Origin of the sequence: Phocaeicola sp. GP0067, assembly GCF_031119655.1 — a bacterium.
Lineage (GTDB): Bacteria > Bacteroidota > Bacteroidia > Bacteroidales > Bacteroidaceae > Phocaeicola > Phocaeicola vulgatus.
This window is the reverse complement of record NZ_JAVHZY010000005.1, coordinates 115344-224830: the sequence shown is the minus strand read 5'-3', so window position 1 is coordinate 224830 and position 109487 is coordinate 115344. Positions and strand designations below refer to the sequence as shown.

General features: G+C 40.2%; 103 protein-coding genes, 9 tRNA genes and 4 pseudogenes (1 of these 116 only partly in view). 83 read left to right on the top strand and 33 right to left on the bottom strand.

Features of this window, described 5'->3' with window-relative positions:
• Window positions 1-2: 2 nt before the first annotated feature.
• Window positions 3-76: transfer RNA gene (locus RE317_RS06470), tRNA-Asn, on the bottom strand.
• 25 nt (window positions 77-101) lie between these two features.
• Window positions 102-175 (bottom strand) — tRNA-Asn (locus RE317_RS06465).
• Window positions 176-255: 80 nt separating this feature from the next.
• Between RE317_RS06465 and RE317_RS06460 the strand changes: the two genes are divergently transcribed.
• Window positions 256-1242 (top strand): adenosine kinase, encoded by a 987-nt coding sequence (locus RE317_RS06460; protein WP_008666742.1) that lies wholly within the window; start codon window positions 256-258, stop codon window positions 1240-1242.
• A gap of 43 nt (window positions 1243-1285) precedes the next feature.
• Window positions 1286-2980 (top strand): S41 family peptidase, encoded by a 1695-nt coding sequence (locus RE317_RS06455; RefSeq protein ID WP_032935261.1) that lies wholly within the window; start codon window positions 1286-1288, stop codon window positions 2978-2980.
• Window positions 2981-3045: 65 nt separating this feature from the next.
• On the opposite strand, the gene RE317_RS06450 is transcribed toward RE317_RS06455, so the two are convergent.
• Window positions 3046-5343: an outer membrane beta-barrel family protein gene (locus tag RE317_RS06450; protein WP_117889384.1), complete on the bottom strand. Its 2298-nt coding sequence runs from the start codon at window positions 5341-5343 to the stop codon at window positions 3046-3048.
• Window positions 5344-5464: 121 nt separating this feature from the next.
• Here RE317_RS06450 and RE317_RS06445 point away from each other — a divergent pair, with 121 nt between their 5' ends.
• Both RE317_RS06445 and RE317_RS06440 read left to right on the top strand, forming a co-directional pair.
• Window positions 5465-6850 (top strand): cell wall metabolism sensor histidine kinase WalK, encoded by a 1386-nt coding sequence (locus RE317_RS06445; RefSeq protein WP_005844590.1) that lies wholly within the window; start codon window positions 5465-5467, stop codon window positions 6848-6850.
• Window positions 6851-6874: 24 nt separating this feature from the next.
• A complete protein-coding gene (locus tag RE317_RS06440; RefSeq protein WP_005844593.1) occupies window positions 6875-7576 on the top strand; it encodes a response regulator transcription factor in 702 nt (233 codons plus the stop codon).
• A 50-nt stretch (window positions 7577-7626) separates the two neighbouring features.
• On the opposite strand, the gene RE317_RS06435 is transcribed toward RE317_RS06440, so the two are convergent.
• The 5 genes and pseudogenes from RE317_RS06435 to RE317_RS06415 all read right to left on the bottom strand — a co-directional run bounded on the left by RE317_RS06435 (window position 7627) and on the right by RE317_RS06415 (window position 11549).
• Window positions 7627-8163, bottom strand: coding sequence for a GNAT family N-acetyltransferase (locus tag RE317_RS06435; protein WP_016271692.1), 537 nt, complete (start codon window positions 8161-8163; stop codon window positions 7627-7629).
• A gap of 51 nt (window positions 8164-8214) precedes the next feature.
• A pseudogene (locus RE317_RS06430) lies at window positions 8215-8583 on the bottom strand (GNAT family N-acetyltransferase); the annotation flags it as partial.
• Window positions 8584-8696: 113 nt separating this feature from the next.
• Window positions 8697-9188, bottom strand: coding sequence for a porin family protein (locus RE317_RS06425; protein ID WP_005844812.1), 492 nt, complete (start codon window positions 9186-9188; stop codon window positions 8697-8699).
• A gap of 45 nt (window positions 9189-9233) precedes the next feature.
• Window positions 9234-9758 (bottom strand): gamma carbonic anhydrase family protein, encoded by a 525-nt coding sequence (locus tag RE317_RS06420; protein ID WP_005844814.1) that lies wholly within the window; start codon window positions 9756-9758, stop codon window positions 9234-9236.
• 9 nt (window positions 9759-9767) lie between these two features.
• Entirely contained in the window at window positions 9768-11549 is a 1782-nt protein-coding gene (locus tag RE317_RS06415) for an aminopeptidase P family protein (RefSeq protein ID WP_008666751.1), read from the bottom strand.
• A 168-nt stretch (window positions 11550-11717) separates the two neighbouring features.
• Here RE317_RS06415 and rpsU point away from each other — a divergent pair, with 168 nt between their 5' ends.
• The 53 genes from rpsU to RE317_RS06150 all read left to right on the top strand — a co-directional run bounded on the left by rpsU (window position 11718) and on the right by RE317_RS06150 (window position 46536).
• Window positions 11718-11909: a 30S ribosomal protein S21 gene (gene rpsU / locus RE317_RS06410; RefSeq protein WP_005844817.1), complete on the top strand. Its 192-nt coding sequence runs from the start codon at window positions 11718-11720 to the stop codon at window positions 11907-11909.
• Between the two features lie 77 nt (window positions 11910-11986).
• Window positions 11987-12868, top strand: coding sequence for a tyrosine-type recombinase/integrase (locus RE317_RS06405; protein ID WP_005844819.1), 882 nt, complete (start codon window positions 11987-11989; stop codon window positions 12866-12868).
• A 14-nt stretch (window positions 12869-12882) separates the two neighbouring features.
• Window positions 12883-13182, top strand: a complete 300-nt coding sequence (hpf, locus tag RE317_RS06400) for a ribosome hibernation-promoting factor, HPF/YfiA family (RefSeq protein ID WP_117873364.1) — start codon at window positions 12883-12885, stop codon at window positions 13180-13182.
• A gap of 98 nt (window positions 13183-13280) precedes the next feature.
• Window positions 13281-13354: transfer RNA gene (locus tag RE317_RS06395), tRNA-Thr, on the top strand.
• Between the two features lie 43 nt (window positions 13355-13397).
• Window positions 13398-13480: transfer RNA gene (locus RE317_RS06390), tRNA-Tyr, on the top strand.
• 33 nt (window positions 13481-13513) lie between these two features.
• Window positions 13514-13586 (top strand) — tRNA-Gly (locus RE317_RS06385).
• Window positions 13587-13597: 11 nt separating this feature from the next.
• Window positions 13598-13669: transfer RNA gene (locus RE317_RS06380), tRNA-Thr, on the top strand.
• Window positions 13670-13720: 51 nt separating this feature from the next.
• Window positions 13721-14905 carry an elongation factor Tu gene (gene tuf / locus RE317_RS06375; protein WP_005844822.1) on the top strand — a complete coding sequence of 395 codons (1185 nt, stop codon included), beginning with the start codon at window positions 13721-13723 and terminating at the stop codon, window positions 14903-14905.
• Between the two features lie 57 nt (window positions 14906-14962).
• Window positions 14963-15035 (top strand) — tRNA-Trp (locus RE317_RS06370).
• A 16-nt stretch (window positions 15036-15051) separates the two neighbouring features.
• Entirely contained in the window at window positions 15052-15246 is a 195-nt protein-coding gene (secE, locus tag RE317_RS06365) for a preprotein translocase subunit SecE (protein WP_005850630.1), read from the top strand.
• A 13-nt stretch (window positions 15247-15259) separates the two neighbouring features.
• Window positions 15260-15802 carry a transcription termination/antitermination protein NusG gene (nusG, locus tag RE317_RS06360; RefSeq protein ID WP_005844824.1) on the top strand — a complete coding sequence of 181 codons (543 nt, stop codon included), beginning with the start codon at window positions 15260-15262 and terminating at the stop codon, window positions 15800-15802.
• 60 nt (window positions 15803-15862) lie between these two features.
• A complete protein-coding gene (rplK, locus tag RE317_RS06355) occupies window positions 15863-16306 on the top strand; it encodes a 50S ribosomal protein L11 (protein ID WP_005844826.1) in 444 nt (147 codons plus the stop codon).
• 15 nt (window positions 16307-16321) lie between these two features.
• Window positions 16322-17020, top strand: coding sequence for a 50S ribosomal protein L1 (rplA, locus tag RE317_RS06350; RefSeq protein WP_005844828.1), 699 nt, complete (start codon window positions 16322-16324; stop codon window positions 17018-17020).
• Between the two features lie 15 nt (window positions 17021-17035).
• The gene (gene rplJ, locus RE317_RS06345) at window positions 17036-17554 is read left to right on the top strand and encodes a 50S ribosomal protein L10 (protein WP_005844830.1); all 519 of its coding nucleotides are present in this window, start codon (window positions 17036-17038) and stop codon (window positions 17552-17554) included.
• Between the two features lie 46 nt (window positions 17555-17600).
• Window positions 17601-17975, top strand: coding sequence for a 50S ribosomal protein L7/L12 (gene rplL / locus RE317_RS06340; RefSeq protein ID WP_005844832.1), 375 nt, complete (start codon window positions 17601-17603; stop codon window positions 17973-17975).
• Window positions 17976-18077: 102 nt separating this feature from the next.
• Window positions 18078-21890 carry a DNA-directed RNA polymerase subunit beta gene (gene rpoB / locus RE317_RS06335; protein ID WP_005844834.1) on the top strand — a complete coding sequence of 1271 codons (3813 nt, stop codon included), beginning with the start codon at window positions 18078-18080 and terminating at the stop codon, window positions 21888-21890.
• 38 nt (window positions 21891-21928) lie between these two features.
• On the top strand, window positions 21929-26215 hold the full coding sequence (gene rpoC, locus RE317_RS06330; RefSeq protein ID WP_005844836.1) for a DNA-directed RNA polymerase subunit beta': 4287 nt from the start codon (window positions 21929-21931) through the stop codon (window positions 26213-26215).
• A gap of 208 nt (window positions 26216-26423) precedes the next feature.
• Complete coding sequence (locus RE317_RS06325; RefSeq protein WP_005844838.1) at window positions 26424-26765, top strand: DUF3467 domain-containing protein; 342 nt, start codon at window positions 26424-26426, stop codon at window positions 26763-26765.
• Window positions 26766-26953: 188 nt separating this feature from the next.
• Window positions 26954-27367 carry a 30S ribosomal protein S12 gene (rpsL, locus tag RE317_RS06320; protein WP_005844840.1) on the top strand — a complete coding sequence of 138 codons (414 nt, stop codon included), beginning with the start codon at window positions 26954-26956 and terminating at the stop codon, window positions 27365-27367.
• A gap of 149 nt (window positions 27368-27516) precedes the next feature.
• Window positions 27517-27993: a 30S ribosomal protein S7 gene (gene rpsG / locus RE317_RS06315; RefSeq protein ID WP_005844842.1), complete on the top strand. Its 477-nt coding sequence runs from the start codon at window positions 27517-27519 to the stop codon at window positions 27991-27993.
• A gap of 31 nt (window positions 27994-28024) precedes the next feature.
• Window positions 28025-30142, top strand: a complete 2118-nt coding sequence (gene fusA, locus RE317_RS06310) for an elongation factor G (RefSeq protein WP_005844844.1) — start codon at window positions 28025-28027, stop codon at window positions 30140-30142.
• A gap of 84 nt (window positions 30143-30226) precedes the next feature.
• A complete protein-coding gene (gene rpsJ / locus RE317_RS06305; protein ID WP_002558075.1) occupies window positions 30227-30532 on the top strand; it encodes a 30S ribosomal protein S10 in 306 nt (101 codons plus the stop codon).
• 21 nt (window positions 30533-30553) lie between these two features.
• Window positions 30554-31171, top strand: a complete 618-nt coding sequence (gene rplC / locus RE317_RS06300) for a 50S ribosomal protein L3 (protein ID WP_005844847.1) — start codon at window positions 30554-30556, stop codon at window positions 31169-31171.
• A complete protein-coding gene (rplD, locus tag RE317_RS06295) occupies window positions 31171-31797 on the top strand; it encodes a 50S ribosomal protein L4 (protein WP_005844849.1) in 627 nt (208 codons plus the stop codon). The genes rplC and rplD overlap by 1 nt, the downstream gene beginning before the upstream one ends.
• A gap of 21 nt (window positions 31798-31818) precedes the next feature.
• Window positions 31819-32109, top strand: coding sequence for a 50S ribosomal protein L23 (gene rplW, locus RE317_RS06290; RefSeq protein WP_005844851.1), 291 nt, complete (start codon window positions 31819-31821; stop codon window positions 32107-32109).
• A 5-nt stretch (window positions 32110-32114) separates the two neighbouring features.
• Window positions 32115-32936, top strand: coding sequence for a 50S ribosomal protein L2 (rplB, locus tag RE317_RS06285; protein WP_005850640.1), 822 nt, complete (start codon window positions 32115-32117; stop codon window positions 32934-32936).
• A gap of 22 nt (window positions 32937-32958) precedes the next feature.
• Window positions 32959-33228, top strand: a complete 270-nt coding sequence (rpsS, locus tag RE317_RS06280; protein WP_002558070.1) for a 30S ribosomal protein S19 — start codon at window positions 32959-32961, stop codon at window positions 33226-33228.
• A 36-nt stretch (window positions 33229-33264) separates the two neighbouring features.
• Window positions 33265-33675 carry a 50S ribosomal protein L22 gene (rplV, locus tag RE317_RS06275; protein ID WP_005844856.1) on the top strand — a complete coding sequence of 137 codons (411 nt, stop codon included), beginning with the start codon at window positions 33265-33267 and terminating at the stop codon, window positions 33673-33675.
• 6 nt (window positions 33676-33681) lie between these two features.
• Entirely contained in the window at window positions 33682-34413 is a 732-nt protein-coding gene (rpsC, locus tag RE317_RS06270) for a 30S ribosomal protein S3 (RefSeq protein ID WP_005844858.1), read from the top strand.
• A 21-nt stretch (window positions 34414-34434) separates the two neighbouring features.
• A complete protein-coding gene (gene rplP, locus RE317_RS06265; RefSeq protein ID WP_005844860.1) occupies window positions 34435-34869 on the top strand; it encodes a 50S ribosomal protein L16 in 435 nt (144 codons plus the stop codon).
• 6 nt (window positions 34870-34875) lie between these two features.
• Window positions 34876-35070, top strand: coding sequence for a 50S ribosomal protein L29 (gene rpmC, locus RE317_RS06260; protein ID WP_005844862.1), 195 nt, complete (start codon window positions 34876-34878; stop codon window positions 35068-35070).
• 11 nt (window positions 35071-35081) lie between these two features.
• Window positions 35082-35339 carry a 30S ribosomal protein S17 gene (gene rpsQ / locus RE317_RS06255; RefSeq protein WP_005844864.1) on the top strand — a complete coding sequence of 86 codons (258 nt, stop codon included), beginning with the start codon at window positions 35082-35084 and terminating at the stop codon, window positions 35337-35339.
• Between the two features lie 2 nt (window positions 35340-35341).
• Window positions 35342-35707 carry a 50S ribosomal protein L14 gene (rplN, locus tag RE317_RS06250; RefSeq protein WP_005844866.1) on the top strand — a complete coding sequence of 122 codons (366 nt, stop codon included), beginning with the start codon at window positions 35342-35344 and terminating at the stop codon, window positions 35705-35707.
• A gap of 20 nt (window positions 35708-35727) precedes the next feature.
• On the top strand, window positions 35728-36051 hold the full coding sequence (gene rplX, locus RE317_RS06245; protein ID WP_005844868.1) for a 50S ribosomal protein L24: 324 nt from the start codon (window positions 35728-35730) through the stop codon (window positions 36049-36051).
• A complete protein-coding gene (gene rplE / locus RE317_RS06240) occupies window positions 36051-36608 on the top strand; it encodes a 50S ribosomal protein L5 (protein WP_005844870.1) in 558 nt (185 codons plus the stop codon). Before rplX ends, rplE begins: the two co-directional genes overlap by 1 nt.
• 6 nt (window positions 36609-36614) lie before the next feature.
• Window positions 36615-36914, top strand: a complete 300-nt coding sequence (rpsN, locus tag RE317_RS06235) for a 30S ribosomal protein S14 (protein WP_005844872.1) — start codon at window positions 36615-36617, stop codon at window positions 36912-36914.
• Between the two features lie 57 nt (window positions 36915-36971).
• Complete coding sequence (rpsH, locus tag RE317_RS06230) at window positions 36972-37367, top strand: 30S ribosomal protein S8 (protein ID WP_005844874.1); 396 nt, start codon at window positions 36972-36974, stop codon at window positions 37365-37367.
• A gap of 14 nt (window positions 37368-37381) precedes the next feature.
• On the top strand, window positions 37382-37951 hold the full coding sequence (gene rplF / locus RE317_RS06225) for a 50S ribosomal protein L6 (RefSeq protein WP_005844876.1): 570 nt from the start codon (window positions 37382-37384) through the stop codon (window positions 37949-37951).
• Window positions 37952-37972: 21 nt separating this feature from the next.
• Entirely contained in the window at window positions 37973-38314 is a 342-nt protein-coding gene (gene rplR / locus RE317_RS06220) for a 50S ribosomal protein L18 (RefSeq protein ID WP_005844882.1), read from the top strand.
• Window positions 38315-38320: 6 nt separating this feature from the next.
• Complete coding sequence (rpsE, locus tag RE317_RS06215; protein WP_005844884.1) at window positions 38321-38836, top strand: 30S ribosomal protein S5; 516 nt, start codon at window positions 38321-38323, stop codon at window positions 38834-38836.
• Window positions 38837-38845: 9 nt separating this feature from the next.
• Complete coding sequence (gene rpmD / locus RE317_RS06210) at window positions 38846-39022, top strand: 50S ribosomal protein L30 (protein WP_005844887.1); 177 nt, start codon at window positions 38846-38848, stop codon at window positions 39020-39022.
• A gap of 30 nt (window positions 39023-39052) precedes the next feature.
• Window positions 39053-39499 (top strand): 50S ribosomal protein L15, encoded by a 447-nt coding sequence (gene rplO / locus RE317_RS06205; protein WP_005844889.1) that lies wholly within the window; start codon window positions 39053-39055, stop codon window positions 39497-39499.
• A 4-nt stretch (window positions 39500-39503) separates the two neighbouring features.
• Complete coding sequence (secY, locus tag RE317_RS06200; protein ID WP_005844891.1) at window positions 39504-40850, top strand: preprotein translocase subunit SecY; 1347 nt, start codon at window positions 39504-39506, stop codon at window positions 40848-40850.
• 10 nt (window positions 40851-40860) lie between these two features.
• Complete coding sequence (gene map, locus RE317_RS06195) at window positions 40861-41658, top strand: type I methionyl aminopeptidase (RefSeq protein ID WP_005844893.1); 798 nt, start codon at window positions 40861-40863, stop codon at window positions 41656-41658.
• 1 nt (window position 41659) lies between these two features.
• Entirely contained in the window at window positions 41660-41878 is a 219-nt protein-coding gene (gene infA, locus RE317_RS06190; RefSeq protein ID WP_002558052.1) for a translation initiation factor IF-1, read from the top strand.
• 14 nt (window positions 41879-41892) lie between these two features.
• Window positions 41893-42009: a type B 50S ribosomal protein L36 gene (gene ykgO / locus RE317_RS06185; protein WP_002558051.1), complete on the top strand. Its 117-nt coding sequence runs from the start codon at window positions 41893-41895 to the stop codon at window positions 42007-42009.
• Window positions 42010-42042: 33 nt separating this feature from the next.
• Window positions 42043-42423: a 30S ribosomal protein S13 gene (gene rpsM, locus RE317_RS06180; protein WP_005844895.1), complete on the top strand. Its 381-nt coding sequence runs from the start codon at window positions 42043-42045 to the stop codon at window positions 42421-42423.
• A gap of 11 nt (window positions 42424-42434) precedes the next feature.
• Window positions 42435-42824, top strand: coding sequence for a 30S ribosomal protein S11 (gene rpsK, locus RE317_RS06175; RefSeq protein ID WP_005844897.1), 390 nt, complete (start codon window positions 42435-42437; stop codon window positions 42822-42824).
• Between the two features lie 116 nt (window positions 42825-42940).
• Window positions 42941-43546 carry a 30S ribosomal protein S4 gene (gene rpsD / locus RE317_RS06170; RefSeq protein WP_008666770.1) on the top strand — a complete coding sequence of 202 codons (606 nt, stop codon included), beginning with the start codon at window positions 42941-42943 and terminating at the stop codon, window positions 43544-43546.
• 11 nt (window positions 43547-43557) lie between these two features.
• Window positions 43558-44550: a DNA-directed RNA polymerase subunit alpha gene (locus RE317_RS06165; RefSeq protein WP_005844902.1), complete on the top strand. Its 993-nt coding sequence runs from the start codon at window positions 43558-43560 to the stop codon at window positions 44548-44550.
• A 3-nt stretch (window positions 44551-44553) separates the two neighbouring features.
• Complete coding sequence (rplQ, locus tag RE317_RS06160; RefSeq protein WP_005844904.1) at window positions 44554-45042, top strand: 50S ribosomal protein L17; 489 nt, start codon at window positions 44554-44556, stop codon at window positions 45040-45042.
• Window positions 45043-45452: 410 nt separating this feature from the next.
• A complete protein-coding gene (locus tag RE317_RS06155; RefSeq protein ID WP_008666773.1) occupies window positions 45453-45878 on the top strand; it encodes a hypothetical protein in 426 nt (141 codons plus the stop codon).
• 118 nt (window positions 45879-45996) lie between these two features.
• A complete protein-coding gene (locus RE317_RS06150; RefSeq protein WP_005844908.1) occupies window positions 45997-46536 on the top strand; it encodes a hypothetical protein in 540 nt (179 codons plus the stop codon).
• A gap of 94 nt (window positions 46537-46630) precedes the next feature.
• Here RE317_RS06150 and RE317_RS06145 read toward each other — a convergent pair whose 3' ends face one another.
• Window positions 46631-48430: a MutS family DNA mismatch repair protein gene (locus tag RE317_RS06145; protein ID WP_008666775.1), complete on the bottom strand. Its 1800-nt coding sequence runs from the start codon at window positions 48428-48430 to the stop codon at window positions 46631-46633.
• A gap of 329 nt (window positions 48431-48759) precedes the next feature.
• On the opposite strand from RE317_RS06145, the gene RE317_RS06140 reads away from it, so the two are divergent.
• Window positions 48760-49431 carry a glycine zipper domain-containing protein gene (locus RE317_RS06140; RefSeq protein WP_005844912.1) on the top strand — a complete coding sequence of 224 codons (672 nt, stop codon included), beginning with the start codon at window positions 48760-48762 and terminating at the stop codon, window positions 49429-49431.
• A gap of 254 nt (window positions 49432-49685) precedes the next feature.
• On the opposite strand, the gene RE317_RS06135 is transcribed toward RE317_RS06140, so the two are convergent.
• From RE317_RS06135 to RE317_RS06110, 6 genes are all read right to left on the bottom strand, one after another.
• Entirely contained in the window at window positions 49686-50144 is a 459-nt protein-coding gene (locus RE317_RS06135) for a DUF4252 domain-containing protein (protein WP_005844914.1), read from the bottom strand.
• A complete protein-coding gene (locus RE317_RS06130) occupies window positions 50141-50671 on the bottom strand; it encodes a hypothetical protein (RefSeq protein WP_008666777.1) in 531 nt (176 codons plus the stop codon). Before RE317_RS06130 ends, RE317_RS06135 begins: the two co-directional genes overlap by 4 nt.
• On the bottom strand, window positions 50658-51170 hold the full coding sequence (locus RE317_RS06125; RefSeq protein ID WP_005844918.1) for an RNA polymerase sigma factor: 513 nt from the start codon (window positions 51168-51170) through the stop codon (window positions 50658-50660). Before RE317_RS06125 ends, RE317_RS06130 begins: the two co-directional genes overlap by 14 nt.
• Entirely contained in the window at window positions 51157-51651 is a 495-nt protein-coding gene (locus tag RE317_RS06120) for a DUF4252 domain-containing protein (protein WP_005844920.1), read from the bottom strand. The genes RE317_RS06125 and RE317_RS06120 overlap by 14 nt, the downstream gene beginning before the upstream one ends.
• A 334-nt stretch (window positions 51652-51985) precedes the next feature.
• A complete protein-coding gene (locus RE317_RS06115; RefSeq protein ID WP_008666780.1) occupies window positions 51986-52714 on the bottom strand; it encodes an SDR family oxidoreductase in 729 nt (242 codons plus the stop codon).
• 10 nt (window positions 52715-52724) lie between these two features.
• Window positions 52725-54002: an O-acetylhomoserine aminocarboxypropyltransferase/cysteine synthase family protein gene (locus RE317_RS06110; protein ID WP_005850660.1), complete on the bottom strand. Its 1278-nt coding sequence runs from the start codon at window positions 54000-54002 to the stop codon at window positions 52725-52727.
• Between the two features lie 122 nt (window positions 54003-54124).
• Here RE317_RS06110 and RE317_RS06105 point away from each other — a divergent pair, with 122 nt between their 5' ends.
• Window positions 54125-54568, top strand: a complete 444-nt coding sequence (locus RE317_RS06105) for a thioesterase family protein (protein WP_005844926.1) — start codon at window positions 54125-54127, stop codon at window positions 54566-54568.
• Between the two features lie 64 nt (window positions 54569-54632).
• Here RE317_RS06105 and RE317_RS06100 read toward each other — a convergent pair whose 3' ends face one another.
• Both RE317_RS06100 and RE317_RS06095 read right to left on the bottom strand, forming a co-directional pair.
• Window positions 54633-55361 carry a DUF1573 domain-containing protein gene (locus tag RE317_RS06100; RefSeq protein ID WP_032951535.1) on the bottom strand — a complete coding sequence of 243 codons (729 nt, stop codon included), beginning with the start codon at window positions 55359-55361 and terminating at the stop codon, window positions 54633-54635.
• Window positions 55358-56521: a DUF4221 domain-containing protein gene (locus RE317_RS06095; RefSeq protein ID WP_008781409.1), complete on the bottom strand. Its 1164-nt coding sequence runs from the start codon at window positions 56519-56521 to the stop codon at window positions 55358-55360. The genes RE317_RS06100 and RE317_RS06095 overlap by 4 nt, the downstream gene beginning before the upstream one ends.
• Before the next feature lie 592 nt (window positions 56522-57113).
• Here RE317_RS06095 and RE317_RS06090 point away from each other — a divergent pair.
• A pseudogene (locus RE317_RS06090) lies at window positions 57114-57206 on the top strand (acyl-CoA thioesterase); the annotation flags it as partial.
• 128 nt (window positions 57207-57334) lie between these two features.
• Here RE317_RS06090 and RE317_RS06085 read toward each other — a convergent pair.
• From RE317_RS06085 to RE317_RS06070, 4 genes are all read right to left on the bottom strand, one after another.
• Window positions 57335-58900 (bottom strand): RagB/SusD family nutrient uptake outer membrane protein, encoded by a 1566-nt coding sequence (locus RE317_RS06085; RefSeq protein WP_005850663.1) that lies wholly within the window; start codon window positions 58898-58900, stop codon window positions 57335-57337.
• 21 nt (window positions 58901-58921) lie between these two features.
• Window positions 58922-62263, bottom strand: a complete 3342-nt coding sequence (locus RE317_RS06080; protein ID WP_032951536.1) for a TonB-dependent receptor — start codon at window positions 62261-62263, stop codon at window positions 58922-58924.
• A gap of 653 nt (window positions 62264-62916) precedes the next feature.
• A complete protein-coding gene (locus RE317_RS06075; RefSeq protein ID WP_005850667.1) occupies window positions 62917-63672 on the bottom strand; it encodes a creatininase family protein in 756 nt (251 codons plus the stop codon).
• On the bottom strand, window positions 63672-64844 hold the full coding sequence (locus tag RE317_RS06070) for an iron-containing alcohol dehydrogenase (protein WP_005844938.1): 1173 nt from the start codon (window positions 64842-64844) through the stop codon (window positions 63672-63674). Before RE317_RS06070 ends, RE317_RS06075 begins: the two co-directional genes overlap by 1 nt.
• 223 nt (window positions 64845-65067) lie before the next feature.
• Here RE317_RS06070 and RE317_RS06065 point away from each other — a divergent pair, with 223 nt between their 5' ends.
• The 3 genes and pseudogenes from RE317_RS06065 (at window position 65068) to RE317_RS06055 (ending at window position 67845) form a co-directional block, all read left to right on the top strand.
• A complete protein-coding gene (locus tag RE317_RS06065; protein WP_008781412.1) occupies window positions 65068-66339 on the top strand; it encodes an ATP-binding protein in 1272 nt (423 codons plus the stop codon).
• A gap of 143 nt (window positions 66340-66482) precedes the next feature.
• Window positions 66483-66653, top strand: a pseudogene (locus RE317_RS06060) (acyltransferase); the annotation flags it as partial.
• 10 nt (window positions 66654-66663) lie between these two features.
• Complete coding sequence (locus RE317_RS06055) at window positions 66664-67845, top strand: DUF418 domain-containing protein (RefSeq protein WP_005850669.1); 1182 nt, start codon at window positions 66664-66666, stop codon at window positions 67843-67845.
• A 148-nt stretch (window positions 67846-67993) separates the two neighbouring features.
• Here RE317_RS06055 and RE317_RS06050 read toward each other — a convergent pair whose 3' ends face one another.
• Window positions 67994-71461 (bottom strand): AAA domain-containing protein, encoded by a 3468-nt coding sequence (locus RE317_RS06050; RefSeq protein WP_008781414.1) that lies wholly within the window; start codon window positions 71459-71461, stop codon window positions 67994-67996.
• Between the two features lie 251 nt (window positions 71462-71712).
• On the opposite strand from RE317_RS06050, the gene RE317_RS06045 reads away from it, so the two are divergent.
• The 12 genes and pseudogenes from RE317_RS06045 (at window position 71713) to RE317_RS05995 (ending at window position 90959) form a co-directional block, all read left to right on the top strand.
• Window positions 71713-73869 (top strand): alpha-galactosidase, encoded by a 2157-nt coding sequence (locus tag RE317_RS06045; RefSeq protein WP_032946255.1) that lies wholly within the window; start codon window positions 71713-71715, stop codon window positions 73867-73869.
• Between the two features lie 884 nt (window positions 73870-74753).
• The gene (locus RE317_RS06040; protein ID WP_005844952.1) at window positions 74754-75317 is read left to right on the top strand and encodes an RNA polymerase sigma-70 factor; all 564 of its coding nucleotides are present in this window, start codon (window positions 74754-74756) and stop codon (window positions 75315-75317) included.
• Window positions 75318-75423: 106 nt separating this feature from the next.
• Window positions 75424-76353, top strand: coding sequence for a FecR family protein (locus RE317_RS06035; RefSeq protein WP_008781416.1), 930 nt, complete (start codon window positions 75424-75426; stop codon window positions 76351-76353).
• A gap of 207 nt (window positions 76354-76560) precedes the next feature.
• Window positions 76561-79932 (top strand): TonB-dependent receptor, encoded by a 3372-nt coding sequence (locus RE317_RS06030; RefSeq protein WP_162093996.1) that lies wholly within the window; start codon window positions 76561-76563, stop codon window positions 79930-79932.
• 11 nt (window positions 79933-79943) lie between these two features.
• Window positions 79944-81734, top strand: a complete 1791-nt coding sequence (locus tag RE317_RS06025; RefSeq protein WP_005844957.1) for a RagB/SusD family nutrient uptake outer membrane protein — start codon at window positions 79944-79946, stop codon at window positions 81732-81734.
• A gap of 113 nt (window positions 81735-81847) precedes the next feature.
• Window positions 81848-84166, top strand: a complete 2319-nt coding sequence (locus RE317_RS06020) for an alpha-L-rhamnosidase C-terminal domain-containing protein (RefSeq protein WP_032946252.1) — start codon at window positions 81848-81850, stop codon at window positions 84164-84166.
• A gap of 7 nt (window positions 84167-84173) precedes the next feature.
• Window positions 84174-85799 (top strand): beta-N-acetylhexosaminidase, encoded by a 1626-nt coding sequence (locus tag RE317_RS06015; protein ID WP_050484649.1) that lies wholly within the window; start codon window positions 84174-84176, stop codon window positions 85797-85799.
• A 31-nt stretch (window positions 85800-85830) separates the two neighbouring features.
• Window positions 85831-87249 carry an endonuclease/exonuclease/phosphatase family protein gene (locus RE317_RS06010; RefSeq protein WP_005844963.1) on the top strand — a complete coding sequence of 473 codons (1419 nt, stop codon included), beginning with the start codon at window positions 85831-85833 and terminating at the stop codon, window positions 87247-87249.
• 2 nt (window positions 87250-87251) lie between these two features.
• Window positions 87252-88796 carry a DUF4091 domain-containing protein gene (locus tag RE317_RS06005; protein ID WP_008666830.1) on the top strand — a complete coding sequence of 515 codons (1545 nt, stop codon included), beginning with the start codon at window positions 87252-87254 and terminating at the stop codon, window positions 88794-88796.
• Window positions 88797-89085: 289 nt separating this feature from the next.
• Window positions 89086-89450, top strand: a pseudogene (locus RE317_RS20965) (DDE transposase); the annotation flags it as partial.
• A 234-nt stretch (window positions 89451-89684) separates the two neighbouring features.
• Window positions 89685-90677, top strand: coding sequence for a recombinase family protein (locus RE317_RS06000; RefSeq protein WP_005844973.1), 993 nt, complete (start codon window positions 89685-89687; stop codon window positions 90675-90677).
• A gap of 30 nt (window positions 90678-90707) precedes the next feature.
• Window positions 90708-90959: a hypothetical protein gene (locus RE317_RS05995; protein ID WP_032939282.1), complete on the top strand. Its 252-nt coding sequence runs from the start codon at window positions 90708-90710 to the stop codon at window positions 90957-90959.
• Here the strand turns inward: RE317_RS05995 and RE317_RS05990 are convergent.
• Both RE317_RS05990 and RE317_RS05985 read right to left on the bottom strand, forming a co-directional pair.
• Window positions 90924-91208: a transposase gene (locus RE317_RS05990; RefSeq protein WP_117873616.1), complete on the bottom strand. Its 285-nt coding sequence runs from the start codon at window positions 91206-91208 to the stop codon at window positions 90924-90926. The two genes, RE317_RS05995 and RE317_RS05990, sit on opposite strands and share 36 nt — an antisense overlap.
• 91 nt (window positions 91209-91299) lie before the next feature.
• Window positions 91300-91375, bottom strand: a tRNA-Phe gene (locus RE317_RS05985).
• Window positions 91376-91555: 180 nt separating this feature from the next.
• Between RE317_RS05985 and RE317_RS05980 the strand changes: the two genes are divergently transcribed.
• The 3 genes from RE317_RS05980 (at window position 91556) to RE317_RS05970 (ending at window position 94339) form a co-directional block, all read left to right on the top strand.
• Window positions 91556-91628: transfer RNA gene (locus RE317_RS05980), tRNA-Pro, on the top strand.
• 282 nt (window positions 91629-91910) lie between these two features.
• Complete coding sequence (locus RE317_RS05975; RefSeq protein WP_008670879.1) at window positions 91911-93518, top strand: alpha-galactosidase; 1608 nt, start codon at window positions 91911-91913, stop codon at window positions 93516-93518.
• A 50-nt stretch (window positions 93519-93568) separates the two neighbouring features.
• Window positions 93569-94339, top strand: coding sequence for a LuxR C-terminal-related transcriptional regulator (locus tag RE317_RS05970; protein ID WP_008670880.1), 771 nt, complete (start codon window positions 93569-93571; stop codon window positions 94337-94339).
• A 17-nt stretch (window positions 94340-94356) separates the two neighbouring features.
• Here RE317_RS05970 and RE317_RS05965 read toward each other — a convergent pair whose 3' ends face one another.
• From RE317_RS05965 to RE317_RS05925, 9 genes are all read right to left on the bottom strand, one after another.
• A complete protein-coding gene (locus RE317_RS05965) occupies window positions 94357-94941 on the bottom strand; it encodes a hypothetical protein (protein WP_005850694.1) in 585 nt (194 codons plus the stop codon).
• 114 nt (window positions 94942-95055) lie between these two features.
• Window positions 95056-96348: an MATE family efflux transporter gene (locus RE317_RS05960; protein ID WP_005850695.1), complete on the bottom strand. Its 1293-nt coding sequence runs from the start codon at window positions 96346-96348 to the stop codon at window positions 95056-95058.
• Window positions 96349-96562: 214 nt separating this feature from the next.
• Window positions 96563-97402 (bottom strand): hypothetical protein, encoded by an 840-nt coding sequence (locus tag RE317_RS05955; RefSeq protein WP_008670883.1) that lies wholly within the window; start codon window positions 97400-97402, stop codon window positions 96563-96565.
• Window positions 97403-97542: 140 nt separating this feature from the next.
• On the bottom strand, window positions 97543-98196 hold the full coding sequence (gene aat, locus RE317_RS05950; RefSeq protein WP_005840948.1) for a leucyl/phenylalanyl-tRNA--protein transferase: 654 nt from the start codon (window positions 98194-98196) through the stop codon (window positions 97543-97545).
• Between the two features lie 95 nt (window positions 98197-98291).
• A complete protein-coding gene (locus RE317_RS05945) occupies window positions 98292-100520 on the bottom strand; it encodes an AAA family ATPase (RefSeq protein WP_008670885.1) in 2229 nt (742 codons plus the stop codon).
• Window positions 100521-100537: 17 nt separating this feature from the next.
• Window positions 100538-100846: an ATP-dependent Clp protease adaptor ClpS gene (locus RE317_RS05940; RefSeq protein ID WP_008781423.1), complete on the bottom strand. Its 309-nt coding sequence runs from the start codon at window positions 100844-100846 to the stop codon at window positions 100538-100540.
• A 228-nt stretch (window positions 100847-101074) separates the two neighbouring features.
• A complete protein-coding gene (locus RE317_RS05935; RefSeq protein ID WP_005850699.1) occupies window positions 101075-101482 on the bottom strand; it encodes a pyridoxamine 5'-phosphate oxidase family protein in 408 nt (135 codons plus the stop codon).
• A gap of 73 nt (window positions 101483-101555) precedes the next feature.
• Window positions 101556-102371 (bottom strand): DUF6597 domain-containing transcriptional factor, encoded by an 816-nt coding sequence (locus RE317_RS05930; protein ID WP_005840958.1) that lies wholly within the window; start codon window positions 102369-102371, stop codon window positions 101556-101558.
• 8 nt (window positions 102372-102379) lie between these two features.
• Entirely contained in the window at window positions 102380-103066 is a 687-nt protein-coding gene (locus RE317_RS05925; RefSeq protein WP_005850701.1) for a hypothetical protein, read from the bottom strand.
• A 159-nt stretch (window positions 103067-103225) separates the two neighbouring features.
• On the opposite strand from RE317_RS05925, the gene RE317_RS05920 reads away from it, so the two are divergent.
• The 5 genes from RE317_RS05920 to RE317_RS05900 form a co-directional block, all read left to right on the top strand.
• Window positions 103226-103921 carry a hypothetical protein gene (locus tag RE317_RS05920; protein WP_005840961.1) on the top strand — a complete coding sequence of 232 codons (696 nt, stop codon included), beginning with the start codon at window positions 103226-103228 and terminating at the stop codon, window positions 103919-103921.
• A gap of 93 nt (window positions 103922-104014) precedes the next feature.
• Window positions 104015-106237 (top strand): GH92 family glycosyl hydrolase, encoded by a 2223-nt coding sequence (locus RE317_RS05915; protein ID WP_005840963.1) that lies wholly within the window; start codon window positions 104015-104017, stop codon window positions 106235-106237.
• 204 nt (window positions 106238-106441) lie between these two features.
• On the top strand, window positions 106442-107017 hold the full coding sequence (locus RE317_RS05910; protein ID WP_005850704.1) for an RNA polymerase sigma-70 factor: 576 nt from the start codon (window positions 106442-106444) through the stop codon (window positions 107015-107017).
• A 28-nt stretch (window positions 107018-107045) separates the two neighbouring features.
• Complete coding sequence (locus RE317_RS05905) at window positions 107046-108038, top strand: FecR family protein (protein WP_008667597.1); 993 nt, start codon at window positions 107046-107048, stop codon at window positions 108036-108038.
• Window positions 108039-108055: 17 nt separating this feature from the next.
• Window positions 108056-109487: the 5' portion of a GH92 family glycosyl hydrolase gene (locus RE317_RS05900; protein ID WP_005850708.1), read on the top strand. Its footprint extends 851 nt past the window's final position; the window shows 1432 of its 2283 coding nt (coding positions 1-1432); the start codon lies at window positions 108056-108058; its stop codon lies beyond the right edge, outside the window.

The following is a 109487-nucleotide window of genomic DNA, read 5'->3' as shown; positions in this document are numbered from 1 at the left end:
TGCTCTTCGTCTTGGACTTGAACCAAGGACCCTCTGATTAACAGTCAGATGCTCTAACCGACTGAGCTAACGAAGAAAATTTGCATTTGACTTTAAAAGTGCTCTTCGTCTTGGACTTGAACCAAGGACCCTCTGATTAACAGTCAGATGCTCTAACCGACTGAGCTAACGAAGAAGGTTTTTCTCTCAAATGCGGTGCAAAGATAATAGGTTTTTCCGAAATATGCAATATCTTTGCAGAAAAATTTTAGATAAATGGATAAAATAATTGGAATGGGCAATGCATTGGTTGACGTTCTTGTTACTTTGCAAGATGATTCGCTACTAGATGAGATGAGTTTGCCCAAAGGAAGCATGCAACTTATAAATGAAGATAAGTTTTTGAAAATCAGTGGTAAATTCTCTGGTATGAAAACGCATAAAGCTACAGGGGGAAGTGCGGGAAATACAGTTTTGGCGTTAGCTAACCTAGGGGCACACCCGGGATTTATCGGAAAGATAGGAAACGATGATTTTGGGCAATATTTTAAAAAAAACGGTTTGAAGCAGGGAATTGACATGAAATTGCTCGCCGGTGATTTGCCTACAGGAGTGGCTTCTACTTTCATTTCACCGGATGGGGAACGTACTTTTGGAACTTATCTGGGAGCTGCTGCTACTATGAAAGCCGAAAATCTGACGTTGGATATGTTTAAGGGGTATGCATATCTATATATAGAAGGATATTTGGTACAGGATCATGAATTGATTCTTCGTGCTATGCAATTAGGAAAAGAGGCTGGATTGCAAATCTGCTTGGATATGGCCAGTTATAATATTGTGGAAGGGGATTTGGAATTCTTCGATATTTTGATAACTAAATACGTGGATATTGTTTTTGCTAATGAGGAAGAGGCAAAGGCTTATACAGGCAAGGATGCATGGGGGGCTATCAATGAAATTGCTTCTAAATGCAGTGTTGTAATAGTAAAACTAGGTGCCCAAGGTTCATGTATAAAGAAAGGTACGGAATGCATCAAACTAGAGGTACCTCCGGTAAAAAAAGTCGTGGATACCACTGGCGCGGGAGATTATTATGCAGCAGGTTTTCTGTATGGACTGACTTGTGGTTATTCTTTGGAGAAGTGTTCCATTATAGGTTCTATTTTAGCATCCAATGTGATACAAGTGGTGGGTACAACCTTATCAAAGAAAAAATGGGACGAAATAAAGTTAAATATAGAGGCCCTTCTACAGGCTTGAATAGAATAATGTATTAATTTGCGGTTCACAAATACATAAAGTGATGAAGTGGAATAGTAAGAAAATATTGTTAATGATTTGCGTGGGCCTGACAGGTAGCGCTTTGTTTAGTTTTAATAAAGGTGATGACCGTAATTTCCAGATAGCAAAAAACTTGGATATCTTCAATGCGATATTCAAGGAATTGGATATGTTTTATGTTGATACTATTGATCCTGAGAAAGTGATAAAATATGGTATTGATGCTATGTTGGCGCAGACCGACCCTTACACGGAGTATTATCCTGAAGAAGATAATACACTAAAGGAAATGACTAGTGGAAAGTTTGGCGGTATCGGATCGGTAATACGTTATTATACTCCCCGAAAGCGTGTGGCTATTATTGAACCTTCCGAAGGAAGCCCTGCTGCCGAAATAGGACTGAAAGCCGGTGATATCATCATGGAGATCAATGGAAAAGATATGGCCCAGGGAGACAGAATTCCCAATGATCTGACCTCGTATGTCAGTGATAATTTGCGTGGTGAGCCGGGAACAACTTGTGTGTTGAAAGTTGAGAGACCTACTTCTGATAGTACTTATGTGCCAATGGAATTTAAAATAACCCGTTCTACCATCCGTACGAACCCTGTACCTTATTATGGAATCGTAGGCAATAATGTGGGATATATCGTTATCAGTACTTTTGCTATAGAGAACTGTTCAAAAGATATAAAGAAGGCATTGATAGAATTGAAACAGCAAGGTGCTAAATCTATTGTTCTCGATTTGCGTGGCAATGGTGGCGGTTTGTTGGGGGAAGCAGTGAATGTAGTGAATTTCTTTGTGCCGAAAGGGAAAGAGATTGTGGTAACAAAAGGTAAGATTAAACAAGCTGGTACCACTTACAAAACAATGAATGAACCGGTAGATACAGAGATTCCGCTGGCTGTGCTAGTGGACGGTTCTACAGCTTCGGCATCCGAGATTGTTTCAGGTTCCTTGCAGGACCTTGATCGGGCTATTGTGGTAGGAAGCCGTACGTATGGTAAAGGGTTGGTACAGGTACCTCGTGAATTGCCTTATAACAGTAGCATGAAAGTGACTACTGCAAAATATTATATTCCCAGCGGACGATGCATTCAAGCCATTGATTACGCTAAACGTAATGCTGACGGGTCGGTGGCTCGTACTCCGGACAGCCTGACCAATGTATTCCATACAGCAGCCGGACGTGAAGTGCGTGATGGTGGCGGTATTCGTCCGGATGTGGAGGTGAAAGTTGAAAATTTCCCAAACATTATGTTTTATCTGCTTAATGATGATATGATTTTTGATTATGCTACCCAATATTGTATCAAGCATTCTCAGGTAGGGGAAGTGAAAGACTTTACAATAACAGATGCTGACTATGTTGATTTTAAGAAGATGTTACATAAGCGTAAGTTTACTTATGACCGTCAAAGTGAGAAGATGCTGAAGAACTTGAAAGAAATAGCGGAGTTTGAAGGATATATGGATGGGGCAAAAGAGGAGTTTGCCGCTTTGGAAACGAAATTGACGCATAATTTGGATCATGAGCTGGACAGGTTCTCGAAAGAGATAAAAGATGCTATTGCTCAGGAGATTTTGAAACGTTATTATTTCCAACGTGGCGCGATATTGCAACGCTTGAAAGATGATCCTGATTTGAAAAAAGCTATTGAGACATTGAACAATCAGTCTGAATATAGTAAGATACTTTCTGTTATGAAATAATCGAATGAGGGGCGGATGTACGAATCTGCCCCTCATTATTGTATCATGATACCATTGATGATGCTTTATTTGAACCGGGAAGTATCTATTGGTTTATGCTGTTTTTCTTTATACCCTCCGAACTTGTAGGTAAAGGATAAAGTTATGTTGCGTGAATAGTTGTTGGTGTGCATGTCCATGTATTGTCCTTTATTACGTAGTGTCACATCTATGTTGCCTTCCATCGAATTGAACAGATCATTGGCCTTCACTTGGATACTTGCTTTTTGGTTGGCAAAGTTCCAACGTATTCCGGTATGGATGGCCCAGATATGATTTAAATCATAACTTCCCTGGATAGATGGGCTCAAATAAAGTCCGGTCAGTTCCATGCGAATATCCGGTTTGGTAGAAAGTATTATATTATTTTGTAACATGGCGAGTCCGATCCACTTGCTGTGGTTGAAGGAAAGATCGAAGAATTTGTTACATTTTGCTTGACGGTATTCAGCTTGCAGTGTGACGTGACTGTCCAACCAATGTCCGATTTTGAAGGGAATGATAGTCGTGGCTGAGAAACTTTGCTGATAATCCCAGTTTAAGGTTTTGTAAATCAAAGCCAGGCGTTCTGTGCTTTGATAGGCTAGTTGCTGAAATAAATCGGGTTGATAATCATAAGCCAGGCTGAAGATATACTTGTTCTTTAAAATATAATTCAGATTTGCGGAATAATCGGTGGATGGCTTTAACATTGGATTGCCTTGTACTTCTTCATAACCACTTATATAGCCGGTACTTTCGCTCAGATCCCAGTAGCTGGGATAGGTCTTATCTGATGTGAATGAAAGTTGTAGAATATGTGCTGGGGTCATTACGTATGTTAATTCGGTTGTAGGATAAGCCGCCCATGCATGATAACGGGCCGTTTTGTAATATTCTCCGGTTATGGACGCGCTGAAAGACAAATGTTCTCCCATGTTTTTGCTGAATCCGACGTAGAAGTCATATGTATATTCATTATAACGATTGTTTGTATTGAGTTCGCTCATGTCTGTTCCGTTTTGGGTATGATAGAACTGAGTATTATGGTCACTGGCATAAGTTAAAGAGGTGCCATAGTTTAAGGTCCACTCTCGTGGTAGTGTGTGTGACTGGTCTACGTATATTTTCCAGCGGTCTATTGTTTGTCCGCTAGTCGTGTGAAATTCGCTTGTTTGGTTCTTGTTGTCTTTGTTGGTGAATTGCTGATGACTTTCGGAATGGTAGGAGGTATAGTTTATTCCAGCTTTCATACCGAAGCTAGAGAGATAATCTAAAGCGATATTGTGCATTCGAGTCTCCTTTTTTGTCCGGTTGTCTGCGGTTGTGATGTTCCCGTCGGAATATGAATGATTATCGTTGTTAGGGTTGAAGACACCAGTATAGGCTAGATTGATATGAGCATTATCATTGAATTTATATTCAGCGCCTGTTCGTACATAATGTGTTATTCCTTTCCTGTCAATATCATTGTGTTGACAGATATCATATATATTATTTTTTAAGGTGTGATGTGAGTACGTATCTGTTGTTTGTCTGTTTTGTTCATAATGGGTATTATATAGCAAGTCTATATTCCATTTAGGAGTGGTGTAAAGCAGGCTGATTCCTCCTTGTGTGCCACTTCTGTAATTGTATAGATATCCGGCGTTAACTTCTCCTTGCAACCCACTTTCTTCAGGACGGTAACCTTTCAAAAGTAAGTTGATGGCAGCACCTCTTACATGATATTGCGGCGGTGTGCTATACATAATTTCTGCCTTTTCTACACGTGAAGCCGGAGTGTTTTTTAATAAAATGGTCAACTGTTCGTGACTCATTGTTGTGGGCCTTCCGTTTAAAATAATGTTCAGATTGTGTGTGCCTGCTAATGAAAGGTTGCCGTTTATTTCCTGTACACCGGGTAATTGCTGAAGGATTTCATAAGCATTGTTCACGATTCTATGTGTGGTGAGTTGTGACAGATCATACGATAATTTTCCTTCTTCCACTTTTACAAGAGGGCGTTCCCCTTTGACGATAACTTCGTCCAAAGCATAATCTTTACTTTTCAGGGTAATCGTGCCTGCGTCTTCTCCTGTAGTTGTCAATAAGAGGGTTTCGTACATGATGTGTTGGAAAATCAGCCGATAAGATGCTGGTTGCCGGTTGAACCTGAAGTAGCCGGTGGTATCTGTGATTACGGCGTCCACAAAAGTAGAATCAATGGTTTGTAGGATGACGGTTGCACCGTCAATGGCTTGTGCATGGATGTTTGTAACCTTTCCGGTAATGGTTTGTGCAGTGGTTGTTCCTATAACCCAAAATAAAAATAGCGATGTGATGATAAAATTTTGCTTTTTCATATCTATTTGTTTTTAATATTTTCTTTAACTTTGACGAAACAAAAGTAGGGAGACTTTTTTCCTTACGTGGTTAATGGTAGGTTAACACAATGTTAACAAAGTATGGATAGGATATAAGTGTATGACAATCAAACATATTCGTTGGGTAGCTTGTATCGGACTGTTGGCAATCATCTGTTTGCAGTACGTTTGGCTTGTAAATACCTATAAGCTAACTAAGGAAAGTATACAGTTCAGAAGCAATGAAGTATTTAGAGATGCAACGATGCGTGAGGTGTTTTATCGCATGGAAGTATATCAAGATTCTTTGCAAAAGAAGTATAAGGACAAAGATACTTCCATTATGGTTAGAATAAATCTGGATGAAGATTATGATTTTTTTGAGGATGGCAGAGGTGATAAAAATGTGAACCAATGGTTGATGTCCAATATGCAGGTTTCCATGCAAGAGATTGTCAAGAGGGATTATAAATTGTCTGTTTCTTTGTCAAGTTTAGATTCTATTTATCGGACAGGCCTTGCTGCCGAAGGATTGGATGCAGAAGTAATAACTTGTGTGACAGATTCGCTGGGGAATATTCTTAGAAGTTCCCGTTCCATACAGGTAGGGGATTATGGCTTGTTGAAAACCGGATTACAACCTATCAATTATAAATGTACGGAGAATCTTCAGGCTTTTATTGTTAATCCTTATTGGGTTATTTTCCAGCAGATGACCTTGCTCCTCATTGCTACTGTCTTGATGATGGCAATGATCGTCTATTGTCTTGTTTATCAGATTCGTATTATTGCTCATCAGAATAAAATAGCTAGGATGCGTGAGGATTTCTCATACGCCATGATTCATGAGATGAAGACTCCTCTTGCCTGTATTTTGATGGGGACCCGAATGTTGAAATCAGGAAAGTTGGATATTTTTCCGGATAAACGCGAGAAGCATTTTCAGATATTGGAGGACGAGAGTGAACATTTATTGTCACTGACTAACAAAGTGCTGACGCTGTCAAAATTGGAAAATGCTCAATTGAGGCTTTGGAAAAAGGAGATACAACTCCGTCCGATGTTAGAGGATCTTATTGAGAAATATACTGCTAAGGCAGATAAACCAGTACATTTCTCTCTTCATTTGGAATCGGAATGGGTATATGCTGATGAAGAATTCTTGAAAGAAGCTATCGGTAATTTGGTAGATAATTCTATAAAATATTCAGGTGAAGAGGTGGACATACAGATTTCATCCTTGCGTCAGGACTATAACTTTTATTTGATAAAGGTAAGAGATAACGGCATAGGTATTCCGTTGAAGGACCAGAGTCGTATTTTCGAGAAGTACGAGCGTGCTTCGGCTGCCGACCGCAGCCGTAAAGGCGGTGCGTCAGGCTTCGGATTGGGTTTGAATTATGTTTTCCGCGTGGCTGAAGCGCATGGTGGAAAAGTGTGTGTGGAAAGCATTGAAGGGGAGTATAGTGAATTTTTTCTTTTTTTGCCGAGTGGGGAGAAGAAATAAATATTTTTTAAGGAGGAAGATGATATGATAAAACTGTTGTTGGTGGAAGATGATGCCAATCTTTGTTATATTATTCGTGGTGGATTGGAGGATATGATAGGTGGATACGAGGTGATGACCGCTTCTAATGGCGAAGAAGGGCTGAAGATATGGAAGGAGCAACATCTTGATATCATTATTTCAGACATTGAGATGCCTGTTATGGATGGTTATGAAATGGTACGTCGTATTCGGGAAACGGATGGATTTATTCCCATTGTTTTTACCTCGGGCAGGGTTTCGCCTAAAGATGTGGTGAAAGGTTATGAATTGGGGGTGAATAATTATATTAAGAAACCTTTTTTGGCCGAAGAACTGGATGCGCATATTGGTGCTTTGTTGAAAATGAAGCGGGGAATGGGAGCCGCTAATGAAAGTGAGATTTATCGGATTGGTGAAAATTATACATTTGATGCTGTTCATGCAGTATTAAAGCATTCGTCGTGTGTACAAAAGACAATGACGGAACGCGAAGCGAAATTGCTTCAGATGCTTTGTAAAAAGAAAAATGAACTAGTGAGACGGGATATTATTCTTTCAAGACTATGGGATACGGAGGATGATTTTTTTGCATCACGTAGTCTCGATGTTTTTGTTACTCGACTTAGAAAATTGTTTGCTGATGATGAACGGATACAGATAAAGACTGTGAAAGGAGTGGGTTTATGTCTTTCGGACAAAGGATGAATATGTGTAATATAACATTTATTGTAAGTTCTTTTGGCATTTTCCGGATACTAAACGTTTTTAAGCAACTCGAAAAGATGTGCATTGGTGAAACGACCGTTCTTGAAAATGGATTTTGTCATTATTCCGACTTTGTTGAAGCCGGCCTTTTCTAATACTCGCATGGAAGGAAGGTTGTGTTCAAAGACAAGTGCGAATATACGTATTGTATTCGTATAAGTGAAGTAATGGTAGATGGCTTCTTGTAATGCGTCGGTTACAATACCTTGGTTCCAATATTTTTCTCCGATAACGTACCCTACTTCGGCATTGAAGCATTCCACATCTGTGCCTGGTGTAAATCCGATATTGCCTACGGCTTTTCCATTAACTTCAATACAAAAATCATGAATGCCTTCTTTTTTCTGGATGAGGTCAATAAAGGTTTCCGCATGCTCTAGCCTGTAAGGGTGGGGGAATACGTTGCGGCAATTGTCCCAAATCTTTTTGTTATTCAGTTCTTGAACTAATGAATGAGCGTCTTCTGTTTGCCAAGTACGTAGTGTGTACTTGTTCTTTTGTACAAATACAGCATGATAGCGTCTCATGGGGGTACTGCAGAGCCCATGGTAATTTTGTTTTTCTCCTACGACAGCAAATCCCAAACTCTGGTAGAAAGGAATAGCATAAGTAGAAGAATTAACCGTTGTTTCAATGGAAGGATGGAGGGTGGAGGCGTAGTGGAAAAGTTTTTTTCCTAATCCGTGCCTGTGATATTCTGGCTTGATAAAAAATAGGGAGATATGTTTACCATTACTTTTTATACCTAAAATGCCTGTTAGAGCTTCATTGTCAAAACTACCATAAAATATGATTTCGTTTATACATTTTTTGTTATAAATAAAGCTTTTGAAAAATTCCAATCCCTCATTGTTGAAATCTTCTTTGCCGGTGATGGTGAAAACTTGCCAAGATAGTTCGATGGCTTTTGGGTATTCATCTTTTGTGAGTTGTCGTATGTTATTCATGGTATGCCATATTGTAGATTAGTGTAAAAATAGGTAGAGCAGGTATGTTCTTTGTAAGGTGGAGAAGGATAAAGGTGCATTTAAAAACAACTTTATCCTTCTTTGGCTATTAACTAGAAATTATAGGCTACGCCAAGATTGAATACGGCTTGGTCTAGGTCGCTGATTAATTGGTATTTAATATCAAAGTTTAAACTCCAGTTTTTGTCTAAGTCAAACTCCATACCTGCTCCTAAATTAACTCCAAATTTTCCATCACTTCCACTGACATCGTAATCGCCTGCTTTCCCTAAATCCAAATGCCAGTTAGTGTATGTAAATCCTGCTAATGGATATAGACTAATATTGCTTGCTATGGGAAAAAGGTAGTGGATATTTGCGTTGATGTCAAACATGCTAAGTCCATCATTTTTAAAGAAGTAATTCATAGACGGCTCTATTCTGATTTGATCAGTAATATTATATTGATATTTCAGACCAATACCAACGCTCTCTATTTCAGTTCCATAACTTAGATTTCCACCAATAGCTTGTTTCCCTTGTTGTGCAAAAACAGAACCACAACCTAAAAGTGCCATGCATGCGGCAATAATAATTTTTTTCATAATCACTCATTTTAAATGAATACTAACTTTTCTTTATATGTAGAATTATTTTTCTTCCTCCTTAAACCAGGAAGCATACATTAAATATCCATTGGCTATTTTCTGATTGAGTTCTTTGCTTTGTGCCTCGGGAATCTTTTTGATAAATTTGGCTGGAACTCCTGCCCATAGGCTTCCAGGTTCGATGACGGTGTTACTGAGTACCAGCGCTCCGGCAGCTACAATAGCTCCTTCACCTACGACCGCATGGTCTAGTATGGTAGAGCCCATTCCAATTAGAGCGCCGTCTTTTATAGTCGCACCATGTATGGTTACATTATGTCCTACAGAAACATCATTCCCGATTTCGACAACTGATTTTTGATATAATGTATGTACTACACTGCCGTCCTGGATATTTACGCGGTTACCTATGCGGATAGCATTAACATCGCCGCGTAATACGGCGTTAAACCAAATGCTGCAATCTTTTCCAATTACAACATCGCCAATAATAGTGGCATTATCGGCTAAATAACAGTTCTCGCCGATTTTTGGAGTGAATCCTCTCACTGATTTTATAAGTGCCATAATTAATTTCTACCGTTTTAAAGGAGATGTTACTTCTTTTAACCACTCGCGTTCCTCGTTGTTCAATTCCGGATTCAAACAATTGTAAACTTTTTCATGATATTGGTTGAACCATGTTATTTCTTCATCGCTCAGCATATCTGTCAGGATGGCTTCTTTGTCAATAGGGCAGAGGGTAAGTGGCTCGAATTTATAGTAAGTGCCGAATTCTGTCTCTTGTGACGGAACAATTAACATGGTATTTTCCGTACGTACTCCATGGCGTCCGGTTTTATATATACCGGGCTCGTTGGTTACTGTCATGCCTGGAACAAGTAAGGCCGGCATGTGGTTCATGCGGAATTGGTGAGGACCTTCGTGTACATTCAGAAAACAACCTACACCGTGGCCTGTTCCATGCAGGTAATTGATTCCGGCTTTCCACATAGGGAGGCGAGCCAGCGCATCTAGTTGTGTTCCGCAAGTTCCATGTGGAAATTGAGCCATTGAGAGTTGGATAAATCCTTTTAAGACTAATGTGTAATCTGTTTTTTCTTCTTTCGTGAGTGCTCCTAAAACGATAGTACGAGTAATATCAGTTGTTCCGTCCAAATATTGTGCTCCACTGTCCAGCAGCAGCATGCCTTCAGGTTTTAAGGGAATATCGGTTTCGGGGGTTGCTTCATAGTGAACAATAGCGCCATGAGCTTTATATCCGGCAATGGTGTCAAAACTGATACCATTGAAGTGGGGTTGTCCGGCGCGGAATTCGTATAATTTCTTATCTATACTTATTTCGGTTTCATTTCCAGTAGAAACAGCTGCTTTCAGCCAGCGGAGAAATTTAACCATGGCTACTCCGTCGCGTTTCATTGCGCGATGGAAGCCTTCTATTTCTGTCTCATTCTTTATCGCTTTTAAAAAAAGTACAGGCGAAGGAGCTATTTCTATTAAGGAATGGGCGCAGGCTGCTGCATGGACAGCGGCATTGATATTAGCTGACAACAGGAGCTTGCCGGTAAAATCTTTTAAATCTTTTTCAATTGTTGAATAAGGCCTTACTTTAATTTCGTTTTCTGTTAGATAGTCTTTTACTTCATCTGACAGTTTATTCTCTATTATATATAAGGTAGAACTATATTCCGTGATGAGAAGGTAACTTACAAATACCGGATTGCAGTGTACGTCACTTCCCCGTAAGTTTAGGGTCCATGCCACTTCATCCAGTGCGGAAATTAAAATGCCTGTGCAACTGTTACGACGGATTGCTTCTCGTATTTGAGTGATTTTATCCTTGCAACTGAGACCGGCATATTTCAATTCATGTATAAACACTTTGTTATCGGGCAATGCAGGCCGATCTGTCCATAATTCATTGAATGGATCGGGAGCAAGGGTTAAGTGTATCTGTTTTTTTTCTAATTCTTTCTGTAAGTTGCTTGTTTCTTGATAGCTGTTCACCCAGCCGTCTATACCCACATTGTCTTCTGCATTCAATACACAGCCCAACCACTCTACAATGGAAGGAGTTTCCGGTAATCGTTCCTTGAATAAAGTAATACCTGTGTTTTCCAATTGTTCGGCCGCTTGAAGAAAATAGCGTGAATCTGTCCAAAGTCCGGCTTTATCCAGTGTTACGACAACCGTACCTGCCGAACCTGTGAAACCTGATATCCATTTACGTGCTTCCCAATGTTTGGGGATATACTCTCCCGAATGGGGATCCGTACTGGGAATAATAAAGGCTGAAAGCTTGTGTTTACGCATGAAATTGCGCAGACTAGCTATTCTATTTATAATTTCCGATTTCATTTTAATAGGTTTATAATGGTTTGTACTAGAAAGCAAAGATACGATTTCTAGATTATTTTAAATAAATAATTGCGGAAAGTTTTGTAAATAAAGAAAGTATGTGTAATTTTGCGCCGCAATTTGACTATCGGAAAATATTAATAACAACATATTTAATAATTAAAAACAATGATTGTAGTACCAGTAAAAGAAGGCGAAAACATTGAAAAAGCGCTGAAGAAGTTCAAAAGAAAATTTGAGAAAACAGGTGTTGTAAAAGAACTAAGAGCTAGACAGCAGTTCGACAAGCCGTCTGTATTGAACAGGCTGAAAAGAGAACGTGCTATCTATGTTCAGAAACTTCAGCAAGTAGAAGAATAATTAAAAACTCGCACATTCTTTGAATAATTGAATTCTTTTTCATATATTCGTTGCTGAATTGATAAGCGACGTTTCTTATGATGACAGACTCTTTTTTGGATTATCTTCGATTTGAAAAAAACTATTCTGAAAAAACAATAGTTAGTTATGGAATAGATTTGACCAAGTTCGAAGAATACTTCAAGGGGAAAGACGAGAAAGTCGATTTTACAACGGTAGATGCTGATTTGGTTCGTGGTTGGGTGATGAACCTGATGGAGAATGGATATACATCTGCTTCTGTAAACCGAAAACTGAGTTCACTCCGGTCGTTTTATCGTTTCCTTCTAAAGAAAGGTGTGATAGAGGAGGATCCGATGTTGAAAATCATTGGACCGAAAAATAAGAAACCTCTTCCTGTATTTCTGAAAGAACGTGAAATGGACCGACTCTTGGATGATGTTCCTTTTAAGGAGGATTTTACAGGTTGTCGGGATAGAATGGTGTTGGAAATGTTTTATGCTACAGGCATGCGGCTTTCCGAGTTGATAGGGCTGAATGATGTGGATGTCGATTTTTCTGCGTTTCTGATAAAAGTAACGGGAAAGAGAAATAAACAGCGTTTAATTCCTTTTGGAGAAGAATTGCGAAGGGCGATGTCTGTTTATCTGAAAATAAGAAATGAAGTGTTGCCTGGAAAGGCAGAGGCGTTTTTCGTCCTAAAAAACGGAAAACGGATGTATCCTGGAAAGGTGTATCTTTTAGTGAAACGGAACCTGTCAAAAGTGGTGTCGTTAAAAAAAAGAAGTCCGCATGTGTTGAGACATACTTTTGCAACTGCTATGTTGAATAATGAGGCAGAGTTGGGCGCAGTGAAGGAATTACTGGGCCATAGTAGTCTGACTACAACGGAAATTTATACGCATACGACTTTTGAGGAACTTAAAAAAGTTTATGAACAAGCTCATCCAAGAGCGTAAAAAAGGAGGTATTTATGGAAGTTAGAATTCAAGCCATTCATTTCGATGCAACAGAAAAACTTCAGGATTTTATTCAGAAGAAAACTGCTAAGTTAGAAAAGTATTGTGACGATATAAATAAAGTGGAGGTGTCATTAAAAGTTGTAAAGCCTGAAACTGCGATGAATAAGGAGGTTAGTATAAAAGTGCTGGTGCCTAATGGTGAATTTTTTGCAGAAAAGGTGAGTGATACATTTGAAGAGTCGGTTGATGTATGCGTAGATGCGCTTTCTAAGCAATTGACAAAATATAAAGAAAAACTACGCGGTAAATAAAAAAAAACACCGAAAGTTTTTGAGATTTAAAATAAATATCTAACTTTGCAGCCGCTTAACCATTCAAGGCGGAATGGTTGCGAAGTTAGATATGACAAGCCTCTTTAGCTCAGTTGGCCAGAGCACGTGATTTGTAATCTCGGGGTCGTTGGTTCGAATCCGACAAGAGGCTCAAGAAAAGATGCTGAGAAGCTGTTGTTCTTTGAAAGTAAGTTGGGCAAATACCAGAGTGGCCAAATGGGGCAGACTGTAAATCTGCTGTCTTTCGACTTCGGTGGTTCGAATCCATCTTTGCCCACATTCTTAAGACTTGAAAGGTCTTTGGTTTTTTGCGGAAGTAGCTCAGTTGATAGAGCATTAGCCTTCCAAGCTGAGGGTCGCGGGTTTGAGCCCCGTCTTCCGCTCTTTTTTTCTTGCTGTTATAGCTCAGTGGTAGAGCACTTCCTTGGTAAGGAAGAGGTCACGAGTTCAAGTCTCGTTAACAGCTCTTTGATAACGTAATTGCTGATTATTAATCAAATAAATAACAAGTAAAGCTATGGCTAAAGAGAAATTTGAACGTTCGAAACCGCACGTTAACATTGGTACTATCGGTCACGTTGACCACGGTAAAACCACTTTGACTGCTGCTATCACTACTGTGTTGGCTAAAAAAGGTCTTTCAGAATTGCGTTCTTTCGATTCTATCGACAACGCTCCTGAAGAAAAAGAAAGAGGTATTACTATCAATACTTCTCACGTAGAATATCAAACTGCAAATCGTCACTATGCTCACGTTGACTGTCCGGGTCACGCCGACTATGTAAAAAACATGGTTACAGGTGCTGCTCAGATGGATGGTGCAATTATTGTTTGTGCTGCAACTGATGGTCCGATGCCTCAGACTCGTGAACACATCCTGTTGGCTCGTCAGGTAAACGTACCTCGTTTGGTTGTTTTCTTGAACAAGTGTGATATGGTTGATGATGAAGAAATGTTGGAATTGGTAGAAATGGAAATGCGTGAATTGCTTTCATTCTATGATTTCGATGGCGATAATACTCCTATTATTCGTGGTTCTGCATTAGGTGCTTTGAATGGTGTTCCTCAATGGGAAGATAAAGTAATGGAGTTGATGGATGCAGTTGATACTTGGATTCCATTGCCTCCGCGTGATATTGATAAACCTTTCTTGATGCCTGTTGAAGACGTGTTCTCTATCACTGGTCGTGGTACTGTTGCTACAGGTCGTATCGAAGCTGGTATTATCCATGTAGGTGACGAAGTTGAAATTCTTGGTTTGGGTGAAGATAAGAAATCAGTTGTTACTGGCGTTGAAATGTTCCGTAAATTATTGGATCAAGGTGAAGCTGGTGATAATGTTGGTTTGTTGTTGCGTGGTATCGACAAAAACGAAATCAAACGTGGTATGATTTTGTGTAAGCCGGGTCAGGTTAAGGCTCACTCTAAGTTCAAAGCTGAGGTTTATATCTTGAAGAAAGAAGAAGGTGGTCGTCATACTCCGTTCCATAACAAGTATCGTCCTCAGTTCTACTTGCGTACTATGGACTGTACAGGTGAAATCACTTTGCCGGAAGGAACTGAAATGGTAATGCCTGGTGATAACGTAACTATTACAGTTGAGTTGATCTACCCGGTTGCATTGAATGTAGGCTTGCGTTTTGCTATTCGTGAAGGTGGACGTACTGTAGGTGCAGGTCAGATTACAGAACTTCTTGACTAATCACTAGATAATTAATATGATCAGTTCTCGGTCGTAAGACACCGGGAACTGATTTTTACGGGAGTAGCTCAGTTGGTAGAGCACCGGTCTCCAAAACCGGGTGTCGGGAGTTCGAGCCTCTCCTCCCGTGCTAAACTTGAAAGAATATGTTTCAGAAAGTAGCAAATTATTGTAAAGAATCTTATGACGAATTAGTCCATAAAGTATCATGGCCTACTCGTAAAGAACTTTCTAGTAGCGCAGTGGTTGTTTTATATGCTTCCCTACTCATTGCGCTAGTTGTTTTTCTTATGGATTCAGCCTTCCAGTTTGTAATGGAGGATATTATCTATCCGCACTAATTAATTGAATAAAATGTCTGAGATTGAAAAAAAGTGGTACGTATTACGTGCTGTTAGTGGAAAAGAAAGCAAGGTTAAGGAGTATCTTGATGCTGACATTAAGAACAGTGATCTTAGCGAGTATGTGTCTCAGGTGTTGATTCCTACCGAGAAAGTGTATCAGGTTCGCAATGGTAAGAAAATTGTGAAAGAAAGAAGTTATCTTCCCGGATACGTTTTAGTCGAGGCCGCTTTGGTCGGTGAGGTTGCTCATCATTTGAGAAACACCCCGAATGTAATCGGTTTCTTGGGAGGTTCCGAAAATCCGGTTCCTTTGAGACAATCGGAAGTGAATCGTATACTTGGTACGGTGGATGAACTTCAGGAAGGTGGTGAGGAACTTAATGTACCTTATACCGTAGGAGAAACAGTGAAAGTTACCGTTGGACCGTTCAGTGGCTTCAGTGGTCTCATTGAAGAGGTGAATACCGAAAAACGGAAGTTGAAGGTTATGGTTAAGATCTTCGGACGTAAAACTCCGCTGGAACTTGGCTTTATGGATGTCGAGAAAGAATAATGCATTCTGTTACGTGCATTGGACTTTCGCTATAATTAATATATAAAAATTAGAAACAAAATGGCTAAAGAAGTTGCTGGACTAATCAAATTACAGATTAAAGGAGGCGCTGCAAATCCATCACCTCCCGTTGGACCTGCTTTGGGTTCTAAGGGTATTAATATCATGGAATTTTGCAAGCAATTCAATGCCAGAACCCAGGACAAAGCAGGTAAGATTTTACCTGTAATCATTACCTACTACGCAGATAAGTCTTTTGATTTTGTTATCAAGACTCCTCCCGTAGCTATTCAATTGCTTGAATTGGCTAAGATTAAGAGTGGTTCTGCTGAGCCTAACCGTAAGAAGGTTGCCGAAATTACTTGGGAACAAGTTCGTACGATTGCTCAGGACAAAATGGTTGACTTGAACTGCTTCACTATCGAGTCTGCTATGACTATGGTAGCTGGTACAGCTAGAAGTATGGGTATCGCTGTAAAAGGGGAATTCCCGGGTAATAACTAATAAACTTCAATTATAATGGGTAAACTGACAAAAAATCAAAAGTTGGCTGCAGAAAAAATTGAAGCAGGGAAAGCATACTCACTGAAAGAAGCTGCACAGTTAGTTAAAGATATTACTTTTTCTAAGTTTGATGCTTCATTAGATATTGACGTACGTTTAGGTGTAGACCCTCGTAAAGCTAACCAGATGGTTCGTGGTGTAGTTTCATTGCCTCACGGAACAGGTAAGCAAGTGCGTGTTTTGGTTCTGTGTACACCTGATGCTGAAGCTGCTGCAAAAGAAGCTGGTGCTGACTATGTTGGTCTTGATGAATATATTGAAAAGATCAAAGGTGGATGGACTGATATTGATGTAATCATTACAATGCCGTCTATCATGGGTAAGATCGGTGCTTTGGGTCGTGTTCTTGGTCCTCGTGGATTAATGCCGAATCCGAAGAGTGGTACTGTAACTATGGATGTAGCTAAGGCTGTTAAGGAAGTTAAGCAAGGTAAGATTGACTTTAAGGTTGATAAGAGCGGTATCGTTCATACTTCAATTGGCAAGGTTTCTTTCACTGCAGATCAGATTCGTGATAATGCGAAAGAATTTATCGCTACTATCATTAAATTGAAACCAAGTTCAGCTAAGGGTACTTATATTAAGAGTATTTATCTTTCAAGTACTATGAGTAAGGGTATCAAGATTGATCCCAAAACTGTAGAAGAAAACTAACAATAAGGAGGAATCATGAGAAAGGAAGATAAAGGCGTTATTATTGGTCAGTTGGCTGAAACCGTTAAGCAATACGGACATTTCTATTTGGTTGACACAACTGCTATGGATGCAGCTAAGACAAGTGAACTGAGAAGAAAATGTTTCAAAGCAGGTATTAAGCTGGTTGTTGTGAAGAATTCTTTGCTTCACAAAGCTCTGATGAGCATGGAAGGTGTTGATTTCTCTCCGTTGTTCGATTCTTTAAAAGGTACAACTTCAGTAATGTTTAGCGAAGTAGCTAACGCTCCTGCAAAGTTGTTGAAAGAATACAAAGAGGAAATTCCTGCATTGAAAGCAGCTTATGCTGAAGAAGGTTTCTATGTAGGTGCTAATCAACTGGATGCTCTTTGCAACATTAAGAGTAAGAATGAAGTTATTGCTGATATTATTGCATTGCTGCAATCACCGGCGAAAAATGTTATTTCTGCTCTTCAATCAGGTGGTAACACCATTCATGGAGTTCTTAAGACTCTGGGCGAACGTGCCGAATAATCAATTTTATAATCAATTAGTAACAAACAATTAAAATCATACAAAAATGGCAGATTTGAAAGCTTTTGCAGAACAATTAGTTAACTTGACAGTAAAAGAAGTTAATGAACTTGCAACTATCCTTAAAGAAGAATACGGTATTGAACCTGCTGCTGCAGCTGTAGCTGTTGCTGCTGGTCCTGCTGCTGGTGCAGCTGCTGCTGAAGAAAAAACATCTTTTGATGTAGTTTTGAAGAGCGCTGGTGCTGCAAAATTGCAGGTTGTTAAAGCCGTTAAAGAAGCATGTGGTCTTGGCTTGAAAGAAGCTAAAGACATGGTAGACGGTGCTCCTAGCACAGTAAAAGAAGGCTTGGCTAAAGACGAAGCTGAATCACTGAAGAAAACTTTGGAAGAAGCTGGAGCTGAAGTTGAGCTTAAATAATATTAGCCTGAGTATCAGGTAATACGGTTAGGAATCCTCTGGTAGAGGATTCTTAACCTTTTTGTGTCTATATTATTATTAAGTTCTACAAAATATTAACAAATGTCTTCAAATACTGAAAATCAAAGAGTTAATTTTGCTTCCATCAAGAATCCGATGAAGTATCCGGATTTCTTGGAAGTGCAATTGAAGTCATTCCAAGACTTTTTACAGTTGGATACCCCGCCCGAAAAGCGTAAGAATGACGGGCTGTATAAGGTGTTCGCTGAAAACTTCCCTATTGCTGACACTCGTAATAACTTTGTCCTTGAATTCTTGGACTATTACATTGATCCGCCTCACTATTCAATAGACGAGTGTTTGGAGCGCGGGCTCACATACAGCGTGCCTTTGAAAGCAAAACTGAAGTTGTATTGTACTGATCCTGATCATGAAGATTTCGATACGGTTATTCAGGATGTTTATCTGGGTCCTATTCCGTATATGACTCCGAAAGGAACTTTTGTTATTAATGGTGCTGAGCGTGTAGTTGTTTCTCAGTTGCACCGTTCTCCGGGCGTGTTCTTTGGTCAGAGCGTGCATGCTAACGGTACTAAATTGTACTCTGCCCGTATTATTCCATTCAAAGGTTCATGGATCGAATTCGCTACAGATATTAACAATGTAATGTATGCGTATATCGACCGTAAAAAGAAATTGCCTGTTACTACTCTGTTAAGAGCTGTAGGTTTTGAAAATGATAAAGATATCCTCGAAATCTTCAATTTGGCTGAAGACGTTAAGGTTAATAAGACTAACTTGAAGAAAGTCGTAGGAAGAAAACTCGCTGCTCGTGTTTTAAAAACATGGACAGAAGATTTCGTAGATGAAGACACAGGTGAAGTTGTTTCTATTGAACGTAATGAGGTTATTATCGACCGTGAAACTGTGATTGAAGAGGATCATATCGATGAAATTATAGACTCAGGCGTTCAGAATATCCTTGTTCACAAGGAAGAAGCGAATTCATCCGACTACTCTATTATATTTAATACCCTTCAGAAAGACCCGAGCAACTCTGAAAAAGAGGCTGTACTTTACATTTACCGTCAGTTGCGTAATGCAGATCCGGCTGATGATGCCAGTGCTCGTGAGGTTATCAATAACCTGTTCTTCTCTGAAAAAAGATATGACCTTGGCGAGGTAGGACGTTACAGAATCAACAAAAAGTTGGGACTGACTACGGACATGGATGTGAAGGTATTGACAAAACAAGATATTATTGAAATCATTAAGTATCTGATTGAGCTGATTAACTCTAAAGCGGATGTTGATGATATTGACCACTTGAGTAACCGTCGTGTACGTACTGTAGGAGAACAGTTGTCCAATCAATTTGCGATTGGTCTGGCACGTATGTCTCGTACCATCCGTGAGCGTATGAATGTGCGTGACAATGAAGTGTTTACTCCGATTGATTTGATTAATGCGAAGACTATTTCTTCTGTTATCAATTCATTCTTTGGAACAAATGCTTTGTCGCAGTTCATGGATCAAACTAATCCATTGGCTGAAATCACTCACAAGCGTCGTTTGTCAGCGTTAGGACCTGGTGGTCTGTCACGTGAACGTGCTGGTTTTGAGGTTCGTGACGTACACTATACTCATTATGGTCGTTTGTGTCCGATTGAAACTCCTGAAGGTCCGAATATCGGTTTGATTTCTTCTTTGTGTGTGTATGCTAAGATTAATGAGCTTGGCTTTATTTCAACTCCTTATCGTAAAGTAGCTGATGGTAAGGTGGATATATCTGATGAAGGTATTGAATATCTGACAGCCGAAGAGGAAGAGGATAAGATAATCGCTCAGGGTAATGCTCCATTGGATGATGAAGGCAAATTTGTTCGTGAGAAAGTAAAAGCTCGTCGTGATGCTGATTATCCTGTTGTTACTCCTGACCAGGTAGAGTTGATGGATGTTTCTCCACAGCAGATTGCTTCTATCGCTGCTTCTTTGATTCCGTTCTTGGAACATGACGATGCTAACCGTGCATTGATGGGATCAAACATGATGCGCCAGGCAGTTCCTTTGTTGCGTACAGAGGCTCCTATTGTAGGTACAGGTATTGAAAAACAGTTGGTTGAAGACTCTCGTACTCAGATTGCAGCAGAGGGTGATGGTGTTGTAGAATATGTCGATGCAACAACTATTCGTATCTTGTATGACAGAAATGAAGATGAAGAATTTGTAAGCTTTGAACCTGCTTTGAAGGAATACAGAATTCCTAAATTCCGTAAGACTAATCAGAGCATGACCATTGACCTCCGTCCTACTTGTGATAAAGGACAGCGTGTGAAGAAGGGTGATATCCTGACTGAAGGATATTCAACTCAGGGTGGTGAGCTTGCATTGGGTAAAAATCTGTTGGTGGCTTATATGCCTTGGAAAGGTTATAACTACGAGGATGCTATTGTATTGAATGAACGCGTTGTACGTGAGGACTTGCTGACTTCTGTACACGTTGATGAATATATTTTGGAGGTCCGCGAAACGAAACGCGGTATGGAAGAATTAACTTCTGATATTCCTAACGTGAGTGAAGAAGCTACTAAAGATTTGGATGAAAACGGTATTGTACGTGTAGGTGCACGTATCGAACCGGGTGATATCCTGATTGGTAAGATTACTCCGAAAGGTGAATCAGATCCTTCTCCGGAAGAAAAATTGCTTCGTGCTATTTTCGGTGATAAGGCAGGTGATGTGAAGGATGCTTCATTGAAAGCTTCTCCGTCATTACGTGGTGTCGTTATTGACAAGAAGTTGTTCTCACGTGTTATCAAGAGCAGAAGTGAGAAGAATGCCGATAAGGCTATTCTGCCTAAACTGAATGATGAATTCGAGGAAAAGGCAGCAAAACTGAAAGATATCTTGATTGAGAAACTATTGGTCTTGACTAATGGTAAGGTTTCCCAAGGAGTGAAAGATTATTTGGGAACGGAAGTTATTGCCAAGGGGGCGAAGTTCACCAAACGCGATTTGGAATCATTGGATTATACTATTATCCAGTTGAGCAAGTGGACAGCTGATGCTCATAAGAATGACATGATTCGTGACTTGGTGATGAATTATTTGAAGAAATATAAAGAATTGGATGCTGAATTAAAGCGTAAGAAGTTTGCTATCACTATCGGTGATGAACTTCCTGCGGGCATTATTCAGATGGCTAAGGTTTATATTGCCAAGAAGCGTAAGATTGGTGTAGGTGATAAGATGGCGGGACGTCACGGTAACAAGGGTATTGTTTCTCGTGTGGTTCGTCAGGAAGATATGCCGTTCTTAGCAGATGGTACTCCAGTAGATATCGTATTGAATCCGTTGGGTGTGCCTTCTCGTATGAATATTGGTCAGATTTTCGAAGCCGTATTAGGTCGTGCCGGAAAAGAGTTGGGTGTGAAATTTGCTACTCCTATTTTTGATGGTGCTTCTATGGATGATTTAAATGAATGGACAGATAAAGCTGGATTGCCTCGTTATTGTAAGACTTATCTTTGTGATGGTGGTACAGGCGAACGCTTTGACCAACCTGCAACAGTGGGTGTAACTTATATGTTGAAACTAGGGCACATGGTTGAAGATAAGATGCATGCCCGTTCTATCGGTCCGTACTCCCTTATTACTCAGCAGCCGCTTGGTGGTAAGGCACAGTTCGGTGGTCAGCGTTTCGGAGAAATGGAAGTTTGGGCGCTTGAAGCATTCGGCGCAGCACATATCTTACAGGAAATCCTGACCATTAAGTCTGATGACGTTGTAGGACGCTCAAAGGCTTACGAAGCTATTGTGAAAGGTGAACCTATGCCAACTCCGGGTATCCCCGAATCTCTGAATGTATTGTTACACGAACTGAGAGGTCTTGGCTTGAGTATCAACCTTGAATAATAAAAAAATATAACTCTTTACATTATAAATAAGGAAGTATGGCTTTTAGAAAAGAAACTAAGATAAAGAGTAATTTCTCGAAAATCTCAATTGGCTTGGCTTCACCCGAAGAAATCCTTGAGAATTCGAGCGGTGAGGTGTTGAAGCCTGAAACGATCAACTACCGTACCTACAAACCGGAACGTGATGGTTTGTTCTGCGAGCGTATTTTCGGTCCGGTGAAAGATTACGAATGTCATTGCGGTAAGTACAAACGTATCCGTTATAAAGGTATTGTTTGTGACCGATGTGGCGTTGAAGTGACTGAAAAGAAGGTCCGTCGTGAACGTATGGGACATATTCAGTTAGTTGTGCCTGTAGCGCATATCTGGTATTTTCGTTCATTGCCGAACAAGATCGGTTATTTGTTGGGGCTGCCTACAAAGAAACTAGACGCTATTGTATATTATGAACGTTATGTGGTTATCCAGCCGGGTGTGAAGGCTGAAGATGGCATTAATAAATATGATTTGCTTTCTGAAGAAGAGTATTTGGATATCTTGGATACACTTCCTAAAGAAAACCAATATTTGGAAGATACAGATCCGAATAAGTTTATAGCTAAGATGGGAGCAGAAGCCATTTATGATCTGCTCTCAACTTTGGATTTGGATGCTTTATCTTATGAATTACGTCATAAAGCAAGTAATGATTCTTCGCAGCAACGTAAGAACGAGGCTTTGAAGCGTCTGCAGGTAGTTGAATCGTTCCGTGCATCTCGCGGACGTAATAAACCTGAATGGATGATTGTACGTATTGTGCCGGTTATTCCTCCTGAACTGCGTCCATTGGTTCCGTTGGATGGTGGCCGTTTCGCTACCTCTGACTTGAATGACTTGTATCGTCGTGTGATTATCCGTAACAACCGTTTGAAGCGACTGATTGAAATCAAGGCTCCCGAAGTGATTTTGCGTAACGAAAAACGTATGTTGCAGGAGGCTGTCGATTCCTTGTTCGATAACTCACGTAAATCAAGTGCAGTGAAGACTGACGCTAATCGTCCATTGAAATCACTGTCCGATAGCTTGAAGGGTAAGCAAGGACGTTTCCGTCAGAACTTGCTGGGTAAGCGTGTTGACTACTCTGCTCGTTCGGTTATCGTTGTTGGTCCTGAATTGAAGATGGGTGAATGTGGTATTCCTAAACTGATGGCTGCAGAGCTTTACAAGCCGTTTATCATCCGTAAGTTGATTGAACGTGGTATTGTGAAGACTGTAAAATCTGCAAAGAAGATTGTAGACCGCAAGGAGCCTGTGATCTGGGATATCTTGGAACATGTCATGAAAGGTCATCCTGTATTGCTGAACCGTGCGCCGACTCTGCACCGTTTGGGTATTCAGGCTTTCCAACCGCATATGATTGAAGGTAAAGCTATTCAGTTGCACCCGTTGGCTTGTACAGCGTTCAATGCCGACTTCGATGGTGACCAGATGGCGGTTCACTTGCCTTTGAGTAATGATGCGATTCTGGAAGCACAGATGTTGATGCTTCAAGCTCATAACATTCTGAATCCTGCTAATGGTGCTCCTATTACTGTGCCTGCACAGGATATGGTACTTGGTTTGTATTATATTACCAAGCTGAGAAAAGGGGCTAAAGGTGAAGGCTTGACTTTCTACGGTCCGGAAGAGGCTTTGATTGCTTATAATGAAGGTAAAGTGGATATTCATGCTATCGTCAACGTAGTGGTGAAGGACTTGGACAAAGATGGCAAAATCGTAGATGTGATGATGAAAGAAACCTCCGTAGGGCGTGTGATTGTAAATGAAATCGTTCCAGCGGAAGTGGGGTACTTGAATACCATTATTTCCAAAAAGTCTTTGCGAGATATCATTAGTGATGTTATCAAAGCTGTCGGTGTTGCACGTGCTTGTGAATTCTTGGATGGTATTAAGAACTTAGGTTACTATATGGCGTTCAAGGGTGGTCTGTCATTCAACTTGGGTGATATTATTATCCCGAAAGAAAAAGAAGAACTGGTAAAACGTGGTAATGAGGAAGTGGAACAGATTATGATGAACTATAATATGGGTTTCATTACTGACAATGAACGTTATAACCAGGTTATCGATACATGGACTCACGTGAACAGTGACCTGTCTGATATACTTTACAAGACGATTAAGAATGATGACCAAGGCTTCAATTCAGTATTTATGATGCTTGATTCCGGGGCCCGTGGTTCTAAAGAGCAGATTCGTCAGTTGTCTGGTATGCGTGGTTTGATGGCAAAACCGCAGAAAGCCGGTGCTGAAGGCGCACAGATTATTGAAAACCCTATTCTTTCAAACTTTAAAGAAGGTTTGTCTGTGTTAGAGTATTTTATTTCTACCCACGGTGCTCGTAAAGGTTTGGCGGATACAGCGTTGAAGACTGCTGATGCGGGATACTTGACCCGCCGTCTGGTAGACGTGTCGCATGATGTGATTATCAATGAAGAAGACTGTGGAACACTTCGTGGTTTGGTTTGTACGGCTTTGAAGAATAACGATGAAGTTATTGCTACTTTGTACGAACGTATTCTAGGACGTGTTTCTGTACATGATATCGTCCATCCTACTACTGGTAAACTGATTGTAGCCGGTGGAGAGGAGATTACAGAGGATATTGCGCAGGAAATCGAGGATTCTCCGATTGAAAGCGTTGAAATCCGTTCGGTATTAACTTGTGAATCTAAGAAAGGGGTATGTGCTAAGTGTTATGGACGTAACTTGGCATCCAGTCGTATGGTTCAGAAAGGTGAAGCAGTCGGCGTAATCGCTGCCCAATCTATTGGTGAGCCGGGTACACAGTTGACATTGCGTACATTCCATGCCGGTGGTATCGCAGGTAATATGGCTGCTAATGCAAGCATTGTGGCCAAGAATAATGCACGTTTGGAATTCGAAGAATTGCGTACGGTAGATACGGTTGATGAAATGGGTGAGGCTGTGAAAGTGGTAGTCGGTCGTTTGGCTGAAGTCCGCTTTATCGATGTGAATACAGGGATTATCCTGTCAACTCATAATGTGCCTTATGGTTCAAAATTATATGCTGCGGACGGTGATATTGTTGAGAAAGGAAAACTGATTGCTAAGTGGGATCCGTTCAACGCTGTTATTATTACAGAGGCTACTGGTAAGATTGAATTCGAGAGTGTGGTTGAAAACGTAACTTATAAGGTAGAGTCTGATGAAGCTACCGGTTTGCGTGAAATTATCATTATCGAGTCTAAGGACAAGACAAAAGTACCTTCTGCCCATATTGTAACCGAGGATGGTAATTTGATCCGTACTTATAACTTACCCGTGGGGGGGCATGTTGTGGTTGAAAACGGTCAGGCAGTGAAAGCTGGTGACATTATTGTGAAGATTCCTCGTGCTGTAGGCAAGGCTGGTGATATCACCGGTGGTCTTCCTCGTGTTACAGAACTGTTTGAGGCTCGTAACCCATCTAATCCTGCTGTCGTTTCTGAAATAGACGGTGAAATTACTATGGGTAAGATTAAGCGTGGTAACCGTGAAATTATTGTCACATCTAAGACAGGTGAAGTGAAAAAGTATTTGGTGAATCTGTCTAAACAAATATTGGTTCAGGAGAATGACTACGTTCGTGCCGGAACTCCGTTATCTGACGGTGCGATTACTCCTGCTGACATTTTGGCCATTAAAGGTCCCACGGCTGTACAGGAATATATCGTAAATGAAGTGCAAGACGTTTACCGTTTGCAGGGTGTGAAGATTAACGACAAACACTTTGAGATTATTGTTCGTCAAATGATGCGTAAGGTAGAAATCGATGAGCCGGGCGATACTCGCTTCTTGGAACAGCAGGTAGTGGATAAGCAAGAGTTCATGGAAGAAAACGATCGTATTTGGGGCAAGAAAGTAGTTGTTGACTCTGGTGATTCTCAGAATTTGCAGCCGGGTCAGATTGTTACTGCCCGTAAGTTGCGTGATGAGAACAGTATGTTGAAACGTCGTGATTTGAAGCCTGTTGAGGTACGTGATGCTATTCCTGCTACATCTACTCAGATTCTGCAAGGTATTACCCGTGCCGCTTTGGGAACTTCAAGTTTCATGTCTGCTGCATCATTCCAGGAAACAACGAAAGTTTTGAATGAGGCTGCCATCAATGGTAAGGTTGATAGATTGGAGGGTATGAAGGAGAATGTGATTTGTGGTCACTTGATTCCTGCCGGTACCGGTCAGCGTGAATTCGAAAAGATTATTGTTGGTTCGAAGGAAGAATATGATCGCATTCTTGCTAATCGTAAGAATGTACTCGATTATAGTGAGGTAGAGTAATTTTTAATACATACACTGTAAAAGAGGCTGATTTCTGTTTAAGAAATCAGCCTCTTTAGGTTTATAGTAAATGCTATAGGAAAATTATATAGAATAATCAGTATGTTGTATTATTACAAATAAATGTCTATATTTGTACTCCAACCAAAGAATAGAAGTTGGGGACCTTGAAATTCAGAATATTTTTTTAATGCTAAAGTATAAAATCATGGAAAACGAAAAAAATAACAATCAGTTGCAGATAGAGTTGAAAGAAGAAGTAGCTCAAGGAACGTATGCAAATCTTGCCATTATTACCCATTCCAGTTCGGAATTTATTGTTGATTTTGTGCGTGTAATGCCGGGATTACCTAAAGCTGGAGTGCAGTCACGTATTGTACTGACTCCTGAACATGCAAAACGTTTGATGTATGCATTACAGGAGAATGTTGCAAAATACGAACGTAATTTTGGACCTATTCGAATGCCGGAAGAAATGAATGGGGGAAATAATGGACCGGATGGAAAAACATTCATTCCTCCTATAAGCGGATTTAAAGGGGAAGCATAAGGGCTTTTGTAGCAAAAATAACATAGTAGTCTGTTTTTCAAAAACTTTTTTGAGAAACAGACTATTTTTATTAGTAGAAAGTATTGTTTATTAAAATGTTATTCGTAACTTTGCAGCCCAAAATGTATAGTTTTGGACTTAGTACAGCAAATTAATAAACAATATATAATAATTAAAAATCAAACAAAATGCCTACTATTCAACAATTAGTAAGAAAAGGAAGAGAGGTTTTGGTTGAGAAGAGTAAATCTCCGGCACTGGATTCATGTCCTCAAAGACGTGGCGTTTGTGTTCGTGTGTATACTACTACTCCGAAAAAGCCGAATTCAGCAATGCGTAAAGTTGCTCGTGTGCGTCTGACTAACTCTAAGGAAGTAAACTCTTATATTCCGGGAGAAGGTCATAACTTGCAGGAACACTCAATCGTGTTGGTTCGTGGTGGTCGTGTGAAAGACCTTCCGGGTGTACGTTATCACATCGTTCGTGGTACTTTGGATACAGCAGGCGTAGCTGGTCGTACACAAAGACGTTCTAAATATGGTGCGAAGCGTCCTAAAGCAGGACAAGCTGCAGCTCCTGCAAAAGGAAAAGGAAAGAAGTAAATTGTAACTGAATTCCTGAAACAAAGAATATTAATTTAAGTTTTGGTTTGTTGGAATAAGCTATAAAGGTTGAGTAAATGCTTCAGAGGAAGCGTTGAAGTAAACGGAAAAAGTGCAGCCCCAAACAAAAACATTATTTTGAGAAAAAAATGAGAAAAGCAAAACCAAAAAAACGTGTGATCCTTCCGGATCCGGTATTTAATGATCAGAAGGTTTCTAAATTCGTAAATCACTTGATGTATGATGGAAAAAAGAATACATCTTATGAGATCTTCTATGCAGCACTGGAAACAGTGAAAACAAAACTTCCTAATGAAGAAAAATCAGCTTTGGAAATCTGGAAGAAAGCTTTGGATAATGTAACTCCGCAGATTGAAGTAAAGTCTCGTCGTGTAGGTGGCGCTACTTTCCAGGTTCCTACTGAAATTCGTCCTGATCGTAAAGAGTCAATCTCAATGAAAAACTTGATTCTTTTCGCTCGTAAACGCGGTGGTAAATCAATGGCAGATAAACTGGCAGCTGAGATTATTGACGCTTTCAACGAACAGGGTGGTGCTTATAAGCGTAAAGAAGATATGCACCGTATGGCTGAAGCTAACCGTGCATTCGCTCACTTTAGATTCTAATCAAGTAATAATTAATAAGTAAAGGACGAAGATGGCTAAACATGATTTGCATTTGACCCGCAATATCGGTATCATGGCTCACATTGATGCTGGTAAGACAACGACTTCAGAACGTATTTTGTTCTACACTGGCTTGACTCACAAAATTGGTGAGGTGCATGATGGTGCAGCAACAATGGACTGGATGGAGCAGGAGCAGGAACGTGGTATTACTATTACATCTGCTGCTACTACTACTCGTTGGAAATATGCGGGAAATACTTATAAAATAAACTTGATTGACACTCCGGGACACGTTGACTTTACTGCTGAAGTAGAACGTTCTTTACGTGTCTTGGATGGAGCTGTTGCAGCTTATTGTGCGGTTGGTGGTGTTGAACCTCAGTCAGAAACCGTATGGCGTCAGGCTGATAAATACAATGTGCCTCGTATTGGTTACGTTAATAAAATGGACCGTTCTGGTGCTGACTTTTTCGAAGTTGTTCGCCAGATGAAGGATGTATTAGGCGCAAATGCTTGCCCTGTGGTAATTCCTATTGGTGCTGAAGAGAGCTTCAAAGGAGTTGTTGATTTGATCAAAATGAAAGCTATTTTGTGGCACGATGAAACAATGGGTGCAGATTATAGCGTAGAAGAAATTCCGGCGAACTTGGTTGATGAAGCTAATGAATGGAGAGAGAAAATGCTCGAAAAAGTGGCTGAATTTGACGATGCTTTAATGGAGAAATTCTTTGATGATCCTTCTACAATCACTGAAGAAGAAATCTTGCGTGCTTTGCGTGCAGGTACATTGAAAATGGATATCGTTCCGATGTTCTGCGGCTCTTCATTCAAGAATAAGGGAGTTCAGACATTGCTTGACTATGTTTGTGCGTTCTTGCCTTCTCCGTTGGATACACCTGCTATTGTAGGTACTAATCCGACTACAGGAGCAGAGGAAGACCGTAAACCTAGCGAGGATGAAAAAACATCAGCTTTGGCATTTAAGATTGCAACTGACCCCTATGTCGGACGTTTGACTTTCTTCCGCGTTTACTCTGGTAAGGTAGAGGCTGGTTCATATATCTATAACACTCGTTCGGGTAAAAAAGAACGTGTATCACGTTTGTTCCAGATGCACTCAAACAAACAGAATCCTGTAGAGGTGATTGGAGCTGGTGATATTGGTGCCGGTGTTGGTTTCAAGGATATCCGTACAGGTGATACGTTGTGTGATGAAGATGCACCGATCGTATTGGAATCGATGGAATTCCCTGATCCTGTAATTGGTATTGCAGTTGAACCTAAGACTCAGAAAGATTTGGACAAGTTGTCTAATGGCTTGGCTAAACTGGCTGAAGAAGACCCGACATTTACTGTTAAGACTGATGAGCAGTCCGGTCAGACTATTATTTCCGGTATGGGTGAGCTTCATTTGGATATTATTATCGACCGTCTGAAACGTGAGTTTAAAGTAGAATGTAACCAGGGTAAACCTCAGGTTAACTATAAGGAAGCTATCACTAAGACTGTTGAATTGCGTGAAGTTTATAAGAAGCAGTCTGGTGGTCGTGGTAAGTTTGCCGATATCATTGTGGCAATCGGCCCGGTTGACGAAGACTTTACACAAGGTGGTTTGCAGTTTATTGATGAAGTGAAGGGCGGTAATGTTCCTAAGGAATTTATCCCATCAGTTCAGAAAGGTTTCCAGACCGCAATGAAGAATGGTGTGTTGGCAGGGTATCCGCTTGATTCACTGAAAGTAGTCTTGAAGGATGGTTCATTCCATCCGGTTGACTCTGACCAGTTGTCATTCGAGATCTGTGCTATCCAGGCTTACAAAAATGCATGTGCTAAAGCAGGTCCTGTATTGACTGAACCTATTATGAAACTGGAGGTTGTAACTCCTGAAGAAAACATGGGTGATGTTATTGGTGACTTGAATAAGCGTCGTGGTCAAGTAGAAGGTATGGAATCAAGCCGTTCTGGAGCTCGTATTGTAAAAGCTAAAGTACCTTTGGCAGAAATGTTTGGTTACGTAACAGCTTTGCGTACTATTACTTCGGGCCGTGCTACATCATCTATGACTTATGATCATCATGCTCAAGTTTCCAGCTCTATTGCTAAGGCTGTACTTGAAGAAGTGAAAGGTCGCGTAGACTTAGTATAATAAAAAAAGCAGGGGCGACGGGTTAGCGAATGACTCTTAATCCGGCCCCACTTTATATTTAATCATTTTTTAATTTAAAATTTAATGAGTCAAAAAATTAGAATTAAACTGAAATCTTACGATCACAACTTGGTAGACAAGTCTGCTGAAAAGATCGTTAGAACAGTGAAGGCAACAGGTGCTATTGTTAGCGGTCCTATTCCATTGCCTACACACAAGCGTATTTTTACGGTAAACCGTTCGACTTTCGTTAACAAGAAGTCACGTGAACAGTTTGAATTGTCTTCTTACAAGAGATTAATCGACATCTATAGCTCAACAGCTAAGACAGTAGACGCTCTGATGAAGTTGGAATTACCGAGTGGAGTTGAAGTAGAAATTAAAGTTTAATGCATTTAAAAATTAACTGAAATGCCAGGATTATTAGGAAAGAAAATCGGAATGACATCCGTTTTCAGTGCTGATGGTAAAAATGTACCATGCACTGTTATCGAAGCTGGTCCTTGTGTAGTTACTCAGATTAAGAGTGTTGAGAAAGACGGCTATGCAGCTGTTCAGGTAGGTTTCCAGGACAAAAAGGAAAAGCATACTACCAAACCTTTGATGGGGCACTTTAAAAAAGCTGGTGTAACTCCGAAGAGACACTTGGCCGAGTTCAAAGATTTTGAAACAGAATTGAATTTGGGAGACACTATTACAGTGGAGTTGTTCAATGATGCGGCTTATGTTGACGTTGTTGGTACTTCTAAAGGTAAAGGCTTCCAAGGTGTAGTTAAAAGACATGGATTTGGTGGAGTAGGTCAGACTACTCACGGTCAGCACAACCGCGCTCGTAAACCGGGTTCTATCGGTGCATGTTCTTACCCTGCAAAAGTATTCAAAGGAATGCGTATGGGTGGTCAAATGGGTGGTGACCGCGTTACTACACATAACTTACAGGTATTAAAAGTGATTCCGGAACACAATCTTCTTTTGATTAAAGGTTCGGTACCGGGTTGCAAAGGTTCAATCGTAATAATTGAGAAATAATGGAAGTTAACGTATTAAATATTAAAGGTGAAGACACCGGAAGAAAGGTTACGTTAAACGAATCTATCTTCGGAATTGAACCCAATGACCACGCTATCTATTTGGACGTTAAGCAGTTTATGGCTAACCAACGTCAGGGAACTCATAAATCTAAAGAAAGAAGCGAAATCAGCGGTTCTACTCGTAAATTAGGTCGTCAGAAAGGTGGTGGCGGTGCTCGTCGTGGTGATATCAACTCTCCGGTATTGGTGGGTGGTGCTCGCGTGTTTGGTCCTAAACCTCGTGACTATTGGTTTAAGTTGAATAAAAAAGTTAAGACATTGGCTCGCAAGTCGGCATTGTCTTATAAAGCTCAAGAAAACGCAATCATTATTGTTGAAGACTTCACATTTGAGGCTCCAAAGACTAAGGATTTCGTTTCTATGGTAAATAATCTTAAAATTGCTGACAAAAAGTTGCTTCTTGTTTTGCCGGAAGCTAATAAAAATGTATATTTGTCAGCTCGTAACATCGAACGTGCTAATGTAGCAATTGCTTCTGCATTAAATACTTACAATGTATTGAATGCTGAAACTCTTGTTGTTACAGAAAACTCGCTCAAGGCTATCGAGAATATCTTATCTTAATTTAAAAAGGAGGCTTAGATAATGGGAATTATTATTAAACCGTTGGTTACTGAGAAAATGACTGCAATTACCGAGAAGTTAAATCGATTCGGCTTTATTGTACGTCCTGAAGCTAACAAGTTGGAAATTAAGAGTGAGATTGAAGCTTTGTATAATGTTACAGTAGTAGATGTAAATACGCTAAAATACTCGGGAAAGAGTAAAAGCCGTTACACTAAGTCTGGAATCATCAATGGTCGTACGAATGCTTATAAGAAAGCTATCGTAACATTGAAAGAAGGCGATACTATTGATTTTTATAGCAATATTTAATAAAGATGGCAGTACGTAAATTTAAGCCCACAACACCGGGGCAAAGACATAAAATTATTGGTACTTTTGAAGAGATTACTGCATCGGTACCAGAAAAGTCTCTTGTATTTGGAAAACGCTCAACAGGTGGTCGCAACAACGTTGGTAAAATGACAATGCGCTATATGGGCGGTGGTCACAAGAGAAAATACAGACTTATTGATTTCAAGAGAAACAAAGACGGTGTACCCGCAGTTGTTAAAACTATAGAATACGATCCGAATCGTTCGGCTCGTATTGCTTTGCTGTTTTATGCTGATGGTGAAAAGAGATATATTATTGCTCCTAATGGATTGCAAGTTGGTAGCACATTGGTGTCTGGAGCGAATGCAGCGCCTGAGATTGGTAACGCACTTCCGCTTGAAAACATCCCCGTTGGTACTGTAATTCACAATATAGAATTACGTCCGGGTCAAGGTGCAGCTTTGGTAAGATCAGCTGGTAATTTTGCTCAGTTAACTTCAAGAGAAGGCAAGTATTGTGTGATTAAATTGCCTTCAGGTGAGGTAAGACAAATACTTAGTGCTTGTAAGGCTACTATTGGTAGCGTTGGTAACTCTGATCATGGATTGGAATCTTCCGGTAAGGCAGGTCGTACTCGTTGGATGGGTCGTCGTCCTCGCAACCGTGGTGTTGTTATGAATCCTGTTGATCACCCGATGGGTGGTGGTGAAGGACGCGCTTCAGGAGGTCATCCAAGATCACGTACAGGCTTGTATGCTAAGGGCTTGAAGACAAGAGCTCCGAAAAAACAGTCTTCTAAGTATATTATTGAGAGAAGAAAGTAATAACTGATTAATTGAGTAAATTATGAGTCGTTCATTAAAAAAAGGTCCATATATTAACGTTAAACTTGAAAAGAAAGTGCTTGCTATGAATGAAAGCGGCAAGAAGGTTGTCGTTAAGACTTGGGCTAGAGCTTCGATGATCTCGCCTGATTTTGTAGGGCACACAGTTGCAGTTCATAACGGAAATAAATTTATTCCTGTTTACGTTACAGAAAACATGGTAGGACACAAATTGGGTGAATTTGCACCGACACGTACATTCCGCGGCCATGCAGGTAATAAGAAAAAATAAGCAGGATAATCTGAAGAAATAATAAAGTAATAAATAATGGGAGCAAGAAAAAAAATATCGGCTGAAAAAAGAAAAGAAGCCCTTAAGACCATGTATTTTGCAAAGTTGCAAAATGTTCCTACTTCTCCGCGAAAAATGCGTCTCGTGGCTGACATGATCCGTGGTATGGAAGTGAACCGTGCACTGGGTGTCTTGAAGTTTTCTTCTAAAGAAGCTTCTGCAAGAGTGGAAAAACTGTTGCGCTCTGCTATTGCTAACTGGGAACAGAAAAACGAACGTAAGGCAGAAAGTGGCGAATTGTTTGTAACAAAGATTTATGTTGATGGTGGTGCAACGCTGAAAAGAATGCGTCCGGCTCCGCAGGGAAGAGGTTACAGAATTCGTAAACGTTCAAATCACGTGACTTTGTTCGTTGATTCTAAGAGTACTAATGATAATCAAAATTAAGACTAGATGGGACAGAAAGTTAATCCGATAAGCAACCGTTTAGGAATTATCAGAGGATGGGATTCTAATTGGTACGGTGGCAATGATTATGGTGATGCTTTGTTGGAAGACAGCAAAATCCGTAAATATTTGAATGCCAGACTTGCAAAAGCCAGCGTTTCAAGAATTGTTATTGAACGTACACTGAAATTGGTGACAATTACGGTTTGTACAGCACGTCCGGGTATTATCATTGGTAAAGGCGGTCAGGAAGTTGACAAGTTGAAAGAAGAGTTGAAGAAGATCACGGACAAAGATATTCAGATCAATATCTTTGAAGTGAAGAGACCTGAGTTGGATGCTGTTATTGTTGCTAATAATATCGCTCGTCAGGTAGAAGGTAAGATTGCCTATCGCCGTGCCATCAAGATGGCTATCGCTAATACAATGCGTATGGGCGCTGAAGGTATCAAAGTGTTGATTTCAGGACGTTTGAATGGAGCAGAAATGGCCCGTTCTGAAATGTATAAAGAAGGAAGAACTCCGTTGCATACTTTCCGTGCAGATATTGACTACTGTCATGCAGAAGCTTTGACTAAAGTTGGTTTGCTGGGTATTAAAGTATGGATTTGCCGTGGTGAAGTGTATGGTAAGAGAGAATTAGCGCCCAACTTTACTCAGACTAAAGAGAGTGGTCGTGGTGGTAATGGCAACAATAACGGTGGTAAGAACTTCAAAAGAAAGAAAAACAATCGCTAACGGATTTGAATTTTAGGAATTATGTTACAACCGAAAAAGACAAAATTCAGAAGACAGCAGAAGGGCAGTCAGAAAGGAAATGCTCAAAGAGGAAACCAATTGGCTTTCGGCTCATTTGGTATTAAATCTTTGGAGACTAAATGGATTACAGGTAGACAAATTGAAGCTGCACGTATTGCGGTAACAAGATATATGCAACGTCAAGGACAGATTTGGATCCGTATTTTCCCGGACAAACCTATTACTCGCAAGCCTGCTGATGTGCGTATGGGTAAAGGTAAAGGTGCTCCTGAAGGTTTCGTTGCTCCGGTTACTCCGGGTCGTATTATCATCGAGGCAGAAGGTGTTCCTTATGAGGTAGCTAAAGAAGCTTTGCGTCTTGCAGCACAGAAGCTTCCTGTTACTACTAAGTTTATAGTTAGACGTGATTACGATGCTCAAAATCAAAATGCTTAATTTATTATGAAGATTGCAGAAATTAGAGAAATAGCTACCAATGAATTGGCAGAAAGAATTGAAGCTGAAGTAGCCAATTACAATCAGATGGTTTTAAATCATTCTATCTCTCCGCTGGATAATCCTGCACAGATTAAAAAGTTACGCAGAACGATTGCGCGTATGAAGGCAGAATTGCATCAGAGAGAACTTAACAAATAATAATGGTCCTCATGGAAGCTAGAAATTTAAGAAAAGAAAGAACAGGTGTTGTAGTAAGCAATAAGATGGATAAGACCATTACTGTTGCTGCTAAGTTTAAAGAAAAACACCCTATTTATGGTAAGTTCGTTTCTAAAACGAAAAAATACCATGCTCATGATGAAAAGAATGAATGTAATGTAGGTGATACAGTACACATCATGGAAACTCGTCCTTTGAGCAAAACTAAGAGATGGAGATTGGTTGAAATAATTGAAAGAGCTAAGTAATTATGATACAAGTAGAATCCAGACTTACAGTGTGTGACAACAGTGGCGCTAAAGAAGCTCTTTGTATCCGCGTATTAGGCGGTACGAAGAGACGTTACGCTTCTGTAGGGGATGTCATTGTAGTTTCTATCAAGAGTGTAATCCCCTCTAGTGATGTTAAAAAAGGTGCAGTATCAAAGGCTTTAATTGTACGTACTAAGAAAGAAATCCGTCGTGCTGATGGTTCTTATATTCGTTTTGATGATAATGCTTGCGTATTGTTGAATAATGCAGGTGAAATTAGAGGAAGTCGTATTTTTGGCCCTGTTGCAAGAGAGTTGCGTGCTGCAAACATGAAAGTGGTATCACTTGCACCTGAAGTACTTTAATTTTGTAAAAGATTTAAGTAATGAGTAAATTACATATAAAAAAAGGCGATACAGTTTACGTAAACTCTGGTGAAGATAAAGGTAAAACTGGCCGTGTGCTGAAAGTTCTTGTTAAAGAAGGACGTGCACTTGTAGAAGGTATCAATATGGTATCGAAAAGTACCAAACCTAATGCAAAGAACCCTCAGGGTGGTATCGTAAAGCAGGAAGCTGCTATACATATCTCAAACTTGAATTTGGTTGATCCTAAAACAGGCAAGCCAACACGTGTGGGAAGAAGAGAAAGTTCTGATGGTAGAACATTTGTTCGTTATGCTAAAAAATCAGGAGAGGAGATTAAATAATGAGTAATACTGCTAGCCTTAAGAAAGAATATGCAGAGCGCATTGCGCCTGCATTAAAGAATCAGTTCCAATATTCTTCAACAATGCAGATCCCCGTACTTAAGAAGATTGTTATCAATCAAGGATTGGGTATGGCTGTTGCTGATAAGAAGATTATTGAAGTTGCTATTAATGAGTTAACAGCAATTACTGGTCAGAAAGCTGTTGCAACAGTTTCACGTAAAGATATCGCTAACTTTAAGTTACGTAAGAAAATGCCGATTGGCGTAATGGTGACTTTGCGTCGTGAAAGAATGTATGAGTTCCTTGAAAAACTTGTTCGTGTTGCTTTGCCACGTATTCGTGACTTCAAAGGTATCGAAAGCAAGTTCGATGGAAGAGGTAATTATACATTGGGTATTCAGGAACAAATCATTTTCCCTGAAATAAATATCGATAGTATTACTAAAATTCTCGGAATGAATATTACCTTTGTAACTTCTGCTCCGACAGATGAAGAAGGTTATGCTTTGTTGAAGGAATTTGGTTTACCGTTTAAAAACTCAAAAAAAGATTAATATATTATGGCAAAAGAATCAATGAAGGCTCGTGAAGTAAAAAGAGCCAAACTTGTAGCCAAATATGCTGAAAAACGTGCTGCGTTGAAAAAGATTGTCAACTCAGGTGATCCTGCTGAAGCTTTTGAAGCTGCTCAGAAATTACAGGCTATTCCTAAGAATGCTAATCCTATTCGTTTGCACAACCGTTGTAAATTGACCGGTCGTCCTAAAGGCTATATTCGTCAGTTCGGAATTTCAAGAATTCAGTTCCGCGAAATGGCTTCTAATGGTTTGATTCCGGGCGTAAAGAAAGCAAGCTGGTAATTCTTTTTATTTTTAAATATTGTCAGGGTAGTCCTGATTAATTTAATTTATTATTATATGACAGATCCAATCGCAGATTATCTCACCAGATTGAGAAATGCAATTAGTGCAAAGCACAGAGTAGTAGAAGTGCCTGCCTCAAATTTGAAAAAGGAAATCACTAAGATCCTTTTCGACAAAGGCTACATTCTGAACTACAAGTTTGTAGAAGATGGTCCTCAAGGAACTATCAAAGTGGCTTTGAAGTACGACTCAGTAAACAAAGTAAATGCTATTAAGAAGCTTATTAGAGTTTCTACTCCGGGTTTACGTAAGTATACGGGTTACAAAGACATGCCGAGAGTTATTAATGGTTTAGGTATTGCTATAATATCTACTTCCAAAGGTGTAATGACTAACAAAGAAGCTGCTGAACTGAAAATCGGTGGTGAAGTTCTTTGTTACGTATATTAATAGGAGGATAAGCAATGTCAAGAATAGGAAAATTACCCATTAGTATTCCCACTGGAGTAACAGTTACTCTGAAGGATAATGTAGTTACTGTAAAAGGTCCTAAAGGCGAACTTAGCCAATTTGTTGATCCTTCTATCAATGTTGCAATTGAAGATGGACATGTGATGTTGACAGAAAACGAAAACGCGATGTTGGATAACGTAAAACAAAGACATGCTTTTCATGGCTTGTATCGTTCTTTGGTTAACAACATGGTTATTGGTGTTTCTGAAGGTTATAAGAAAGAACTGGAACTTGTCGGTGTAGGTTACCGTGCTTCAAACAATGGTAATATTATTGATTTCGCTTTGGGTTATACTCATAATATCTTTATGCAGTTACCTCCTGAAATCAAGGTAGAAACTAAGTCAGAAAGAAATAAGAACCCTCTTATTATATTGGAATCTTGTGACAAACAACTGCTGGGTCAGGTTTGTTCAAAAATACGTTCTTTCCGTAAGCCGGAACCTTATAAAGGTAAAGGTATTAAGTTTGTTGGCGAAGAAATTCGTAGAAAGTCTGGTAAGTCAGCCGGTGCTAAATAATTTACATAAAATTGTATTATCATGACAACAAAATTAGAAAGACGAATCAAGATCAAATATAGAGTACGCAATAAGATTTCAGGTACTACTGAACGTCCGCGTATGAGTGTGTTTAGAAGTAACAAGCAGATTTACGTTCAAGTTATCGATGACTTGTCTGGTAGAACTTTGGCTGCAGCTTCATCTTTGGGAATGGAAGCTATGCCTAAGAAAGAACAGGCTGCTAAAGTTGGTGAACTGATTGCCAAGAAGGCTCAGGAAGCTGGTATTACGACTGTCGTATTCGACCGTAATGGTTACTTGTATCATGGGAGAATAAAAGAAGTAGCTGACGCTGCTCGTAACGGTGGACTTAAATTTTAATCAATTATGGCAGTTAATAATAGAGTTAAGATAACTAACGATATAGAGTTAAAAGACAGATTGGTTGCTATCAACCGTGTTACAAAGGTAACAAAGGGTGGTAGAACATTCAGCTTCTCTGCAATTGTCGTTGTTGGAAACGAAGACGGTATTATTGGTTGGGGCCTTGGTAAAGCAGGTGAAGTAACAGCTGCTATTGCTAAAGGTGTTGAAGCAGCTAAAAAGAACTTGACTCGTGTTCCTGTATTGAAAGGTACAGTTCCTCATGAACAGTCGGCTAAATTTGGTGGTGCTGAAGTATTCATCAAGCCGGCTTCTACCGGTACTGGTGTGGTAGCAGGTGGTGCGATGCGTGCTGTTTTGGAAAGTGTGGGTGTTACAGACGTTTTGGCTAAGTCAAAAGGTTCTTCTAATCCGCACAACTTGGTAAAAGCTACTATTTTAGCTTTGGGCGAGATGAGAGATGCCCGTATGGTTGCTCAGAACAGAGGCGTAAGTATGGAAAAAGTATTTAGAGGATAAGGAGGAATTATGTCAACTATTAAGATTAAACAAGTAAAAAGTAGAATTGGTGCTCCTGCTGATCAAAAGAGAGTACTCGATGCGCTGGGACTTCGCAAGATGAATCGTGTGGTTGAGCACGAAGCAACTCCTTCTATTCTGGGAATGGTTGAAAAGGTAAAACACCTGGTTGCCATCGTTAAGTAATTCATTGTTAATAAAAAAACTAATTACGATATGAATTTAAGTAATTTAAAACCTGCAGAAGGATCTACAAAGACTAGAAAAAGAATTGGCCGTGGCCCGGGATCTGGTTTGGGTGGTACTTCTACAAGAGGTCATAAAGGTGCTAAATCAAGATCAGGTTATTCAAAGAAGATTGGTTTTGAAGGTGGACAGATGCCTCTTCAACGTCGTGTTCCGAAGTTTGGTTTTAAGAATATTAACCGTGTAGAATATAAAGCTATTAACCTTGAAACTATTCAGAAATTGGCTGAAGCTAAGAATCTGACTAAGGTAGGTATGAATGACTTTATTGAAGCTGGTTTCATTTCTTCTAATCAATTGGTAAAAGTACTAGGTAACGGTAGTTTGACTACTAAGCTTGATGTGGAAGCTAATGCTTTTTCAAAGAGTGCGGTAGCTGCAATCGAAGCTGTTGGTGGTAATGCAGTAAAACTCTGATTCAATGAGAAAATCTATTGAAACATTAAAGAATATATGGAAAATTGAGGATCTGAGACAAAGGATCCTCATTACTATATTATTTGTTGCAATTTACAGGTTTGGTTCTTACGTGGTTCTGCCAGGTATTAACCCTGCTATGTTAACTCAGTTGCATAAACAAACGAGTGAAGGTTTGTTAGCCTTGTTAAACATGTTCTCTGGAGGAGCGTTTTCCAATGCATCTATTTTTGCATTGGGAATCATGCCATATATCTCGGCATCAATTGTAATTCAGCTTTTGGCGATTGCTGTTCCCTACTTTCAGAAAATCCAGCGTGAAGGTGAAAGTGGTAGAAGAAAAATCAATCAGTATACTCGTATATTGACAATTGCAATTTTGGTTTTCCAAGCTCCCTCATACTTGCTTAACCTTAAGATGCAAGCCGGACCATCACTTAATGCTTCATTAGATTGGACATTCTTTATAATTACTTCTACCATCATTTTGGCAGCTGGAAGTATGTTTATTCTGTGGCTTGGAGAAAGAATAACAGATAAGGGGATAGGTAATGGTATATCATTCATCATTTTGATTGGTATTATTGCCCGTCTGCCACAATCTTTATTCCAGGAGTTTGTTTCTCGTCTGGCTTCTCCGGGTGCAGGTGGTATCATCATGTTTTTGTTGGAAATAGTATTTTTGTTGTTCGTTATTGCAGCAGCAATTTTGCTGGTTCAAGGCGTCCGCAAAGTTCCCGTACAGTATGCGAAACGTATTGTAGGAAACAAACAATATGGTGGTGCAAGACAATATATTCCTTTAAAGGTGAATGCTGCGAATGTAATGCCTATCATCTTTGCCCAGGCAATCATGTTTATCCCTATTACATTGGTAGGTTTCTCAAATGCTGCAACAGCAAGTGGTATTGTACGTGCATTTGTAGATCATACTAGCTTCTGGTATAATTTTGTTTTTGCAATATTGATTATTGTGTTTACATACTTCTATACTGCAATAACAATTAATCCTAACCAGATGGCAGAAGATATGAAGAGAAATAATGGTTTTATTCCGGGAATAAAACCAGGTAAGAATACAGCTGAGTATATAGATGCGATCATGTCTCGTATTACTCTGCCGGGTTCTATATTCTTGGCTCTTGTAGCCATCATGCCTGCATTTGCCGGTATTTTTGGAGTAAAAGCTGAGTTCGCCCAGTTCTTCGGTGGTACATCCTTATTGATTCTTGTAGGTGTTGTATTGGATACACTCCAACAGGTAGAAAGTCATTTGCTGATGCGCCATTACGACGGATTGTTAAATTCCGGAAGAATCAAGGGGCGTGCTGGTAATGTTGCTGCATATTAATTAGTCTGAGATGATATTTCTTAAGACAGATGATGAGATAGAGCTGCTTCGTCAGAGTAACCTACTTGTAGGTAGGACTCTGGCTGAAGTTGCTAAATTGATAAAACCCGGTGTGACAACTAAGGAACTTGACAAGGTGGCTGAAGAGTTTATTAGAGATAATGGAGCTGTTCCTACTTTTAAAGGTTTTCCCAATCAGTATGGTGATCCGTTTCCCAGTACCTTGTGTACTTCGGTAAATGATCAGGTTGTACACGGTATTCCCAATGATATCCCTTTGAAAGAAGGTGATATTGTTTCTGTTGATTGTGGTACTTATATGAATGGGTTTTGTGGGGATTCAGCTTATACCTTCTGTGTAGGAGAAGTTGATCCTGAGGTCTTGAAACTTTTGAAGACAACAAAAGAAGCTTTATATTTAGGTATAGAGAATGCCATTCATGGAAAGCGTTTGGGTGATATAGGTTTTGCTGTCCAGCAACATTGCGAGGCTAATTCCTATGGTGTGGTAAGAGAATTCGTAGGTCATGGTATTGGAAAAGATATGCATGAAGATCCGCAGGTACCCAATTATGGAAAAAGAGGATACGGCACTCAGTTGAAAAAGGGTATGTGCATTGCCATCGAACCGATGATAACATTGGGTTCCCGCCAGATAGTAATGGAAAGAGATGGATGGACAGTGCGTACACGCGATAGGAAATGTGCCGCTCACTTTGAGCATACAGTTGCAATAGGAGTTGGGAAGGCAGATATTTTGTCCTCATTTGAATATGTCGAACAAGTATTAGGAGATAAAGCAATTTAATATGGCAAAGCAATCCGCAATAGAACAAGATGGAGTTATAGTTGAAGCATTGTCTAATGCAATGTTTCGTGTTGAGCTAGAAAACGGGCATGAGATTACTGCTCATATCTCTGGCAAGATGAGAATGCATTACATTAAAATATTACCCGGGGATAAGGTCAGAGTAGAGATGTCTCCTTATGACTTATCTAAAGGAAGAATCGTTTTTAGATATAAATAAAAAAGAAATAAGATATGAAAGTAAGAGCATCATTAAAGAAACGTACGCCGGAATGCAAAATCGTTAGACGAAATGGCCGTTTGTATGTTATTAACAAGAAAAATCCTAAGTATAAACAACGTCAAGGATAATTTATTATTTTTGCAAAAAAAATAATTTAGTATATGGCTATAAGAATAGTTGGTGTAGATTTGCCTCAGAATAAGAGAGGCGAGATTGCGTTAACCTATGTATATGGTATTGGACGCAGTAGTTCAGCAAAAATCTTGGATAAGGCTGGTGTTGACAGAGATGTGAAAGTAAAAGACTGGACAGATGACCAGGCTGCTAAAATTCGTGAAATCATTGGTGCTGAATACAAAGTAGAAGGTGATCTTCGTTCAGAAGTGCAATTAAACATTAAGCGATTAATGGATATTGGTTGCTATCGTGGTGTACGTCACCGTATTGGTCTGCCGGTTCGTGGCCAGAGCACTAAGAACAACGCTCGTACACGTAAGGGAAGAAAGAAAACAGTTGCAAATAAGAAAAAAGCTACTAAATAATAATTGTTGATATGGCAAAAAAAACAGTCGCAGCTAAGAAGAGAAATGTGAAGGTTGACGCTAATGGACAGTTGCATGTTCATTCTTCATTCAACAACATCATTGTATCTCTGGCAAATAGTGAAGGTCAGATTATCTCATGGTCTTCTGCAGGTAAGATGGGATTTAGAGGTTCTAAGAAGAACACTCCTTATGCAGCACAGATGGCTGCACAAGATTGCGCTAAGGTAGCGTTTGATCTTGGCCTGAGAAAGGTGAAAGCTTATGTAAAGGGTCCTGGAAACGGACGTGAGTCTGCTATCAGAACTGTTCACGGAGCTGGTATCGAGGTTACTGAAATTATTGATGTAACTCCGCTTCCGCACAACGGTTGTCGTCCTCCGAAAAGAAGAAGAGTTTAATAGATAACCTATTTTTATATGTAACTTGATTTTGTTAATAATGGATTGCACTTCCTTTCTGTAATCGCGGCTGCAACAAATTAAGTTCATTAGTAACAATTAAATTAGAAAAAGAAATGGCTAGATATACTGGACCAAAATCAAGAATTGCCCGTAAATTCGGTGAAGGAATCTTTGGAGCAGATAAAGTTTTATCTAAGAAGAATTATCCTCCCGGACAACATGGTAACAACAGAAGAAGAAAGACTTCTGAGTATGGTGTCATGTTGGCAGAAAAACAAAAAGCTAAATATACTTACGGTGTATTGGAAAAACAATTCCGTAACCTGTTTGAAAAGGCTGCAAGTGCTAACGGTATTACCGGTGAAATCTTGTTGCAGAGTTTAGAGGCTCGTCTTGACAACGTGGTGTTCCGTTTGGGTATTGCTCCGACTCGTGCTGCTGCCCGTCAGTTAGTAAGTCACAAGCACATTACAGTAGATGGAAAGGTAGTTAATATTCCTTCATTCTCTGTAAAACCCGGTCAGATTGTGGGTGTACGCGAAAGATCTAAATCTTTGGAAGTGATTGCTAATTCACTTGCAGGATTCAATCACAGCAAATATCCTTGGTTGGAGTGGGATGAAACTTCTAAGGTAGGTAAGTTGTTACATATACCTGAAAGAGCAGACATTCCTGAAAACATTAAAGAACACTTGATCGTTGAATTGTACTCTAAATAATAATTAATTTCATGGCGATATTAGCATTTCAAAAACCTGATAAAGTATTAATGTTGGAAGCGGACTCCAGATTTGGAAAATTTGAGTTCCGTCCACTCGAACCCGGTTTCGGTATTACCGTAGGTAATGCTTTACGCCGTATTCTTCTTTCTTCATTGGAAGGATTTGCAATCAACACGATTAAGATCGAAGGTGTAGAACATGAGTTCGCATCTGTACCCGGTGTTAAAGAAGACGTGACCAACATTATCTTAAATCTGAAGCAAGTCAGATTTAAGCAAGTAGTAGAAGAGTTCGAAAATGAAAAGGTAAGCATTACCGTTGAGAATTCTAGTGAATTTAAGGCAGGTGATATAAGTAAGTATTTGACTGGATTTGAAGTGTTAAATCCTGAATTGGTTATTTGCCATTTAGATTCAAAAGCAACAATGCAGATGGACATTACCATTAATAAAGGTAGAGGGTATGTTCCGGCCGACGAAAACCGCGAATATTGTACCGATGTTAATGTAATTCCTATCGATTCTATTTACACACCGATACGTAATGTAAAATATCAGGTGGAAAACTTCCGTGTTGAACAGAAGACTGACTACGAAAAGCTGGTATTGGAAATTACTACCGATGGTTCCATTCACCCGAAGGAAGCTTTGAAAGAAGCCGCTAAAATATTGATTTATCATTTCATGTTGTTCTCTGATGAAAAGATTACTCTTGAAACATCCGATGTGGACGGCAATGAAGAATTTGATGAAGAAGTATTGCACATGCGCCAGCTGCTTAAGACTAAGCTTGTTGATATGGACCTCTCAGTTCGTGCCTTGAACTGCTTGAAAGCTGCCGATGTGGAAACATTGGGTGACTTGGTACAGTTCAACAAGACAGATCTGTTGAAGTTCAGAAACTTCGGTAAGAAATCGCTCACGGAGCTTGATGATTTGCTCGAGGGTCTGAATCTGTCGTTTGGAACCGATATCTCTAAATATAAATTAGATAAAGAATAAAAAATGAGACATAATAAGAAATTCAATCATTTAGGTCGTACTGCTTCTCATAGAAGTGCTATGTTATCTAACATGGCTTGTTCTTTGATCAAGCACAAAAGAATCACTACGACTGTTGCAAAGGCTAAAGCTTTGAAGAAATTCGTTGAGCCTTTAATTACAAAATCTAAAGACGACACAACTAATTCACGTCGTGTTGTATTTAGCAACTTGCAAGATAAGTTTGCTGTAACGGAGTTGTTCAAAGAAATCTCTGTAAAAGTAGCAGATCGTCCGGGTGGTTATACTCGTATCATCAAAACAGGTCATCGTTTGGGTGATAATGCTGAAATGTGCTTTATCGAATTGGTAGATTACGATGAAAACATGGCTAAGACTGCAACTGCTAAGAAAGCAACTCGTACTCGTCGTTCTAAGAAGAGTGCAGCCGCTACAGAAGCTCCTGCAGCACCGGCAGCTGAAACTACAGAGGAAGCCCCTAAAGCTGAATAATCTGTAATCATCATATATATAAAAGCCATAGCTATAAAAGCTGTGGCTTTTTTTATTTTATGCCCTGACCGGCAGTAATGAGAAAACAAGCTGTGAGGCTTCTGTCCACATGCATATTACTTGTTCTGTTTACAAAAGTTTTGATACGGACGAGGCATGCAGAACAAGAACAGCTTTTAATTTAAAGTCGGAATTAGAAACATCGAATAATTCCTTCAAAACCGTCATAGATAGGTAACCTGTTGCTTTTCAGGAAGAAACCATGAAGGAATTGAGAACCGATCCTTCATAATTTTGGATAATCCTTCATAGCTCCCTTAAAACAAAATACCTTTGATATGTGTTAATTATTGTATGAAATGAAACCTAAAACGCTATTTATGTTATCTTTGTAAACCAAACAGTAAGCAATGAAAGGATTTGTTACAGTCATATTATTTTTTCTGTTTGCCTTGGCTTTTGCCGGAACAGAATATGTAGATGCAGTTCCAGCTGCATCAATGACGGTATGTACTGTACAGCATACGGATACTACTCCGCAGCACTCCATCAATGAAGATCGTGTCATTCCCTTGGATAGCAATAAGGGAATAGCAGATATGGAGTTTGGGGACGCTCATACTTTAGCACATCGTGTCAGTGCCTCTGCAGAGCGCATGTACCGTTTTTCCTCCATGGAGACTACCCAATTTATCAAAATTTTGTTGCGTAAGATGGCCGCCCGGATGGCCAGTCTTGCAAGCTGTCATACCCATGTGTATGCCTCTTCCCATTCCCTTCCCTGGGATAGTGCTTGCGAGCACTATATCTTTGGTATGAGGCGCATTCTTATTTAGCTTTTATTCTTTTACCAATTTGTTTTTCATGGTTCTGTCTTGCCGGGTGATTGGCGAGATGTGACCTTGGTATGAATTATTGTATTTTTAATTAGTAAAGAATAAAATTTAAATTATTATGAGTAATACAGTTTCTACTGAAGCAACCTTGTTTTCAACAACACACCCTGATGTCGTAAAACGTACTAGTGTTTCTTCTATTATCATATCCGCTATCCTTTGTGTGATAGGTGCGGGTGCATTTGCAACCTCTTTAAAGATGGGGGATTCCTCATCCACCATGAGCATGGTGCTTATGGCCGGTGGAACCATTTTGTTTCTGTGGGCCGTATTCCGCTTTTTCTGGCGAGGCAAGGAATGGGTGTATGCACCTACCGGCAGCGTAGCTAAAGAAGGGACCTGCTTCTTTGATGTATGCGATTTACAGGCTTTGACGGACGCGTTGGAGAAAAAAGGTTTTGAAACCAGGAATGACGTGAAAGTAAAGACAAACGGAAACGTACGTATGGACTATATGATTTCTCAGGACAAGAAATTCGTTGCGGCCCAGCTGTTCCGTTTCATCCCCTATACATACGAACCTGCATCTTCTGTGTTTTATTTCACGGGAGATGATGCAAGTGCGTTTGTACATTGCTTGGAAACAAGTGAATTTTGATTTTCTATGACTCTTTATGTTATGAAATAAGGTGTGCCTGTGAAGGTCTGCTTTATTTGCTTAAGACGTTAATGTGATAAATTGTCGGGTGGGGTTAGTCGTTGATGATTAGCCCCATCTTTTTCATCAGGAAGCAGGCATTCATATTTTGTGCGATACCTTCACGGAGTTTGTATGAAAAAGTCAGTTCATCGTTGGTAATATCAGCTTCAAAGCAATAATTCCGTATCTCTTTGGGGAAATATTCTATTAGTTTCCCTAATAGCAGGTCGTGTGTGGCAATGATGCCATTCGTCTTCAGTTCCATCAGTTGGCGTACCAGGGCGAATGAGCCTTTCTGCTTGTCCATCGAGTTGGTTCCTTTTAAAATCTCATCCAGAATGATGAACAACTCCTCTCCCTTATTCAGGCGGTCTATAATTTGTTTCAATCGTTTTAGTTCGGCAAAGAAGTAAGATTCGTTGTCTGTCAACGAATCGGAAGTCCGCAAGCTTGTCACTAGTTTGGCAGGATATATTTCAAGGGAGGAACAGCATACGGGGCAGCCGGTACATGCCAATACATAATTCACTCCGATTGTACGCAGATAAGTACTTTTTCCTGCCATGTTGGCTCCTGTGATGATGACAAAGAACGGTCTTGAGGGGATATCGGCATCATTGGTCACACATTGCCGTGCAGGCATCAGGGGATGTCCCATATCCTTTGCAAGGAATACAAAAGGCTTGCCGGCAATGGTCGGATAGGTGTATGCGGGATGGTTGCCGGCAAATGTCGCCAGAGAACAAAGAGCATCAATGTCACCCAATACGTCCAGCCAGTGGAGCAGATATTTTCCATATTTGTGCCTCCATTGCTCAATGCGCATTACCTGCCGGAGTTGCCAGAACATGGAACCTTCCAGCAAGACATATAGCAGTTGGTTGTTGCGCAAGTCCAGTTTGTCCAGTTCCCGTGAAAGCTCTTTCAAGATATGGGTGGTGGATTTCCCGTTCATGCCGAATTCAGCTTTCAGGTGTCTGAGTAGCGGAGCGTTCATTTCCCGGTTTTCTATCAGGCTGATCAGTTCGGCGTAGATAGACAGGATACGTAATTTCTTGTCATACACTCTTTGCAGGTTGCTGACAGGCTTTATCAGTCCGAAACTACCTATCACGAACAGTCCGAAGGCCAGTCCGAACCATGTCATCGGAATGACCCCCGCCACTCCCAGCATAGCCAGTACGATGTTGACTCCGGGAACGATTCCCAATAACGGGCGGCTCCACCATTTCTTGCTGAAATAGGCAGGTGCTTCCGTCCACTCTTTAATTTCTTCGCGGTCGCTTGTCGCCCCTTTGTAGAGCAGGCCGGTGATCCGGAATGTTTCCCGGAAATCGGAATAAGCAGCCAGTTCCTTTGTCGCCTCCTGCCGTTGGATTATCTCTTCCTTTATCTCCAGATGATTTTGCAACCATTCTGCCAGTTTTTCCTTTCCGAATGAAGTGCAGGTACGGTTCAAGGCCTGGAACAAGGAGTGCCTTCCGAACAAGTCTAGGTCAAAAGAATACCTGTGGGCCGGGTTTGTGAATTCCTTTCCGTCCTCAAAAGGCTCATAGTTGTCCGCCAGTGCGGAAAGCTCGTCACTATTCACCCGTATGCAGGTTTCCAGCCAGTCTTTGCGGAAAAACAACCGGTTGTGATACTTCACCAATGCCAGAAAAGGAACGAAAGTGACCGCTATGGTGAGACATATAGTGGTTGTTCCTGCCTGATAGAAGTAGATTGTTCCTATAATCCCTGCTGCAAATAACAAGACCCTCAGCGTGCTGATGCGGAGAATCTTATTTTTTACCTGGCGGAGTTCTGCCTCAGCCTGTTCAATGCGCTGTTCGTATTTTGCTTTCAATTCCATAATGATAGGTTATAAATATTTCCTTGCCATACCGGGCGCGGTTTTGCAGCGGAGAGGGGAAGCCTTCTGCGGCGATGCAAGGGTATGGCGAAGAACTTTTCATTTGTTTTCCGGCAAATATATAGAAAAAAAAACGTCTCCTTCTGTTTCTTGTGTTATTTAGACTTATCTTTTCATTTTAGGAAGAAGAGCCTTCCATCCGGAATGATGGCGGTTAGACCGGTGAGGATGCATGACAGGAAATGAAATTTTAACATAGCCGATGAACTCATTGTCAATAGGAAAAAGTATATTTGTCTGTCTGATAAAGATTATAAACTACTTGGGGTATGAGAAAAATGATATTCATTTTATGCATTCCGACCGCTTTGCTTTCGGCTTGCTCACCATCCGGAATGCAAGGCAATCCGGCGGCAGTACAAGCCGGTGCGGCCATCGGCGGAGTATTAGGCGCTATTGTGGGTGACAGGGCCGGCGGATACAACGGTTCGCAATTCGGCGCCCTGCTGGGAACTGTAACGGGGGCTGCTGTGGGAAATGCCATAACTACACCTCGGGAGGAAACTTATCAGGTGGAGGAGTATTACGTAAAGACTTATCCTTCTTCTTCGCAGTATGAGCACACTTCCTCTTATGAGCCTTCATCGGGATTGAGGATTATCAACCTGCGTTTTATCGATGATAACCGTAACCATGTTATTGATGCGGAAGAAGACAGCAAACTGGTGTTCGATGTGGTGAATGATGGTGATGTGCCCGCTTACAATGTTACTCCGGTAATAGAGGAAATGAGCGGCATGAAACATATTTTGATTTCACCTTCGGCTCAGATTGCCTATATGCCTGTCGGGAATCAGATAAGGTACACGGCCACCATTCGTGGAGGCAGGAAGTTGAAAACAGGCCAGGCGCAATTCCGTGTTTTTGCAACAGAGAGCAACGGGGCGGTGACCGAAGCGCATGAGTTTACTTTGCCTACCCAAAAACGGATAAAGAAATAAGTTCCTTCATTGGCGGGGCTTCTACGGGCGGATAACCCTTTTCCGGAGATAACGTAAGCATTCGCAGCCCTATTGTTAAGCCTTTCCGACCGTCCGGTTACTATCTCCAAAGCCTGCGGAGTTATCTCCATAGCCTTTGGAGTTAACTTCGCAAGCTTTGGAGATAACTCCATAGTGCTATGGAGATAGTATATATCCTTTCTTCAGACCTTAGCAGGCGGGAGAAAAGGCCTTAGGGTGGGGGATGTGTGGAGTTACTCCTTGTTGATGATGCCTTGTATCTCTTGCAGGGTCAGATTTCCTGTGATGGCGATGATGGTAAATTCATTTTTTTCCTGACTCATCAATACAAATTCCTTTTCTTTGTTTTTGTTCCGTTTCAGATAAATAATGGTCTTTTCGCCTTCATCGTTTATGCGCATCAGTTCCTCGTAGCCGTTCTTGGGACTGATGAAAGCTGTCTCTTTTTTCAGCTTGGCGATAATGTCGGGTTTTTCACAACTTAGAATCTGGATGTTATCCAGTTTGGAGGCTACTTCGCCTATATTTACCCCTTCCGTTTTCATGTCGGGCATCAGGCTGAGCATGGCTTTTGAGATATAGACAGAGGTTACCCCGTCCATATCAGCGAACTTGTCGAAAAAACTGTCCTGTGCGTAGGTGAACAGTGAGCACAGAGAGAGCAATAAGGTAATGATATATGTACGTTTCATTGTTTTATGTTATTTAATCGGTTTAATTGTTCGTTTACGTTCTCTTGAATTTTTCCGGTGGCTTCCTGCACCGATTCCACTTTTTCTATTCCTTTATTCAGGCTGCTGGAAAGCATGATAAGTGCCTTCTGGGCCTGTACGTATGCTTCTTCGGGGGTGGCGCAGGTATCTTGCGGTGCCGGATAGGGCTTGTATAGGTACAGTCCTACGGAGAGCAGGATGAGCAGGCTGGCGGCTATGCTCCCTATCCATTGCAAGCGGAGGGTCCGTGTATGTTTTTTTATTTTCAGCGTGCGTTTTTCGCCTGTGTCCCATTGGTCTATCTTGCGGCTCAGCCTGCTTTCCAGTTCTTCCGGTATTTCGGGAGCGGGCTGTGCTGCCAGTTGCATGAAGATTTCCTTCTCGGCAAGTAAATGAGCCGGAACGTCCTCTTCGGTAAAAAAGTGTTTCAGTTCCTTTTCTTCGGTTTCGCTGGTTTCTCCATCGTAATACCGGGCCAATAGTCTTTCTATTTCATTTACTTTCATAGTTCATTATTGCATTATATTGTTCACGTATCTTTTTGCGGGCGCGGCTCAGCAACACACGTATGTTGATGGCATTCAGTCCTGTGGCTTGCTCTATCTCCTCAAAGGAGCAGTCATTGACATCACGGAGCAGAATCACCCGCTTTTGTTGCTCTGGCAGTCTGCCGATGAGCCGGCGTACCTGGTTCACCTCATCCCGTTGTTCCACTTCCCGCGCTATGTTGGTGTCCGTAGGGAGGTTCAGCTCTTCGGGTGCATGTCCGTCTTCATCGGGCCGGCTCCTGCGGAGGGCGTCGTAGCACAGGTTCTTGACAAGGGTGACGCAGTAGGCTTCGGTATTCAGCACGCCCGCCAGCTCATCGCGCTTGTTCCACAATTTCAGATACGCCTCCTGCACCATATCTTCCGCCTCCTGAGGGTTTTCTGTCAGCCGGAAGGCTGTCCGGTAGAGTTTGCGGTGGTAAGGCAGGAATTGTTGTTTAAACTCAGCGGCGTCCATGCTTCTTCTTATTTGTTGTCTGATCGTTTATAAGTTGGGCAATATCTTGTTTGCGTATTTTTCCGTTTACTTGTATCAGTGAGCATTCATCATCCTCTATGATAGCGATGAGCAATTCCCGGATGACCTCCTTTTTCATTCTCATTTGTATGTGTATGCGTTCTCCATCTTCATTCATTTGCATCAGCGTTTCGTAGCCGTTGTTGGACAATGCCTCGAATTGTCGTGAAAAGCGTTGCTTTACGTCCGGTGAGCACTCATCCAGATCTAGTATTTTGGCGGAGCGTATTTTGCTTGCTATTTCTTTGCCCTCATCATTATAAGGATAAAACATTTTTCCTATAAACATGAGGAAAGGGGATGCACTGACATATTCAGCATTTTTTTCCCGGCGGAACTCATCAAAGAGTGCTGCTGAATTTTGTGCAAGACTAATCTGACATCCTAAGACTAGCAATAGAGTAAATACAAACTTTTTCATGGTTTTATTTTGTTTTTGTTCATAACTGAATTTGTTTTTGAAAGCACTTTCAATCAGATAGACGGGGGAAGCGGGAAAGTTGTTACAAAGGGAAAAGAATTTTTTTAAGTTTCTATGTTTGTAAAGTGGTTCCGCTTTACAAAGAAAGCATCATTCAATAGCCTGTTTGATCTTTCATCAGCATGAGCACAGGCTGTGCCGGTTCCCTTGACCGATTCCTTTCATTCAGGTAATTCCAGGGGGGAACGAAGAAACCCTTGCCTTGTTTACAAATCTTTCACAAGTTCAGGATGAGAACAAGAGGCTTTCTTATGAAATGATATGGGGTGGAGGATTATTGGTTCCGCACGGGCAGCCTCACCCATAGCCATCCGGGAATCAGTTTCCAGAAAAACACCAGCATCTGATAACGCCGGTCTATGACAGCTACTCTTTTCCTTCGGGAGATGGCTCTTACAATTTGTGATGCCACGTAGGGAGCATACATCAGCAGCGGGTATTTGTCATCTTTCAACAGAGGGGTGGCGACAAATCCGGGACGGATGTCGGTGAAGGAAATGTGTAGCTTGTTCATGTGCGCCAATTGGTCCAAAGCATCCAGATAGGTGTTTTGAAACCGTTTGGTCGCTGAATAGGCAGGGGCGGATCCCAGTCCCTTGGTGCCTGCTATGGAACTGATCACCGCTATATGTCCTTTGCCTTGCTGTTCGAAATAGTGATAGGCGGCATTGACCATCCGTATGAATCCCGAAACATTGGTGGCTGCGGTCTGTAATTCTATATCGGGGCAGAGTGAAAGATTTTGTTTGCCTATGCCCGAACTGAGCAGGAACACATCCATGCCGCCGGTTTTCATAATCAGTTGCTCCAATAAGGCAGGGGCATCCTCGCGGGTGACATCTATCCGCTGGGTACATACCTGTCCGGGAGCGGACTGCCGGAGCTTTTCCAGTTCTTCCTCTCTACGTCCTGCCACGCCTACCTGCCAGCCGGTTTTCAGATAGCATCGCGCCACTTCCAGTCCGATGCCGGAAGTGGCGCCAATGATAATGATTCTTTTCATCCGCTTCGCCTTATTGTAAAGCTTGTTCAATATCGGCAATGATGTCGCTTACATTCTCAATACCTACCGACAAACGGATCAGGTCCGGAGCGACTCCCGCTTCGCGCAACTGCTCGTCGGTGAGCTGGCGGTGAGTATGGCTGGCGGGATGCAGTACGCAGGTACGTGCGTCGGCCACATGGGTTACGATGCAGATGAATTTCAGCCTGTCCATAAATTCTATCGCTTCCTCACGGGTTCCGTTCAAGCCGAAAGCGATGACACCGCACGAGCCGTTTGGCATGTATTTCTGTGCCAGATCATAGTATTTGCTGCTTTTCAGTCCGCAATAGTTCACCCATTTCACTTTCGGGTTGGCTTCCAGCCATTCGGCCACTTTCTGTGCGTTTTCGCAATGACGGGGCACGCGCAGGTGCAATGTTTCCAATCCCAGATTCAGCAGGAACGCATTTTGCGGAGACTGGATGGAGCCGAGGTCACGCATCAGTTGGGCGGTTGCTTTCGTCATGTAAGCCATTTTGCCGAACGCTTTGGTATAAGTCAGTCCGTGATAAGATTCGTCGGGCTGGGTCAGACCGGGGAATTTGTCCGCATGGGCTTCCCAGTCAAAGTTGCCGCTGTCCACAATGGCGCCTCCTACACTGGTGGCATGACCGTCCATGTATTTGGTTGTGGAATGGGTGACGATATCCGCTCCCCATTCAAACGGGCGGCAGTTGATGGGAGTGGCGAAGGTGTTGTCCACAATCAAAGGCACACCGTGTTTGTGTGCGATACGTGCGAACTTTTCGATGTCCAGCACGTCGATGCTCGGATTGGAGATGGTTTCGCCGAACAACGCTTTGGTATTCGGGCGGAAAGCCTTGTCTATTTCCTCCTCGGATGCATTGGCGTCAATGAAGGTACACTCGATGCCCAGTTTTTTCAGCGTGACGCCAAACAGATTGAATGTACCTCCGTAGATGGTAGACGAGCATACGAAGTGGTCGCCTGCCTGACAGATATTGAAAATGGCATAGAAGTTGGCAGCCTGGCCGGACGAGGTCAGCATAGCACCCACACCGCCTTCCAATGCTGCGATTTTTGCGGCGACGGCATCATTGGTGGGGTTTTGCAAGCGTGTATAGAAATATCCCGAATCTTCCAGATCGAACAGACGCGCCATCTGTTCGCTGGTGTCATACTTGAATGTGGTACTTTGATAAATAGGCAAAACGCGCGGTTCGCCTTTTTTCGGAGTCCAGCCTGCCTGTACGCATAAGGTCTCCCTGCTATACTTCTTATCCATGTTTATATTGTTATTAAAATTACATATTCATTTATTTCGCAGCAAAATTAAGAATAATCTGTCATTTAGGGTTCAATTACTGGGAAAAGTGTTATATTTGAACGATTTTAATAAGCTTAACTATGGCAGAGGATATAAAATTCAGGCATACTATGCCGGTGCAGATACGATTCAGCGATGTGGACCAGTTTGGTCATATGAACAATTCAGTTTACTTTTCTTTGTACGATTTGGCAAAGACTACTTATATAAAAGATGTATTAGGCAGTGCCGACTGGAGCAAGCTGGCTATTGTGGTAGCCAATATCAATGCAAACTTCTTTATGCCGGTATTTTTCTCGGATCATCTGGTGATAGAAACGGCTGTGGTACATTTGGGGCATAAGAGTTTTACCTTGTTGCAGCGTGCCGTGACTACGGATACCCATGAGGTGAAGTGTGAGTGCCGCACGGTGATGGTAGGTTATGACCTGGCTACCAAAGAGCCGAAATTGATTTCCGAGGATTATAAGGAGGCGATTTGCAGGTACGAGGAAAAAACATTGGAGGAACTTTCAAAAGGGTAGCCATAGATGATATACTCGCTATAAATAGCTAGGACGTTATTTATAGCGAGATTGTATTATTTTATTAAAAGCATTCTCCTGTAATGGTTAAAAGTTTGGGAGATGAGTCAAAATTACCATATAATAAAATTTCTCTTTGAAACTTTCCTATGTCATCGGGATGGAAAATGATATTCAGACAAGTGCTGTCTCCCGGATTTATTTCAGTAATTTCATTTTCAATATTCAAACATTCGCATGAAAGATCTATATGACTGATTCTTACTATGTTCTTCCCTGTATTCCATATTGTGAATTTGATTTTTGCCTTTTCCGTGCGGCTGATTTTGCCTAAATCTATCTCATTTGTGTTGAATGTAATGGTGGTGTTCGCTTCTTTGCTGGGAGATTCATTTCCATAAAAAGAGTGCGACACATATTTACCATTATTTAAAAGGTAGATTCTAGGTGTGTTTTTAGCCATATCCAATTCCACTAATATGGATTTAGTGTCTAGGTATACATTGGAGTAGTCATCTATATTTTTATTGGCAATTAAATTGAAAGTCTTTTTACTTTTACATGCAATTATATAAATGGTATCGGTCGAGTTATGTATTTCTGACAGAGCTTTGTGTATGCATCCTTTGCAACCATTACCCAATATGGTAACAAGGTGGGTGGCATTGTGGATTTGTGATTTCTCAACTCCGACTTCATCAAACAGTTTTTGAAGGCATTTGTCATTATTGGACATACAGCTTGCCAGGAACAGTCCTCCACATAGAATGATTGAGTAGTTCTTTTTCTTCATTTTTTCCGGTCTTGAAGTGTGAAACACCTGAATACCAGTTTGTTTTCGTCAAACTGAGGATTGTTTTCATTATTCTCTGAAATATACAGGCCTTTTTTACCTACGAAGCACAAGTGATGGGCATAGGTGTTGCCGGGAAATTTTGTTTCACCAATAATTTCATAGTCTTTGTTTAGAATGATGATGGAGAAACTTTGATGCGGATTGTTGGAGAATGGTTTTATATTATCATCCGGCATTAAGGCAAACCGATAGAATACTTTTCGGTATTTATCATACATCAAGTGAGAATAGTGTGGTAATTTCCCTTGTATTTGTATATTCTTAAACAAATCTATTTGTCCGTCTTGCAAATGTGGATATGCATGGGCTAAGTAACGGCTTTTGGCATTGTATGAGATTTTATGCTTAAAATCAGAGGAAACCATAATGCTATCATATTGTCCTAATGAAATGACCACATCCTTACCTGTATATGTATAACAGATTTCAGGGTCATATAATTTGACATTTTTAAAATCTTCGTCCTTGTTGAAAATCAAAGGGTAGCGAAGTTCACTCCATCCTGTCTTACCTGTATTAAGGTTAGCGAATGCAAACATTGGGATTTTGTTCCAATCGCTTTTCTTTCGAGGATGTTTTAAGAATGATTGGCTGAAATACAAAATAGAATCTTTTATTATAGCAGGTTTATAAGAGTAACTTGAAAAACTTATGTGATCAAACTCTTGAAAATTCACTCCTTTTTCCCAAAAGTCAAATTTCTTTTCTATTTCTCCTTTGTCATTGACTAGTGAAAATGTTCCGTTCCAACTGGTAATTATGAAATGATTTAGGTTCAGTGGATGGCAACCGCTCAGTACATTCATTCCGTTTGGACCTTCTTTTTGTAACAATATGGTTTTTATTAATTTTTGATTCTTAATATCATAAATATTAATTTTTTGCGAGTACTCTGCATCTAAAAAGGATAGATATTCGTGCCCATTTTCTTCAAATTGGAATATGGATTTACTTGCATAGTATGTATGTTCGTCTATAGGAAAACAAATGGAGTCTTCGGCTACTAAATCTGTATTTTTTATGGATTGTGATGGTGAATTACATGCTGTTTCAATGAGTAGAAAGAGGACAAATAGGATATTCCAAGTATTTTTCATAATTCATATTAGTTAATAGATGATAGAAGGGCTATTAATAATCCTTTTTCTAAATCTGAGAATATATATTATAATATAGGAATATTAAGAGCCCTTCAAAAGTTATTTAGATAATTGTCTTGCTCATTCAGGGTGTCCTGGTTGTGTTGTAAATCCTTCACAATTATTATGTGCTTCAGCTGCACAATTATTATGTGAAAATTTTACACATCCGGAACCTCCGAAATACCAGGAACCGTCTCCTTCACCGGGAGGTCCGTAATCACTGCGAGCATTTCCGTTTTCTGTGTTGCTCGGAAGAGGTGTATCAAACTTTAATTCTTGTCGGGAAGAATAGATCTCTACGCTAGTCAAACAAAGAATGACTAGGGCTAAAAAAGTGATTTGTTTTTCATAAGATCTGCTTTTAAAGGTTAGTATATAGTTAACTTCACAAATGTACATTAAAATTTTATTATATCAAATATATTTTGATAGCCTGTTTAAAAATCTCTGAAATATTTTTCTTATGAGGTTTTCATATCAGTCGGATAGTTTTTTCTTTGAAGTGACTAAACTTAAAAAAGATATATCAGACTGATTTAACAGAAACAAAGAACCGAAATTGATTTCCGAGGATTATAAGGAGGCGATTTGCAGGTACGAGGAAAAAACATTGGAGGAACTTTCAAAAGAACGGAAATAGTTATTGATTTTCTGTGTTATTGATGTTTTATCAACTATATGCATAATGAATAAAGGTGTATCTCACGACACACCTTTATTTTTCTATGTTAAAACATCTGTCCTGAAAACTAAACAGGAGGATTTGGCTTATTTTTTCCCGTATCCCGGAGTTTGAGTTAATAACGGATTCACATTCAAAGTACCGATATTAACCGGCCAAAGCATTTTATATGCTTCTTCTGTACCGAGAATAGGATTTGTGCCCGGATAGTTGGCATTGGCAGAAAAGACCAAAGAACGTCCGGATGCATCGTGCATACGCAATACGTCAAACCAGCGCTTGCCTTCACTGACAAACTCTTTGTCCCGTTCCTGCAAAATGGCTAGTTCATTTTCCGCATAGCTGCCTTCCGTGTATTTGTTTTCTTCAAAGGTGTCTCCGTATGCACGTTTGCGTACTTCGTTGATATACGAAGCGCAAGGGTTGTTCAATCCGTTTTCAATTTCCGCCATCATCAGTAACGCATCGGCATAGCGGTAAACGGGGATGTCCGAAATATAGATGCGGTTGTCATTGGAATTGATTGTACCTATACGTTTTTTCATTACGCATCCGAATTCGCTGAGCGTGCCATTATCATTTTTCATGTAATACTCCATGAATGTGGCATCACGGCGGCTGTCTCCTTCTTTGAACGTTTTCCAGAAATCTTCAGTGTACTCGTCACGGAATACTCCACCGGTACCTTTCAAGTTTAAGGTATCTTTTTCAATCACCTTACCGTTACGACCATATGCTTGCCCCAGAAATACAGCATCCTGATAAAGGAATCTGCCTCCGTCATTGCTGGCCTCACCTTCTATAAACGGCATGGCGAAAATAATTTCAGTGTTCTTTTTATTGTCGCATGAGAAGATGGAGGCAAAGTTGTCCATTAATTCAAAATGTCCTATGATCCCGGATAAGGCAGTCTTGGCAGTCTGTAAATCGGTTGCCCCGGTTGCTGTGAATCCGGTGATGGATACTTTCGCTGCCCACATATAGATTTCTGCTTTAAGCATCAAAGTGGCATAGCGTGACCAGTCGTATGCATCAAAAGAGGTGTTATTTCCGAAATAGTTTTCGGATTTATTAATATCCGCTTTGATAAACTCCATGGTGGCTTCGGGTGTGGCGCGCTCCACATAGAATTTGTCTGCCGATGGTTTGCCGTCCAGTATATCTACTTTGGTGATGAGAGGTACTCCCCCGAAAGTTCTGTATAGCATGAAGTAATACAGGGCTCTCATGCCATACGCTTGTCCCAAGTACCGGCTCCGGGTTGCATCATCCAGAAACGTACACCCATTTTCTACTTCTTGGATAAAATGGTTTACTTGCATGATGGGAGAGTATAGCCCGTTCCAATTGGATATGCCGGGAATATCTTCCGAGATATTCTGTGACCGGATATCGGCATAGTTCAAGCTGGTGTTCAGCGAGGAGGTGCCCACACGTTGTGTGCCGCCGCGGAGTTCGCCCAAGGTGTAGAACATGTCATAGTAACTTCTTAATTGGGCGTGCAGACCCAACATGAATGCTTTGGGCTGGGAAGCTTCTTTCCAGAAATTTCCGGCTCCATAATAATCTTCCGGTGCCAGATCCAGTGCGTCACAGGACGGTTGGAGAATGGTCATCACACATATTGAAAGGATATAGAATATTTTTTTCATAATCTGTTAGAGTTTATAAGTTTAGAAAGAAACGTTTACGCCGAGAATGACAGTGCGGGGCAATGGGTATCCACCATTGTTGTCTGTCTTTTCCGGAGAGAATAAATGTTTGGCTTCTGTCAGGTAACCCAGGTTCTGACCGGTTACCGAGAGCATGACTGAGCCTAGTCCTGCTTTGCGCACCCAGTTGCTTGGCAGATTATATGACAAGGCTATTTCACGGAAAGACAGATAGTTACCGTTGTAGGCAAACATGGAGGATTGACGGCAGTAATTGCGCTTGCCCAACTGGTCGGCCCATACATAAGTAGGATATTGTGCACCGGGATTTTCGGGTGACCAGGTGTCGTGGGTTTCCGCAATGGTGTTATAAGTACCTTGTGCGCAAGACATGATCCACATGGTTTTCCAGTCTACCGCTTTGAAACCAAGCGCATAGTCAAAACGTGCTGATAAAGTAAGGTCTTTCCAGGTGACTGAAGTATTGATACCTCCTGTCCATTTGGGTACAGTGTTGCCCACTTTCACCATGTCGTAATTGTCGATGATGCCGTCACCGTTTACATCCTTCCATTTCACATCACCCGGCTGGATGCGGAGAGAATTCGCTTTCTGATTGGCTGTCAGTTTGTTATATCCTTCCTCACCTCCGTAAAGGGGACGGTTGCTTGAGCCGTTGTTACCACTTGACAAGTCGATCAGTCCTCCTGGTATTTCATCTTCGGAACGATAGATTCCTTCGGCTACGAACATGTACAAATCACCTGGGCGTTGTCCTTCCTGATAACCGCCTACCCATGCTTTTTCATAGCTTCCGTCCTCCAGCTGGCGTCCGGTATATACTTGAAATGCATTTTGACGGTTTCTTTCCAGACCGTTGTCGGGCAATGCCACTACTTTGTTTTTATTTAATGCGCCGTTCCAGTTCAGATTCCATTTCCAGTCTTTGGAGTCGATAACTTTGAATGCCAGTTCGAATTCAAAGCCTTGGTTCTGGAACTTACCGTTGTTGGAGGTAAAGGAAGAAACACCCGAAGTAGACGGGATGGTGATGTTGGCATACTTGTCACTGGTCAGTCGGTTGTAGTAAGTCAAATTGGCATTGATGCGGTTGGCCAGAAAGCCTAGATCCAGACCGATTTCGAAAGTTCTTGACTTCTCCCATTTCAAGTAGGGATTAGGAAGGTTGTTTAACAGGAAGTAAGCGTTGCCGTTGTATTTGCTGCCTGCATAAGCACCTTGTACTGTGTAGTTTCCTACAAAATCTTTGTTTACATTACCATTCAGACCGAAGCTGGCACGCAATTTACCGAATGAGATGATATCGGCCCATTCACTGGCAAATTTTTCTTTGGAGAACACCCATCCGGTAGATACTCCGGGGAAGACACCCCAGCGGTTGTCTTTGGCCAGTTTGGAGTAGCCGTCCCGTCTTAGAACAAAGGACAGCAAGTATTTTGACTGGTAGTCATAATTTACACGACCGAAGAATGACATGATACGCTGGCGGCTGTGTGAGGAGTCTATGCTGCGTTTGCCTTTGTCATCACTGGTATATTCCAAATCGCCGAAAGCGTCACTGGGAGCTCCCGATCCTGAGGCACTGAAACCTTTATAATATGAGTCGTAGTACTCGAAGCCGGCCATGGCATCCAGATAGTGGTCTTTGTTTATTTGATAGTTGTAGTTTAACACTGCATTATAAGTTTGGTCCAATGTGCGTCCGTAGGAAGCCGAGGTGCTGTGTGAGGTTACCCAGTTTCCGGGAGAAGATAAATAATCTTTGTTGAAAGCTTCATATTTTTCTTCTGAATAGAACCAGATGGCGTTCACTTTTAATGAGAGTCCTTTCATGATATCTGCGGTAAAAGATTGGTTCATGGTGAACTTGTCTGTATTGTTGTCACGGACAAACTTGTCAAAATTGATTTGTTGGTTTCCGTCGCTTGAATTGGGTCCCAAAAGCATTTCACCGTCAGCATTATATCCACGGAAAGTGGGAGGTAATGATAAAACGCGTGAGAAGTAGTTGGCTTCTGCGCTTTGGGTAGGAGGAAGATCGTTCCAGGTTGCATCTGCAAAGTTGAAGCTGGAGTTGGAGGTTAACCATGGTTTCAGCTTGTAATCGGCATTGAATGTGAAAGTGATACGTTGGTACTTGTTTCCTACGGCTGTACCTTCACTATGGTTGTATCCCAAACCTGCATAGTAGTTTCCCTTTTCATTTCCTCCGCTTACACTCAGGTTGTAGTCTTGTGAGAAAGATGGGGAATTGATATTGAAATCCGCTATATCTGTATTCTTGAAAATCAGTTGGTCTCCATAAATAGGATCAGTCATGGTTTCCCATCCTTGGTTGAGCAGGAAAGCCAGATCGTCCGAATATTTCATGGTACTCCATATAGCCTGGCTGTTTTCGTTTCCATTCAGCGGGATTGTCTTGTCATCATCTGCCCAATATTTGTTGCCTGTTCCATAAGGAGTGGCACCGGTCAGACCGGTCAGTGAAGACCATCCTTGTACGGCCGATCCGTCCGGATGTTTCATGTCTCCCGTGTAAGCATTCATGTAACCAGTGCGCATCCAGTAAATGTAATCACGCGCATTCATAAAGTTATAAGAGTTGTGGAAGTAGTTCCAGCCTAGTTTGGCCGAAAGCTCTACACGTGTACTTCCCTCTTTGCCTCGTTTGGTAGTGACTAGTACTACACCGTCATTGGCTCGGGCGCCATAGATGGCGGTGGCTCCGGCATCTTTTAATACTTCCATGGATTCAATATCGGCCGGGTTGATGTCACTTAAAGAACCGCGTACTTGGCCGTCTACCAGGATTAAAGGTGAACCTGAACCGTCAAAATTAGTACCTCCTCGAAGTACCAAGGTAGGAGCTGCTCCCGGATTACCGGAAGTCTGGCTGACGGACAGACCTGCCACGGCTCCTGATAAGGCTTGTGCCGGATTGGAATAAAGTCCTTGTTTTAATGTTTCTTCTTTTACCTTGGAAATGGAGTTGGTTACTTTTGTGCGCAACTGTTTGCCGCCATATCCGGTTACAACAACTTCTTGGAGCATTTCTGAGTCTTCTTTCAATGCTATTTTAAAAGTTGACTTTCCCTTTACGCTTAAAGTTTGTGTCTGATAACCGACAAATGATACTCTGATACTGCCATCGTTGGCTACGGAAAGTGTAAAATTACCATCTAAGTCGGTAACTGTACCATTCGTGGTGCCTGTTTCTACAATACTGGCGCCAATAACCGCTTCACCTGTGGCGTCTGTGACCACACCCGTGATTGTTTTCTTTTGTGCCATGGCTCCTATGGAGCATAACAGGCAAAAAAGCATGAATAAGGTTTTCTTCATAGATTTGTTTTTAAAGTTACTGTTTGAAGTTCTACCAGAACTACATTTTTAAATTAAGATTATATCACATCGCAAATATAGGATATTTTTTATTAAATCAACTTTAATTATAAAATTATTTTTTGATATACGACACAAAAAGTACAAAACGGTCAATATTTACGGATAAATAAGCTAAATAAAAGTATATAAAAAGGGATATCTTTTATCTTTTTCCGCCTCAAAGTAGCATAACAGTAGAAATTCAGTAGAAAAATCCTTTTAAAATTCCTTCTTAAATAAAATAAAATACAATACAATCTATTTTCCCTTTATGGACACAGAATAGTTCTGGTAGAACTTATCCTATAAAGGAAATCTCTTTATTTTGTTAAATGAATTTTATTTCAGCCTTTGGAGATGAAATAAATTATTTGGAGAAGTATCCTTGTGCAGATAGTGCAGGGAGTGGTTTGTTTATGGGCACATGGGGACATTTATTCTTTTCATAGTCGATGGTTATACATATATTTATATGGATATGTATGGACTTTGAAATGGCAAGTATAACTAAGGTAGCTGAAAATGTATCTGATAACGAAGAAGCGGAGGTGATATGAACATAGAAGACCATCGTTTAAAAAGGTCAGATGATCTTCTTGAGTGATGAGGCATTAATAAAGTTCTTTATGTACCAACTCTTCAAACAGTAATGCATATTTTGCGACGACTGCTTCGGCGTATTTCTTCCCTTTTCCGGCACTTGCTTTTTTAGGATTGCCTATACCGGTATCTTGCGAAACGTTTTGCCAGTTTCTCGGAATCCATGCCACTTTTTCATTCAGCATTTGCGAAGCGAACTTCTTATAATTTCCATCTCCGGCTTCATCCAGGTTTACCAATTCCGGATGATAATGCATCATAACAGAAGTTTCCAATTCATCTGCATGGTCACCCGGTTCATCAAAGTACTCTTTAGCAGGGATAAAGGCAAACCATTCGCTGCTGGCTATCAGGAAGTCGGGATAGTCCAGTGACAAGTCACGTATCATACTTTTGAATGTATTGCCGCCATGTCCGTTGATAATGACCATTTTGCGGTATCCCTGGGCGTATAGAGAGGCAACTAGGTCGCTTAAAATCGCTTTTTGCGTTTCATAGCGATAATGGATGCAGAAATCCAGCTCGCGTTGTCCCGGATTCTGTGAACCGGCAGTGACGTAAGGCATGACCATGCAACGAATACCGTAATGTGTTTTTGCCAGTTTTGCAGCATCTAGTGCGATGTCGTGGCTTAGAATGCAGTCTGTCAGATAAGGCAGGTGCAGATTATGCGGTTCGGTAGCTCCCCAAGGGAGGAGGACCAAATCATATTTCAATGGTTTTACCTTGCCGTAACAGGTTACGGCAAGGTCTAGTTCTTTATCCATTATTTATAAGAATTTTTAAAGATATGCAGGATTTCTTCGTCTGTAATCGGGCGTGGGTCGAGAGTGAACAGTCCTCCCATCGTATCTCTTGCATTTTGCAGGAATTTGGGGAAATCTTCGGATTGGATACCAAATTCGCTCAGTTTGATAGAATGTACTTTACATTCTTTTTGCAGTGTAATCAATGCATCAATGAAATCGGACGGACGGTTGCTCTTTTTCTGGGTCATCATTTCAGCCATTTTCATGTAACGTTTTGTACAGTCATGCCGGAAAGTTTCGAAGTATGCCTCAGACAAGGCAATGAGTCCTGCTCCATGAGGAAGTTGTGGATAATAAGCACTCATGGCATGTTCTAATGAATGTTCGGAAGTGCAGCTTGAAGTGGCTTCCACCATGCCTGCCAAGGTGCTGGCCCAAGCAATTTTGGCACGCGCTTTCAAATTCTTTCCGTCGGCTACGGCTACTGGCAGATATTTGTAGATCAGACGGATGGCTTCTAAGGCGTAAAGATCACTGATGGGTGTTGCACAATTGGCGATAAAACCCTCTGCGGCATGGAAGAATGCATCGAACCCTTGATAGGCGGTGAGGTGCGGGGGAATGGAAACCATCAGTTCCGGGTCTACAATAGATAAGGTAGGGAAGGTCAGCTGGCAACCGAAGCCTATCTTTTCTTGAGCCGTTTCGTGGGTAATCACTGTCCATGGATCCATTTCCGTTCCGGTTCCGGCGGTGGTAGGGATGGCGATAATGGGAAGTGCTTTGGTAACAGGGCGTCCTTTACCACTACCCCCTGATACATAATCCCAGTAGTCACCGTCGTTGCAGGCCATAACAGCTATACTTTTGGCGGAGTCGATGGAACTTCCGCCTCCCAGTCCTACTACAAAGTCGCACTTTTCCTCCCGGCAGATGGCGGCTGCTTCCATGACATGTTCTTTGATGGGGTTGGGAAGGATTTTATCGTAAACCAGTGTTTCTACATTATTCAGTCTTAATTGGGCAAGTACTCTCTCCAAATATCCATATTTTCGCATGGAAGTTCCGGATGAGATGACGACCAGTGCCTTTTTTCCCGGTAATTTTTCACTGGATAATTTCTTGATTTCTCCGCAGCCAAATACTAATTTGGTAGGGATGTATAAACTAAATACAGGATTTGCTTTCATGTTCTTTCGTATTTAAAGTTTCACTGGTAACAAATGTAGGAAAATAATAGTTTGCTTGTTTAAGTAATTTGTTAAATTTTACATACTGCCGGATTGTATTCGTTTTCTTTAATTCAGTTTGAGATAGATACGTTTTTTCGATTATACTCGAAAAAAGAAATAAACAGTGCTTTTTTTTCGATTATACTCGAAAAAAACTATCTTTGTGGGAAAAGATTCGAGTATGGACGATAAATGGAAAGCTTTAGAAAAGTATAACCTTTGGGGTGGAAATACGTATCAATTGGGACTGGAACGGAAATCTTATACCGACAAGATTGGCAATTTTGTGGGGAATAACTTGGTGAAGGTACTTATAGGACAACGTCGTTCGGGCAAAAGTTATATTCTCAGGCAAATTGCTTCAAGTCTTGTCTCGGAACGAGGAGTAAATCCGGCTAATATCCTATATATAAATAAGGAGTATCTGGAATTTGATTTTATTGATGATTATAAAGCATTGGAAAGTCTGTATCGTTTTTATCGGGAAAAGCTTAAACCGCAAGGAAAAGTATATTTGTTTTTCGATGAAATTCAAAATGTGGATGGCTGGGAAAGGTTTGTAAACTCCCATTCGCAAGACTTTGTCGAAGAGAGTGAATTGTTTATCAGCGGTTCTAACTCTAAAATGCTTTCCAGTGAACTTGCCACTCTTTTGTCGGGACGTTATGTAGAATTTCATATATTCCCCTATAGTTATGCTGAATATTTACAGTTGATGCAGCAACCTGCCGGTCGGGCTTCTTATTTGGCCTATTTACAGAAAGGCGGTTTGCCCGAATTGTACAACCTGCCCACTGTCGAGTCAGAAAAACAGTATGTCGCTTCTGTGAAAGATACGATTTTGTTGCGTGATATAGTGAAGCGTAAACCCGTTCGTGATGTAAGGTTATTGGATGATATTTTTATTTATTTGGTGAATAATGCGTCCAATCTGTTTTCCGTTCAGCATATTGTTAATTTCTTTAAATCCAAGAACCGGAAGGTGAGTTATGATACCTTATCTAATTATCTAGGTTATATAGAAGAAGCTTTTCTTGCCTATAAAACAGAACGTTACAATATAAAAGGAAAGGATGTGGTGGCAGGTAATTGCAAGTATTATCTGAATGACTTGTCCTTTAAGAATTTTCTTTATCCGGGCTTTGCTTATGGAGTCGGGTATTTGTTGGAGAATGCAGTATATTTGGAACTTCGTCGTTTAGGCTATATTGTATATACAGGTTCTTTTCGGGATAAAGAAGTTGATTTTGTTGCTATGAAGGACGATAGAGTGATTTATCTTCAAGCAACTTACATGTTGGAAACGGCACAAACCATGGAACGGGAATATGCTCCTTTGCTGACGATAGGTGATAATTATGAAAAATATGTCGTTTCCATGGATGAGGTACAATTCCCTTCCAATGAAGGGGTCAGGCATATACAGGCTTGGAATTTAAAGGAAATATTGTAGGAAATCAGTTTCTCTTTTTAATATACAGTTTTTGGTAAGAGTTATCAAAACTCTGATGATATTGTCTGTAGTCTATTATCCAATGTTGCTCACCGCTCCCCCGGATATGTAGAGCAGGAATAGCACCGAAGAGGAGAGTATAGTGGATATTATTTGCTTATGTGCAGTTGGCGCAAACATACGATTGGCATATCAGTCTGTATATCAGTATTCCGCTTATCTTTGCAGTCGCTATCGGGCTGAGTCTGCTTTCTTATTATTATTTTGAGAAACCGGCCAACCGCTGGGTAAAACGAATTTTAAATAAACAATAATAACTAGTTCATGGAAAAACAATTATCAGAAAAACTGCCACGCGTTGAGGTGGTGGATGCTTTACGGGGATTTGCAGTCATGGCAATTCTTTTAGTGCATAGTTTGGAGCATTTCATCTTTCCGGTTTATCCGGTAGACCAGCCTGCATGGTTGAATATACTGAATGACGGGGTATTCAATGTTACATTTACTTTATTGGCTGGAAAATCGTATGCCATTTTTGCTTTGCTGTTTGGATTTACATTTTATATTCAGTCGGCTAACCAACAGCGTAAAGGAAAAGATTTTGGTTATCGTTTTCTGTGGCGTTTGCTGTTATTGGTAGCTTTTGCTACGCTGAATGCAGCTTTTTTTCCGGCAGGAGATGTGTTGTTGCTGTTCTCGGTAGTGGGAATCGTATTGTTCGTGGTGCGCAAGTGGAGTGACTGTGCCATACTAGTTACGGCTATTTTGTTTTTATTGCAGCCCGTTGAGTGGTATCATTATATAGTAGGTCTGTTTGATCCTTCTCATACTTTGCCCGATTGGGGAGTGGGCGCGATGTATAAAGAAGTGGCGGAATATACCAAAGAGGGGAATTTGTGGGAGTTTTTGGGTAAGAATATGACCTTTGGTCAGAAAGCCAGTCTATATTGGGCTCTGGGAGCAGGGCGTTTTTGGCAGACTGCCGGCTTGTTTTTGATGGGATTATATATCGGACGCAAACAATTGTTTGTTACTTCCGAAAAACATACTCGTTTTTGGGTGAAGGCTCTTATCATTTCCGCTATCTCTTTTGCTCCGCTTTTCCAACTGAAAGAGTTGATTATGGCTAGTGACAGTGAACTCATTCGCCAGACTGCCGGAACTGCTTTTGATATGTGGCAAAAGTTCGCTTTTACATTTGTACTGGTTGCTTCTTTTGTATTGCTTTATCAACGGGATAGGTTCAAGAATTTTGTATCAAATCTTCGTTATTATGGTAGGATGAGTCTGACTAATTATATCACCCAATCTATTGCCGGAGCTATTATTTATTTCCCTTTCGGACTTTATCTGGCTCCGTACTGTGGATATACGTTGAGTTTGTTGGTTGGTTTTGTACTCTTTTTGTTGCAAGTACAGTTCTGCAAGTGGTGGTTGAAAGGACATAAGCAGGGACCGTTAGAGAGTCTTTGGCATAAATGGACCTGGATGTATTCCAAAAAATAAGGAACTCTGGGCAGGAGTTGCATATGCTATACGGAAGAGAGGAAAAGGCAAAAAGTAATTTGTCTTTTCCTCTCTTCCGTATAGGGACTGATTCTTGTTTCCCAAGTTTCCCGAATATCATAAAAAGGATATCAGTTCAGGATTATAATCAATTGTTTTTGCCTTCTATCTGAATTTGAATTGCTTGTCCTGTACGTTGCAGACATTCTATAAAAATAGAAAGATGATTGGTCTTTTGCATCAACTCACATATAATTTCCTTTTCTTCTGTGCACCAAGGTTCATAAGCACGTGGGAAAGTTTCACGTTGTTTATGGATATAAGGTGGAAGGACTGTTTTCTGAATGCCTAACTCTTGGACTTTTTGTTTTATACGGCAAATATCTTCTTCTGTACAATCATTAAAAGATTCTTTTGTAAAGAACCCCGGATATTTTTGGTCAATGTCAAGATTGATTGTAGGCTTAGATAGGGATTGAAAGGTTTTTTCTCTGCTTTCTAGTTCCTTTATCAGATTGTTGATGTACTCATCGGCTTGAACAGATGATACAACTATGGAACATTCGTGGCGGGAGTATTCTTTATGGCGGTTGGCGGATAACCAGTTGAAAGAACCCTCTATAAGTGTATGGTTATCAATGGCCAATGATTTATTGTGGATACCTTTTACTTCAATGAGGGTTGCGCCATTTTCTATTAATATGTTCCGTCCCTCTTCGGCACGGCTGAGCAACTGATTGGTTTTCGTATCATAATCTAGAGACGAATCGGTGTAGACTGTGACATTCACTCCTCGTTGTACCGTGTGGCGTATCAGCGGAACCAACTGGTCGTTTTCTATGGCGTGGATAGATATGAATGGAGATACAATCAGCAGACGGTGTCTTGCTTTTTCAAAAGCTTGGTGCAGAACCTGGATATGCTCTTCTGTGGTGGACAGACGAAGGGTGGGGTGGTAGGTGCACAGCGGAACTTCCTGTTGGTAAATAAAGTTGTTGGAAATCTCGTTGGATGGATCATCGAAAAGCCATTTAGCCATATTTCCTACCGGGGTGTTTTCTTCCGGATGGAAAATATTCATGTTGCCAAAAACAATGAAATGATGCTGAGCGCGCGATATCGCTACATTGAGCATATTGTATTTTCCATCACGCTCCATAAAAAGAGAATGGTCTTCGGGAGAGTTGACTGTTGAAAAAAGAACAATCGGACATTGGGCACCTTGCAGGGAATGTACTGTGCCGATGATCATATCTTTATATTTCTCATTTCCTGATATTTTTTGTATTTGATGCCGTATTTCGGCTTCTTGGGCTTTAAAAGGAGTTACTACGGCTACAATTTCATGAATAGGCTTTTTATAGGTCTTTTCCAGATTATCTTTTTCCAGTTCCAGCCAACAGACAATGGCTTCCGCTTCAGCCCGGTTGAGGCGACTTCCTGTTTTTCCAGGGCTGCTGTAACTGTTGATGTGTACATATCCTTTGGAAGGGAGGGACTTGTATTTTACTTCGTTACCTTTTTTAGGAAGTAACCTGCCGTGGTAAACATAATCATTGCAATAGGCAATAATGGAATCTACGCATCGTCTGTGTTCGGTCAGAAAAGCTCCTTTTTCACCTTTTACTGTAAAATTACAGCTTTTACGTGCCAGTTTCATTATACTTCCGGAAGAAGAAAGGAAACCATTGTTTTCTAAAAAACGGTATTTTTCCGAGGACTGGTTGGAAACAATGCCCAGATTCTTTAAATTAATGAATGAATATTCATCAGAAATGGACCATACAGGCTCTATTTGTTGAATATCACCTACTAAAATCGCTTGCTTGGCCAAACTGAAGGAGGGAACGGCAAGTTCGGGTGAAACTTGTCCGGATTCATCTACAATCAACAGATCTATTCCATTGTATAAAGGAATATCCCATTTTCCGTTCTCCGCATAGGTCATATACTTGGGTAGAGAATGGAAAGTAGAGATGAAAACAGGCATTACGCAAGCCAAACGTTTTAATCTTTGGGTATAGGCTTCTTGTGTGCGCTGCTTGCCTTCATCGCACTTGCTTAACCGGTGAATAAACTCGGCTTCCCGATAATGTATGGCATACCAGAACATTTGATACCGATAGCTGATATCCAGCCTTACTGCCATGTCTTCTGTATAAGGCAAGTTGCCATACTCAGGGTTGGAACTTATTTTTTCGTAACGTTCTTTGAATTCTTCTGTCAAAGTCCACTGTTCTATTACTTTGTCGTAGGAGGGTAATGGCTCATGGAATTTGCGGATAAACTTCTGTAATATATTGTTTTCCTTCCGGTTTCCGTATTCTGTTGTTTCGGCAGCTTGGATACAGAGAATAATCTTTTTTTGGAGGGCTTGCATTTCTTTACGGAGAAATTGTCGGCATTTTGTTTCGTCTTGATAGTTTTTCTTGAAAAAGTTATTGAAGCATTGCAGATAGAATTGTTTGTACTCTTCTTGACGTTCAGGTGTATCGTATGCTGCCGGAAATCCATCCCCTTTGGGGTTGAACATCATTTTGTACTGTTGTTGCAGCTCTTTTTTCCCTGACAGATATAAGCCTAATGTATCCAGTTCGGGTAGCCAGCGGTTGGACAACCGGGGATGTGTTGTGTCATTGGTTGTTTCCGCTTTGAAATCCTTCAGGATATTGGTGATTGCCTGATTATTAGCTGAACTTGCAACTATAATTTCCGGCTCTTCCGGATTGTTTAGAATATTATGAGCAAGTCTGTTTGCGATGACAGTTTGCAGAAAAGTGGTTTTTCCTGTTCCCGGAGGACCGTTGACGACAAAAATATCAGCACATTCCGGTGTTGTGTACATTGCTAGTGTTTCGCGTTGAGATATGGACAAAGGAAAGTCGCTGCTCATTTGTGCCCAGTGTTCTTGGTTGCAATATACTTTCCGGTTAGTTGGAATAGGAAGAGCGTTAGCAGATTTTGTTTGTATTAATAAATTCAACAGGGGATGTGGAGTGGTATTGTCATCTTTTAAGAGTTTGTCATATAGTGTGATTATGGGCTGTGCCATATTGCGCTCGGAGGCTTTTATGATAATGATTTCTGGATTATCATAGTAATTCATTGTGCTGAAAGTTTTGCCGGTTGCTTTCTTGAAAAGCTGCTCGCATGCTTGCCAATAGGCCTCCCATTTTGTTTCTTCAGTGTTAAAATTGGATAGTAGTTGATCTACTTTTGAAAGAGAAGCTATAGTGCGGTCATTGGCTGCATTAGGCTCCAAAAATTTACGAATAAATATTGGGATTCTGTCTGATTCGTTCTCGCATACGGTTAGTTTGCCGTCAGGCAACATGGTGGCAGTAATCAAGAAGGGATATTCCGGTCTTTCTGATTGGGAAGTCCAGCCGTTTTCAAATTCGGGCAAAAGAATACAAGGAGCAATCATCACTTTTTGTTTTTCATTGCTGTCTTCTGCTTTCCAATCAGGGAAAATAACAGGAATACTTTTGAGAGGAATGAATTTAAGTATCTTGTCACCAATGTTTAGGGTGATTCGTGGTCCTTTGAGAGCAATAGCTTTGCGCTCTGCATCTTGAAGACAAGTTTTCCAGTATTTTAGTAAGGTCTGGTCCATTTGTTTTTACGTTTGTGTGATGGAATAATTTACAAATATAAGAAAATAGGTGAAAAGAATACGGTAATTGGAGTAACATTCCTGAATTTATGATTTTTTTACATTAAGAGGGATTGGAGATGTCGGGATAATCATAAGGATAAAAATTCATTTAAAAAAGAAATTGAGTATTAGTGTTTTTATGGTATATTTGAAGAGTGAATTTTAAAATTGGGCTTTTTGCACTATAATTTTAATCGATGAATAATACCATGAAAGAAAGATTGCTCTTCTTGATATGTTTTTTATGCATATCATTTATGTTAAAGGCGGCGGATAAGCCAGTAATTAAAATTAGTACAGAAAATGTAGACCTTATTTACCGGGTTGGTAATAATGGACGTCTATATCAAAGTTATTTGGGAAAGAGGTTGAATCATGCTACAGATATTGCCCACTTGCCGCAGGGCAGCGAAGCATATCTGACTCATGGCATGGAAGATTATTTTGAACCGGCTATTCATATAGTGCATAATGACGGCAATCCTTCTACTTTGTTAAAATATGTATCTCATACTCGGAATCAAGTGTCGCCGGGGGTAGATGAAGTAGTGATTACTATGCAGGATGATAAATATCCTGTAACTGTAAAACTTCATTATGTGGCTTACCAGAAAGAAAATCTAATAAAGACTTTCACTGAAATCAGTCATCGGGAAAAGAAACCTGTGCAGCTTCATAAGTATGCGTCTTCCATGTTGCACTTGAATCGTGCCAACTATTTCCTGACTGAATTCTCGGGAGACTGGGCCAGTGAGGCGCATGTGAAGGAACAGCCTTTGGAATTTGGTAAAAAAACGATTGATACCAAGTTGGGAGCACGTGCCAATATGTTCTGCTCTCCTTTCTTCCAACTTGCATTGGACGGAAAGTCAGAAGAGAACCAAGGTGAAGTGTTGGTCGGAACATTAGGATGGACAGGTAATTTCAGTTTTGTATTCGAAGTAGATAATAAGAACGAACTGCGTGTTATTTCGGGTATTAATCCGTATGCTTCGGAATATAGTCTGAAACCGAATGAAATCTTCCGTACTCCCGATTTTTATTTTACTTACAGTTTTACAGGTAAAGGACAGGCTAGCCGTAATTTCCATGATTGGGCCCGTAAGTATCAGGTAAAGGATGGGAACCAGACTCGTATGACTTTGTTGAATAATTGGGAAGCCACCTATTTTGATTTTGATGAAGCGAAATTGGTGAAGTTGATGGATGATGCAGTAGAACTGGGTGTGGATATGTTTTTGTTGGATGATGGTTGGTTTGCCAACAAGTATCCGCGCAGTGGTGATCATCAAGGGTTAGGTGACTGGGATGAAACGGCTGACAAGCTTCCTCATGGCATTGGTTATCTGACGGAAGCCGCTAAGAAAAAAGGTATAAAGTTCGGTATCTGGATTGAACCGGAAATGGTGAATCCTAAGAGTGAGTTGTATGAAAAGCATAAAGACTGGGTGATTCATCTTCCGAACCGTGACGAGTATTATTTCCGTAACCAGTTGGTTCTGGATTTGAGTAATCCGAAAGTACAGGATTATGTGTTCGGAGTTGTGGACAATTTGATGACGAAATATCCTGATATCGCTTTCTTCAAATGGGATTGCAATAGCCCTATTACAAATATTTACTCTGTTTATTTGAAAGACAAGCAGTCACATTTATATATTGATTATGTGCGTGGCTTATATAATGTATTGGAACGTGTGAAAGCAAAATATCCTGATCTGCCGATGATGCTTTGTTCCGGTGGCGGTGGGCGTTCGGATTATGAGGCTTTGAGCTATTTTACAGAATTCTGGCCTAGTGATAATACCGATCCTATTGAACGTTTATTTATTCAGTGGGGATTTTCACAGGTGTTCCCAGCCAAGACAATGTGCGCTCATGTTACCACATGGAATAAGAATAGCAGTGTGAAATTCCGTACGGATGTGGCTATGATGTGCAAACTCGGTTTTGATATAAAATTAGCGGATATGAGTAAGGATGATGAAACTTATTGCCGTACTGCTGTACAGAATTATAACCGTTTGAAACCGGTCGTTCTGGAAGGCGATATGTACCGTTTGGTATCTCCTTATGGCAGTAATCATACCTCTACTATGTATGTGGGCAAAGATAAGGATAAAGCAGTTGTATTTGCTTTCGATATTCATCCCCGTTATGCGGAAAAAACATTGCCGGTGCGTTTGCAGGGGCTTGATGCAGACAAAATGTATCGTGTGAAAGAAATCAACTTGATGCCCGGAGCCAATTCTTCTTTATCAGGCAATGGTGAGGTTTTCTCTGGAGAATTCTTGATGAATGTAGGATTGAATCTATTTACTACACAGCAACTCAACAGTCGTGTAGTTGAAGTAGTAGCTGAATGATTAGGGATTGATTGTATATAATTTAGTGTATTGCCTTCATTATTTGTTTTTATGAATGATGAAGGCAATTTTCTTTTCTATAGATGAATGATACTTGATCGGTTTGATTATGAATCATAGAAGATGCCGTGACACATGATAGATCTTCAGGTGTCATCGTTATATATGTTACACTTGTAAGATATATAATCTTTCGGGTTTAGGTTCTATATCAGAGCGGACTGTTACTTGTTAAGAAAAAACATTCATAGCCTCCGGAGGTTGGAACAGGGGACTAACAAGTTTGTTCAAGTAGGGCTGTTGCAGGGGGGCGGGTTTTATATCTTGGGGGAAGTGTATATTTATATATAGGCTCCTTCACATCCAATTTCCCTTCCGTACCAGAATATTTTTTACTCTGAAGACAGATCTGACCTTCTGAATCACATTAACCTGCGCACATCTACAATAATCAACTTTTTCTTGAACAGTCTGTCGTATCTTCGTGTTCATAAATAAAATGAAAAAGGAAAATACTGAAGTTTTAACTCTGGATCATGGTAGCCCGCTTTTTACCGTTATTGGACGATGATTAACGAATGTAGCCGTACCGATAAAGAATTCCTCGTAAATAGGACGGAAACCAAAGCATATGAGATGGGTTTGTTTCTTTCGACGAAATCAAAGGCCGGTCACGATTGCGTTCCATCATGGTAATGATATTCTTTGTATATACTTTGTTTATAGATGTTGAATTGATGTCTTTATGTGTGATATATTTTAGAAATCACCGTGTAATTTAGTTTCTATTTACTTGCAAAAGTCAAGGACTTTTGCGAATATTGCATATATTATGTATAATTTATAAAATATTTTTTATCACACCAACAGGCTAGTATAATATAATGGAACAAGTTTCAGATTTATCATTATTCAATGAACTTTTTACAATATACAAAGGTCGTTTCGTCCGGTTCGCACAAACCTTTACCCGTGATGCTACTATAGCTGAAGACATTGTGATAGATTCCCTTATTTACTATTGGGAACATAGAACCGAACTTAATAAAGAGTCTAATATACCTGCATATGTGCTTACGGTTATCAAACATAAATGTTTGAATTATCTTCAACACAAAACAGTTATTAAAGAAGTATCTGAACAATTGTACGAACATGCCCAATGGGAACTGAATACCCGTATTGCCACCTTGGAAGCTTGTGAACCTTATGAAATTTTTGCGGCTGAAGCACAAAAAATAGTCAATGACACTTTGGATCTTCTGCCAGAACGTACCCGAGAAATTTTTATAATGAGCCGTATTCAGAACCTTCCGCATAAAGAAATTGCCGAAAAGCTGAATATCAGCTATAAATCGGTAGAATTTCATATCACAAAAGCTTTAAGAGAACTACGGATACAACTAAAAGATTATCTACCTTTTTTTATTTATTTCCTTTTAAAATAAAAAAAACACCTTTTTTCATTAGGGATATGAAAGCATCACTTGCTTATATGTATAGTAAGAAGATAAATAAATTTATATTATCTTTTATTATACAATATAACAGAGTATGGATAAAAATTTGTTAATACGTTTTTTTGAAGGTCAGGCTACTACGGACGAAGAGATGAAAGTTCGTAAGTGGATGGAAGCATCAACTGAAAACCGTCGTACTTATTTTAAAGAAAGAAAGATGTATGATATGACATTGCTTCTGAGTAAAGACACGAAAAAAGAAACTGTTTCACAGTCTTCAAAAAAGAAGTTTAAATTTAGGAAATTTATAGAAATTGCAGCAGTTGCAGCGATTACTCTGGTCATCACACTATTTTACAAGAACCAAGAGCGACAAGAATATTGGCTCACTGCTCAAAAAATCAGTGTTCCAGCTGGTCAACGTATCAATTTGGAATTGTCTGATGGAACCAAAGTTTGGCTGAATTCTCGTACTAAAATTGAATATCCTGCAGTTTTCGCAGATAAAGAACGCCGGATTAAACTTGACGGTGAAGCCTACTTTCAGGTTGCTCAAAATATTCATAAACCTTTTATTGTACAAACTCCAAAAGGAAATGTAGAAGTGCTTGGTACCCAATTTAATGTGGAATCTTATTCGGATGACAGTACCTTTGCGACAGCGTTGATGGAAGGGGCTGTAAAGATAACCGCAGGCAATTATCAGTGCCAACTCAAACCTAACCAGATGGCTTATCTTAAAGATGGAGAAATAAAAGTGGCTCCTATTGAAGATTATAATCCTTATCGTTGGCGAGAGGGGATTATCAGTTTCAAGGATGCAACTTTCCCTTATATCATTCATAAATTTGAAAAATACTACGGTGTGGAAATCCGTATAGAAAATAAAGCTGTGATGAATTATCGTTGTACAGGTAAGTTCCGTCATTCTGATGGTGTGCGATATGCTTTACGAGTGCTACAAAAAGATGTGGATTTTCAGTTTGTACGCGATGAAGAAAACCATATTATTTACATAAAATAAATTTGCCTATGAAACAATACTAAGAAAACACATTCCTTTCAATTGAAAAAAAGAGTGCCGACAAGTTTGGCCGCATGTCAGCACTCACTATTAACACAATTCTAATAACTGTATTAATCATTAAAGTGTAACAAAGATATGAATAATATTTCTTTGTGGGAAATTTTATACCCCCAAAAATTACGGACAAATCGAATTTATAAGATTATGAAAATTACCCTGACTCTGGTATTTGTGTCAATTTTCAGTATGTTTGCGGGTAATATACACTCGCAAAACGCACGCATTACATTCACCAAGAACAATGCTACTCTTGAGTCTGTTTTAAATGAAATTGAAAACCAAACAGATTACTTGTTTATTATCAATTCGAATATCGATACTCATCAAAAAGTGTCGGTAAGAGCAGATGACACTCCTGTATCTAAAGTTTTGGACGAACTTTTTCATGATACTGAAATACATTATACTATGGAAGGAAGTCATATAGTCCTTTCAAACAAGCCCCAACCTGCCATTTTGCAACAAACACGTAAAATAACGGGACGTATCTTAGATGAGAATGGTGAACCTTTAATAGGTGTAAGCGTCATGCTTAAAGGTACTTCAAACGGTACTATCACCAATATAGACGGTGATTATACGTTAAGTGGTGATATTACCGATAAATCAGTGCTGGAAGTAACTTATATCGGAATGAAAAAACAAGAAATAACTGTGGGAAACCGTACACGCATCAATATCACCATGACTTCAGATAATGAGATGCTGGATGAAGTGATAGTCGTGGGATACGGTACACAAAAAAAAGTTAATTTGAGTGGTGCTGTAGAAAGTGTAGGAGGAAAAACTTTAGCCAATAGAGCAACCAATAGCATAGGAACGATGTTACAGGGTATCGTACCTAACCTTAATATAAGTATTGGTGATGGCCAAGCTAATTCTGTTCCAACCTTCAATATTCGAGGTGAGACTTCTATTAATGGTGGTTCTCCTTTAATTGTGATTGATGGTATTCCAACCGAAACTGCATTCTTTAGCCGAATGAACAGCTCGGATATAGAAAGTATATCTGTTCTTAAGGATGCATCATCAGCGGCTATCTATGGTGCAAAAGCCGCTTATGGGGTTATTTTAGTAACTACTAAAAAAGGAGAAAAAGGGGAAAAGATCAATGTTGATTTTGACAACTCCATTACAGTGCGTAAATTGGGGCGCATGCCTAAAATCGTAAAAGATCCTTATATACAGGCTAGCTATAAAAAAATTATGGGTAAGCCTTGGTACGATCTTTATTCAGACGAGGATTTAAAATACATTGAAAAGATGAAAGAAGACCCAACCTTACCTAATGTGATTCCAAGTTTCAGTAATCCAGAATATTATACCTATTTAGGGAATACAGACTGGTTTTCGGAAATATATGATAACACAGGTATAACTCACTCTCATAATTTAAGTTTGTCAGGCGCTTCCGAAAAGGCTTCTTATTATATAGGTATGGAATATATGCAGGAAAGAGGGCTCTTAAAAATTAATAAGGACATTATGGATCGTTATAATTTCCGCTCAAAAGTAGATTTCAAAGTAGCCGATTGGTTGACTTTTGGCAATAATACGTCTGCTCTGTACTATACATACAAGCGACCTAGTTCCTTCTATTCATGGTTATTTAATAGGATTAATGATACCAATACTTTAATGACCGTGAAGAATCCTGATGGGTCATGGACAAAAGAAGGAGCAGAATTGATTGGATCACTTTCTGAAGGAGAAGCCCAAACGACGGAACTCAGTCTGCAATCGCAATTTACTATGACACTGGCTTTGATTAAGAATGTATTATCTATCAAAGCCGATGCAACGGCCCGATTGGGAAATAGAGAAACAGAACAATGGGATAGTGATATGAACATACCTTATAAACAGGGGCCTAATCTTGCCGATGAATATTTAGGTTGGGTAGATATGGCTCAACTTGCCAAGGAAAGAGATTACTATACTAGTGTAAATGCTTATATAGACTTTACTAAGTCATTTGGTAAACACCAGGTAAGTGCATTGGCTGGATTTAATCAAGAATATAACTCACACCGATATATGCGAGGTGAGCGTGAAGAATTAATTAGTTCATCATTACCCAGCGTAGAATTAGCTACCGGAAGTGCACGTGTGCGCGAGGATAATTATGAATGGGCCACGCGTGGTGGTTTTTTCCGTCTGAATTATATTTATAACAATAAATATATTTTTGAAGCAAATGGACGTTATGATGGGTCTTCTCGCTTCCCCAAAAATGATCGTTTCGGTTTCTTTCCTTCTATATCAGCTGCTTGGATTATTTCACAAGAGAAATTTATGCATGCCACCCAAAATTGGTTGAATTACGCGAAATTGAGAATTTCGTATGGAGCTCTAGGCAATCAGGATGTAAGCTACTATGAATATATTGCAAGTATGGGATCTAGCGAACAACAATTGTTGATTAATGGTATAAAACCTATGGGCGTTACCCCCAGTGGCCTAGTTTCAAATTCGTTGACTTGGGAAAAAGTATATACCAAAAACATAGGATTGGATTTGAATTTCTTTAATAACCGGCTTACCTTTTCGGGAGATATATATCGCAGAGATACGAAAGATATGCTTACGAAAGGTAAGACTCTTCCTAGTGTGTTGGGAGCTTTAGAGCCACGCATTAATGCGGCAGATATGAAAACTGAAGGTTGGGAAATATCCTTGGGATGGAGAGACTTGTTTAATTTGGGGAATAAGCCTTTTAGCTATAATGTCAAATTTATCCTGTCAGACAATCGTTCTTTTATTACTCGGTTTGATAATCCTACTGGTAATTTGGACGATTGGTATGAAGGCTGTGAGATAGGAGAAATATGGGGATTAGTGACAGAAGGATTTTTCAAAGATCAAGCAGATATTGATAACCATGCTGATCAATGGGATGTAACTTCCTATCCTGGTGACCGTCCTATTGAACCGGGAGATTTGAAATATAAGGACTTGGATAACAATGGAAAGATTAACAATGGTTCTTGGACTGTAAATGATCCTGGTGACTATAAAGTAATTGGTAACAATGCGTCACGATATAATTATGGTGCTGATTTTACAGCCGAATGGAATGGACTTGATTTCCGTGTTCTGTTGCAAGGAGTAGGCAAAAAGGATTGGTATCCGGAAAGTCATTATTTCTTTGGCATATATAGAGCTCCTTGGGGAAATGTGCTTGAAAATAATTTAGACCATTGGACTCCAGAAAATACTGATGCTTATTTCCCAAGATTAAAATCTTATATTGCAGAAGGTGGAAAGGACTTGGCAATTAATCAGACGCGATATTTGCAAAATGCAGCCTATCTCCGCATAAAGAATATCACTATCGGTTATACATTACCTAAAAAGTTTACGATGAAAGCTAAATTAGAACGAGTAAGATTATATCTTACAGGCGATAATATTTTTGAGTTTACCAAGCTTTCAAAGAATTATGACCCTGAAATATTAGGAACCAGCCATCCTATGCAACGATTGTTCACCTTTGGATTAAACTTATCATTCTAAAAATACTAATTATGAAAATAAAAAAAATAGCATATATTTTATGTGGACTATTACTGGTCAGTTGTAATGATTCCTTTCTGGAAAGGTATCCTGATACCGATTTGTCGGATAAAACATACTTTACTTCCGAAAAAGATTTGGAACTTTATACTAATACTTTCTATAATGAGTTAATCTATTATTATCACGATTACGCGACAGACAATGCTTCTATCTATTCTGAACCTACAGAAATAGTCAACATGATGCATGGAGGAATCACCGAACAGTCAGTAGGAGGTTGGGATAATTGGGGTACTTTGAGAAAGTATAATATTCTTCTGGAGAATGTCCATAAGACAAAAGGATCACCTACGGTCATCAATCACTATATTGGAATTACACGTTTGATGCGTGCTCAGTGGTATTATGAGATGATAAAACGTTTCAATGAAGTACCCTGGTATTCCACTTCACTTAAAGATACGAGTACAGATCTTCTTTACAAAGGGAAAGACAGTCGTGAGTTAGTTGTCGATTCTATCTTTAAAGATTTGGAATTTGCGGTCAACCATATCTCGGCAGATATGAAGAATAGAAGTGTCATCAATAAATGGTATGCTTATGGCATGATGGCTCGTATAGCGCTGCATGAAGCCTCTTTCCGTAAATATCATGATGAATTGGGGTTACAGGTCAGTGCCGAACATTTCTATAAGATAGCTATAAACGCTTGTGAAAAAATAATGGAAACCCATTTGTTTTCTATTGATAAAAGAGGAGGAATAGATAATGCTTATGAAAATCTGTTCATAAGTAATAATTTAGGAGATAGTCCGGAAATTCTCTTGTTTAAGGATTTTGATGACAAGCAAAACATTAAACATGATGCAGCAAGAAGAGTTTTCAGTTATGTGAGCAGTTTAAGCCGTAGCTTAATGGAAAATTATGAATACATCAAAAATGGTAAAGCTATTCCATTCACCTCAGTTCCTGATTATGATAAGATGTCTATGCCCGAGACGTTCAAGAATCGGGATCCCCGTTATAAACAAACTTTTATGTATCCAGGATATATTCGTCCGGGAGAAAACAGGCCTTTTGTTCCTAACTTATACTTAGGAGGATATCCTCAAACTAAATTTGTAGCTCAAACAGCTGACCAAATGGATTGGTTTCGTTCTTACAATGACATCCCGGTAATGCGTTATGCTGAAATTTTATATATTTACGCTGAAGCTAAAGCGGAGTTGGGTATTTTGAAGCAGGCGGATTTGGATGCAACCATCAATGTAGTAAGAGATAGAGTGGGTATGCCTGCCATATTATTAGCTTCTTTGAACTTGAATGCAAATTTGGAAAAACAATATCCTAATGTAACAGGTTCCCAAAAGGAAGTTATTCTCGAAATTCGTCGTGAGCGAAGAATTGAATTTGCTTGCGAATGCTTTAGATATGATGATTTGCTTCGATGGAAATCAGGGAGATTATTTGAAGAGATTCAGCAAGGTGTATATATTGACCAATTTGGACTACACGACTTTACAGGTGACGGAATTCCTGATGTAGGTATTTTTGAAAGTGAAGCAGCTAATACAATACCTGAATCGGAACGAAACAATTATGTATTCTATTATATGAAAGAAAGTTCAGGAGCCCAAACTGCGATTTGTCTGTCAGAAAAAGATCATGGTTACATCATGTCGTCTACTGAAGTAAATTCGAACACACGTAAATTTGAAGAACCTAAATATTATTATTTTCCGATACCAAAGCAACAGCTTATACTAAATGAAAACCTTAGCCAAACTAAATTTTGGTAATTACACAATTATAGGCTGGGGATAGCTCCCTAGCCCTATAATAAAAAATAGAATAATAAATAGAAGATAGATAGTTCATGTCTTCTATAAACCGTATAGCTCATTTCTATATCATGAAAAAATATTTCTTAACTCTAGTCATCCTATGTGTTGTTTCCCTACAGTTGTCTGCGGTGTCTGTTCCACAATGGATTACTGCTTTTGAGAATCAAAATGCGACAAATTCTTGGATATGCTTTCAAAAGGAATTTAATATAAATGCTGTTCCTGCCAAAGCTTTAACTCGTATTGCAGCAGACAGCAAATATTGGCTTTGGATTAACGGCAAACTGGTTGTCTTGGAAGGTGCCGTAAAACGTGGTCCTAATCCCAATGACACCTATTATGATGAAGTGGATATAGCCCCACACCTCAAGCAAGGACATAATCTTATATCTGCGTTAGTATGGTATTTTGGCAAAGAAGGATTTTCATATAATCCCAGTGGTCAAGGCGCTTTCTTGTTCGATTGCCAAACTGCTGAGCTCACCTTGCAGAGTGATGACTCGTGGAAAGCCGCCATGCACCCTGCTTATTATACCCCATTGGCGCCGTATCCTAATTTCCGTTTACCTGAATCAAGTATCGGATTTAATGCAGAACTCGCTATGGACAATTGGGAAAAAGGTGAAAACGCAGCATGCCAATATTGGGCCAAAGCACGTGTGGTTGGAAAGGAAGGCGATGCACCATGGAATAAACTGCATCATCGTATCATTCCGCTTTGGAAAGATTTTGGTTTGAAGAATTACGTCTCACAAACTGTTCACAGCGGTACAATAAATGATACTTTAGTTTGTCAGCTTCCTTACAATGCTCAAATTATGCCTTACATGGAGTTGGAAGCAGAGAAAGCCCATTCAGTCGTTACTATATTTACAAGCCACTATCAAGGAGGAAGCGCATATAATGTCAGAGCAGAATATCTGACCAAAAAAGGAAAGCAGTCGTATGAAAATAAAGGTTGGATGAACGGTGAGAAAGTATATTACATTTATCCCAAAGGAATAAACCTTACCAAAGTACAGTTCAGAGAGACAGGATATAACACAGAATTCGAAGGATACTTTCGCTGTAACGATCCTTTCTTGAATAAAATGTGGGAGAAATCACAACGCACACTTTATATTACCATGCGTGATACTTATATGGATTGTCCTGACAGAGAGCGGGCTCAATGGTGGGGTGATGAAGTGAACGAATCAGGAGAAGCCTTCTATGCATTGTCGGTGAGCAGCCATCTGCTCATGAAAAAAGGGATGTATGAACTCATGGGGTGGCAGCGTCCTACAGGAGAAATCTTCGCTCCTATCCCTTCGTCCAACTATCACACTGAACTTCCCGGTCAAATGTTGGCGTCTATCGGTTACTTTGGTTTTTGGAATTATTATTTGAATACAGGAGACCTTAAAACCATTAGAGATCTATATCCCAAAATACAAAAATACTTGGATATTTGGCAGAAGAATAACGATGGTACCATCACCTTCAGAGCCGGAGAATGGACTTGGGGTGATTGGGGAAAAAATATTGATATCAAAGCGCTCTTTAATGCTTGGTACTATATTGCTCTAAAAGGGCAGCAACACATGGCTACCGCTTTGGGAATGAATGCAGAAGCAGATGCTATACTCCAAGAGATGAAAGCACTGAAAAAGGCATTTAACGCCGCATTTTGGAATGGAAAAGCTTACCGTCATCCTGATTATAGGCTAAAGACAGATGACCGGGTACAAGCTTTAGCCATCGTGTCTGGCTTAGCAGATAAAGAAAAATATCCTGCATTGATTAAAGTATTGAAGCAGAATGAACATGCCAGTCCTTATATGGAAAAGTATGTCATAGAAGCTCTTTTTAGAATGGGGGAAAATTATTATGGGATGGAGCGTATGAAACGGCGTTTTGCTGAAATGGTGAACGATTCTGAACACACGACCCTTTATGAAGGATGGGGGATTGGTCCTAATGGATTCCCCGGTGGTACTACCAATCATGCCTGGAGTGGCGGCGGTCTTACTATCCTGTCGCAATATGTGTGCGGTATAACTCCTACGGAAGCCGGATATAAGGCTTATCGTATAGCTCCGCAACCTACAGGAGTGAAAGAGGCTGAAATTTTAGTTCCCACAGTTAAAGGAAACATTAAAGTTTCCTTTAAAGATGATGAAAGGACGTTTCAACTTCAGGTAAATTCACCACAAGGTCCACGTGCTACCATCTGCCTGCCTTTCCAATGCAAAAGCATCACGTTGAATAACAAGCTAATTTGGAAAAACGGGAAAGACATATCACATAAAAGCAGCATAGTCAAATGCATTCATCAAGATAAGGATGAAAGTATCTTTATCACTATGAAAGAAGGTGGAAATTGGACATTCAATATAAACAAATAGTTCGAATATGAAACGATTTTTATTATCAATAATATATTTATACTTGGCAGGTATGCTTGTAGCGCAAACTGCACCTTTAGAAATACTTCCTTATCCCAATGAGGTAAAGGTTCATCCGGGACATTATCCTTTTATGTCCTGTCAGCTTGTTTATCCCAATGCCTTGAAAAATGAAGCCGATTACTTAAAACAACTGTTGTTAGAGGAACATGGACTCATCGTACAACACACCAAGCAGGGAAATATGCAATTGACTTTATCTAAGTGGATTCCCCATCCTGAAGGATATCGTCTTACTGTAAACGAACAAGGTATCCGTATTGAAGGTTCCACACCTCAAGGTGTGTTTTATGGTCTGCAGACTTTCCGTCAGCTTATTACCACTCATCAAGGACAAATAAGAATACCTTATGTAGTCATTGATGATGCTCCGGCTTTTAAATGGCGCTCATTCATGCTTGATGATGGAAGAGCCTTTAAGGGCATGAAAGAGGTAAAACAATTGTTGGATGAAATGGCTATTTTAAAAATGAACACTTTCCATTGGCATCTTACCGAAGACCAGGGATGGCGTATAGAAATAAAGAAATATCCGCTGCTCACAGAAATAGGCGCGCATAGAGATTCTACTCAGCTCAACTGGTATGAAAGCAAAGTGTTCGATGGTAAGCCGTTCGATGGATACTATACACAGCGTGAAATAAAAGAAATTGTTTCCTATGCCCGGAATCTTCACATTACAGTTGTTCCTGAAATAGAGATGCCGGGACATGCTTCAGCCGCCATTGCCGCGTATCCTTGGTTAGGCAGTACAGATGAAAAAATCAAAGTGCCTTGTACCTTTGGAGTCAAAAACAGTGCCTTCAATGTAGCCGATCCACGCACACGTACTTTTTTGAAGGATGTACTCGATGAAGTGATGGAACTGTTTCCTTCGAGAATCATTCACATTGGTGGCGATGAAGTGCGACAAGAGCAATGGAATAACTCATCCGAGGTACGAACATTCATGAAAGAAAAAGGGATAAACTCAGCTGCCGAACTTCAGATGTGGTTCACTAACCATATAGCCTCTTATCTGAAATCGAAAGGAAGAATAATGATGGGTTGGAATGATATAACTGGTGACAAATTGCATGGATACCAAAGTGAAGTTACAATTGAAGCAGGAAACCAGCTTTCAGAGGACGCGGTGGTACAGTTCTGGACTGGCAATCATGACCTTTTACGGAAGGCAGCCAAACGAGGTTATAAGATAGTTAACAGTTATTTTAAATATACTTATCTGAACTTTAACCATGACCGTATAACGCCTGGGTTGGAATATGATTTCGAACCTATCCCTTTGGAAAAAGCATATGCGTTCAATCCAATACCCGAAGGGCTTACCATGCAGGAACAAAAACAGATTATAGGTATAGGGTGTCAGATGTGGGGAGAATGGATACCACAAGTGGAGGATATGTATAGAATGATATATCCATATTGGGCGGCCCATGCCGAAACAGGATGGACAGACAACAAGCGTAAAAACTACAATCGTTTTGTTCGGTCTATGGATTATTTTCTTACTCGTTGGATAGATAAAAATTATATCAACAGCCATAATATTGGGATAAAGCAACATCAATAAAACAATATTTTGAATAAACAATAAATTCAGTATGAAAAAGCAACTATTATTTATACTGCTCTTCCTGCCTGCTTTTTTGACGGCCAAAGAGATAAGATATTTTGTACAACCCGGAGAAATACTTGATTTAAGTGAAAATGCCTTTGAGCGCCATGGAATAAAAGTATCTGAAATAGATTCCGTAAGCATGAGCGGTTCTTTTACCTTTTCTATAAAGGTGCGTAGTCATGCCCGTGAATTAGGTGAAAAAGCCTTGATTACCAATAAAAAGAACAATATACCAAACGAAGCAGGCATTTGGATAGGCACCCAAGACAACGGATCATGGATAGTGCACTTTTGCGATGGGAAAAACACTCCATGGGAATATAGACCTACTGCCTTGCGCCAACCCATAAATGATGATAAGTGGCATACCTTGACAGTGACACATGATGCCGGTAAACAGGAGATGCGCATGTATTACGATCAGTTGAATGTGGCTATTTACTGTACCAACGGAAATGTCAATTTAGCCACCAACAATACACTTAGAATAGGCTCTGTAGATGATGGTCAGTGGAATGCATTCAATGGTTATATCAAAGAATTTACATTTATAAGCCATGTGGAACTACCCAAAATTTCAGTTACGGACACCCAACGTTTGTCACAACTGAAGGTGATGGCTTTCAATATCTTTCATGGTGGTCATGAATTGGGGCAAGAGGTAGGAGTGAATAGGGTCGTAGAGGTTATAAAAGCAGAAAATCCAGATGTGATCGGTATGGTAGAAACCTACGGTTCAGGTGCTATTATTGCAGATGCATTAGGCTACTATTTCTATTTACGTAGTTCCAATTTATCCATCATGAGCCGGTATCCTATCACAGATACCTATGATTTGTATGATTCCTTCAATTGCAGTGCGGCGACATTGCAAATTAGTCCGTCACAACAAATAAATTACATTAACCTTTGGCTGGATTATCGTCCTATCACTAATGACCAAATAAACGCCTGTGAATCCATAGAAAATATCATAGCGGGGGAGTGGAGTAGGAGAGCTGCACAATTGCAAAGTATCTTGAAAGCTTTTCCATCCCAATGGAATACCATGGAAACACCTCTCATAGTTTCCGGTGATTTTAACAGTGATTCGCATCTGGATTGGAAAGATGATACAAAAAACATGAATGGACACAACGGGTATGTTATAGAATGGCCCACCAGCAAGTTGATGGAAAAAGCTCATTTTATTGACTCTTATCGTGAGATTCATCCTGACGTGAAAAAATATCCATGTCTTACATGGTCTACTATGGCGAAGAATGAATTGCAATACCGTATAGATTTTATTTATTATAAAGGGAAGGATATCAAAGCTATCCAATCGGAGATGATAGACAAACATCCTGTTCGCTACCCCTCTGACCATGCGGCTGTAGTGACTACATTTAATCTGAAATAAATATGAAGTATTTTTTAACGCTTATTCAACTATGGGTTGGATTCCTGTCTATATGTGCCAGTTATCCAAAAGCAAATATTTGGATAATTCCTTCTGTAGAATCCCCACAAGTATACAGAAATTACGCTCAAACCTCAAAGGTTCACTTGGAAATGGCTAGAGGTGAAGTAGAACATATTCAATTAGTCTTTCCTAGCAAAGTTAATGAGGAATATCGTTTCACTTTCGACCGATATTTGAAAGGTATTCAAATATCGGCTAGAGAACTTAAAAAAATGAATGGTTATTATGACGCGTTAGTCCCTTTTAAAAATCAGTTGAAATGTACGGATACATTGACTGCTGTATGGATTACTGTACAGTGTCCGTCAAGGGTTCCAGTCGGAAAGTATCATCAGACGATAAAGATAGAAGGAAGTAAACATTTTACGATACAGCTGGATTATAACGTACATCATACTACCATTCCTTTAAAGTCATCTATCCCTATCACTGTTGGAGTTGAGAATCGTTGTATGACTGAATGTCTTAATGATAAAGAAGCCGATAAAGAACGGCAACGATGGGTAGACTTTGTATTAAGCTATAGAATGACTCCTGTATTTGGTACACAGATTACTCCGGAACGTTGGCAATACGAACATTCGTTCTCACCTTGGGCATGGAATGACAAACGAAGCATCCGATTATTAAATGATAGAAGATATAGTTGTTACATGCTTCCGTTTTTTACATTGTCGGAGAATGAACTTGCGTCTTTATTATGTAATATCCAAAAGAAAGGAAAATTAAAAGAATCACTTTTCTATATTTGGGATGAACCTGCCTATATGGAGGATTATGAGCAAATCAAACGAAAAGTCAATATTATTCGGAAATATGCTTCAGATGCTCGGATTTTAACCACATTCTTTTGTGGTCCCCGAAACGGTCCACGTAAAGGAGATTTGTATGCAGTGTTTGACTATTTGAAACATCATATTCATGTTGCTACTATAAGTTTAGCTCCTTGTAAAGGCAATGAAGAAGAAGTGCAACATATACGCTATAAAGTGCCTGAAGGTATAGACTGGTGGAGTTATGTTTGTTGGCAACCAGGTGGAAATGAACCAAACTTTTTATTACAGATGAAGGGGATACAGCAAAGAGCTATCATGTGGCGTACTTGGAAAAACGGTAGCCAAGGTTTTCTCTATTGGAACTGTAATATTTATCACAAACGAAATCCATTTACTTATATCACTGATATGCCACATGGTGATGGTATACTCATTTATCCTGGTGATATCTTGGGATGTAAAGGTCCTATAGCCTCTGCCAGATTAGAGCGTTGGCGTGATGGAGCCGAAGAAATGGAATTATTGCGATTGGTGGAGAAAAACTATTCAAAAGAAAAGGCAGATACCTTATTAAACATAGTTTATAGTTCACCTTTGTCATTTATAGAAAAAGCTCATAATATTCCTTTCTTTAGAAAAGAATTGTTGGACCAACTAGATAAAACAATTCCCATTGATTATAAATTAAGAATCACAGATTTTATCTGACTTTTACTCTATATATGTGAAATAGAATCGTTAATTTATGAGATTGGGTAGATGAACGATTTTGAGGATGCGTCATAATGTAATATTTATGATTCATTCTCTTCTTATAGTGAGAAGGAAGAGATATTTTTTATTTGAAGGATATGAAAAACCATTGCAGCATATATATAAAATAAATCAACTAATTTATACTTGAATTATTGCGAATTAGTTGGCTTTTGTGTATGTTTAGATCTTCCCCGCAAATAAGGTTTGGCTGCCAAAGCGAGGGAAATATTCAAACTAAGATATGGTTAAAATACGAAATATTTTCGAGATCTACCTTACTTTGGGCTTTACAGAATTTGATTTTTTTTTCAAAATATCGCAAGATTTTTGATGAGAGTAAACTTGACAAGGTTCATTCTGTGTTTCCGTTTGAGCGTATAGCAAAAGAAGCGGGTCTGTCAGAGTAGAGTCTAGGTTAGAAGAACATTTTCAGTCTTTTTGCTAGGATTGCTCTTATGGCATTGAACCTACATTGGCTTTTCCGACAGGCAGCTGGTGGCACATCTTAACGGCAACATACTCTATCAGGTCTTCTGTGGAGTCATGGTAAATCCGTCCAGTTCTATAACCAATTACAAGATAGTCAGTGCTATTCGTAATGAAATGATAGAAGCTTATGGGCATTAGGGCGTGACAAATAATCCTTTATAACAAATGTTTAACGAGGATGAATTGACAGTTTATGATAAGACATTTCAAACAATAGGTGTTTTAGATAAAGAAGAACAAAAAAAGATACTGGAATTCTTCTATACATTAGGTGTTATTACGTTTAATCTTTAATTTGATGATTTATGAGTAAGAAAAAAAAGTAAAGAGAAAGTAGTAGAGTATTCCAAATTGGAGCATAAAGTTGCTGCTGTCTGGACACGAGTCTCAACGGGGAAACAAGCGGACAACAACGGTAGTTTAGAGTCGCAAAAAAGAATTTGTGATGAATATGCTGCTAGTAAAGGTATCCGCATAAAAGAATATTTTGGGGATACTAATGAGAGCGCACAGACTGAGGGGAAACTATATCATAATATGATTGAAAAAGTGGCTAAAGATAAGGAAATTAATGTAATATTAGTTGCTTCTTATGACCGTTTTATTCGTACAGGTCCAGAGGGCATAATGACAAAAGCGTATTTAAAAGCAAAAGGTATTTATGTTGTTTCAGCAACGCAAGCAATTGACCCAGATAGTGCAGCTGGCACATTCATGGAAAACATGATTTTTCTTTTTAACCAATTTGGAAATAGTTTGAGAAGAGATAAAGCTGTTGTTAGTATGACTGATTGTCAAAGAAAAGGTAACTGGTATTCCAAACCACCATTAGGGTATGATAAGGTAAAGATTGACAAAGACCATATTCTTACAGTAAATGAAACGGGCAAAATATTGCGTGATGCTTTTATTTGGAAAGCAACAGAGGGGATTGGAGATATAGAAAAAGTTCAGCGGTTAAAGGGGTTGGGGTTATCCAAAATTCTTCATAATCCGTTTTATTGTGGGTATATACAACATAGTTTGTTGGGGGATGAAGTTATAAAAGGTAATCAAGAGATATTAATTGATGAGGCTATGTTTAATAAAGTGAATGGTATATCGAATGCAGGATATGAACACAAAGAAATTACTGAACCATTTCCATTGAAAAGGCATATCATCTGTTCAGACTGTGGCGGCTATTTAACTGGATACACAGTGAAAGCACGTGGACGGGATTATTATAAATGTAATAAGAAAGGGTGTAAAGGTAATCATAGCATAGTACAGAGAAACTGCATCAGAAGTATATCAATCGTTTTAAGAAAGGTTTTTGAAAAATACAAAGTAAAGGTGAAATAAAGAAAGTCCTTTTAAAACGGAAAACAGAGTGTGAAAATCGAATTAATACAGTCAAAGTTCGGTTTGGGAGAAATTAATAGTGAAATATATATGGCTATTATGAGCGAATTAAATTCGAGATTAGCAGAAATCAGACGAGAGCTTGAAGATGCAGGGAAAAATTTATCGAACATGATGAAATATATCAATCAAACGATTGAAATGTTTTGTAAATTAGGTTTGTGGAGTGATACTAATTTTTCTGGTTCAGTTGTAATTCTTGGGGGGATTAACTTTTGCTAATCTATACAAAAAGAACCTCTTATCTACTACTCCACGAAATGAAGCCCTAAATGCTTTAATTTTTGCATTAAAAGCTTCCGCAGCAGCATTTGTTCTTCTGTTTACAAAGTAGTTTAATATCCGTTCGTAATGATTCTCAATGGAATTTGCAACAGTGGTGAATGTATCATATCCAAACTCTTCAATTTCATTATACCAAAGTGCCGGTTTGACACGAGTCACATCTTTATTTGTATACTCTGAAAATATTTTTCCTAATCGCAGGGCGTAAACGAGGGCTTAAAGCATAAAAAAAGCAGTTACATTTTACTGTAACTGCTTTAAAGTGAAAAACTTACTTTGGTGGTGCCACCAGGAATCGAACCGGGGACACAAGGATTTTCAGTCCTTTGCTCTACCAACTGAGCTATGGCACCAAAATGGTTATCGGTAGAGCTTTTCACTTTGTAATAGAACACCTCTCAGAAACTATTGTTTCTTGTTTGCGGTTGCAAAGGTAGGCATATTTTTTGATTCTACAAATTTTTTGCAAATTTTCTATGAAATTCTTTTTGATTTCAAAAAAATGCTTTACCTTTGCACTCGCAAAACAGAAACGGAATGTAGCGCAGTTGGTAGCGCACTACGTTCGGGACGTAGGGGTCGGGCGTTCGAGTCGCCTCATTCCGACATTGTAAAGGATAAGCCACTGAACTTCAGTGGCTTATCTCATTTTTAGCAAATCCGCCGGGACGAAATCGGGACACCCTATTTTATGGGTCAAATTCTATTCTCGGATTATAATGCTAACATCCTACCAGCCGAATATTTTTTGTGAAAGTATATAGGGAGGTAAGAGTTTTTCGTTATCTTTGCTCCCTACATGATAAAACTGATTTTATTTTCCTGTTAACCATTAGGATCATAAGATATACCTTCTTGATGATTTCTTTAAGTAAAAAATGAGAATTAATGAATATGAGAAATTTGTTTTTGACTTTAGCTTTCGGTCTATGTTCCGGCGTATTCGCCCAAAATACGACTGTTTTTGAATCTCCTATTATGGGGTGGAGCTCATGGAATACCTATCGGGTTCATATCAATGACACCTTAATAATAAGGCAAGCGGATGCTATGGTGCAAAAAGGACTGAAAGAAGTGGGCTATTCCTATGTGAATGTAGATGACGGTTTTTTTGGATGGCGGGATGAAAAAGGAGTGATGCAAACACATCCCGAGCGTTTCCCGAACGGATTGAAGGGAGTGGCGGATCATATTCATTCTTTAGGATTGAAAGCCGGTATTTATTCGGATGCGGGAAGCAATACTTGCGGTTCCATCTGGGATAAAGATATGAACGGCATAGGTTCCGGTTTGTATGGACATGAATTTCAGGATGCCACGTTGTATTTTAAAGAGTGGGGATTTGATTTTATCAAGATTGATTATTGCGGAGCCGGTCAGGAATTGAATCTGGAAGAAGAAAAACGATATACCGAAATACGCCAGGCTATAGATAATCTGGGTTGCGGACATGTTTCTATTAATATCTGTCGATGGGCTTTCCCAGGTACTTGGGCTAGAAACCTTGCTCGTTCATGGCGAATCAGTGCGGATATCCGCCCGGAGTGGGGATCAGTAAAATATATCATCGATAAAAATCTTTATCTGTCTGCCTATGCGGGAGAAGGTCATTATAATGATATGGATATGTTGGAGATAGGTCGAGGGCTAAAACCTGAAGAGGAAGAGGTACATTTTGGAATGTGGTGTATCATGAGTTCACCTTTGTTGATAGGATGTGATCTGACAACCATTCCGGAGACGTCATTAAAACTGTTGAAAAATAAAGAACTGATAGCTTTGAACCAAGACCCTTTAGGATTGCAGGCATACGTAGTTCAGCATGAAAATGAAGGGTATGTGTTGGTGAAGGATATAGAACGAAAGCGTGGTAATGTACGTGCGGTTGCTTTATACAATCCTTCGGATACGATTTGTAGCTTTACAGTTCCGATGAATATTTTGGAATTAGGAGGAAAGGTTAAGGCACGCGATCTGGTGAAACACCAGGATTTGCCGGAGATAAAAGGGGGTGTTCTGAATCGAGAATTACCTCCCCATAGTGTGCTGATTTTACGTATGGAGTCCGAGAAGAGATTGGAAGCGACTGTTTATGAAGCGGAATGGGCTTATCTGCCTTGTTTCAATGATTTGGGAAAGACTCCGAAAAGCATCGTATATGCTCCGTTACATGAAGCATCCGGAGGCATGAAGGTAAGTTATCTGGGAGGGCGGAAAGAGAATTTTGCAGAATGGAAAGAGGTGTACAGCGAGCAGGGCGGTGAATATGAAATGACTATCCGCTATGTGCCTAAAGCAGACCGTAAGCTGGAAGTCTGTGTGAATAATGAAAAAAGGATTCTTCTTGATTCGCTGTCGGCGGATGAGACTCAAAAGATAGCTTCGATTACTGTTCCGGTGCATTTGAAAGCAGGGAATAATAAGATACGTATGGGAAGCTCATTTTGCTGGGCTCCAGATATAGACTGTTTTACTTTGAAAAAAGTAAGTGAGTAGGCTGATAAGATCTATCTTCTTGAAGTACCACTTTGATAAAGAGTAAGAATATGAGTGTAACAAATGTCACCCGTGAGGAATTGTGGGCAAAGCAACATTTGTCTTGCAAAAACATGGATTATGCGGTATGGGAACGGGATAAATCCATGCTCCAGAAGTTGTCCAGAATCAATGGCGGCTGTTCTTTCGTGGTGGATGTATATAAAGGATGTTATGCGTATGCTTCTACGGGTTTTGTCGATTGGTTGGGGTATGACAGGCACAAGATAGAAACATTGGAAAAACAGGGTGATTATCTGGAGTCACGTATTCATCCGCATGATCGCTCCCAATTGGAAGACTTGCAAGTCAGGCTGGGGAAGTTCATTTATAACCAGCCTTTTGAACATCGGAATGACTATTGTAATGTGTATAGTTTCCGTATACTCAATGCTCGTGGCAACTATGTGCGTGTAACAAGCAGGCATCAAGTTTTGGAACAGAGCCATGACGGAAAAGCATGGCTCATTATAGGGAATATGAGTATGGCTCCCGGCCAAAAAGAATCAGAACAGGTGGAATGTACTGTGCTGAATCTGAGAAATGGAGAAATGTTTTCACCCGGTGTGATGATAATGAATCCGGCTTTCGGTCTTACCGGACGTGAAATGGAGATATTACGCCTCATCCAACGAGGATTCTTAAGCAAAGAAATTGCCGATAAATTATGTATCAGTATTCATACTGTCCATATTCACCGGCAAAATCTGTTGCGTAAGCTGGGAGTACAAAACTCTTTGGAGGCAATACGCCTAGGACAGGAGTCGGGGCTGTTAAGCTGATGCCCGATTTCATCGGGTCAAGGCATCCATTCTACTACTCCTGTAATAGGATGCTGCTTTCTCCATTCCTTAAATCCGCTATAATCCCGCACCCCATCCCGGATGACTGCCTGATAATACTCCACTCCGATGATTTTCTCGGTTTCCGGTGTTTCATATTTTAATCTTAGAATAGTTTCCCGTATTTCATCGGTCATAATTTCCGAAATGCGTTGGGCTACCTTTTCAAAATAACCGTCATAACGTGAACCTTCCCGGATGTGAATCATATCCATCTGCCAAAGTTCATTTTCTTCATTTTGATACCATGCATGCCATTCGATACAGGCTTCGGCAGTATGCAGCAGATTAGCGCATTCTATTCTTTTGATGGACGGATTCTCAGCTAGTCTGGCCATTGCCTGAAAGCTGTCCGTCAGGTTTAAGGGTGATGAATAAATATGGAAATCAATGTCCCTATGTTTCATCAGCAGCCCTGTTCTGAGTGAACCTACCAGATTAATTTTTGCACCGGCATCTTCCCATATCTGGATGATGTTCGTGTTTTTGATAACTTGCCAGGCTTTTTCCTGATTCTGTTTGGCAATGTCGAAAATATTCATACGCTGTCTTTTATAGTTGGTTTGCAAAAGTAGAGAAAAGCTTTCAAACTGAAGATAGTTATAAATAACTATTTATTGCCGGAATGAATCGGGAGAAAGGGGGTAACAAGGAACTTAGTAATGTTTCCTTTTCAAGTAAATGACAGATTGTATTCCCAACATGATGACAAACAGATATTCGGTTGTCATATATACCGCTAAAGGTGCATGTACACAGTGGCTCAGCCAGTAAAGATAAAGAAGATATACCATAATGGTAACCACTTGGAAGATAAAGGCAATTTTTGTCTTTCCGGTTCCGGTGACGGCACTGATGTAGACATATCCGGGTACTGCGAATATATAATTGAACAGCATGACGATGAAAGGGGGGACAGTGTGTTGCACCAGTGTTTCGTTGTTGGTGTAAAATCCGATAATCCAATAATCACAAAACAATGCGACTCCTACCAGCGGAAAACCGATGGCATATCCCATTTTGATGATTTTGTGGCAGATAGGAAAAACACCTTTTTGTTGTCCGGCTCCTAAAAGATTGCTTACCAAGGAACCGTTGGTGGCTCCTAAAGAACTGACAATCACAAAAAAGAGGGTGGAAACGCTGCGGGTTATGTTGGAAACGGCCAGTTCCATCTTTCCTAAATGTTCGATGGCGATGAAGAACAGGAACCACGGCGCCATACTGATAAAAGAATGCAGCATGCTCCATACGGACAGGTAAAACAGTCTTTTCAATAGCTTTCCATCAAATATCGGTTGCAGTCCATACTTGTTTTTATCAATCTTTCTCCACATATGGATAAGGAGAATGATTAACGATCCCATTTCTGCTAGCGTTGAGGCTATTGCCGATCCTGCTATCCCAAATTTTAAGGTAAATATTAACAGGTAATTGAAAGGGATGTTGATAAGTACGGCTGCTATTGCGGCCCAAGATAAGGACCTGGTCTTTATTATTCCCACAAAGAAAGCCCGGAGTGCCAGAAAGGGAAATGAAAATAAAAGTCCGAAACTGCGCCAGTCCAGATAGTCCGTTACAGCCTGATAGATTTCCGGTGAGGTAATTAATTGTTTCAAGAGGAAGGGGGAAAGGCCCTGTATCAACAAACATAAAGAGAGTGCTAGTCCGGAAAGGAAAAATAGTCCTTGAAAGAAGGTACGTCCTGTTTCTGCATAGTTCTGTTCTCCATTCCTGCGGGCAATCATGACTTGTAGTCCTATGCTGAAACCGAAGCCTAGCATATAAGTTGCCAGATAATATATTCCTGCCAAGGCAGATGCGCCAAGTTCCACTTCACCGACATGGCCCAGAAAGACGGCATCGGTAATGTTGATTAATTGCTCCATTAAAACGCTCATCATTACAGGAAGGTTGATGAGCCATATTTGTTTATATGTATAATTCATTGTTTAACTTAATGTATAACCATGCTTATGCACTTATCGGTTTAGGGATGGTGCACAATCTGTGTGGATTAATAATAAGGGTATAAAACTCTGTAACAAATCTTATTTAAGATCCGTCAAAATAGCCAAATAGTTTGGATTGGTAGTGCTATTCGTTGAATGTAGCTATATACAGAGTTGATGTTTCATTAGTTAAACAATTGTGTTTTGCAGGTTAAATCAAATCTCCTGGTTCGGCATAAATTTTGTATTCGCTCTCTAGTCCCTTGAAATCTTTTCTGAGGAGTACAATTTTAGCTTTGGGGGTAAGCCAAATGTTTAGTGGAATGGCATTCTCCTCTTGAAATGAAAATATAGTGCTGAATTCTTTTCTCAAAGACTCGTCTGAGGTTGCGGTATAATTAGGGAGTGAGAAAAATGAATTTATGTAGTTATACAGTATTTGTTTGCTTTTCATAGATCCCCCTTTTTCATATTTCTCATTTTTGGCATACAGCATAACAGATGGGACACCTTGATGGATATGGGTTTGCGTACTCAGATAATATCCGTCCAGATTATTTGCATAGCCTGTGGTAAAATCGGAGTCGGTTACGTCTTTCCAATTGAAAGCAAGGAAATCTTTTTTATTTGTGATATCAATGGATATTGTATCACTACTATAGATTATTTCATTGTTTTTGTAACCTAGCAGATAAGTCTTGTATGTGCCGGGTGAATAATAAACATGTGCCCATTTGAAAAATGTTGTTTCCACATATCTGGCATAATTTGAATGACTGAATACTTTAAAGCTATTTGGGGAATGAGATGATTTCCACACTATGGAATCATACACTTCGCTTAGACAAGGTGCATCTTTACCAAAATCAAAAGATTGGTAGAATACAATAGGAGCAAATATGTTTTGAGAACTTGTTTCTGCTTCTAATATAATTTTGATCTCTTTATTTTCTGTTTCTTTATTTTGGCTACCATCCATATCGGCCTCTTCTTTGGAGCAAGACAAGACAAAGAAGGTAAGTAGTAAAAAACAGTAGAATATCTTTTTCATGTTTGTTTTTGAGTTGGGTAAATAGCTCTGTTTGTAATGTCGAAAACAAAGCTAGCAAATATATTTGATAATCTCAGCTTTGTATCCTATATTTTATTTTTGACTGATGATTTGATAATCAAAATCGGTAAACAAAGACTTTACAGAGATTCAAGAGGTTCCTGCACATACCTCATATACTCCTCATAGTCTATATACCTTCCACCCATTGACTTTAAGTGTGGGGTTTCAAACTGACAATCAATCAAGGTTCCTCCCAACTCCTGAAATGTTTGTGCCAGATAGATAAGCGCCAGTTTCGATGCATTGGGGACTAGAGAAAACATGCTTTCGCCGAAAAAACACTTTCCCAAAGTGACTCCATAGAGTCCGCCGACCAGACAAGATTCTTCCCATACTTCCACGCTGGTCGCGAAACCTTGCTCATGCAGGCGGATGTAGGCTTTCATGATATCTTTGCCCAACCATGCTCCCGTTTCTTCCATCCGCAGATTGCCGCAGGTTTGAATCACTTCATGGAATGCCTGGTTAAAACTGACTCCATATTGTTCTTTGTTCATAAAAGTACGCATGGAGTGAGAAATGTGAATCTCGTTAGGGAAAATCACAAACCGTTTCAGGGGACACCACCATTGTATCTGTTTTTCACGGAAAGCATACCAAGGGAATATGCCATTGGAATAGGCAAGGAGGAGACGGTCTACGGAGAGGTCGCCGCCCACTGCCAATAGTCCGTCCGGTTCGCCATAGTGAGGGTCGGGAAAAACAAGTTTTTGAGTTAGTTGAAAGACCATATTGTTTTTTATTTATTGGATTCATATAATATCTTCTGTAGGAACTTCTCCGTATCTCTGCCTCTGCGGAGAAGTTGCCGATTCATTTAAAGGTATTACTCTTTGAGTACTTGCAAGCTCAATTCTCCGTTTCCTGCTGTCACTCTTACTTTACCTCCTGTTTTTAATGCTCCGAATAGGATTTCACGCATAAGCAGTGGCTTCAGCTGCGAAGTAATTACCCTGTCCATTTCCCTGGCACCATATTCTTTGGTGAAACCTAGTTTCAGCAGATGCTTATAGGCTTCCGGGCTGAGTTCCATTCCTACATGACGTGCAGACAGTTTGTTTTTCAGTTCGTTGAGTTTTTTGTTCAGGATGAGAGAAGCCATTCCGTAATCCATATCATGGAAGACGACTGTTGCAGACAACCGGTTGATGAATTCAGGTTTGAAAGTTTTCTTAACTTGTTTCAACATTGCCTCTCCGGCAGTAATTTGTCCGCTGAAACCTATAGAGGCTTGGTGCGCGAATTGTGCTCCGGCATTGGAGGTCATGATAAGTATAACATGGCGGCAGTCCGCTTTCCGTCCTTTGTTATCCGTCAGTACGGCATAGTCCATGACTTGCAGCAGGATATTGAATATATCAGGATGCGCTTTTTCTATTTCGTCAAGCAGTAACACACAGTTGGGAGTTTTGCGGATAGCATCTGTCAGCAGTCCGCCGTCTTCATAACCTATATATCCGGCAGGTGAGCCGATGAGTTTGGCCACTGTATGCTTTTCCGTATATTCGCTCATGTCAAAGCGTTGCAGGGCAATACCTAGCTCGGAGGCCAATACTTTGGCTACTTCCGTCTTTCCCACTCCGGTGGGGCCAACGAAGAGAAGGCTGGCCAGTGGTTTGTTTTCGTCCAGTAGCCCGGCTTTGGCCATTTGTACGGCTTCCACTACTTGGCAGACAGCTTCTTCCTGACCGTATATCTTTGCACTGATGCGTTCATACAAGGTTTCTAATGTGGCATTGTCCTCTTCCTTCATGGCGAGTACATCCACTTTACAGATACGTGCCAGTATATCGGTTATCAATGCTTTGTCCACCGTTTGTGTTTCTGTATCTGTGGGGTGGATTTCACGATAAGCCCCGGCTTCGTCCACCAGGTCGATGGCCTTGTCGGGCAAAAAACGGTCGCTGATATACCGTGCGGCAGCTGTGACGGCATATGCTATCACTCCTTCTTCATAAACTACTCCATGGAACGTTTCGTACCTTTCTTTTAATCCTTCTACTATGTGGATAGTTTCTTCGATTCCGGGTTCCTGTATGTCAATCTGTTGGAAACGCCGTACCAATCCTCTGCTACGTGAAAAATAGCGGTTGAATTCTTCGTAAGTAGTGGAACCGATAAACCGGATCTCTCCTCCTTCCAAATAAGGCTTGAGCATATTAGAGGCATCCATCGAACCGTCTCCCGTCCGTCCGGCGCCTATCAGGTTATGTATTTCATCTATATATACAATGGCGTGTCCTTCTTTCCGTATTCCTTCCATAATGGCTTTCAGCCTTTTCTCGAATTCACCCCGATATTGTGTACCGGCCAATAAGTTGCCTAAATCCAGTTCGTAGATACGACAACCTGTGAGGCGTTCGGGAACATTGCCTGCTTCTATACGTGCAGCCAGTCCGTAGACCAGTGCGGTTTTTCCCACTCCCGGTTCACCCACGTGCAGAGGGTTGTTCTTTTCTTTGCGGCAGAGAACTTGAATGGTGCGTTCCAATTCCACATTCCGGCCTATAAGCGGATTCCGGTCTTGCAGACCTTCATTGAGGCAGGTGACGTAGTTGCGCCAAGGTTCGCTTTTCTCTTGCTCAGAGGAAGTTTCCTCTTGAAACTGATTCATGTGCTCGTAATTTGAAATGAGGGAGCTGAGAAACTCCGGCATATCTTCTCCCACTGTTTCTTTTAGCAGATAGCCGGCCCATGAATCTTCCAGTTGAAGCATTCCTTGTACCAGATGAGGAACATCCATTTCTTCTGCGCTTGAATGGCTGATTGTCATATAGGCATATTGCAGCAGCTCGGAGAGTTGACCTGAAATTTCCAACTCATATTCTATTTCTTGAGGAACTCGTTCCACTTTTTTCGACAGATATTCGGAAATGGACTGGGACAGTTCTTCCGGGGTACAAAAACACTCTGCCAATGCTTTTTGAAAAGGAACTTGTTCCAGCAATGCGCTCAATAAGTGTTCGGGCGTGATAAATTCATGCCGATATTGCATCGCTTGGCTCTGCGCAGAAGCGAAAGCGTAGTTCACCGAATCGGTATTTGGTATATCCATATCTTATTCTTGATTTTTTATTCTTCTTCCGGTGTAACCGTGAGTCGGAGAGGGAAACCCTCTTCACGAGCCATACGGGTGGCTTTTTGTACTTTTGACCGGGCGATATCATACGTATAGATGCCTATTACGGCCGATTCACTTTTGTGTACTTGCATCATCAAAGCTTCTGCTTCCATCGTTGATTTGAAAAAAACGGTAGTTAATATCTTTACAACAAATTCCATTGTAGTAAAGTCGTCATTGAAAATAGTAACTTTGAAGCGTCGCGGCTCGCGAAGGTCTATACGTTCTTTTTCTTTATAAGATGATTGTTGTTGTTCCATATTGGTATTTGTCATACGTACTTATGGCACAAAGGTAGGGAAAGTATTGGAAAGGTAGGGTAGGGAAGAGATGAATTTTGTAGACGGATGGTCTGGAGCTGATGTCTTGAATTCCTTTCATGCCTGTCTGTCATTCTTAAAACATCCATATATAATAAGATGTTTCAAGGATGACAGACGTGTATGAAAAATAAAATGTGAAAAAATCCAAGGATAAGAGGTGGAAACTTAGACTTTTCTGTGAACAAACTGGCCGTCAATCCAAATGGTGGCATGGTTTCCCCGGAACTTCAGCAGGATATATTCGGGGTCTTCCGGTCCTTTAGGAAAATGATGGATAAACCAGTCTTGCCATAACTCTTTCTTGGTGCCAGTGTCTGATACAACTTCCACTTCTCCGGTCATGGCCACGCTGTTTCCCTCTTTGTAGAAACATATGCCGGCTTTCGGATTAGAGCGGAAATCCTTTGTCTTTGCCGAACTGTTTCCTGTTGCAAACCAGATGGTTGTTAATCCTTCCGTTTTGATTTTACTCAAGGGAACCGGCCGGGGATACCCTTCTTTATTGATGGAAGTTAGTGTGACTACTTCACATTGTTGAAGCAAAGCTTTTGCTTTTTCTTTAAGTGATTCCATTGTTTCTTTTTAGTTTTTGATACGGTACAAAAGTAAGAAACGCCAGGATGGCTTCGTTGTAAAAAAACGACTTTTATAGTTTCAGATATGTTAATGTGGTTTCTTCCGTAACCGGTAAGGATAAAAAGGAACCGGGTGTATTGCCTGATAAGGCTTTTATTTCCTTACTCAAATGGGCTGTGTCATAGTATCCGGCCTCAATGGCAACAGAGAAGAGTTGATTGGAAGAGGTGGAACGCAGTAAATCCACTGCATTCTTGAATTTGATAATCCGGCTGTATTCCTTAGGGGAATATCCGGTCTGATGTTTGAACTTGCGCTCGAAGTGTCTTTGGCACAAGCATACATTTTCTACTAAAGAACGGATAGGCAGTTGGCCTTTGGAAAGGTTAATGCAATCTACTGCATATGATATCTGTTTTTCTATCTTGTTGTTAGTACATAAGGCTTGGGTGAGAAAAGATTCTATCAGTCTGATTTTGTCCTGTATGTACGGTTGTTCACATAATCTTTCTGCTAGCGAGTCGTTGAAGATACCTCCTGACTCAAAAGTGCTGATTCTTTGATTCCCAAGTTCTTCCAATGGTAATTGCATGAAGCGGAATAAACCGCAAGGCAGAAAACGGATACCAAACATATGGATGCTTTTCGCATAGGTTATTAGGGTGGAGTATCGGCTCATGGGACCTACAAAATAAGAACGGTAGGGTTGCATTATAAGACTTTCTTGTTCCGCTATGTCAGCTACTTCGCCAAGGGTGAAGATAAAATCGGTGCAACCGTCCGGCAATATGTTGATTTTCATCCCATAGTCCGGATTGCCTTTAAATTCCCAGTATTTGTCAATATAGGGGGCTAAAAGCAGGGAAGGCTGGTATTCATTATACATGAAGATTGTTATTCCTTTTTAGCAGCGATAGCTAGTAATACTCCCAGTACCACCCCTAGAATGGCGGCAAATAATACCCGCATGTCCGGAGGAAGCAGGAAAGTGATGGTGTGGGCCGGATACCAGAACAAAGGGATGGTCTTTTTGAATACAAAGCTCCAAAGTACCGCCCAATTCAATCCGGTGAAAATACGTGTCATGGGAATAGGGGTGGAAAGCGCTTTGATAGAGCCGCCACAATTCCCGATATGAGTGTCTGTTATTTTATGTAATGTCATGAATACAGGAGCGAATATAGAGTTCATTGTAACGGAAATAGCCAGTGCAACCAGAAATTTGGCAAGACAGAAATCCCCGTTCATCAATGTGGAGGCATATTCCAGACCCATATATTCCAAGAAAATGGGAGTGCCTTTTGAAAAAATAATCATAGCCATATTGATACCCATACCCAGTACCCCCCAGATTACCATGCGTGGGATAATACCGAAGGTCTTGTTGTGATACACTCCTGTGCTGATGCGAAGCCCAAGCATTTCTCCCAAAGTAGCTAGAATGGCGAACTTCACAAAACTCATGACCATACCATGGATTGCATTGAAAGATTTGTACCATTCATAAATGGTATCGCTAATAAAAAAGGGTAGAAACAATGCTATTACAAACAAAAAGAACAGAATATCACTCTTTTTCATAGATAGAAATGTGTTTTTCATTAATATTTGCGACAAACATACGAAAAAAATCTAAGTTCCTAACCAAACAATAATTTAAATTCGACGGCTCTTTATTTGTTATCTAGCTATAATCTTTTATCTTTGTTTCCCGTCATGGAATAAAATAAAAAGGTTATTATGAAAACAAAAGGATGGATTTTAACTGTAATTTGTAGTATGTTGTTATTGGTGGCGGGTATCACTTTTGCATCAATGGTGCTTGTCGGGCAACCGGCTTTGGCAAACGAATCATTGTGGTGGTGGATCTTGATAAATCTTGGTGTGATGGTTTTATTATTCGGGTATGGCGTGAAACGGGGAATCCAGATATTGCGTATCTTCAGCATACCGAAAAGCAAACTGACACGGGAACCAGGTGTCGTGGTTTGTGATTATAATATCAGCCTGAAAAAGTATGCTTTGTATAAATTGTGGGACATCCGTCATTTCAGTTTCTCTTTGTTGTTCATCATTTATATTTGTATTGCACTGTGTACAGGGCACTATATTGTTCCCGAAGAGCAAAGCCTGTTCAGTCCGCTGCTGATTTGGTTCTTGTGTCTTATTTATATCTTGATTATGCTGCCTGTCAGACTAAATAAGATTTATAAGCGGAGTATTGCGGGGCAGACTTGGGTGGAAATAACTCCGGAAGGGCTGACATATGATAAGGCGGAACTGAAACAGACATTCCCTTGGGAGGAGATAGCAGGTATAGCTCTTTATAAGACTTATTGCTTTCTGTATGATAAAAGAGGCGGTGAATTTTTGATTGTAACTTCGGATGAAAAGGTGAAAGAATCCCTTCTTTACTATTTAAATACGAAAAAATAATGAATTAAAGCTAAGTGTTTTTTATAATAAGGTTGTTCATATTATTATAATGTGTATTTTTGTAACAAAGTAATAATGAAAAACCTCTTAAGTATGAAAACACCTGTTCTCGCGCTATTCATTTCTTTAGTGGCATTTGGAGCCTGTGTGTCCAATAAACAAACCCAGCCGTCAACCGATTATACCCAATTGGTGAATCCGTTTATCGGAACCGATTTTACCGGCAATACTTATCCGGGAGCGCAAGCGCCTTTCGGAATGGTACAACTTAGTCCGGATAACGGTTTGCCCGGATGGGACCGTATTTCCGGTTATTTTTATCCGGACAGTACGATTGCCGGATTCAGTCATACCCATTTGTCGGGAACGGGAGCCGGAGACTTGTATGATATCTCTTTCATGCCTGTAACTTTGCCTTATCAGGAAGCGGAAGCTCCTTTAGGCATCTATTCCAAATTCTCTCATGCGGATGAAGAGGCTTCAGCTGGTTATTATCGCGTGTTGCTGAAAGATTATGATATCAATGTGGAGTTAACTGCTACAGAGCGTTGCGGTATACAGCGTTATACGTTTCCTGAAGGAGAGTCGGCTGTCTTTCTGAATCTGAAGAAAGCGATGAATTGGGACTTTACCAATGATTCTTATATTGAGATAATTGACTCATGCACCATTCAGGGATATCGTTTTTCCGAAGGATGGGCAAGAGACCAGCATGTGTATTTCCGCACTCGTTTCTCCAAACCGTTTGCCTCGGTAGAGATGGATACTACTGCCATTGCTTTGAAAGGTAAACGTGTAGGTACGGCTTATATCGCCCGCTTTAATTTTGATACGGAAAAAGGAGAGCAGATTGTTCTGAGTACTGCTCTTTCGGGAGTAAGCATGGAAGGTGCTGCTAAAAATATGGCGGCTGAAGCACCTCACAATGATTTCGATAAATATTTGGCTGAAACTAAAGATAATTGGAACCGTCAGTTGGGAAAAATAGAGGTAACAGGTGATAACAAGGACGATAAGGTTAATTTTTATACAGCATTGTATCATACAATGATTGCCCCGACTATTTACAGTGATGTGGACGGGGCTTATTATGGTCCCGATAAGAAAATTCATCAGACGGATGGTTGGGTGAATTATGGAACCTTTTCATTGTGGGATACTTATCGTGCCGCACATCCGTTATTTACTTATACGGAACCTCAGCGTGTCAATGATATGGTGAAATCATTCATTGCTTTTTATGAACAGAACGGACGTTTGCCGGTATGGAATTTTTGGGGAAGTGAAACGGATATGATGATTGGCTACCACGCTGTACCTGTTATTGTCGATGCTTATTTGAAAGGTATTGGTGATTTTGATGCAGAGAAGGCATTGGAGGCTTGTGTGGCTACTGCTAACTTGGATGATTATCGCGGCATTGGTTTGTATAAAAAATTAGGATATATACCTTATAATATAAAGGATGAATATAATGCGGAAAATTGGTCGCTTTCCAAAACATTAGAATATGCTTTTGATGATTATTGCATAGCCGAAATGGCCCGGAAGATGGGGAGGACTCAATTAGCGGACGAATTCTACAAGCGTTCTCAGAATTATCGCAATGTGTTCAATCCGGCGTCAAGCTTCATGCAGCCGATAGATGATAAAGGAGTATTCCAACCTAATTTCAGCCCGGATGACTACACTGCCCATATTTGTGAAAGTAACGGTTGGCAGTACTTTTGGTCTGTACAGCAGGATATTAAGGGGCTAATTGCCTTGACTGGTGGTAAGGATCGTTTTACGGAAAAGTTGGATAGTATGTTTACTTATATCCCGGCTGGTAATGCAGATTTGCCTCTTTTCAGTACAGGTATGATTGGCCAGTATGCTCATGGTAATGAGCCTAGCCATCATGTGATTTATTTGTATAATAAGGTACGTCAGCCTTGGAAAACTCAGAAGTATGCGGCGCAGGTCATGCATGACCTTTATTTCAATGCACCTGCCGGACTGTGTGGAAATGAGGATTGTGGACAGATGTCTGCCTGGTATGTATTCAGTGCTATGGGATTTTATCCTGTCAATCCGGTAAGTGGTGAATATGAGATTGGTACGCCGTTGTTCCCCGAGATACAGATGCATCTGGATAATGGAAAAACGTTCACAGTACTGGCCCCTGGAGTAAGTCGTGAAAATATCTATATCCAGTCGGTGAAAGTAAATGGGCAACCATACGATAAGAGCTATATCACACACCGGCAAATAATGGATGGTGCTACTGTAGAATTTGAAATGGGTCCGGAACCGGGAAATATTTGGTATAGATAGATAATAATTGGTTCAACTTATTAAGAATTGTAATTGTACAGGAGGTGAGTTAAAAGTAATATTTGTTATCGTTTTGCTGTAGAGGCGGTTTGAATCTGCCTGAAAATTGTATGATGAGCGGAAGCTTTCTGCCCCTACAGTGGATGATTGGATCGTTATTTGGAACATTGGCTCTCTCCTTCATACAAAGGTGAATTATATAATATGAACGAGGAACTTGATGACACCTATAAGGCCGTCTTTCGTCAATGCTATCCTAAGCTGTTGTTCTATGCGACACGGCTGGTCGGTACCGAAGAAGCCGAAGATGTAGTGCAGGATGTTTTTGTGGAGTTGTGGAGGCGGAGAGATTCAGTCGTCATAGGAGAGCAGATTTTAGCTTTCCTTTATCGTTCTGTATATACCAAGGCTATAAATTTATTGAAGCATCAGGTTATAGAGAATAACTACAGTGCGGCAATGATAGAAATCTATGAACGAAAATTGCAATATTACCAGCCGGATCATGCCGAAGTCATTAAAAAGATAGAGAATCAGGAATTGCGTCAGGAAATTTTTGGAGCGATTAATGAATTGCCGGATAAATGTAAGGAGGTGTTTAAACTGAGCTATCTTCATGATATGAAAAACAAGGAAATCGCTGATACTCTTGGCATTTCTTTACGTACCGTAGAGGCACATATGTATAAGGCCTTGAAATTTTTGCGCGAACGTCTCAGCCATTTATTATTGTCATTGATTATATTTTCAGCAAAACTGCTAAGTGTTTTTACAAGTTGAATTGTTTACTATATGAATAGGGAAAAAGATGAGTAAACTTAACGAAGATATTATTATCAGGTATTTGGAAAACCGATGCTCGGAGGAGGATTTTGTTCTTATCAATGAATGGATGAAAGAATCTGATGAGAATGCCGGAGAGCTGTTCCGTATGGAGGAGATTTATCAGTTAGGTAAATTCCCCTTTGAGGAGGAGAATCTGGTAGCGAGGGCAGAGCGCAGGTTGGGTAGAAGATTGGAACAGGAAAATCAGAAGAAACAAGAGGTGTTCAAGCTTAGAAGTGTGTTGCGTTATGCAGCTGCTATAGTGGGCGTGATGGTGCTGGCTGCGGGATTAGCCTATTGGTTCCGGAATAAAGCGGAGGAATTGGTGGTAGCATCGGCTGCTCATGGACAAGTGCGTGAGATGTTGTTGCCTGACGGGACAAAAGTATGGTTGAACCAGTCGTCTGTTTTAAAATATCCGCGTGCTTTTGAAGGAAAGGAACGTCATGTATATCTGGATGGAGAAGCTTATTTTGAAGTAGCACGTAATCATGAGAAACCTTTCATGGTAAAAAGCCCGGCAATGGATGTCAGGGTCTTGGGAACCTCTTTCAATATAAAATGTCGTCCGGATAACAGTTTTGCGGAAACAACCTTGATAGAGGGTGAAGTTGAGGTAAAAGATAAATCGGACAAAGGAAGAATTACTTTGTTGCCGGGACAAAAAGCCGTTTTAAACAGGGTAACAGGGCGGATGCAAGTAAAACAGGTCGATCCCAAGATGGAGATAGTCTGGCATAATGACTTGATTCCATTTGAAAAGTCATCTATTTTCCAGATTGCGGCAGCATTGGAACGGTTCTATGGAGTGAAGATAATCCTTTCACCGGATGTAGACAGTACTAATACTTATTCAGGTGTACTGAAAAAGAAAGATAATATAGAGTCTGTGCTGAATTCTTTGCGTAACTCTATTCCTTTCAATTATAAGAAAGTAGATGATAACAATATATTTATCTCATCGGAAACAAAATAATTTTTAAATAAAGATCTATGAAAATCAACATGCTCTTAAGCGGCTGTCTTCTAGGGTTATTGTGTTTCACTGCATGTGATTCTGAGGGCAATGAAATGAATGATTACACCCATTATGTCAATCCTTTTATTGGTACAGGAGGCCATGGGCATACTCATCCGGGTGCTATGGTTCCTCATGGCATGATACAGCCGGGGCCGGATACTCGTATTGACGGTTGGGATTCCTGTTCCGGATATTATTATGAAGATACTACGATCAATGGTTTTGCCCATACACGTCTTAGTGGTACAGGGTGTGCGGATTTCGGAGATTTCCTGTTGATGCCGACTGTAGGTGTGCAGCGTACTGATTTCTTGGGAACAGAAAGCCAGAAGCGTCCTTTCGCATCGGCTTTTTCTCATGAAAAGGAATATGCCGAACCGGGATATTATTCTGTTTTTCTGGATACATACGGGGTAAAAGCCGAACTGACTTCGACAGAGCGTGCGGCAATGCATCGGTATACTTTTCCGGAAAGTAAGGAGTCTGGATTTATCTTGGATATGGACTATAATATTCAGCAACAAATCAATCAGGTAATGGAAGTGGAGGCAGTGAATGATACTGTGTTGCGGGGGCGCAAACGCAGTGCCTATTGGGCATACCGGCAGGATCTTTATTTTTATGCCGTATTTTCCAAACCCTTTACGTATACCTTGTACACGGATACTGTTCAGGAAAATGACAAACAGATTCCTGTATGTAAAATGCTTTTGCATTTTGAAACGGCGAAAGATGAACAAGTGCTGGCTAAGTTCTCTATCTCTTCTGTTGATGCGGAAGGTGCTTATAAGAACCTCCAGGCTGAGATGCCCGGTTGGAATTTTGATGGAGTGCGTGCCGATGCTAAGAAGAAATGGAATGAATGCTTGTCGAAGATTGCAGTCAAAACCAATGATGAAGACCAGCGTGCCATTTTCTATACGGCTATGTATCATGCTTTCCTAAGTCCCAATCTGTTTACAGATGTAGACGGGCGTTACTTGGGAATGGATTTGAAAGTGCATACCACCGACATGAAACATCCGGTTTATACCATTTTCTCTTTGTGGGATACTTTCCGTGCGTTACATCCGTTACTGACTATTGTCGATCCTCAGTTGAATACGGAGTTTATCCGTTCATTGATAAAGAAGCATCAGGAAGGTGGTATCTTTCCGAAATGGGACTGTGTGTCCAATTATACCGGGACTATGGTGGGATATCATGCGGCTTCGTTGGTAACCGATTCTTATGTGAAGGGATACCGCGATTTTGATGTGCAGGAAGCTTACAAGGCATGTCTGCGTGCAGCGGAATATGACACTACCGGTATTGTAGCTCCCGATTGGCTGATTCCATATGTTATGCCCAAAGCACGTTATTATAAGAATACTCTTGGCTATATTCCATGTGACCGTGAGAATG

What these genes read in the sequence shown, in the direction of transcription:
- RE317_RS06460 (WP_008666742.1), top strand. Translation starts at nt 256, where the DNA reads ATGGATAAAATAATTGGAATGGGCAATGCATTGGTTGACGTTCTTGTT.
- RE317_RS06455 (WP_032935261.1), top strand. Translation starts at nt 1,286, where the DNA reads ATGAAGTGGAATAGTAAGAAAATATTGTTAATGATTTGCGTGGGCCTG.
- RE317_RS06450 (WP_117889384.1), bottom strand. Translation starts at nt 5,343, where the DNA reads ATGAAAAAGCAAAATTTTATCATCACATCGCTATTTTTATTTTGGGTT.
- RE317_RS06445 (WP_005844590.1), top strand. Translation starts at nt 5,465, where the DNA reads ATGACAATCAAACATATTCGTTGGGTAGCTTGTATCGGACTGTTGGCA.
- RE317_RS06440 (WP_005844593.1), top strand. Translation starts at nt 6,875, where the DNA reads ATGATAAAACTGTTGTTGGTGGAAGATGATGCCAATCTTTGTTATATT.
- RE317_RS06435 (WP_016271692.1), bottom strand. Translation starts at nt 8,163, where the DNA reads ATGAGACGCTATCATGCTGTATTTGTACAAAAGAACAAGTACACACTA.
- RE317_RS06425 (WP_005844812.1), bottom strand. Translation starts at nt 9,188, where the DNA reads ATGAAAAAAATTATTATTGCCGCATGCATGGCACTTTTAGGTTGTGGT.
- RE317_RS06420 (WP_005844814.1), bottom strand. Translation starts at nt 9,758, where the DNA reads ATGGCACTTATAAAATCAGTGAGAGGATTCACTCCAAAAATCGGCGAG.
- RE317_RS06415 (WP_008666751.1), bottom strand. Translation starts at nt 11,549, where the DNA reads ATGAAATCGGAAATTATAAATAGAATAGCTAGTCTGCGCAATTTCATG.
- rpsU (WP_005844817.1), top strand. Translation starts at nt 11,718, where the DNA reads ATGATTGTAGTACCAGTAAAAGAAGGCGAAAACATTGAAAAAGCGCTG.
- RE317_RS06405 (WP_005844819.1), top strand. Translation starts at nt 11,987, where the DNA reads ATGATGACAGACTCTTTTTTGGATTATCTTCGATTTGAAAAAAACTAT.
- hpf (WP_117873364.1), top strand. Translation starts at nt 12,883, where the DNA reads ATGGAAGTTAGAATTCAAGCCATTCATTTCGATGCAACAGAAAAACTT.
- tuf (WP_005844822.1), top strand. Translation starts at nt 13,721, where the DNA reads ATGGCTAAAGAGAAATTTGAACGTTCGAAACCGCACGTTAACATTGGT.
- secE (WP_005850630.1), top strand. Translation starts at nt 15,052, where the DNA reads ATGTTTCAGAAAGTAGCAAATTATTGTAAAGAATCTTATGACGAATTA.
- nusG (WP_005844824.1), top strand. Translation starts at nt 15,260, where the DNA reads ATGTCTGAGATTGAAAAAAAGTGGTACGTATTACGTGCTGTTAGTGGA.
- rplK (WP_005844826.1), top strand. Translation starts at nt 15,863, where the DNA reads ATGGCTAAAGAAGTTGCTGGACTAATCAAATTACAGATTAAAGGAGGC.
- rplA (WP_005844828.1), top strand. Translation starts at nt 16,322, where the DNA reads ATGGGTAAACTGACAAAAAATCAAAAGTTGGCTGCAGAAAAAATTGAA.
- rplJ (WP_005844830.1), top strand. Translation starts at nt 17,036, where the DNA reads ATGAGAAAGGAAGATAAAGGCGTTATTATTGGTCAGTTGGCTGAAACC.
- rplL (WP_005844832.1), top strand. Translation starts at nt 17,601, where the DNA reads ATGGCAGATTTGAAAGCTTTTGCAGAACAATTAGTTAACTTGACAGTA.
- rpoB (WP_005844834.1), top strand. Translation starts at nt 18,078, where the DNA reads ATGTCTTCAAATACTGAAAATCAAAGAGTTAATTTTGCTTCCATCAAG.
- rpoC (WP_005844836.1), top strand. Translation starts at nt 21,929, where the DNA reads ATGGCTTTTAGAAAAGAAACTAAGATAAAGAGTAATTTCTCGAAAATC.
- RE317_RS06325 (WP_005844838.1), top strand. Translation starts at nt 26,424, where the DNA reads ATGGAAAACGAAAAAAATAACAATCAGTTGCAGATAGAGTTGAAAGAA.
- rpsL (WP_005844840.1), top strand. Translation starts at nt 26,954, where the DNA reads ATGCCTACTATTCAACAATTAGTAAGAAAAGGAAGAGAGGTTTTGGTT.
- rpsG (WP_005844842.1), top strand. Translation starts at nt 27,517, where the DNA reads ATGAGAAAAGCAAAACCAAAAAAACGTGTGATCCTTCCGGATCCGGTA.
- fusA (WP_005844844.1), top strand. Translation starts at nt 28,025, where the DNA reads ATGGCTAAACATGATTTGCATTTGACCCGCAATATCGGTATCATGGCT.
- rpsJ (WP_002558075.1), top strand. Translation starts at nt 30,227, where the DNA reads ATGAGTCAAAAAATTAGAATTAAACTGAAATCTTACGATCACAACTTG.
- rplC (WP_005844847.1), top strand. Translation starts at nt 30,554, where the DNA reads ATGCCAGGATTATTAGGAAAGAAAATCGGAATGACATCCGTTTTCAGT.
- rplD (WP_005844849.1), top strand. Translation starts at nt 31,171, where the DNA reads ATGGAAGTTAACGTATTAAATATTAAAGGTGAAGACACCGGAAGAAAG.
- rplW (WP_005844851.1), top strand. Translation starts at nt 31,819, where the DNA reads ATGGGAATTATTATTAAACCGTTGGTTACTGAGAAAATGACTGCAATT.
- rplB (WP_005850640.1), top strand. Translation starts at nt 32,115, where the DNA reads ATGGCAGTACGTAAATTTAAGCCCACAACACCGGGGCAAAGACATAAA.
- rpsS (WP_002558070.1), top strand. Translation starts at nt 32,959, where the DNA reads ATGAGTCGTTCATTAAAAAAAGGTCCATATATTAACGTTAAACTTGAA.
- rplV (WP_005844856.1), top strand. Translation starts at nt 33,265, where the DNA reads ATGGGAGCAAGAAAAAAAATATCGGCTGAAAAAAGAAAAGAAGCCCTT.
- rpsC (WP_005844858.1), top strand. Translation starts at nt 33,682, where the DNA reads ATGGGACAGAAAGTTAATCCGATAAGCAACCGTTTAGGAATTATCAGA.
- rplP (WP_005844860.1), top strand. Translation starts at nt 34,435, where the DNA reads ATGTTACAACCGAAAAAGACAAAATTCAGAAGACAGCAGAAGGGCAGT.
- rpmC (WP_005844862.1), top strand. Translation starts at nt 34,876, where the DNA reads ATGAAGATTGCAGAAATTAGAGAAATAGCTACCAATGAATTGGCAGAA.
- rpsQ (WP_005844864.1), top strand. Translation starts at nt 35,082, where the DNA reads ATGGAAGCTAGAAATTTAAGAAAAGAAAGAACAGGTGTTGTAGTAAGC.
- rplN (WP_005844866.1), top strand. Translation starts at nt 35,342, where the DNA reads ATGATACAAGTAGAATCCAGACTTACAGTGTGTGACAACAGTGGCGCT.
- rplX (WP_005844868.1), top strand. Translation starts at nt 35,728, where the DNA reads ATGAGTAAATTACATATAAAAAAAGGCGATACAGTTTACGTAAACTCT.
- rplE (WP_005844870.1), top strand. Translation starts at nt 36,051, where the DNA reads ATGAGTAATACTGCTAGCCTTAAGAAAGAATATGCAGAGCGCATTGCG.
- rpsN (WP_005844872.1), top strand. Translation starts at nt 36,615, where the DNA reads ATGGCAAAAGAATCAATGAAGGCTCGTGAAGTAAAAAGAGCCAAACTT.
- rpsH (WP_005844874.1), top strand. Translation starts at nt 36,972, where the DNA reads ATGACAGATCCAATCGCAGATTATCTCACCAGATTGAGAAATGCAATT.
- rplF (WP_005844876.1), top strand. Translation starts at nt 37,382, where the DNA reads ATGTCAAGAATAGGAAAATTACCCATTAGTATTCCCACTGGAGTAACA.
- rplR (WP_005844882.1), top strand. Translation starts at nt 37,973, where the DNA reads ATGACAACAAAATTAGAAAGACGAATCAAGATCAAATATAGAGTACGC.
- rpsE (WP_005844884.1), top strand. Translation starts at nt 38,321, where the DNA reads ATGGCAGTTAATAATAGAGTTAAGATAACTAACGATATAGAGTTAAAA.
- rpmD (WP_005844887.1), top strand. Translation starts at nt 38,846, where the DNA reads ATGTCAACTATTAAGATTAAACAAGTAAAAAGTAGAATTGGTGCTCCT.
- rplO (WP_005844889.1), top strand. Translation starts at nt 39,053, where the DNA reads ATGAATTTAAGTAATTTAAAACCTGCAGAAGGATCTACAAAGACTAGA.
- secY (WP_005844891.1), top strand. Translation starts at nt 39,504, where the DNA reads ATGAGAAAATCTATTGAAACATTAAAGAATATATGGAAAATTGAGGAT.
- map (WP_005844893.1), top strand. Translation starts at nt 40,861, where the DNA reads ATGATATTTCTTAAGACAGATGATGAGATAGAGCTGCTTCGTCAGAGT.
- infA (WP_002558052.1), top strand. Translation starts at nt 41,660, where the DNA reads ATGGCAAAGCAATCCGCAATAGAACAAGATGGAGTTATAGTTGAAGCA.
- ykgO (WP_002558051.1), top strand. Translation starts at nt 41,893, where the DNA reads ATGAAAGTAAGAGCATCATTAAAGAAACGTACGCCGGAATGCAAAATC.
- rpsM (WP_005844895.1), top strand. Translation starts at nt 42,043, where the DNA reads ATGGCTATAAGAATAGTTGGTGTAGATTTGCCTCAGAATAAGAGAGGC.
- rpsK (WP_005844897.1), top strand. Translation starts at nt 42,435, where the DNA reads ATGGCAAAAAAAACAGTCGCAGCTAAGAAGAGAAATGTGAAGGTTGAC.
- rpsD (WP_008666770.1), top strand. Translation starts at nt 42,941, where the DNA reads ATGGCTAGATATACTGGACCAAAATCAAGAATTGCCCGTAAATTCGGT.
- RE317_RS06165 (WP_005844902.1), top strand. Translation starts at nt 43,558, where the DNA reads ATGGCGATATTAGCATTTCAAAAACCTGATAAAGTATTAATGTTGGAA.
- rplQ (WP_005844904.1), top strand. Translation starts at nt 44,554, where the DNA reads ATGAGACATAATAAGAAATTCAATCATTTAGGTCGTACTGCTTCTCAT.
- RE317_RS06155 (WP_008666773.1), top strand. Translation starts at nt 45,453, where the DNA reads ATGAAAGGATTTGTTACAGTCATATTATTTTTTCTGTTTGCCTTGGCT.
- RE317_RS06150 (WP_005844908.1), top strand. Translation starts at nt 45,997, where the DNA reads ATGAGTAATACAGTTTCTACTGAAGCAACCTTGTTTTCAACAACACAC.
- RE317_RS06145 (WP_008666775.1), bottom strand. Translation starts at nt 48,430, where the DNA reads ATGGAATTGAAAGCAAAATACGAACAGCGCATTGAACAGGCTGAGGCA.
- RE317_RS06140 (WP_005844912.1), top strand. Translation starts at nt 48,760, where the DNA reads ATGAGAAAAATGATATTCATTTTATGCATTCCGACCGCTTTGCTTTCG.
- RE317_RS06135 (WP_005844914.1), bottom strand. Translation starts at nt 50,144, where the DNA reads ATGAAACGTACATATATCATTACCTTATTGCTCTCTCTGTGCTCACTG.
- RE317_RS06130 (WP_008666777.1), bottom strand. Translation starts at nt 50,671, where the DNA reads ATGAAAGTAAATGAAATAGAAAGACTATTGGCCCGGTATTACGATGGA.
- RE317_RS06125 (WP_005844918.1), bottom strand. Translation starts at nt 51,170, where the DNA reads ATGGACGCCGCTGAGTTTAAACAACAATTCCTGCCTTACCACCGCAAA.
- RE317_RS06120 (WP_005844920.1), bottom strand. Translation starts at nt 51,651, where the DNA reads ATGAAAAAGTTTGTATTTACTCTATTGCTAGTCTTAGGATGTCAGATT.
- RE317_RS06115 (WP_008666780.1), bottom strand. Translation starts at nt 52,714, where the DNA reads ATGAAAAGAATCATTATCATTGGCGCCACTTCCGGCATCGGACTGGAA.
- RE317_RS06110 (WP_005850660.1), bottom strand. Translation starts at nt 54,002, where the DNA reads ATGGATAAGAAGTATAGCAGGGAGACCTTATGCGTACAGGCAGGCTGG.
- RE317_RS06105 (WP_005844926.1), top strand. Translation starts at nt 54,125, where the DNA reads ATGGCAGAGGATATAAAATTCAGGCATACTATGCCGGTGCAGATACGA.
- RE317_RS06100 (WP_032951535.1), bottom strand. Translation starts at nt 55,361, where the DNA reads ATGAAGAAAAAGAACTACTCAATCATTCTATGTGGAGGACTGTTCCTG.
- RE317_RS06095 (WP_008781409.1), bottom strand. Translation starts at nt 56,521, where the DNA reads ATGAAAAATACTTGGAATATCCTATTTGTCCTCTTTCTACTCATTGAA.
- RE317_RS06085 (WP_005850663.1), bottom strand. Translation starts at nt 58,900, where the DNA reads ATGAAAAAAATATTCTATATCCTTTCAATATGTGTGATGACCATTCTC.
- RE317_RS06080 (WP_032951536.1), bottom strand. Translation starts at nt 62,263, where the DNA reads ATGAAGAAAACCTTATTCATGCTTTTTTGCCTGTTATGCTCCATAGGA.
- RE317_RS06075 (WP_005850667.1), bottom strand. Translation starts at nt 63,672, where the DNA reads ATGGATAAAGAACTAGACCTTGCCGTAACCTGTTACGGCAAGGTAAAA.
- RE317_RS06070 (WP_005844938.1), bottom strand. Translation starts at nt 64,844, where the DNA reads ATGAAAGCAAATCCTGTATTTAGTTTATACATCCCTACCAAATTAGTA.
- RE317_RS06065 (WP_008781412.1), top strand. Translation starts at nt 65,068, where the DNA reads ATGGACGATAAATGGAAAGCTTTAGAAAAGTATAACCTTTGGGGTGGA.
- RE317_RS06055 (WP_005850669.1), top strand. Translation starts at nt 66,664, where the DNA reads ATGGAAAAACAATTATCAGAAAAACTGCCACGCGTTGAGGTGGTGGAT.
- RE317_RS06050 (WP_008781414.1), bottom strand. Translation starts at nt 71,461, where the DNA reads ATGGACCAGACCTTACTAAAATACTGGAAAACTTGTCTTCAAGATGCA.
- RE317_RS06045 (WP_032946255.1), top strand. Translation starts at nt 71,713, where the DNA reads ATGAAAGAAAGATTGCTCTTCTTGATATGTTTTTTATGCATATCATTT.
- RE317_RS06040 (WP_005844952.1), top strand. Translation starts at nt 74,754, where the DNA reads ATGGAACAAGTTTCAGATTTATCATTATTCAATGAACTTTTTACAATA.
- RE317_RS06035 (WP_008781416.1), top strand. Translation starts at nt 75,424, where the DNA reads ATGGATAAAAATTTGTTAATACGTTTTTTTGAAGGTCAGGCTACTACG.
- RE317_RS06030 (WP_162093996.1), top strand. Translation starts at nt 76,561, where the DNA reads ATGAAAATTACCCTGACTCTGGTATTTGTGTCAATTTTCAGTATGTTT.
- RE317_RS06025 (WP_005844957.1), top strand. Translation starts at nt 79,944, where the DNA reads ATGAAAATAAAAAAAATAGCATATATTTTATGTGGACTATTACTGGTC.
- RE317_RS06020 (WP_032946252.1), top strand. Translation starts at nt 81,848, where the DNA reads ATGAAAAAATATTTCTTAACTCTAGTCATCCTATGTGTTGTTTCCCTA.
- RE317_RS06015 (WP_050484649.1), top strand. Translation starts at nt 84,174, where the DNA reads ATGAAACGATTTTTATTATCAATAATATATTTATACTTGGCAGGTATG.
- RE317_RS06010 (WP_005844963.1), top strand. Translation starts at nt 85,831, where the DNA reads ATGAAAAAGCAACTATTATTTATACTGCTCTTCCTGCCTGCTTTTTTG.
- RE317_RS06005 (WP_008666830.1), top strand. Translation starts at nt 87,252, where the DNA reads ATGAAGTATTTTTTAACGCTTATTCAACTATGGGTTGGATTCCTGTCT.
- RE317_RS05975 (WP_008670879.1), top strand. Translation starts at nt 91,911, where the DNA reads ATGAATATGAGAAATTTGTTTTTGACTTTAGCTTTCGGTCTATGTTCC.
- RE317_RS05970 (WP_008670880.1), top strand. Translation starts at nt 93,569, where the DNA reads ATGAGTGTAACAAATGTCACCCGTGAGGAATTGTGGGCAAAGCAACAT.
- RE317_RS05965 (WP_005850694.1), bottom strand. Translation starts at nt 94,941, where the DNA reads ATGAATATTTTCGACATTGCCAAACAGAATCAGGAAAAAGCCTGGCAA.
- RE317_RS05960 (WP_005850695.1), bottom strand. Translation starts at nt 96,348, where the DNA reads ATGAATTATACATATAAACAAATATGGCTCATCAACCTTCCTGTAATG.
- RE317_RS05955 (WP_008670883.1), bottom strand. Translation starts at nt 97,402, where the DNA reads ATGAAAAAGATATTCTACTGTTTTTTACTACTTACCTTCTTTGTCTTG.
- aat (WP_005840948.1), bottom strand. Translation starts at nt 98,196, where the DNA reads ATGGTCTTTCAACTAACTCAAAAACTTGTTTTTCCCGACCCTCACTAT.
- RE317_RS05945 (WP_008670885.1), bottom strand. Translation starts at nt 100,520, where the DNA reads ATGGATATACCAAATACCGATTCGGTGAACTACGCTTTCGCTTCTGCG.
- RE317_RS05940 (WP_008781423.1), bottom strand. Translation starts at nt 100,846, where the DNA reads ATGGAACAACAACAATCATCTTATAAAGAAAAAGAACGTATAGACCTT.
- RE317_RS05935 (WP_005850699.1), bottom strand. Translation starts at nt 101,482, where the DNA reads ATGGAATCACTTAAAGAAAAAGCAAAAGCTTTGCTTCAACAATGTGAA.
- RE317_RS05930 (WP_005840958.1), bottom strand. Translation starts at nt 102,371, where the DNA reads ATGTATAATGAATACCAGCCTTCCCTGCTTTTAGCCCCCTATATTGAC.
- RE317_RS05925 (WP_005850701.1), bottom strand. Translation starts at nt 103,066, where the DNA reads ATGAAAAAGAGTGATATTCTGTTCTTTTTGTTTGTAATAGCATTGTTT.
- RE317_RS05920 (WP_005840961.1), top strand. Translation starts at nt 103,226, where the DNA reads ATGAAAACAAAAGGATGGATTTTAACTGTAATTTGTAGTATGTTGTTA.
- RE317_RS05915 (WP_005840963.1), top strand. Translation starts at nt 104,015, where the DNA reads ATGAAAACACCTGTTCTCGCGCTATTCATTTCTTTAGTGGCATTTGGA.
- RE317_RS05910 (WP_005850704.1), top strand. Translation starts at nt 106,442, where the DNA reads ATGAACGAGGAACTTGATGACACCTATAAGGCCGTCTTTCGTCAATGC.
- RE317_RS05905 (WP_008667597.1), top strand. Translation starts at nt 107,046, where the DNA reads ATGAGTAAACTTAACGAAGATATTATTATCAGGTATTTGGAAAACCGA.